The sequence below is a fragment of the Mycolicibacterium novocastrense genome, assembly GCF_001570485.1.
Lineage (GTDB): Bacteria > Actinomycetota > Actinomycetes > Mycobacteriales > Mycobacteriaceae > Mycobacterium > Mycobacterium novocastrense.
Window position 1 is genome coordinate 1 of the sequence record NZ_BCTA01000070.1, and the last position, 96,802, is coordinate 96,802.

At 65.7% G+C, this 96,802-nt stretch carries 90 protein-coding genes, 2 pseudogenes and 1 riboswitch; of the genes and pseudogenes, 46 read left to right on the forward strand and 46 right to left on the reverse strand.

The window, feature by feature from the left end; all coding sequences use genetic code 11:
• Positions 1 to 414: 414 nt before the first annotated feature.
• Positions 415 to 2,052, forward strand: a complete 1,638-nt coding sequence (locus RMCN_RS23585; RefSeq protein WP_067394375.1) for a GMC oxidoreductase — start codon at positions 415 to 417, stop codon at positions 2,050 to 2,052.
• A 95-nt stretch (positions 2,053 to 2,147) separates the two neighbouring features.
• Here RMCN_RS23585 and RMCN_RS23590 read toward each other — a convergent pair whose 3' ends face one another.
• Together RMCN_RS23590 and RMCN_RS23595 are read right to left on the reverse strand one after the other, a co-directional pair.
• Positions 2,148 to 3,413 (reverse strand): glycosyltransferase, encoded by a 1,266-nt coding sequence (locus tag RMCN_RS23590; RefSeq protein WP_067394378.1) that lies wholly within the window; start codon positions 3,411 to 3,413, stop codon positions 2,148 to 2,150.
• 60 nt (positions 3,414 to 3,473) lie between these two features.
• The gene (locus tag RMCN_RS23595; RefSeq protein ID WP_067394566.1) at positions 3,474 to 4,283 is read right to left on the reverse strand and encodes a TylF/MycF/NovP-related O-methyltransferase; all 810 of its coding nucleotides are present in this window, start codon (positions 4,281 to 4,283) and stop codon (positions 3,474 to 3,476) included.
• 256 nt (positions 4,284 to 4,539) lie between these two features.
• Between RMCN_RS23595 and RMCN_RS23600 the strand changes: the two are divergent.
• Positions 4,540 to 6,108: pseudogene (locus tag RMCN_RS23600) on the forward strand (MFS transporter); the annotation flags it as partial.
• Positions 6,109 to 6,291: 183 nt separating this feature from the next.
• On the opposite strand, the gene RMCN_RS23605 reads toward RMCN_RS23600, so the two are convergent.
• From RMCN_RS23605 to RMCN_RS23615, 3 genes are all read right to left on the reverse strand, one after another.
• Complete coding sequence (locus tag RMCN_RS23605) at positions 6,292 to 6,984, reverse strand: rhamnosyl O-methyltransferase (protein WP_067394384.1); 693 nt, start codon at positions 6,982 to 6,984, stop codon at positions 6,292 to 6,294.
• A 171-nt stretch (positions 6,985 to 7,155) separates the two neighbouring features.
• Positions 7,156 to 7,929: an O-methyltransferase gene (locus RMCN_RS23610; protein WP_131808595.1), complete on the reverse strand. Its 774-nt coding sequence runs from the start codon at positions 7,927 to 7,929 to the stop codon at positions 7,156 to 7,158.
• Between the two features lie 188 nt (positions 7,930 to 8,117).
• Positions 8,118 to 8,909 (reverse strand): phthiotriol/phenolphthiotriol dimycocerosates methyltransferase, encoded by a 792-nt coding sequence (locus RMCN_RS23615; RefSeq protein ID WP_067394390.1) that lies wholly within the window; start codon positions 8,907 to 8,909, stop codon positions 8,118 to 8,120.
• A gap of 378 nt (positions 8,910 to 9,287) precedes the next feature.
• Here RMCN_RS23615 and RMCN_RS23620 point away from each other — a divergent pair, with 378 nt between their 5' ends.
• Complete coding sequence (locus RMCN_RS23620; protein WP_084377705.1) at positions 9,288 to 10,859, forward strand: GMC oxidoreductase; 1,572 nt, start codon at positions 9,288 to 9,290, stop codon at positions 10,857 to 10,859.
• A 74-nt stretch (positions 10,860 to 10,933) separates the two neighbouring features.
• On the opposite strand, the gene RMCN_RS23625 is transcribed toward RMCN_RS23620, so the two are convergent.
• Positions 10,934 to 11,911 carry a Gfo/Idh/MocA family protein gene (locus tag RMCN_RS23625; RefSeq protein WP_409366071.1) on the reverse strand — a complete coding sequence of 326 codons (978 nt, stop codon included), beginning with the start codon at positions 11,909 to 11,911 and terminating at the stop codon, positions 10,934 to 10,936.
• A 182-nt stretch (positions 11,912 to 12,093) separates the two neighbouring features.
• On the reverse strand, positions 12,094 to 13,083 hold the full coding sequence (locus tag RMCN_RS23630) for a sulfotransferase family protein (RefSeq protein ID WP_067394569.1): 990 nt from the start codon (positions 13,081 to 13,083) through the stop codon (positions 12,094 to 12,096).
• 369 nt (positions 13,084 to 13,452) lie between these two features.
• On the opposite strand from RMCN_RS23630, the gene RMCN_RS23635 reads away from it, so the two are divergent.
• A complete protein-coding gene (locus RMCN_RS23635) occupies positions 13,453 to 14,829 on the forward strand; it encodes a hypothetical protein (RefSeq protein WP_110765920.1) in 1,377 nt (458 codons plus the stop codon).
• 32 nt (positions 14,830 to 14,861) lie between these two features.
• On the opposite strand, the gene RMCN_RS23640 is transcribed toward RMCN_RS23635, so the two are convergent.
• Positions 14,862 to 16,130 carry a glycosyltransferase gene (locus RMCN_RS23640; protein WP_067394403.1) on the reverse strand — a complete coding sequence of 423 codons (1,269 nt, stop codon included), beginning with the start codon at positions 16,128 to 16,130 and terminating at the stop codon, positions 14,862 to 14,864.
• Positions 16,131 to 16,510: 380 nt separating this feature from the next.
• Here RMCN_RS23640 and RMCN_RS23645 point away from each other — a divergent pair, with 380 nt between their 5' ends.
• Positions 16,511 to 17,275 carry an aspartyl/asparaginyl beta-hydroxylase domain-containing protein gene (locus RMCN_RS23645; protein WP_110765921.1) on the forward strand — a complete coding sequence of 255 codons (765 nt, stop codon included), beginning with the start codon at positions 16,511 to 16,513 and terminating at the stop codon, positions 17,273 to 17,275.
• Positions 17,276 to 17,557: 282 nt separating this feature from the next.
• Complete coding sequence (locus RMCN_RS23650) at positions 17,558 to 19,747, forward strand: acyltransferase family protein (protein WP_067394406.1); 2,190 nt, start codon at positions 17,558 to 17,560, stop codon at positions 19,745 to 19,747.
• Positions 19,748 to 19,806: 59 nt separating this feature from the next.
• Here RMCN_RS23650 and RMCN_RS23655 read toward each other — a convergent pair whose 3' ends face one another.
• Positions 19,807 to 21,546, reverse strand: a complete 1,740-nt coding sequence (locus RMCN_RS23655; RefSeq protein WP_067394409.1) for an AMP-binding protein — start codon at positions 21,544 to 21,546, stop codon at positions 19,807 to 19,809.
• Between the two features lie 281 nt (positions 21,547 to 21,827).
• On the opposite strand from RMCN_RS23655, the gene pks2 reads away from it, so the two are divergent.
• Complete coding sequence (gene pks2 / locus RMCN_RS23660) at positions 21,828 to 28,154, forward strand: sulfolipid-1 biosynthesis phthioceranic/hydroxyphthioceranic acid synthase (RefSeq protein ID WP_067394412.1); 6,327 nt, start codon at positions 21,828 to 21,830, stop codon at positions 28,152 to 28,154.
• Between the two features lie 373 nt (positions 28,155 to 28,527).
• Positions 28,528 to 28,635 (forward strand): annotated as a pseudogene (locus RMCN_RS23665) (acyl-CoA synthase); the annotation flags it as partial.
• 23 nt (positions 28,636 to 28,658) lie between these two features.
• Here the strand turns inward: RMCN_RS23665 and RMCN_RS23670 are convergent.
• The 4 genes from RMCN_RS23670 to RMCN_RS23685 all read right to left on the reverse strand — a co-directional run bounded on the left by RMCN_RS23670 (position 28,659) and on the right by RMCN_RS23685 (position 35,346).
• Positions 28,659 to 28,997 carry a hemophore-related protein gene (locus RMCN_RS23670; RefSeq protein ID WP_067394415.1) on the reverse strand — a complete coding sequence of 113 codons (339 nt, stop codon included), beginning with the start codon at positions 28,995 to 28,997 and terminating at the stop codon, positions 28,659 to 28,661.
• A 146-nt stretch (positions 28,998 to 29,143) separates the two neighbouring features.
• Positions 29,144 to 32,017 carry an MMPL/RND family transporter gene (locus tag RMCN_RS23675; RefSeq protein ID WP_067394419.1) on the reverse strand — a complete coding sequence of 958 codons (2,874 nt, stop codon included), beginning with the start codon at positions 32,015 to 32,017 and terminating at the stop codon, positions 29,144 to 29,146.
• A gap of 39 nt (positions 32,018 to 32,056) precedes the next feature.
• Positions 32,057 to 34,939 (reverse strand): MMPL/RND family transporter, encoded by a 2,883-nt coding sequence (locus RMCN_RS23680; RefSeq protein ID WP_067394422.1) that lies wholly within the window; start codon positions 34,937 to 34,939, stop codon positions 32,057 to 32,059.
• On the reverse strand, positions 34,936 to 35,346 hold the full coding sequence (locus RMCN_RS23685; RefSeq protein WP_234787763.1) for an MmpS family transport accessory protein: 411 nt from the start codon (positions 35,344 to 35,346) through the stop codon (positions 34,936 to 34,938). Before RMCN_RS23685 ends, RMCN_RS23680 begins: the two co-directional genes overlap by 4 nt.
• A 772-nt stretch (positions 35,347 to 36,118) precedes the next feature.
• Between RMCN_RS23685 and RMCN_RS23690 the strand changes: the two genes are divergently transcribed.
• The 6 genes from RMCN_RS23690 (at position 36,119) to RMCN_RS23715 (ending at position 41,682) form a co-directional block, all read left to right on the forward strand.
• Positions 36,119 to 37,411 carry a sensor histidine kinase gene (locus RMCN_RS23690; RefSeq protein ID WP_067394430.1) on the forward strand — a complete coding sequence of 431 codons (1,293 nt, stop codon included), beginning with the start codon at positions 36,119 to 36,121 and terminating at the stop codon, positions 37,409 to 37,411.
• Positions 37,399 to 38,043: a response regulator transcription factor gene (locus tag RMCN_RS23695; RefSeq protein ID WP_067394433.1), complete on the forward strand. Its 645-nt coding sequence runs from the start codon at positions 37,399 to 37,401 to the stop codon at positions 38,041 to 38,043. The genes RMCN_RS23690 and RMCN_RS23695 overlap by 13 nt, the downstream gene beginning before the upstream one ends.
• 21 nt (positions 38,044 to 38,064) lie before the next feature.
• Entirely contained in the window at positions 38,065 to 38,562 is a 498-nt protein-coding gene (locus RMCN_RS23700; RefSeq protein ID WP_067394435.1) for a DUF6197 family protein, read from the forward strand.
• 34 nt (positions 38,563 to 38,596) lie between these two features.
• The gene (locus RMCN_RS23705; protein WP_084377693.1) at positions 38,597 to 39,415 is read left to right on the forward strand and encodes a hypothetical protein; all 819 of its coding nucleotides are present in this window, start codon (positions 38,597 to 38,599) and stop codon (positions 39,413 to 39,415) included.
• A 210-nt stretch (positions 39,416 to 39,625) separates the two neighbouring features.
• Positions 39,626 to 40,339 (forward strand): two-component system response regulator PrrA, encoded by a 714-nt coding sequence (prrA, locus tag RMCN_RS23710; RefSeq protein ID WP_064396416.1) that lies wholly within the window; start codon positions 39,626 to 39,628, stop codon positions 40,337 to 40,339.
• Positions 40,339 to 41,682: a HAMP domain-containing sensor histidine kinase gene (locus RMCN_RS23715; RefSeq protein WP_067394440.1), complete on the forward strand. Its 1,344-nt coding sequence runs from the start codon at positions 40,339 to 40,341 to the stop codon at positions 41,680 to 41,682. The genes prrA and RMCN_RS23715 overlap by 1 nt, the downstream gene beginning before the upstream one ends.
• Position 41,683: 1 nt before the next feature.
• Here RMCN_RS23715 and RMCN_RS23720 read toward each other — a convergent pair whose 3' ends face one another.
• Positions 41,684 to 42,067: an FKBP-type peptidyl-prolyl cis-trans isomerase gene (locus RMCN_RS23720; RefSeq protein ID WP_201028931.1), complete on the reverse strand. Its 384-nt coding sequence runs from the start codon at positions 42,065 to 42,067 to the stop codon at positions 41,684 to 41,686.
• 22 nt (positions 42,068 to 42,089) lie between these two features.
• On the opposite strand from RMCN_RS23720, the gene RMCN_RS23725 reads away from it, so the two are divergent.
• Together RMCN_RS23725 and RMCN_RS23730 are read left to right on the forward strand one after the other, a co-directional pair.
• Positions 42,090 to 42,338: a DUF2630 family protein gene (locus RMCN_RS23725; protein ID WP_064402984.1), complete on the forward strand. Its 249-nt coding sequence runs from the start codon at positions 42,090 to 42,092 to the stop codon at positions 42,336 to 42,338.
• Positions 42,335 to 43,903, forward strand: coding sequence for a phytoene desaturase family protein (locus RMCN_RS23730; protein ID WP_084377695.1), 1,569 nt, complete (start codon positions 42,335 to 42,337; stop codon positions 43,901 to 43,903). The genes RMCN_RS23725 and RMCN_RS23730 overlap by 4 nt, the downstream gene beginning before the upstream one ends.
• Here RMCN_RS23730 and RMCN_RS23735 read toward each other — a convergent pair.
• The 5 genes from RMCN_RS23735 to pdxH all read right to left on the reverse strand — a co-directional run bounded on the left by RMCN_RS23735 (position 43,900) and on the right by pdxH (position 48,679).
• On the reverse strand, positions 43,900 to 44,316 hold the full coding sequence (locus RMCN_RS23735) for a MarR family winged helix-turn-helix transcriptional regulator (protein ID WP_067394449.1): 417 nt from the start codon (positions 44,314 to 44,316) through the stop codon (positions 43,900 to 43,902). The genes RMCN_RS23730 and RMCN_RS23735 overlap by 4 nt on opposite strands.
• Positions 44,306 to 45,718, reverse strand: coding sequence for an MFS transporter (locus RMCN_RS23740; RefSeq protein WP_067394575.1), 1,413 nt, complete (start codon positions 45,716 to 45,718; stop codon positions 44,306 to 44,308). Before RMCN_RS23740 ends, RMCN_RS23735 begins: the two co-directional genes overlap by 11 nt.
• Before the next feature lie 164 nt (positions 45,719 to 45,882).
• Positions 45,883 to 47,190: a citrate synthase gene (locus RMCN_RS23745; RefSeq protein ID WP_082680721.1), complete on the reverse strand. Its 1,308-nt coding sequence runs from the start codon at positions 47,188 to 47,190 to the stop codon at positions 45,883 to 45,885.
• A gap of 97 nt (positions 47,191 to 47,287) precedes the next feature.
• Positions 47,288 to 47,947 carry a TetR family transcriptional regulator gene (locus RMCN_RS23750; RefSeq protein WP_110765923.1) on the reverse strand — a complete coding sequence of 220 codons (660 nt, stop codon included), beginning with the start codon at positions 47,945 to 47,947 and terminating at the stop codon, positions 47,288 to 47,290.
• Positions 47,948 to 48,049: 102 nt separating this feature from the next.
• The gene (pdxH, locus tag RMCN_RS23755) at positions 48,050 to 48,679 is read right to left on the reverse strand and encodes a pyridoxamine 5'-phosphate oxidase (protein ID WP_067394455.1); all 630 of its coding nucleotides are present in this window, start codon (positions 48,677 to 48,679) and stop codon (positions 48,050 to 48,052) included.
• Between the two features lie 116 nt (positions 48,680 to 48,795).
• Between pdxH and RMCN_RS23760 the strand changes: the two genes are divergently transcribed.
• The 3 genes from RMCN_RS23760 (at position 48,796) to RMCN_RS23770 (ending at position 51,154) form a co-directional block, all read left to right on the forward strand.
• Positions 48,796 to 49,914, forward strand: coding sequence for a citrate synthase 2 (locus tag RMCN_RS23760; protein ID WP_067394458.1), 1,119 nt, complete (start codon positions 48,796 to 48,798; stop codon positions 49,912 to 49,914).
• Entirely contained in the window at positions 49,911 to 50,513 is a 603-nt protein-coding gene (locus RMCN_RS23765; RefSeq protein WP_067394461.1) for a maleylpyruvate isomerase N-terminal domain-containing protein, read from the forward strand. Before RMCN_RS23760 ends, RMCN_RS23765 begins: the two co-directional genes overlap by 4 nt.
• A 185-nt stretch (positions 50,514 to 50,698) precedes the next feature.
• Positions 50,699 to 51,154 (forward strand): VOC family protein, encoded by a 456-nt coding sequence (locus tag RMCN_RS23770; protein ID WP_067394462.1) that lies wholly within the window; start codon positions 50,699 to 50,701, stop codon positions 51,152 to 51,154.
• A 5-nt stretch (positions 51,155 to 51,159) separates the two neighbouring features.
• Here the strand turns inward: RMCN_RS23770 and RMCN_RS23775 are convergent, their stop codons facing one another.
• The 3 genes from RMCN_RS23775 to RMCN_RS23785 form a co-directional block, all read right to left on the reverse strand.
• Entirely contained in the window at positions 51,160 to 52,836 is a 1,677-nt protein-coding gene (locus RMCN_RS23775) for an FAD-dependent oxidoreductase (protein WP_067394466.1), read from the reverse strand.
• Between the two features lie 9 nt (positions 52,837 to 52,845).
• Positions 52,846 to 53,862, reverse strand: a complete 1,017-nt coding sequence (locus RMCN_RS23780) for an AurF N-oxygenase family protein (RefSeq protein ID WP_064412262.1) — start codon at positions 53,860 to 53,862, stop codon at positions 52,846 to 52,848.
• Between the two features lie 161 nt (positions 53,863 to 54,023).
• On the reverse strand, positions 54,024 to 54,506 hold the full coding sequence (locus RMCN_RS23785; protein WP_082680722.1) for a CAP domain-containing protein: 483 nt from the start codon (positions 54,504 to 54,506) through the stop codon (positions 54,024 to 54,026).
• Positions 54,507 to 54,654: 148 nt separating this feature from the next.
• Between RMCN_RS23785 and serC the strand changes: the two genes are divergently transcribed.
• Positions 54,655 to 55,767: a phosphoserine transaminase gene (gene serC / locus RMCN_RS23790; RefSeq protein ID WP_067394469.1), complete on the forward strand. Its 1,113-nt coding sequence runs from the start codon at positions 54,655 to 54,657 to the stop codon at positions 55,765 to 55,767.
• A gap of 113 nt (positions 55,768 to 55,880) precedes the next feature.
• The gene (gene sepH / locus RMCN_RS23795; protein ID WP_067394472.1) at positions 55,881 to 56,696 is read left to right on the forward strand and encodes a septation protein SepH; all 816 of its coding nucleotides are present in this window, start codon (positions 55,881 to 55,883) and stop codon (positions 56,694 to 56,696) included.
• Between the two features lie 16 nt (positions 56,697 to 56,712).
• Here the strand turns inward: sepH and RMCN_RS23800 are convergent, their stop codons facing one another.
• Complete coding sequence (locus tag RMCN_RS23800) at positions 56,713 to 56,985, reverse strand: DUF2537 domain-containing protein (protein WP_064412356.1); 273 nt, start codon at positions 56,983 to 56,985, stop codon at positions 56,713 to 56,715.
• Positions 56,986 to 56,990: 5 nt separating this feature from the next.
• A complete protein-coding gene (locus tag RMCN_RS23805) occupies positions 56,991 to 57,866 on the reverse strand; it encodes a TrmH family RNA methyltransferase (protein WP_067394578.1) in 876 nt (291 codons plus the stop codon).
• A gap of 48 nt (positions 57,867 to 57,914) precedes the next feature.
• Between RMCN_RS23805 and RMCN_RS23810 the strand changes: the two genes are divergently transcribed.
• Together RMCN_RS23810 and RMCN_RS23815 are read left to right on the forward strand one after the other, a co-directional pair.
• Entirely contained in the window at positions 57,915 to 58,154 is a 240-nt protein-coding gene (locus RMCN_RS23810; protein WP_067394475.1) for a DUF2530 domain-containing protein, read from the forward strand.
• Positions 58,155 to 58,178: 24 nt separating this feature from the next.
• Positions 58,179 to 58,631 (forward strand): SRPBCC family protein, encoded by a 453-nt coding sequence (locus tag RMCN_RS23815; protein WP_067394478.1) that lies wholly within the window; start codon positions 58,179 to 58,181, stop codon positions 58,629 to 58,631.
• 57 nt (positions 58,632 to 58,688) lie between these two features.
• Here the strand turns inward: RMCN_RS23815 and RMCN_RS23820 are convergent, their stop codons facing one another.
• On the reverse strand, positions 58,689 to 59,450 hold the full coding sequence (locus tag RMCN_RS23820) for a DUF3027 domain-containing protein (RefSeq protein WP_067394481.1): 762 nt from the start codon (positions 59,448 to 59,450) through the stop codon (positions 58,689 to 58,691).
• An 88-nt stretch (positions 59,451 to 59,538) separates the two neighbouring features.
• Between RMCN_RS23820 and RMCN_RS23825 the strand changes: the two genes are divergently transcribed.
• Positions 59,539 to 61,245, forward strand: a complete 1,707-nt coding sequence (locus tag RMCN_RS23825) for an MFS transporter (RefSeq protein WP_067394484.1) — start codon at positions 59,539 to 59,541, stop codon at positions 61,243 to 61,245.
• A complete protein-coding gene (locus tag RMCN_RS23830) occupies positions 61,242 to 61,724 on the forward strand; it encodes a DUF2771 domain-containing protein (protein WP_067394487.1) in 483 nt (160 codons plus the stop codon). Before RMCN_RS23825 ends, RMCN_RS23830 begins: the two co-directional genes overlap by 4 nt.
• 27 nt (positions 61,725 to 61,751) lie before the next feature.
• On the opposite strand, the gene RMCN_RS23835 is transcribed toward RMCN_RS23830, so the two are convergent.
• A complete protein-coding gene (locus RMCN_RS23835; protein WP_067394490.1) occupies positions 61,752 to 62,768 on the reverse strand; it encodes a glutathione S-transferase family protein in 1,017 nt (338 codons plus the stop codon).
• A gap of 87 nt (positions 62,769 to 62,855) precedes the next feature.
• On the reverse strand, positions 62,856 to 63,266 hold the full coding sequence (locus RMCN_RS23840; protein WP_064348123.1) for a cold-shock protein: 411 nt from the start codon (positions 63,264 to 63,266) through the stop codon (positions 62,856 to 62,858).
• A 151-nt stretch (positions 63,267 to 63,417) separates the two neighbouring features.
• Between RMCN_RS23840 and RMCN_RS23845 the strand changes: the two genes are divergently transcribed.
• From RMCN_RS23845 to RMCN_RS23860, 4 genes are all read left to right on the forward strand, one after another.
• A complete protein-coding gene (locus RMCN_RS23845; protein WP_064412271.1) occupies positions 63,418 to 63,822 on the forward strand; it encodes a YccF domain-containing protein in 405 nt (134 codons plus the stop codon).
• On the forward strand, positions 63,819 to 64,871 hold the full coding sequence (moaA, locus tag RMCN_RS23850; RefSeq protein WP_067394493.1) for a GTP 3',8-cyclase MoaA: 1,053 nt from the start codon (positions 63,819 to 63,821) through the stop codon (positions 64,869 to 64,871). Before RMCN_RS23845 ends, moaA begins: the two co-directional genes overlap by 4 nt.
• 13 nt (positions 64,872 to 64,884) lie before the next feature.
• Complete coding sequence (locus tag RMCN_RS23855; RefSeq protein ID WP_064412273.1) at positions 64,885 to 65,154, forward strand: MoaD/ThiS family protein; 270 nt, start codon at positions 64,885 to 64,887, stop codon at positions 65,152 to 65,154.
• A gap of 253 nt (positions 65,155 to 65,407) precedes the next feature.
• Positions 65,408 to 65,588: riboswitch (cyclic di-AMP (ydaO/yuaA leader) on the forward strand.
• Positions 65,589 to 65,597: 9 nt separating this feature from the next.
• Positions 65,598 to 66,794 (forward strand): transglycosylase family protein, encoded by a 1,197-nt coding sequence (locus tag RMCN_RS23860; protein WP_064416765.1) that lies wholly within the window; start codon positions 65,598 to 65,600, stop codon positions 66,792 to 66,794.
• An 18-nt stretch (positions 66,795 to 66,812) separates the two neighbouring features.
• Here RMCN_RS23860 and RMCN_RS23865 read toward each other — a convergent pair whose 3' ends face one another.
• The 4 genes from RMCN_RS23865 to RMCN_RS23880 are packed head-to-tail and all read right to left on the reverse strand — an operon-like array spanning position 66,813 to position 68,382.
• Positions 66,813 to 67,241: a molybdenum cofactor biosynthesis protein MoaE gene (locus RMCN_RS23865; RefSeq protein ID WP_064415931.1), complete on the reverse strand. Its 429-nt coding sequence runs from the start codon at positions 67,239 to 67,241 to the stop codon at positions 66,813 to 66,815.
• Positions 67,238 to 67,714 (reverse strand): MogA/MoaB family molybdenum cofactor biosynthesis protein, encoded by a 477-nt coding sequence (locus RMCN_RS23870; RefSeq protein WP_174523754.1) that lies wholly within the window; start codon positions 67,712 to 67,714, stop codon positions 67,238 to 67,240. The genes RMCN_RS23865 and RMCN_RS23870 overlap by 4 nt, the downstream gene beginning before the upstream one ends.
• Positions 67,714 to 68,190, reverse strand: a complete 477-nt coding sequence (moaC, locus tag RMCN_RS23875; protein WP_084377697.1) for a cyclic pyranopterin monophosphate synthase MoaC — start codon at positions 68,188 to 68,190, stop codon at positions 67,714 to 67,716. Before moaC ends, RMCN_RS23870 begins: the two co-directional genes overlap by 1 nt.
• A complete protein-coding gene (locus RMCN_RS23880; RefSeq protein WP_174523753.1) occupies positions 68,191 to 68,382 on the reverse strand; it encodes a hypothetical protein in 192 nt (63 codons plus the stop codon).
• A gap of 65 nt (positions 68,383 to 68,447) precedes the next feature.
• On the opposite strand from RMCN_RS23880, the gene RMCN_RS23885 reads away from it, so the two are divergent.
• Both RMCN_RS23885 and RMCN_RS23890 read left to right on the forward strand, forming a co-directional pair.
• Positions 68,448 to 70,706, forward strand: coding sequence for a helicase-associated domain-containing protein (locus tag RMCN_RS23885; protein WP_067394496.1), 2,259 nt, complete (start codon positions 68,448 to 68,450; stop codon positions 70,704 to 70,706).
• A 134-nt stretch (positions 70,707 to 70,840) separates the two neighbouring features.
• Positions 70,841 to 72,490, forward strand: coding sequence for a DNA repair helicase XPB (locus RMCN_RS23890; RefSeq protein WP_067394585.1), 1,650 nt, complete (start codon positions 70,841 to 70,843; stop codon positions 72,488 to 72,490).
• A 15-nt stretch (positions 72,491 to 72,505) separates the two neighbouring features.
• Here the strand turns inward: RMCN_RS23890 and RMCN_RS23895 are convergent, their stop codons facing one another.
• The gene (locus RMCN_RS23895; RefSeq protein WP_064414270.1) at positions 72,506 to 72,850 is read right to left on the reverse strand and encodes a cupin domain-containing protein; all 345 of its coding nucleotides are present in this window, start codon (positions 72,848 to 72,850) and stop codon (positions 72,506 to 72,508) included.
• Between the two features lie 142 nt (positions 72,851 to 72,992).
• On the opposite strand from RMCN_RS23895, the gene RMCN_RS23900 reads away from it, so the two are divergent.
• Positions 72,993 to 73,583 carry a hypothetical protein gene (locus tag RMCN_RS23900; protein WP_067394499.1) on the forward strand — a complete coding sequence of 197 codons (591 nt, stop codon included), beginning with the start codon at positions 72,993 to 72,995 and terminating at the stop codon, positions 73,581 to 73,583.
• Positions 73,584 to 73,604: 21 nt separating this feature from the next.
• Here RMCN_RS23900 and RMCN_RS23905 read toward each other — a convergent pair whose 3' ends face one another.
• Positions 73,605 to 74,597, reverse strand: coding sequence for an LLM class F420-dependent oxidoreductase (locus RMCN_RS23905; protein ID WP_067394502.1), 993 nt, complete (start codon positions 74,595 to 74,597; stop codon positions 73,605 to 73,607).
• Between the two features lie 314 nt (positions 74,598 to 74,911).
• Between RMCN_RS23905 and RMCN_RS30870 the strand changes: the two genes are divergently transcribed.
• Positions 74,912 to 75,121, forward strand: a complete 210-nt coding sequence (locus RMCN_RS30870; RefSeq protein WP_131808596.1) for a hypothetical protein — start codon at positions 74,912 to 74,914, stop codon at positions 75,119 to 75,121.
• A 45-nt stretch (positions 75,122 to 75,166) separates the two neighbouring features.
• Positions 75,167 to 75,592 (forward strand): pyridoxamine 5'-phosphate oxidase family protein, encoded by a 426-nt coding sequence (locus tag RMCN_RS23910; protein ID WP_067394504.1) that lies wholly within the window; start codon positions 75,167 to 75,169, stop codon positions 75,590 to 75,592.
• Here the strand turns inward: RMCN_RS23910 and RMCN_RS23915 are convergent.
• From RMCN_RS23915 to RMCN_RS23925, 3 genes are all read right to left on the reverse strand, one after another.
• Positions 75,589 to 77,067: a class I adenylate-forming enzyme family protein gene (locus RMCN_RS23915; RefSeq protein ID WP_084377699.1), complete on the reverse strand. Its 1,479-nt coding sequence runs from the start codon at positions 77,065 to 77,067 to the stop codon at positions 75,589 to 75,591. The genes RMCN_RS23910 and RMCN_RS23915 overlap by 4 nt on opposite strands.
• A gap of 110 nt (positions 77,068 to 77,177) precedes the next feature.
• Positions 77,178 to 79,322 carry a 3-hydroxyacyl-CoA dehydrogenase NAD-binding domain-containing protein gene (locus RMCN_RS23920; RefSeq protein WP_067394510.1) on the reverse strand — a complete coding sequence of 715 codons (2,145 nt, stop codon included), beginning with the start codon at positions 79,320 to 79,322 and terminating at the stop codon, positions 77,178 to 77,180.
• 9 nt (positions 79,323 to 79,331) lie between these two features.
• A complete protein-coding gene (locus tag RMCN_RS23925; RefSeq protein ID WP_067394512.1) occupies positions 79,332 to 80,543 on the reverse strand; it encodes an acetyl-CoA C-acetyltransferase in 1,212 nt (403 codons plus the stop codon).
• A 197-nt stretch (positions 80,544 to 80,740) separates the two neighbouring features.
• Here RMCN_RS23925 and RMCN_RS23930 point away from each other — a divergent pair, with 197 nt between their 5' ends.
• Positions 80,741 to 81,913, forward strand: coding sequence for a pyridoxal phosphate-dependent aminotransferase (locus RMCN_RS23930; protein WP_067394515.1), 1,173 nt, complete (start codon positions 80,741 to 80,743; stop codon positions 81,911 to 81,913).
• Positions 81,914 to 81,975: 62 nt separating this feature from the next.
• Here the strand turns inward: RMCN_RS23930 and RMCN_RS23935 are convergent, their stop codons facing one another.
• The 4 genes from RMCN_RS23935 to RMCN_RS23950 are packed head-to-tail and all read right to left on the reverse strand — an operon-like array spanning position 81,976 to position 84,481.
• The gene (locus tag RMCN_RS23935; protein WP_064414280.1) at positions 81,976 to 82,416 is read right to left on the reverse strand and encodes an SRPBCC family protein; all 441 of its coding nucleotides are present in this window, start codon (positions 82,414 to 82,416) and stop codon (positions 81,976 to 81,978) included.
• Between the two features lie 58 nt (positions 82,417 to 82,474).
• Positions 82,475 to 83,548 (reverse strand): CaiB/BaiF CoA transferase family protein, encoded by a 1,074-nt coding sequence (locus RMCN_RS23940; protein ID WP_067394518.1) that lies wholly within the window; start codon positions 83,546 to 83,548, stop codon positions 82,475 to 82,477.
• A gap of 10 nt (positions 83,549 to 83,558) precedes the next feature.
• Entirely contained in the window at positions 83,559 to 84,002 is a 444-nt protein-coding gene (locus RMCN_RS23945; RefSeq protein WP_067394521.1) for an SRPBCC family protein, read from the reverse strand.
• Positions 84,003 to 84,040: 38 nt separating this feature from the next.
• Positions 84,041 to 84,481: an SRPBCC family protein gene (locus RMCN_RS23950; RefSeq protein ID WP_067394524.1), complete on the reverse strand. Its 441-nt coding sequence runs from the start codon at positions 84,479 to 84,481 to the stop codon at positions 84,041 to 84,043.
• Between the two features lie 32 nt (positions 84,482 to 84,513).
• Here RMCN_RS23950 and RMCN_RS23955 point away from each other — a divergent pair, with 32 nt between their 5' ends.
• The 3 genes from RMCN_RS23955 (at position 84,514) to RMCN_RS23965 (ending at position 85,598) form a co-directional block, all read left to right on the forward strand.
• Positions 84,514 to 84,957: a nuclear transport factor 2 family protein gene (locus RMCN_RS23955; RefSeq protein ID WP_067394529.1), complete on the forward strand. Its 444-nt coding sequence runs from the start codon at positions 84,514 to 84,516 to the stop codon at positions 84,955 to 84,957.
• Positions 84,958 to 85,026: 69 nt separating this feature from the next.
• Positions 85,027 to 85,380 (forward strand): UBP-type zinc finger domain-containing protein, encoded by a 354-nt coding sequence (locus RMCN_RS23960; RefSeq protein WP_064414285.1) that lies wholly within the window; start codon positions 85,027 to 85,029, stop codon positions 85,378 to 85,380.
• A 29-nt stretch (positions 85,381 to 85,409) separates the two neighbouring features.
• Entirely contained in the window at positions 85,410 to 85,598 is a 189-nt protein-coding gene (locus RMCN_RS23965) for a hypothetical protein (protein WP_067394588.1), read from the forward strand.
• 1 nt (position 85,599) lies between these two features.
• Here the strand turns inward: RMCN_RS23965 and RMCN_RS23970 are convergent, their stop codons facing one another.
• The 3 genes from RMCN_RS23970 to RMCN_RS23980 are packed head-to-tail and all read right to left on the reverse strand — an operon-like array spanning position 85,600 to position 88,831.
• Positions 85,600 to 86,583 (reverse strand): NAD-dependent epimerase/dehydratase family protein, encoded by a 984-nt coding sequence (locus RMCN_RS23970; protein WP_067394532.1) that lies wholly within the window; start codon positions 86,581 to 86,583, stop codon positions 85,600 to 85,602.
• A gap of 40 nt (positions 86,584 to 86,623) precedes the next feature.
• Entirely contained in the window at positions 86,624 to 88,186 is a 1,563-nt protein-coding gene (locus RMCN_RS23975; RefSeq protein ID WP_067394535.1) for a phytoene desaturase family protein, read from the reverse strand.
• A 48-nt stretch (positions 88,187 to 88,234) separates the two neighbouring features.
• Positions 88,235 to 88,831 (reverse strand): TetR/AcrR family transcriptional regulator, encoded by a 597-nt coding sequence (locus RMCN_RS23980; protein ID WP_067394591.1) that lies wholly within the window; start codon positions 88,829 to 88,831, stop codon positions 88,235 to 88,237.
• Between the two features lie 72 nt (positions 88,832 to 88,903).
• On the opposite strand from RMCN_RS23980, the gene RMCN_RS23985 reads away from it, so the two are divergent.
• Genes RMCN_RS23985 through RMCN_RS23995 form a run of 3 tightly spaced genes read left to right on the forward strand, consistent with a single transcriptional unit; the run spans position 88,904 to position 90,667 of the window.
• Positions 88,904 to 89,398 (forward strand): DUF2834 domain-containing protein, encoded by a 495-nt coding sequence (locus RMCN_RS23985; protein ID WP_067394538.1) that lies wholly within the window; start codon positions 88,904 to 88,906, stop codon positions 89,396 to 89,398.
• Between the two features lie 25 nt (positions 89,399 to 89,423).
• On the forward strand, positions 89,424 to 89,882 hold the full coding sequence (locus RMCN_RS23990; protein WP_067394541.1) for an ester cyclase: 459 nt from the start codon (positions 89,424 to 89,426) through the stop codon (positions 89,880 to 89,882).
• Positions 89,879 to 90,667 (forward strand): MBL fold metallo-hydrolase, encoded by a 789-nt coding sequence (locus RMCN_RS23995; protein WP_067394544.1) that lies wholly within the window; start codon positions 89,879 to 89,881, stop codon positions 90,665 to 90,667. The genes RMCN_RS23990 and RMCN_RS23995 overlap by 4 nt, the downstream gene beginning before the upstream one ends.
• Here RMCN_RS23995 and RMCN_RS24000 read toward each other — a convergent pair whose 3' ends face one another.
• Entirely contained in the window at positions 90,668 to 91,507 is an 840-nt protein-coding gene (locus RMCN_RS24000; RefSeq protein ID WP_067394547.1) for an SDR family NAD(P)-dependent oxidoreductase, read from the reverse strand.
• Positions 91,508 to 91,759: 252 nt separating this feature from the next.
• Between RMCN_RS24000 and RMCN_RS24005 the strand changes: the two genes are divergently transcribed.
• Positions 91,760 to 92,509 carry a cysteine hydrolase family protein gene (locus RMCN_RS24005; RefSeq protein ID WP_067394594.1) on the forward strand — a complete coding sequence of 250 codons (750 nt, stop codon included), beginning with the start codon at positions 91,760 to 91,762 and terminating at the stop codon, positions 92,507 to 92,509.
• Positions 92,509 to 93,195, forward strand: a complete 687-nt coding sequence (locus RMCN_RS24010) for an AmiS/UreI family transporter (RefSeq protein ID WP_067394596.1) — start codon at positions 92,509 to 92,511, stop codon at positions 93,193 to 93,195. Before RMCN_RS24005 ends, RMCN_RS24010 begins: the two co-directional genes overlap by 1 nt.
• A gap of 512 nt (positions 93,196 to 93,707) precedes the next feature.
• On the opposite strand, the gene RMCN_RS24015 is transcribed toward RMCN_RS24010, so the two are convergent.
• Together RMCN_RS24015 and RMCN_RS24020 are read right to left on the reverse strand one after the other, a co-directional pair.
• The gene (locus RMCN_RS24015; RefSeq protein ID WP_067394551.1) at positions 93,708 to 94,289 is read right to left on the reverse strand and encodes an ImmA/IrrE family metallo-endopeptidase; all 582 of its coding nucleotides are present in this window, start codon (positions 94,287 to 94,289) and stop codon (positions 93,708 to 93,710) included.
• Complete coding sequence (locus RMCN_RS24020; protein WP_067394553.1) at positions 94,286 to 94,663, reverse strand: helix-turn-helix domain-containing protein; 378 nt, start codon at positions 94,661 to 94,663, stop codon at positions 94,286 to 94,288. The genes RMCN_RS24015 and RMCN_RS24020 overlap by 4 nt, the downstream gene beginning before the upstream one ends.
• 151 nt (positions 94,664 to 94,814) lie before the next feature.
• Between RMCN_RS24020 and RMCN_RS24025 the strand changes: the two genes are divergently transcribed.
• Genes RMCN_RS24025 through RMCN_RS32120 form a run of 3 tightly spaced genes read left to right on the forward strand, consistent with a single transcriptional unit; the run spans position 94,815 to position 96,605 of the window.
• The gene (locus tag RMCN_RS24025) at positions 94,815 to 95,075 is read left to right on the forward strand and encodes a multiubiquitin domain-containing protein (protein ID WP_067394556.1); all 261 of its coding nucleotides are present in this window, start codon (positions 94,815 to 94,817) and stop codon (positions 95,073 to 95,075) included.
• Positions 95,050 to 96,216: a DUF6791 domain-containing protein gene (locus RMCN_RS24030; RefSeq protein WP_067394560.1), complete on the forward strand. Its 1,167-nt coding sequence runs from the start codon at positions 95,050 to 95,052 to the stop codon at positions 96,214 to 96,216. The genes RMCN_RS24025 and RMCN_RS24030 overlap by 26 nt, the downstream gene beginning before the upstream one ends.
• Complete coding sequence (locus tag RMCN_RS32120) at positions 96,213 to 96,605, forward strand: ubiquitination-like system serine protease family protein (RefSeq protein ID WP_067394563.1); 393 nt, start codon at positions 96,213 to 96,215, stop codon at positions 96,603 to 96,605. The genes RMCN_RS24030 and RMCN_RS32120 overlap by 4 nt, the downstream gene beginning before the upstream one ends.
• The last annotated feature ends 197 nt before the right edge of the window (positions 96,606 to 96,802 follow it).

A 96,802-nucleotide genomic window follows, 5' to 3' on the forward strand; every position in this document is an offset into this window, starting at 1 on the left:
GTCCTGGGTCATCGCGTGGTGCGTCCTTTACTTGAGTCACTTTGGTCGGTAACTCAATGACCACTACGCGATGCCCCACTTCAAGAGGCTCACCGACACACCTCAAGTCAGTCCCGGCTCGCTCGCCTCACCCCCGAAACCCCACCACCCCAGGGGACTTACCCCTCGGGCGACGTCAGGGCGTCTGCAATTATTGCCGGTTCGCGAGCCGCGATCCGCTGTTCGGCCCTTCGCTGTGGCCTGTGAATCCCCTTCGGCTTCGACTGAAGCGGGGTTGATCGGCGGCAGCGGCGGGTATCGGAAAGCTGGTGCGTGGGAAGCGCGCAGTCGTCACTGCCCCTATCGCGCGGATGGTACTTTCGTGATTCGTGCGAGTCGGGCAACATGCTGGCTCTCATTTGCTGAGGAGTTCGATTGGCTGACGGCGGGCTGAGCGCACGCGAGGCAGAACGTGTGACCTGGGACGTGATCGTCGTAGGTACCGGCATGGGCGGCGGGATGCTCGGCTACTCGCTTGCCCGATCTGGCCGAAGCGTGTTGTTCGTAGAGAAGGGGCGCTCCACGCTGCCTGGAGAGCCAGGGGCCATCCGCGCACTGCCGGAGGTGGCCGAACCGATGGCCGGCCGATCGGCTGAAGCCTATTACGACGCCTTGGCCCGAGCCGGGCGCTCCACCGACGAGATCGAAGACATCAGCGGACGCTTCTCGCGGCGATTCGTGCCGTACCTCGGCAGCGGCACGGGAGGGTCGTCGGCTATCTATGGCATGGCCTGCGAGCGGCTTTTCGTTCGCGATTTCACCCCCCGTCAAGATTTCCGCCACCCCGGCGACTCCACCGTGCCGGAAGCCTGGCCGATAACCTACGATCAATTGTCGCCGTGGTATGCCGAGGCGGAAAAATTGTTAGGGGTGCGGGGGCAACCCGATCCCTTGCGGCCGGAGGCGGCCGATGTCAATCTGCCTGCGGCGCCACCGTTCTCGGCAGACAATCAGCGATTGGTCGATTATCTGGCCGGCCGAGGGTTACATCCGTATCACCTGCCCATGGCGTGTGATTACACCGATGGCTGCGCTTCGTGTCACAGCCACCTCTGCCGGAAGTCGTGCAAAGGCGAGGCCGGCCGCATTTGCGTGCTGCCCGCGGTTACCGAACACGGCGCCCACCTGCTGCCCGAATGTCGAGCCTTGCGCTTGGAAGCGGACCGCGCGCACGTCCGGAAAGTGATCTGTGAGGATCGCTCCGGCACTTTCGCGCTGACAGCCCGGGTGGTGGTCCTGGCAGCCGGGGCGCTTGTCACTCCTGTCTTGTTGCTCAATTCGCGGTCCGGTGATTGGCCGGGCGGACTGGCGAACCGCTCAGACTGGGTGGGGCGCAACCTGATGCGCCATCTGATTGATTTGGTGGAGATCTGGCCGCAGTCCGACAGCAAGATCACAGAACCGAACAAGGAGATCGGGCTGAACGACTTCTACTTCTGGGAGGGTCAGAAGTACGGCACCGTGCAATCGTTCGGCGCGATGCCCCCGATGGAATTGCTCACCAACCGTCCAGGTCTCAAGGCAACTGCGTTGCGTGCGATACGACCGGCGGCTCGCCGCGTCTACGAGCGCTTCTTCACTGGCGGGCTGGTACTGGCTCCGCTCATGGAAGACCTGCCCTACCTGGACAACCGCGTCCTACCGTCAGACCAGTCCAGCCCTGACGGGCGCCAGCGGATGCAGATTCAGTATCGCCTGCACGCCAGCGAGACAGAGCGCCGCGCAACATTTTTGGGACAGTTGCGAGAGGTGTTCAAACCATTTCGCAAGATCACGCTGCGTGGCGCCGAAGACAACGAGGCGCTCGGCCACGTCTGCGGGACATGTCGCTTCGGCACTGATCCGACCTCCAGCGTGCTGGACGCTCAAAATCGGGCGCATGAAGTGGACAACCTGTACGTGGTCGACAGCTCGTTCTTCCCGTCCAGTGCCGGATTGAATCCGAGTTTGACGGTGGCCGCCAACGCACTTCGGGTCGCCGCCCATATCGATCAAGTGCACTTCGCCACCTGAGTCGACCTATCGCCCGATGTTCCGATCGGCCATGTCTGCAAGATCAGCGGCCACATCGGTACCGAACGTCGGGTGCACGTTTCAGCCAGGACCGATCAACCGATACGCCGGACGCGCGCGAAGGCCTCGACGCGTTCGGCGGCGTTGGCGGCACTTTCGGCCGGTTTGGTCATCTTGGCCGCGAAGTCGCGAGCCTCGGCAACGCAATCCGGGGCGAGTATGGCGCGCAGGTCAGCGAGTAGCGACTCTCTGGTGGTGCTCGACAGACGCCGGGAAGTACCCACCTTAAGTCGCTTTACCTGAGCACCCCACAGTGCCTGATCGAGCCAGGTCCAAAGGATCAAAGAGGGAACGCCTGCACGCAAGCCCGCAGCGGTGGTGCCCGTCCCGCCATGATGCACGACCGCGCGACAGGACGGAAAGATCGCCGCGAAGTTGAGCGTATCCACCACCTTGAGATGATCAAGACCGACGATGTCGGTGAAGTCAGTGCCGGCGGCGCAAACCAGCGCGCGTTCGCCCAACTCCGCACAGGCCGCGCCTATCATCGCCAGCGTATCGGCCGGGGATTGCACCGGCATGCTGCCGAAACCGAAGAAGATCGGCGGAGGTCCGGTAGCGATCCAACTGGCGGCTTCCTCGTCGGCTTCCGCCGGCAGTTCCACTGTCAGGGCTCCAACGAGAGGCCGTCGGCGATCGTTTTCGGCCCAATTGCTTGCCAGCCCGGGGAAGCAAGCCTCGTCGTAGGCCTGAATCTCCAGCGAGCCGCGTTCGGCGATCCTTTCCGATGACGGACGGGTCGCCTTCGGCAGACCCAACTCACGACGCTGTGCGTCCTCGAACCTTTTGGCCAAGCGCCAGCCTAGCCACTTGGACAACGTCATTGCGACACGAATCAGCGGCGACGACTTCGGGACCAACTCGCTATGCGCTCGCAGCGGGGAGGTATGCAACGTCGCCAAGGGAATGTCGAAGTATTCCGCCACATTTGCCGCAGGCTGATCGAAACCCGCGTCGGCGAACAACAGGTCGGCCCCCTCAGCAAGCGATGTCAGCGTCGTGTTTGCCTCTTTCCAGAACTGGGCGTACAAATTCCAGTCTTCGCGCGCCAATTTGATCAGCTCCCTGACGCGCCAGAAGTTGCGGAACAGGAGCATCATGAAGTCCCGGTGCAGCTCCTGCCAGGTCCGCGCATCCGGGCCGAATGCAGCAGCCGTCAGTCCCGCCGACTCAACGAATTCGACAAGGTTGGGCGAGACGGCCAGCCGAACGTCGTGGCCGCGGCAAAGTAATTCACGGCCAACAGCAACACACGGCTCGACGTCGCCGCGGCTTCCGTAGAAAGCAAGGACAAATTTCATGGCAGGGACTGCGGCCTTTCACGAGGCGTGAACGTCGGGCGTCCAATGGTCAGACCAAGATCACTTGCGCCACAACGCACCGGTTCCGTCTATGTCGACGATGTCCGCGGTTATCCCGTGTTTCTCGCGATAGTCCGAGACTGCTTGCCGGCATGCCGGGATCGAATAGTCGTCAATGATGCAATATCCCCCGGGAGACAGTCGCGGATAGAGAGCGTCAAGCGTTTGTATCGTGGATTCGTACAGGTCGCCGTCGAGTCGCAGCACTGCGATCTGCTCGATCGGCGCATCGTGAAGCGTGTCTTTGAACCACCCCGGAAGAAAGCGGACGCGCTCATCGAGCAACCCGTAACGCTCGAAATTCGCCCTGACTTCCGACTCCGGCACTCCTAGTATTCCCGAGAAAAGATCAAGTCGAATCCCCTTGTCCGCCTTGAAATTTGCGGCGTCCGGGCGTGGCAAGCCTGCAAACGAATCCGCCAGCCAGACGCTTCGCGTTTCGTCGCCGTATGCCGCCAGGACTGCGCGCATGAGGATGCAGGCCCCGCCGCGCCACACACCGCATTCGACGAGATCACCAGGAATGTCGTCCTCGAGCACCGTCTCAACACAATGCTGCAGGCTGGTGAGCCTCTGCATCCCGATCATCGTCTCGGCCTCGGCGGGCCAGTCGACGCCCAGGTCGCGCTTCGTCTGACCGAACGGGCTCACGCGGTTGAGCATCGGCAGAATTGCGTTGGCGGTCTTGAAGACGAGCCGCCGACGCAGTGACCAGCGCGCGGGCATCCGCTCGTGCATCCCGTATCTGGTCAGGTTGCGTCGGAGCAAATCGAGGTACAAAGGTCGCACATCGCGATCAGTCACAGCCAACACTGCCCCTATCCATTGCGATTGCCGTTGCCGGTGTTGCCGGCGATGAGTCTAGACCCCCGATTTGCGCCTGTCCCAGAGGCCACCAACATTGTGTTCTCTCACCGGCATCGACAGCGGCCTGTGCATGGCCGCCAACGGGTGGCTTAGCCATTTGCTGCGTTCAGAGTGCCCGCGCCGTATCCGACGAGGTCGTCGGCCGCTCGCGCTCAGTTTCCAGCTAACATTTTTGCGGCTTGTTGTAGGGTATTCCGCGATGGCTTCTCACGACGGGAAGCAGACATTACCTCCCCGACAACAATGGACGACAGAGCCTGCGGAACGAGCTGAGGCCTTGCCCAACAAACAGACCGGAAAGCACCGTGCCAAGCGGTCTTCGAGTCGGACGCCCGGCTGGTTCATAGCCGCGGTAACCGCAATCGGTGCGATGCAGCTGTTGTCCATTATGGACGGCACCATCGCAGTCGTCGCGCTTCCGAAAATCCAGAGCGAGCTCGGCCTTTCGAACGCCGGGCGGAGCTGGGTCATCACTGCGTACATCCTGACCTTCGGCGGACTGATGCTGCTCGGCGGTCGCCTGGGCGACACTTTTGGGCGCAAGCGCGTCTTCATCGTCGGGGTTGCGTTGTTCACCGTGGCCTCGGCCGTGTGCGGAATCGCCTGGAATGGGGGCTCGCTCGTCACAGCCCGGCTGCTCCAAGGAGTGGCTGCAGCAATCTTCGCCCCGACCTCGGTGGCGTTGGTGGCGACGACATTTCCGAAGGGTCCGATGCGCAACACCGCGATGGCGGTATTCAGCGCGATGATCGGCATCGGCTCGGTAGGTGGGCTTGTCGTTGGCGGAGCTCTCACCGAGGTGTCGTGGCGACTGGCGTTCTTGGTGAACGTTCCGCTCGGGCTGCTGGTCCTCATCCTCGCCCGCGCCGCGCTGCGCGAAACTCAAAAAGAGCTGATGAAGCTCGATGTCACCGGGGCTGTGCTGGCCACGCTGATCTGTACTGCTGCGGTGTACGGCTTCTCGATGGCACCGGAGAAGGGCTGGTTGTCACCTATTCCGATCGGTTCGGTGGTGCTGCTTGTCGGAGCCTTCGTGGCTTTCGTCGTGGTGGAGCGAAGAGCCGATAACCCCATCGTCCCGTTCAGCCTGTTCACCGACCGCAACAGGCTGGCCATCTTCGCGGCGGTATTCCTGGCCGGCGGGGTGCTGTTCACCCTGATGGTGCTGGTCGCGCTGTACATCCAGGATGTCATGGGTTACAGCGCGCTGCGCGCAAGCCTCGCCCTTCTGCCCTTCGCCATTGCAGTGGCCCTCGGGGCTGCTGCGTCGTCGCGTCTGGTCAAGTTGTGGGCGCCGCGTGTGGTCATGATGGCCGGCGGCAGCCTGATGCTGGGCGCCACCCTTTACGCCTCCACGCTGACCCGCGACGCCCCGTACTTCCCGAACCTGATGGTGCCGCTGGTCGTCGCCGCGGTGGGTATCGGTGTGGCGAACGTCCCGCTTCGTCTATCGCTGATCGCCAGCGTCGGGCTGGACCGGATCGGCCCCACCTCGGCGATTGCGCTCATGCTGCAGAACCTCGGAGGCCCGATCGTGCTTGCGATCATCCAGGCCATCATCACCTCGCACACGCTAGCTCTGGGCGGCACCACCGGGCCGGTGACTTCCATGAACGCCGTCGAACTGACTGCACTTGACCAGGGCATCACTTACGGTCTGCTGTGGTTGGCGGGGGCGGTCGTCTCTGTCGGCTTCGTGGTGGTGTTCATCAGCTACTCAGCGGAGGAGGTCGCGCATGCGCAGGCTGTCAAGGAAGCCAGCGACGCCGAGGACCCCGCCGAGGACGCCGCCGCCGTCGACAACAACCCCGCACTCGGACACGCCAACAGCGACACCCTCGGCAGCGCAACCACTTTCAGCCGTAACCACAGCTCTGATGGCGCCGGAAACGGCACCAGAGTCAACTACGACGCGCGAAGCGATCAGCGGGCTAGCCGGTTGAATCGGTGACTATTTCCGAATCATGAAGCCATTGGTGGCGAAGGTGAACCCGAACTTCATCTCCCGCTCACGATCGTGAACATAATCGTCCGGGAATTCGGCCTCGTAATCTTCGATTGCCTCGAAGGGCCCCGGGCCCATTCCGGGGAGCACCGGATGGCCGTTGACATTGGAGTCCTCGACAATCATGTAATCCCCGGTCCGAAGCAGGGGCCGCAACAATTTCATCTCGGCCAGCACATGATCACGGCTGTGGTCGCTGTCCAGGATGGCGAAGACCGGGCCCGGAAATTCGGACCGCAACTGACTGATCTTCTTGGCCACCTGCGGTTCAATCGATGACGACTCGAACCACACCACGTCGGGGTCCTTCACCGCGTTGGCGTGCAGATTCTGATGCGTTATGTCGACCGACAACACGGCGAACGGCTGTCCGGTCTGACGCAAAATGTGGGCGAAGAACACTCCGGAACCACCCTGAAAAGATCCGAACTCCACCACCAAGGAGGGGCGTAGCGACCACAGGATTTCCTGGTAATTCCACATGTCACTGACCGACTTCTGACACGGAACACCCATCCAGGAGGTGTGCAGCCACACCATCGTGCCGTAATACCACTTATGGTATTCCTCGGCGATCGCGTCGCTGGGCCGGTATATGGCTCCGGCCACCCCGCTGGCTATCTGCCGAATCACACCCATTCATTTCCCCCTCACGGCACCGCACCATTACTTAACCAGGGTCTGCCAAAGCGTAGCCAAGCGAGACTATCAGGAGTTGCCCGTAGCGGCGTACGACTCGAATGTTCAGGTCGTTGAAGACGGCACGCGCGCTCCAATTCGGCTTCCCGAGTAGGCCTCTCAGCAAGAGGTCTATCCGAGCCCACCACTAGGTGTTGTGCCCGTCCGAAGACCTGGCAGTTTACTGAGTCGGAGTCCGGTGTCGGGATCACCGCACAACACGACGCAGCCGCGCTTGGCTCCCGTTTCTTGGGCGGCCGGTAACGACGGATAGAACCTCAGCATGTCACTGCGTCCCAGCGTGTCAAGATACTCGTCGTTCAATACCGCACCCGGACCGTAGTCGTCATAACTGTAGGAGTCGCCAGGGACGGCGAAGTCGTCGATCATGATGACCGACCGCCGCCACGATCCGAAGATCATCTCGATCTCCTCGGCGAGCGGTAAGTCTGAATACCAGTGTGCGTCAAGGTAAAAAAAGACATCGTCCTTGGGGAAGGATGGATCCTCGGCCAGCTGACGCAGCAGGGCGCGGCTGTCTCCCAGCACGACATGCACCCGGTCGCGGTCCGAACGAAATCGTTCTTCTGCGAAGGCGTGATAGCGAGGCTTCTTCTCCGCCGTGTAGACGGGCACACCGAAGTCGGCGAAGAACTTCGTCGTGTTCCCGATGAAAGTTCCCGTCTCGACGATCGCCGCGGGCGGGAACTCCGCAAGGATCTGCCGGCACAGGTCTAACCGGCCGCTCTGACCGTTCAGCGGTTCGCCCAAGTCCGAGCGCGCTGATCTCATCCTGTACTCCAACCTGCCGAGCACGGCGGGGCCGGAGCTATTGACGTACAGCACAAAGGAGTTGATCGAGTTCCGCCCAAGAGAATTGATGAAGTTCAATGCCTTGGCGGCCAAATCCGTCACCTTGGAGTTAGCCGGCACGTCGGCTCAGAACTGGAGTCACAACGAACCGATTGAGGCGAACCGAAGCAGTCACGGCCTTAAAGCGTACTCGCCGCGAGCACGTCCGGGTCGGGGACGCCGCCCGCCCATTCATCGATGTCCCACTCCCTCCGCGGTGTATGGCCCCAAAGCGGCGGAGCCTAGTCCTTGGCGAAGCAGTACATGCGGTACGAAAAATCCCCACTCTGCATGGCGCGGTAGACCTTCGAGCCCTGCACGAATTGACAGGTTGCGCGCAGTAGCTTGGAGTCGTGGCGCTCGAGCAGTTTCTGCCAGCGCTTTGAATTCTCGTCCATCCCGCGCAAGATCTCCGTGTTGATGTCGCGGCGCGAGAGCATTTTCATCGGCGCACTCGCCAACGCCTCCTCCCAGTCAGAGATGTGGGGAGAGAAGCGGCCGTCAGCGTAGAGAAACCGTCCTCCCGGACGCAGCACCCGCTCCACCTCGGTGAGAAACAACCGAAAGTCCGGATAGTGGATCGAGGACTCGATATTGATCACAGCGTCGAATGACTGGTCGGGGAACGGGGGGTCTTGGGCATCGCCGACGACGAATTCCAGCCCCGGGAACTGGTGGCGCCGCCGACAGAAGTCGATCCCATCGGGGTTCAGATCCAACGCCGCGTAACGGGCCGGGTGCAGGTTGCGCGCCAGATAGGAGGCGCCACCGCCGTGGCCGCATCCAACCTCGAGAACCGCCGAACCGTTCAGATCACCGGCCTGAGTGGCGGTGCGATGGTAGAGCTGAATCGGATAGCGATCCCGTTCGTCTTCGGCACTCAGGGTTATCGCCATCGGCGGGTCTTCCTCGTAGCCGTAGTTGAGGAATACGACGTCGTCGTTGTCGAACCTACGAGTGATGCTACGATAACTGCGCTTTTGAAGTTTGTAGCCGAGATTCCAAATGAGCGGGTGGTAGTTCAAACGCTCCATGATTCCCACAGGCGTATCCTCTCGCCTTCGCGACCCGACATGCAGGCCTCGTCCTCAATGCGGTGGCTTGCTCGACCCACCGAGATAAAGCCCCCCACCCTGTCAGCCGGACACTACATAGTTTGCCGTGCTATCGCAGCGACTCCCGGTTCTTCGTCTTGTTGAAGACAATGCGGCTGGGATTTTCCTGCATCAGGCGGTTGCGACCTGCCAGGCCGGATCTCCAACTCCTCGTCGTCGGCGAGATGGTACTTTCGCACTCGCGATGCGGGGAGCTTCACATCGTCATTCACTGAGGAGCTGGTATTGGCTATCGGCGAGCTGAGCGCGCACGAAGCGGAACGCGTGGTGTGGGACGTGATCGTGGTGGGCACCGGTATGGGCGGCGGAACCCTGGGCTACTCGCTCGCCCGCTCCGGGCGCAAGGTGCTGTTCGTCGAAAAGGGACGATCGACACTGCCCGACGCGCCGGACACCATTCGTTCCTCGTGGCCGGAAGTGGCCGAGCCGCGGGCGGGTCGATCAATCGAGACGTATTACGCCGCCCTGGCGCGCGCCGGGCGGTCCACCGACCAGATCGAGGACATCAGCGGACGCCGCACGAAAATGTTCGTGCCCTTCCTGGGCAGCGGGACCGGTGGTTCATCGTCGCTCTACGGCATGGTCTGCGAACGTTTTTTCGAGCGGGATTTCACACCCCGGCAAGACTTCCGCGACCCCGGCGAATCCACAGTGCCCGAAGCCTGGCCGATCACCTACGGGGAGATGCGACCCTGGTATACCGCGGCTGAAGAACTGATGGGCGTCCGCGGCCAGCGCGATCCGCTGCGGCCGGAGACAGCCGACGAGCACCTGCCGGCGGCGCCGCCGTTTTCGACCGACAACCAGCCGCTGGTCGACTATCTGACCGGCCGCGGTTTACACCCCTACCACCTGCCAATGGCCTGCGATTACACCGACGAATGTGCGACCTGTCAGGGCTATCTCTGTCAAAGGTCGTGCAAGAACGATGCCGGCCGCAATTGTGTACTGCCCGCCGTCACCGAGTACGGCGCGCATCTGCTGGCTGAATGCCGCGCCGTACGCCTGGAAACAGCGGGCAGTCAGGTGCGGCAGGTGATCTGCGAAGACCGCTCCGGCACAGTGGTCCTCACGGGCAAGGTCGTGGTATTGGCCGCCGGGGCGCTGGCCACTCCGGTGTTGCTGCTCAATTCCCGCTCCGGTGATTGGCCGGGCGGGTTGGCCAACAGCTCGGATTGGGTAGGACGCAACTTGATGCGCCACCTGATGGACATGATTGAGATCTGGCCGGAGTCTGGCAGCAGGATCACTGCCCAGAACAAGGAGATCGGGCTCAACGATTTCTACTTCTGGGAGGGACAGAAATACGGCACCATACAGTCGGCGGGCTCAGCAGAAGGCCCCATGGAGCTGATGACGAATCGCCCCGGATTGCAGGCGAAGGCGCTGCGTTTGGTGAGCCCGGCAGCACGCCGGGTGTACGAGCGGTTCTTCAGCGGCGGCTTGGTTCTGGCGTCGATTCTCGAAGACCTGCCCTACCTGGACAACCGCGTTTCGCTCTCGGGCGAGCCCAATTCGAACGGTCGCCAGCGGATACAGATTAAGTACCGGATCCACGACAATGAATCCGCGCGCCGGGCAACGTTTCTGCGGCAATTGAAAGACCTATTCAAGCCTTTCCGCACCCTCGTACTCCCCGTCGCGAAAAGCAATACGACCGTCGGCCATGTGTCCGGCACGTGCCGCTTCGGCACCGATCCCAAGTCCAGTGTGCTCGACCCGCAGAACAAGGCTCACGGGGTGGACAACCTCTATGTGGTCGATAGCTCGTTCTTCCCGTCGAGCACCGGATTGAATCCAAGCCTCACAGTTGCCGCCAACGCCCTGCGGGTGGCCGCCCACGTCGATCAGGCGCATTTCACGAGCTGATCGAACACGGACCTGCGACTACGCGCGATGCGGCTGACGATGCCGAATCGAAGCGTGAGATGTGGCGAACTGAATCACCGCTTGGCGGGCTCGCGGAGCGGCAGGCCCGCAGCCCGATAGATGTCATCGATGACCGCCATGTTCTCGACCGCCTCTTCCGGTGTCGTCCCCACCGGGGCACCGCGCAGTACTGCAGCGGCGAATGCGTCGAGCTGATAGTCATAAGTGGAGCGTGCCGAGAACGGCTCTACCCGATCACCGCCGGGTGACCGAACCGTCAGTCGACGGAAAGGAGCCCGCTGACTGAGCACGGTCATCTCTCCGCGATCGCCGATCACCTTTGCGCCCGCCCGCATCAAGTCCGAAGACCACATCGAGCAGCGCACCCGCCCCGAGTGGCCACCCGCGAACTTCAACTCCGCTGTCATGGCCCGGTCCACCCGCGGATCGCGCAATTTCGCCCGCGCGGAGAGAACTTCAGCGATTGGGCCGCCGAAGGTCCGCGCCATGTCGACCGTGTAGCACCCGACGTCCATGGTCGCGCCGCCAGCAAGAGAGTAGTCATACCGGATATCCGAGAACTTGGGAAGCAACAAGCACAAGGCGACCTCAACTCGCTTCAGCTCGCCCAACTCGCCCGAGGCGATGATTTCCTGAGCTCGCGAAGTCAGCGGATGGTGGCGGTAATGAAAACCTTCCATCACAACCCGGTCCGACTTCGCGGCCAGTTCGGCCACTTCGCGGGCCTCTGCCGCGTTGGACGCGAACGGCTTCTCGCACAGCACGTGTTTGTCGGCTTCTAGTGCCGCGCGAGTCCACTTGCCGTGCAGGCCGTTTGGCAACGGGATATACACAGCATCCAACTCGGGGTCGGCGATCAGCGACTCATAGTCATCGTGCACTCGGTCGATACCATGCTTGGCTGCGAACTCTCGAGCGCGGGCAGCATCGCGTGCCGCAACCGCGGCCACCTCGACCTCGGCGTTTTGCTGAGCAGGCTTGATCAGTGCCAGTGGTGCGATGCGTGCTGTGCCCAGGATGCCGATCCGCACCGGGCCCCCCTGTGTCGACACGGACTCGATGCTAGCAGTTGAACTCCGTTGTACCGCCCGAATGCACCGGCCTGGAACACCGCGAAGACCATGCAGCGACGGGTCACGACCCGTCGCTGCATGGTGCGATCAGGGTCGTCGGCACCTTGCGCCGCAGGCCTTTTCAGCTATATGCCGCACTATTACGCCCAAGTTCCGCGGCGCCGATGAGCGAGGGCTACCACCTCCAGGCTGAACTTGGCGATTGATGGTGGGACAAGCCGGGTCCGGCGCTGGAAGTAACGGAAGTCCTCGACGGCAGTTCGGAAGCTGTGCTCGCTTGCCCGATACGCCGCCAGGACACGATCCAGCGCGGATTCGTCCACGGGCTCGTCGCGAGCCGCCGCGCGAAGTGCGTTGAAAACCGTGGTAAACCAGTCGGTGCCGAAGAACTCTGTCACCGGGCCATCGTGTCGCTGGTTGTGCAGATCCGGTCGGAGGAACTCCTCGATGGCAGCCTCGTCGCGGGTCGCGAGATCTACTCCCAACGCCGCCGAAATTCGCTTTATCTCCCGCCGCCAATCTTCGAGGAGGTTGGCGTACTCGACGACGACGCGCGGCAGGCCTCGGGTATGCCTTTCGGCCAGCAGCGTGAACTTCAGCCATAAGGCACTCGCAAGCTCCGGCGTCGTGCCGTCCCGGGCGGTGAAGGACGCGATGGCCTCTTGCGGGTGGCGCACTGCTATCACGGCCGCGATGTCGAAACCCGCCTGACGCGCCGCCTCGAACCACATCTCGGAAAGCACCGATATCTGCAGGTCTTTGATCACGACAACCGGCGCACCGAGCAGCGAACTGAGGTAGGTCCTGATTTTGGCGATCGAGGCGGCGTTGGTCTCGACGTCCAATGCGCCCTCGGCTTGCAGACGAAATGTCGGGTCGAAGGCGGCACTCCGGTGGCGGCGGAGTATCGCATCGTTGAGGAGTAGGGAGGCGCGAGGTTCCCAGCGGCCGGTTGGGTTGTCGGAGACCGCACCGTGCAACCGGGTCGGCAGTGCGGCGCCGCACAGCGACAGCACCCGCGTGAGCGCCGACGTACCCGACCGGGGCATGCCCACGATGAACAGAGCAACCGGACGAGCCCCGTCGCCGGGCTGCGTGGCGGCGGTCACCCGCGCGACTCCGCTGACGATGCTGTCGACGAGTGTGAGGAAGGAGTTTTTGCGGTGCTCCCCCCGGCGGTGCACAGACGGCCCATGGCGGCAACAATATAGGGAGGCGCGGCGCTGTTGTTGCGATGTTCGATGTGTCGGGCAAACAAGCTGATGGGTGCGTCGGCGTTGCCCCGCGGGATCAGACCGCAGGCCCAGATCAGCTACTCTGAGGCGATGACTCATTACGGGGTGGAGGTCCGCGCTGTCCCACGCAGACTCGCCGCACAGGACCATGCACTCGCCCCGGATGACATAGCGGGCGAATCGTTCCGGACGGGCGGAGGCTGATCCGTGTCGGTCCGGATCCCTGCACGCGCAAAATCGAAACGCCTCGCCTCCAGTAACGATGTGCTGCCCGACAATCGAGTCGCGTTGCTGGATCAGGCCTTCTTCTCGTGGCAGCGCGCCACGGGCGAGGAGATAGCCATTCAGCTCGTATGGGTCTACGAGCATCCAATCGACTTCGATGCGGTGAAACGATTTCATTACCTTCTCGGCCGTGGCCTACTGGGACGGCGTATCGAGCGTTCGCCGCTGCCGTTCTTCCGCCATCGCTGGGTAGTCGACCGCGGACCGGCAGAGATCGACTTCGCCGACCAGCCACGCCCACGCTCAGAACTCAGCGACTGGGCAGATGAACGCGCGCAGATTCCGACCGACCCAGAATGGGGGCCTGGCTGGCATATCGGTGTTGTTCCATTTACAGATGGGTCCACCGCGGTCAGCTTGGTTGTATCGCACTACATCGTCGACGGCCTAGGGCTCGCCCTCGCGGTGGCGGAAGCGCTCATGGGTCAGACGCGCGATCTCGGCCTGCCAGAGGCAGGATCCCGCAGGCGCTTGCGCGCGGTGCTTCACGACGCCCGAGATGCTGCGCGCGACGCAGCCGAAATCAGCCGGGCGGTTGTCGCGGGAATAAAGATGGCGCCGGGATACTGGCGAGAGCGGTGGCGAGATCGTGCGCGATCGGCGGCGTCGCAACCTGCGGCTCTTACCAGGGCTGACGAGCGCCGGGGGCGTGACGACGACGATGAGGTCGTCGTCATACCGGCGATCACCATCCACGTCGATGTCGATGACTGGGATGCCCGCGCCGACGCTCTCGGCGGAACGCGGACCGCGATGATCGCCGGATTCGCCGTGAGACTTGCCGATCGCATGGGGCGCCGCCGCGCCAGCGACGGCGCTGTCACCCTGCAGCTGCCCATCAGCGAGAGGACCGAGGGAGATACGCGGGCGAATGCGATGGCGATTGCGCGGGTCAGCATCGACCCCACGCATGTCACGACAGATCTGCGGGACGTCCGCATCGCCGTCAAAGAGGCGCTGAGCACGCTGAGGGGGACACCAGATGTCGCGCGGCAGTTCCTATGGCTTGCCCCGTTCAGGCCCGGGTGGGCGTTGAGGCGGGCGGCTGCGGCCGCTTCGGCCGACCCCGATCTTCCGGTGTTCTGTTCCAACCTCGGAGATCATGCCTCGCTTCTGTGCCGCCTCGATGGCACCGAAGCCGAGCACCACACCGCGCGCGCGGCCTGGCACCACACCACACGCCGGTGGCTCGAACGAACAGGTGGGGTGATGAGACTGCAGGCATGGCGTATCAGCGGTAAGACCGGCATCACTGTGGTCGCCTACCAACCGGGCACTACGAATACAAAGGCCGCTCTGCGTGAGCTGGCCATCCAAACACTGGCCGATTTCGAGCTGTCCGGCACGATCGAATAACTGATTGACCGGTCGGGCAACCACTTCGGCCGTCAGCCGACCCGCCCCAACCGAGCGAAATTCTCGACGTGGTCGGCCGCGGACCTGACGCTTTGAGCAGGTGTGGTCATCCGGGTGGCGAATGCGGCAGCCCGCGCGACGACATCCGGAGCCAGCACCGCGCTCAGATCCTCGACCAGCGATTCTCGGGTGATCCCGGAAAAGCGCCGCGCCTTGCCCAACCCCAGGCGTGTCAATCTGACGCCCCAGAACGACTGGTCCGGCAGCGTCCAGAGGATCAGTGCGGGGACACCGGCTCGCAGTCCCGCAGCAGTCGTACCTGCCGCACCGTGGTGAACGACCGCGCGGCAGGAGGAAAAAATCGCCGCAAAATTCACCGTGCCCACCACTTTGACATGCTCGAAAGACGGGACGTCGCTGAAGTCGCTCCAGCCGGCACCAATCAACGCCCGCTCGCCCAACTGCGCGCACACCCCGGCGATCATGACGACCAAGTCCGCTGGAGAATCAACCGGAATACTGCCGAACCCGAAGAAAATCGGTGGAGATCCAGATGCGATCCATTTCTCGACATCCTCATCGGACTCCGTCGCTAGCTCCAGTGTCAGCGCCCCCACAAACGGTCGTTGCCCGTCCCACTTCGCCCACTCGGCTGCCAGCCCCGGAAAGCAAGGCTCGTCATAGGCCTGGACTTCCAGTGATCCGCGGCCGGCGATCCTCCCCGACGCTGGACCGGTCGCCTTCGGCAGGCCCAGTTCAAGCCGCTGCGCATCATCGAGCTTCTTCGAGATCAGCCAACCCACCCACTCATCCACCGTTATCGCGAATCGACCAACCGGCGCAGGCACGAATGGCATCAGCTGACCATTGGCCCGCGCCGGGTGATAATGCAACGTCGCCAGTGGAATGTCATAGTACTCAGCGACATTGGCAGCAGGTTGCTCGAAACTCAGCCCCGTGAACAGCAGATCGGCGCCGTCCGCGAGTGACATCAGCGGCGTGCTGATCTTCTCCCAACACTCGGCAATGGGCTCCCGAACTTCGCGTACCAGCCTGACTAGATCCTGAACATTCCAGAAACTGCGGAAGATTCGCGTCCAGAGGTCGCGGTGGACTTCCAGCCACGCTCGCGTATCCAAACCGTAAGGGACCGCATGAAGCCCAGCCGACTCGACGAAAACCACGAGGTCGGGCGGGACGGCCATCGACACATCGTGACCTCGGCGCTGCAGTTCACGGCCGACGGCGGCGCAGGGTTCGATGTCGCCACGACTTCCGTAGCTCGCCAGCGCAAACTTCACGCAGAGATCCTAGCGTTTCACTTCCGTCGCGAGTTCGGTGCAAAGAACGCAGTCAAGCGTCGGCATGGGGATGAAGCCCAGCACCGCCCGCGAGACCGACGATCACGACACAGCAATGAGCTTGTGACGCAGGCGTTTTGAGATCACCTGACCCGCTTGGGTCCGTCGGCAACGGCCGATACCGAGGCCGTACACCATGGTGTGGTCCACACGAGAGTATTGCGACCTCAGAACTCCGAGTCAGCAAAGTTTTCCCGAACGCAGTGGATCGCAGGGGAACATATCGGTGGGGAGAAGATGCCCTTGTGTATAAAGAACATGGACGCATTGCACGTCGGTGGCGACGAGTGATAACTTCGACCTCTGGCAAAGGGGGCAGCATGAACGAGGTGCGTGGGTTCTTGGCGCGTACGTTCGGACGCCTGTTCATGGCCGTTTTTGGCGCGCTATACCGGCTGTACACTCGCGCATCGCTCCTCGGTGATCACGAGTTCTTCGATAACAAGGATTTTCCGTGGGTCGGAGCCGTCGAAGCCGATTGGCGGAAGGTTCGCGCCGAACTCGATGCGCTATTGCCCTACGCGGCGGACATGCCTAACTTCCAGGATATTTCCAAGGACCAGAAGGCTCTTTCCCAGGATGACGGCTGGAAGACCTTCTTCTTCTACGCATACGGAATAAAGGCCGCACCGAATTGCCGCCGCTGTCCGGAAACCGCCCGGCTCCTGAAGAATATTCCGGGCATGAAGACTGCTTTCTTCTCCATTCTCGCGCCGGGTAAGGAGCTGCCGCCGCATCGTGGCCCATACAAGGGAGTGCTTCGCCTGCATCTCGCGCTGCTCGTTCCCCAGCCGGCCGACCAGTGTGGCATCCGAGTCGGATCGCAGACGCGGCACTGGCAAGAAGGTCAGGTGATGATCTTCGACGACACCTTCGAGCACGAGGCTTGGAATCGAACCGACGGCTTCCGGGTGGTTCTGTTCGTCGACCTGATGCGGCCGATGCGCTTCCCGGCTAACGTGCTCAACTCGGTGGCGACGTGGCTGATTGCACTCTCGCCCTTCGTACTCGGCAACCTCGGCAGCTACTCGCGCTGGGAAAAGCGTTTCGAGGCCGCCATCAATCAGGGGGCCGCAGCCAACTGACGGCGACGCCAGACGCGGTGCGGTTACCCTTCCTGCCTGAGTGGGGCGGACGGCACAATCTCTCGTCGGCCCTCGGCGAAGCCCGCGCGTCGCATTTCAGACCAGGCGCGCAGACCGCGGCCACAGATTAGCGGCGAGGTCGTTCTCCACTCTCGACTCAAATCGTTTTCAGAGGCTGATGCCGGAAACTTGCACGGCAGATCTGTTGCAACGAGTTTGCTATATCCTCCCGCCGATCATGCAACAATCCTCTTCGAACTACGCATCCCGAAGTGGAGGACCGTGAGCCAGGCCAATCCCGCTGAGCCCGTTGAGGCAGCTCGCAGCCCACGCTCGGAAAAGCCGGGGTTCCGCGATGACATCGAAGGGCTGCGCGCGGTCGCGGTGTTAGCGGTTGTCCTGTTTCACGCGGACGTGCCCGGCGCGAGCGGTGGGTACGTCGGCGTGGACGTTTTCTTCGTCATCTCCGGCTTCCTGATCACCCGGCTGCTCCTTCGCGAGGTGAGCACCGTCGGCACCGTGCGGCTCCGTCGCTTCTACGGTGCACGCGCCCGCAGACTGCTACCGGCGTCAGCCACGGTGGGCATCGTCACCGCGATCGGCTCGGCTCTTCTCTTACCTCCGCTGCAGGCCCGGAGCGTTTTCGGGGACGGCATCGCCAGCGCCCTCTATGTCGGCAATTACTGGTTTGCGCTACACAACGTCGACTACCTCGCACCGGTCATGCCGGAGTCGCCGTTCCAGCACTACTGGTCTCTGGGCGTCGAGGAACAGTTCTACCTGGTGTGGCCGCCCATGATCATCGCGACGGCCTGGCTCATACGGCGCATGCGCCGACGCAAGGGAACTCACGCCGCACCACCGAAGCGTCCATACCTTCCATTCCTGATAGTTCTGTCCTTGGTGGCGGCCGGATCGTTTGCGATGTCGCTGGTCATTACGTATGTGCTGCCCGCGGTGGCTTTCTTCTCATTGCCCACACGAGCCTGGCAGTTGGCGGTAGGCGGCCTGGTCGCGCTGACCGCAAGCCAGTGGGGCCGACTATCCGCGACCCCGGCCGCGATCGCGGGCTGGACAGGGCTGGCCCTCATCCTGCTGTCCTGCACCCTCTTCAGCGCGAATACGCCATTTCCCGGTACCGCCGCGCTGATGCCCGTCCTCGGCGCCGCTCTGGTCATCGGCGGCGGCTGCGCCGCACCTTCTCGAGGATGCGGGCGCGTCCTGGCAGTCTCGCCGATGCAAGCGATCGGCCGAGTGTCTTATTCGTGGTACCTCTGGCACTGGCCGGTGCTGCTGTTCGCACCGCTGCTGCTCGGCCAGCCGCTGGGGCTACCGGGCAGGTTGGCCGCCGCCGCCGTCTCCGCCGTACTGGCGGTGCTCACCCTGCATCTCATCGAGAACCCCTTGCGGTTCGCGGCCCCGGTACGTCGGTCCCCCGCCGTCAGTCTCGCGCTTGGTGGCGCTGCCACTGCGGCTGCCGCTCTTGTGTGCGTCGTGCTGTTGGTATGGGTCCCGGTTCCGATCGGCCACGGCGCGCCAAGAGCACCGCTGACCATCACTGCCGCACCTACCCCCACCGGTGCTGACACGGACGCCTATACCGCGGCAGTGCAGCACTCGTTCGCACAGGTGCAATCCGCACTCGCGGCAGCCACCCATCAGAAAGCCGTACCGTCCAACCTCAACCCGCCACTCAGCGACGTCGCAGCCCAACTCAACGCCATCTTCCTCAACGGCTGTATGCGCAATGCGCTCCAAGCCGGACAACCACAATGCGCGACCGGCGATACCGCCTCCTCGACGACGGTTGCCCTGGTGGGCGATTCGAATGCCGCGATGTGGAATCCTGCGTTCCAGCAGGTCGCCGAGCAGCGGCGGTGGCGGCTGGTGACTATGGCCAAGGCGGTCTGCCCGATGCTCGATCTGCCATTCGCTAACCCACTGTTCCGCCTGGCAACGCGGTGTGAGCAGTGGCGCGCTCAGATTATGGACCGCATGCACGCCGAACGCCCTCGGCTGGTCGTACTGAGCGTGTATCGCGGATACCGCGCTGGGAACAGATTCCAGCCGGGTTTCACCTCGTACAGTCCGGCGTGGCTGGACAGCTTGACCCGTCTGGTGCGGCAGCTGCGCGACACCGGTGCGGACGTGTTGGTGCTCGGCCCCATCCCAGATCCCCCCTCGGACGTTCCGATTTGCGTGTCAGCACACCTCGATGACGCGATGGCGTGCTCGGAGCCCAGATCGGCAGTGGTCAATCCGGCAGGCATCACGGCCGAGTCCGCCGCTACGGAAGCCGGTGGCGGGCAGTACGTCGATCTCACACAGTTGTTCTGCACCCCCGACCGTTGCCTGGTGATCGTCGGCAACACGCTGGTCTACTTCGATAGCAATCACGTGACATCCGAATACTCACGACAATTGGCGCCTGCTATCGAAGCAATTGCGGACCGCGCGCTGGCGCAGCGATAAGTTCCCCAGCACCGGCGCTGCAGCCGCACCGGCGGCCGAACCTCAACTCGCGGTGTGACTTACCCGTCTTGGCGGGTGAATTGGCCGGTTCGGTAGTGGTCGATGCATGTTGCTCGTCGTACTTTGCCGCTGGTGGTGATGGGTATGGACCCAGGTGATACCAGGACGACGTCGGCGACGGCGAGGTCGTGGGTGTGCGAGATCGCTGAGGTGATGTCGCGTTTGAGGGTGGCGAATTTGTGCATCACCTCGTCGTGGGAGTCGCCGCGTCGTTTGGCTTCGACGATGACGACGAGTTGTTCGGTGTCGTTGGTGGGGACCGCGATCGCTGCGACGCGGCCGCCCGATATTTCCTGGATGGTGGCTTCGATGTCATCAGGGGAGTGGTTGCGTCCGTAGACGATCAGCAGGTCCTTAATGCGGCCGAAGATGAACAGGTCGCCGTCGGTGACGAAGCCCAGATCTCCGGTGCGCAGCCACGGCCCGGGCGGGGTGCCTGCGGAGGGGTTGACCACGGTGGCGCCGAAGGTGCGTTGGGTTTCTTCGGGTTTGTGCCAGTAGCCTGAAGCGACGTTGTCGCCGTGCACCCAGATCTCGCCGGTGGTGGCCGGTGGGCATTCGGTGTGGGTGTCGGGATCGACGATGCGCACCGTGGGCGAGGGGGTCAGCGGATAGCTGATCAGTGGTGTGCCCCCGCCGGTGGTGCAGCGTTTGGCCTGACCCGCGGCGAGTTTGTCGGTTTCGAAGTACAAGATCGTGGGTGCTTGGCCGGCGCGGCTGGTCGCGGCGTAGACGGTGGATTCGGCCAGTCCGTAGGAGGGTCGGACCACCCAGTCGTGGAGGTTGAATCGGGCGAACCGTTCGGTGAAGCGTTGCAGGGTGGCCGGGTGTACGCGTTCGCTTCCGCTGAGGATGGTTTCCACGTTGCCCAGATCCAGTCCGGCCATGTCCTCGTCGGTGGTTTTCCGTGCGGCGAGCTCGAAGGCGAAATTGGGTGCCGCCGAGAATGCATGAGTGTTGGTGGCCAGCAACTGCATCCACCGCGCCGGGCGCTGCAGAAACGCCACCGGACTGGTCAGCACAGCGCGGTAGCCACCCAGAATCGGAGCGCATACTCCCAGAACCAGACCCATATCGTGATAAAACGGCAGCCACGACACGATGGTGCTGTCGAAGGGTGCGATCCCGTCCCGGTGCGCGAAATAACCCGCCATCAATTGCTCGAAGTTCGCCTGGAGGTTGGTATAGGAGATCATCACGCCGGCGGGTTGGCGGGTGGAGCCTGATGTGTATTGCAGATAGGCGGTGGCTTGTTGGATGTCGCCTGGGTCCTCGGCGCGTATCGCAGCGTCGAGGTCCAATGAATCGACGTCGATGATCGTGGGTCGCGGCGCCAGTGGCTGCGCGGTGACGTGAGGGACCACGTGATCCACGACTGCCGACGTGGTGAGAACGGCCGTGGGTGCGGCATCGCGGAGCACCGAATCCACGCGTTCATCGCTGGCCCCGCCTAGCGGGACCGACAGCGGAACCGCGACGATCCCGGCCTGTAACGCCCCCAGAAACGCCACGATGTAATCCAGTCCCTGGGGGGCCAATATCACCGCGCGATCCCCCGGTGCTGCACAGCCTCGAAGCTCATGTGCCACATTGCGCACGCGCCGATACAACTGCGGCCATGTCACACTCTCGTGGACGCCGGCCCAGTCCTGCTCGTAATCGACGAACGTGAATGCGATCTCATCCGGCTGCAGACTCGCGTGCTCGCGCAGCAGATCCGGGAGGGACGTTTCAACCACCGCCTGAGGTTAACGTCAACGGCGCGCAAACGTCGATGATCGAGGTTGTCCAGCGTGCGCAGCAAAGTCACGATTAAATAACGACCGGGGGTCCGACTTTGACCATCGATGCGCGAATGGGGACCACGCCGATCCCGCCCAACCCTCGTTGACGTGCCAGTAAGCCCTGATACGGTAGGCACCGAATGACGGAGAGGTGGGCAGTCCCACTGTTGGACGCAACTCCACGTCGTGAGTCAAGCAACCGATGGCGCTAACTAGATGTGCTGTGAGGAGACGCAATGGATTCATCTGGGGCAATCGATGATCGAACTCACCGTTCAGCCTCGACGAACTCATCGCACGACACGAGCAGCACTCCTGTCACTCCGGTTGCTGTCATTGGGATGGCGTGTCGTCTTCCTGGGGGTATCGATTGTCCGGAGCAGTTGTGGGAGGCGTTGCTTCGTGGCGATGATCTGGTGACCGAGGTCCCGCCGGATCGGTGGGACGTCGAGGAGTTCTATGATCCCGAGCCCGGGGTGGCTGGTCGGTCGGTGTCGAAGTGGGGGGCGTTCCTCGATGATGTCGCCGGCTTCGATCCGGAGTTCTTCGGGATCAGTGAGCGCGAGGCGATCGCGCTGGATCCGCAGCATCGGTTGCTGTTGGAGAACTCCTGGGAGGCCATGGAGCACGCCGGTCTCGGTCCCGAGCGGGTGCGTGAATCTCGCACCGGTGTGTTCGTGGGATTGACTCACCACGATTACCAACTCGTCACGGCCGACTCTCCAGAAATGTCGGGCCCGTACGGCTTTCAGGACAATCTATCCAGCATGGCGTCCGGCCGGATCGCCTACGCCCTGGGGCTTCGTGGCCCTGCCCTGACCGTCGATACCGCGGATTCTTCAAGCCTGACTGCGGTGCATATGGCGTGTCGGAGCCTGGATGTCGGCGAGAGCGATATGGCTTTCGCCGGTGGAGCGTTCGTGATGCTGGAATCGCGAAGATTCCTTGCGGGGACGGCGAACGGCCAGCTCTCACCCACGGGCCGCTGTCATGCCTTCGACATCGCGGCGGACGGGCATGTGCTCGGCGAGGGCAGTGCGGTGGTGTTGCTCAAGCGCTTGCCCGATGCGCTCAGCGACGGCGACCGCATCCTGGCGGTGATACGCGGCACCGCCGCCAACCAAGACGGTCACACGGTCAACATCTCGACCCCGTCGTCGAGCGCGCAGAGCGCGGTGTATCGGGAGGCCCTGGAGATCGCGGGGGTAGACGCGGGCAGCGTCGGCATGGTCGAAGCGCACGGCACCGGAAGCGCCGGAGGTGACGCTGCCGAGTACACCAGCTTGACCGAGGTGTACGGCGCCGACGCCGCCTGCGCTCTCACCTCAGTGAAGACCAATCTCGGCCATGCGCAGTCGGCCGCCGGTGTTTTGGGTCTCATCAAGACGGTCCTCGCATTACAACGTGCCGCCATTCCGCCGAACCTGCATTTCACCCGTCTGCCGGATGATCTCGCCCGCACCCGCACCAGACTCTTTGTGCCACAAGAGATCACAGCATGGCCGGAAGCCGAATATCCCCGCCGGGCTGCGGTGTCGTCGTATGGGCTGTCGGGTACCAATGTGCATGCGATTGTGGAGCAGGCTCCGGAATCCTTCGTGTCCGAGGGTGATTCAGCGGATGTGTCGGGTGCGGGTGGGCAGTTGTTTGCGTTGTCGTCGACCTCGGCTGTGGAGTTGCGGCGCACTGCTGGCCGGTTGGCTGATTGGGTCGATGCCCATGCTGAGGTGGCGTTGTCGGATCTGGGTTACACCCTGGCGCGCCGGCGTGCGCATCGGCCGGTGCGCACCGCTGTGCTGGCGAGCAGCCGAGCCGAGCTGAGCGCGGCGTTGCGGCAGGTCGCTGATGCCGAGATGTCGTATCAGGGGGCGGTGGGGCGTGATGACCGGGGTCCGGTGTGGGTGTTTTCTGGGCAGGGGTCGCAGTGGGCGGCGATGGGCGCGCAACTGTTGGCCGCTGAGCCGGTGTTTGCGGCCACGGTGGGGCAGGTCGAACCGCTGATCGCTGCTGAGTCGGGGTTCTCGGTGACCGAGGCGCTCTCGGCGTCTCAGACGGTGACCGGTATCGATCGGGTTCAGCCGACGCTGTTCACCATGCAGGTAGCGCTGGCGGCGACCCTCACCGCGTATGGGGTGCGCCCTGGCGCGGTCATCGGGCATTCGCTGGGTGAGGTCGCCGCGGCGGTTGTCGCGGGTGCGTTGTCACTGCAGGACGGGGTACGGGTGATCTGCCGGCGTTCGCGGCTGATGTCGCGTATCGCGGGTTCGGGCGCGATGGCATCAGTGGAATTACCCGCCAAACAAGTACTTTCAGAACTGACCGCGCGTCGCGTGAAGGATGTCGTGGTGGCCATTGCAGCCTCCCCTGAATCGACGATAATCAGCGGGGCCGCCGAGACCCTTCGCGCGATGGTCTCGGCGTGGGAGCAACGCGACGTGATCGCCAGCGAGATCGCCAGCGATGTGGCCGTGCATTCGCCACAGGTCGAGCCGATCCTCGAAGAGCTGAAAGAGGCGTTGGCCGAGCTGACTCCGATGACCCCGCAGGTGCGGTTCTACTCGACGACCCAGTTCGATCCGCGCGAACAGCCGGCGTGTGACGGCAGGTACTGGGTGGACAATCTGCGCCGCACGGTGCGGTTCGCCGCGGCGGTGCGTGCGGCGTTGGAAGAGGGCTATCGGGTGTTCGCTGAATTGGCGGCGCACCCGTTGCTCACCCAAGCCGTCGAGCAAACCGCACACAGCCTCGACATACCATTGGCTGTATTGGGCGGCTTGAAGCAGGAGCAGGATCTACCGCACGTGCTCGGTTTCGTCGCCGATCTGCACAGTGCGGGTGCTGCGGTCGATTTCTCCGTGCTCTACCCGAACGGGCGCCTGGTGGATGCGCCGCTGCCCAGTTGGACGCACCGCCGGCTGTGGTTGACCCCCGATGGTGGGCAAACATCAACGCGCGGTGGACATACCGTGTCGGTACATCCGCTGTTGGGTCAGCATGTGCGCTTGCAGGAAGAACCTGAGCACCATGTGTGGCAAGCCGAGGTCGGCACCATCGCCCAGCCCTGGCTGGCTGATCACCAGGTTCGCGGTGTGGCTGTGCTTCCCGCGGCGGCCTACTGCGAAATGGCGCTGACGGCCGCCCGTACCGTCCTCGACGAGGCCTGCGAGATCCGCGACCTCCACTTCGGACGGCCTCTTTCGTTGAACGAGCGGGTGACGATTGGCGCCGCAGCGGTGGTGGCATCGCGCGGCGTCGTTGATTTCACTGTTGAAACGCGCGACCTCGAGGGGCAGGTGCGTCGAGCTTCCGCGGTCTTCCACGCCGCAGCGGATGAGCAGCCCGCCGAGGACGTGTCTTCGCTGGTTGCTGCGCATCCACGTCGTGTTGAGGGCACCGACGTGCGTAACCGCTTGGGCCAGAGCGGTGTTCAGTACGGTCCGGCTTTTGGTGGTCTGGAGGTGGTGCATACCGGCGTCGGGGATGGCGCGTCTGTGTTGGCTGAGGTGGCGCTCCCGCGAGATCTGCGTTCGCAGCAAGATGGTTACGGGTTCCATCCGGCGCTGCTGGATGCGTGTTTTCAGTCCGTCGCGGCTCATCCCGATGTCCAGGCTCTGGGCTCGGGCGTGCTGGCGTTGCCGTTGGGTGTGCGGCGGCTGCGCGCTTTCGGCGGTGGCCACCGCGCGCACTACTGCTACACGAGGGTGACCAGAGCCGACGCTTCGGGGATCGAGGCCGATCTCGATGTCCTCGATGAGCATGGAACGGTGCTGCTCGCGGTGCAGGGGCTGCGATTGGATACCGGCGAATCCGAAGGTGACCACAAAGACCGGATACTGAACGAGCGGCTGCTCACCATCGAATGGCGCCCACGACAACTGCCTGCACTCGCGCACCCTTATGCCGGAAACTGGTTACTGATCAACGGTTTCAACATGGATGTGGCGAGCACAGCTCTCACCGATGTCCTGAAAAGCCATGGTGCACAGTGCACGACGATGTGGTGGCCACCGCATGCCGATGCCACCGCTAAGGCGGCGGAACTCCGCGATCATCTGCGTACAGGCACCTTTGGCCGAGCGGTCGTCTTGACGGAGCGCAGCGGCGACGGTGCGACCGACCAATCCCCGCAGGTGGGAAGAGACTACGCGCAGCAACTCGCGCACATCACTCACGAGCTGGCGGAAATGGCTGCCGGATGGCCCCGTTTGTATGTCGTGACTCGTGGTGCTCAGGGGGTGGTTGCGGGTGATGTGGTGAATTTGGAGCAGGCGGGGTTGCGGGGTTTGATGCGGGTGGTCGGCGTTGAGCATCCGCATGTGCGTGCGGTCCAGGTGGATATGGATGAACGTACTGATGTGGAGTTGTTGGCGCTGCAATTGCTCAGCGATTCCGAGGAGGATGAGACGGCCTGGCGAAACGGTGAGTGGTATACCGCGCGCCTGTGTCCGGCTCCGCTGCGCCCTGATGAGCGGCACGTGACCGACGCCAGTCATGTGGATGACGGGATGCGTTTACAGATTCGCACTCCCGGCGATTTGGAAACGATGGAACTCGTTGCCTGCCAACGTATGACGCCCGGCCCAGGACAGATCGAGGTCGCGATCACCGCGTCGAGCATCAACTTCGCAGACGTCCTGGTCGCCTTCGGCCGCTACCCCGCCTTCGAGGGCCGGTTACCCGAGTTGGGCACAGATTTCGCCGGCGTGGTCACCGCTGTGGGACCCGACGTGGATTCCCATGAGGTGGGCGACCATGTTGGGGGGCTGTGCGCTGACGGGTGTTGGGGGACGTTCGTGACGTGTGACGCCGAGCTTGCGGTGACGTTGCCGGCCGGGCTTTCCGACGGTCAGGCCGCCGCGGTGACTACCGCGTATGCCACTGCCTATCACGGTCTGCACGACCTGGCGCATATCACCGGCGGCGATAAGGTGTTGATTCACTCCGCAACCGGCGGCGTGGGGCAGGCGGCTATTGCCGTCGCCCGCGCGGTTGGGGCCGAGGTTTTCGCGACCGCCGGTAGCCCCGAGCGTCGACAGATGTTGCGCGACATGGGTATCGATCATGTTTACGATTCACGCAGCATTGAATTCGCTGAGGCGATACGCCGCGATACCGACGGTTATGGCGTCGATATCGTCCTCAATACCCTTGCCGGCGCGGCCCAGCGGGCGGGCATCGAGTTGCTGGCCTTCGGTGGCCGGTTCGTCGAGATTGGCAAAGGCGACATCTACGGCGACACCCGGCTGGGTCTACTGCCGTTCCGTCGTAACCTCGCGTTCTTCGGCCTCGACCTCGGACTGCTGTCTCAGACCCATCCTGGGCGACTACGTGACCTGCTGACCACGGTCTACGGGCTGACCGCCGGCGGCACCCTGCCGGTGCCGGCCAGTACGCATTACCCGCTCGCGGATGCCGCGACGGCGATTCGGGTGATGAGCGCTGCCGAGCACACCGGAAAACTCGTGCTCGATGTGCCGCGTGAGGGGCACAGTCAGGTGATCGTGCCCCCGGCGCAGGTGCCGGTTTTCCGTGCCGACGGCGCCTACCTCGTCAGCGGTGGGTTAGGGGGCCTGGGACTGTTTGTTGCCGAGAAGATGGCCGCCGATGGTTGCGGGCGCATCGTGCTGTCGTCACGTTCGCAGCCCACAGCGGAGGCGATTCACGCCATCGAGCGCATGCGCGCGATGGGCGCCGACATCGAGGTGGTATGTGGCGATATCGCCGATCCAGAGACGGCGGGCCGGTTGGTGGATTCAGCCACCGCCACCGGACTAGCGGTGTGCGGTGTGCTGCATCTGGCGGCCGTGGTCGAGGACGCCACTTTAACCAACATCACCGATGAGCTCCTCGAGCGGGACTGGGCGCCAAAGGTTTACGGTGCGTGGAATCTGCACACCGCCACCATCGGTCAGCCGTTGGACTGGTTCTGCTCGTTCTCCTCGGCGGCCGCGCTGGTGGGCTCACCCGGGCAAGGCGCCTACGCCGCGGCCAACAGCTGGCTGGATGCCTTCACCCGGTGGCGCCGCGCTCAGGGCTTGCCCGCCACCGCGATCGCCTGGGGTATCTGGGGGCAGATCGGACGCGCCGCCACGCTGGCCGAGGGCGCCGAGGTCGCGATCACACCCGAGGAGGGCGCCTACGCGCTGGACACGCTGCTACGCCACAACCGCACCTACACCGGATACACACCGGTCACCGGAATGCCGTGGTTGACCGCGCTGTCCCAGCGCAGCCCATTCGCCGAAGCGTTCCGCACCACCGGCCAGAACACTGCGGGCGCAAGCAGTCTGCGCACCGAGCTGCACGAGCTGCCGCCGCACGAGTGGCCCACTCGATTGCGTAGCCTCATCTCCGACCAAGTAAGTCTGATCCTGCGTCGCAACGTAGACCCTGATCGACCTCTCGCCGAGTACGGCGTCGACTCGTTGGGCGCCCTCGAACTACGGACGCGTGTCGAGAGCGAAACCGGGATACGCCTCACGTCTAGCGACATCGCCACCACGACTGTCCGCAGTTTGGCAGCGCTGCTGTGCGAAAGGCTTACTTCTGTCGAAGCCGTCTAGTGTCAGCGCTTCGGGTGCTCGGAATGCTGAGAATGCGGGATGCTCCCCCGCGCGGGTTCGTGATCTATCAGACGATCTCGCCCGCGAGGTCGAATCCAGACAAGGTCTTCGCGGCCAGTTCCCGCAGAGCGGGCTTTGTATTCACAGCACCCGGTTGGTAGGCGACCACACTGGCGCCGACCTTGTCACCTATACGCCCCGACTGTAGGTGCATCAGGCCGCCTGCTCGCTCCAGCCACCGGCGCGTGACACTACCGGCCCCCGCGTTGTGACGTACTCGGCGTCAGTACCGTCCAGACGGCACATCATCATTCCGAAGTCTCCGAGATGGGAACAGAACACCGGGAAACTGGGGTCTCCGAACGTCAAAGACGTTGCGGATCTCGTTCTGGTGTGCCCGGGTTCGATTCCGATCACCACGAGCGGCAAGGTAAGACAGGCAACCTGTGCCAAACAGTATCGAAGGGGTCAAGTCGTCTAGCCCACGACTGATAATCGGTCAGATCAGAAGCTCTGACAGGTGTTGAACGCCTGTTCGATGGCCGGCAGGTACGGCTGGGCCCACTGGGCGTTCGCAATCTGCGTCGCTATGACCCGCCGTTGATTTGGACCCGAGGCAAGGAACTGGTGCAAACCCGCCTGCAGCCCCTTCGCCTGGTTGAAGCCGGCGGCGGCTTCAGGGCTCTGCGCGTTCAGTGCCGCTACCAACTGCGGGTAAGTGCACGTCGTGTTGACAGCCGCGTCCAAGTTGGGAGCCGCGGATGCGGCCCCGGCACCGGCTGCCAGCGAGACGGCGACACAGCCCGCACCGATGGCCAGACTGGTAAGCGACTTCTTGATCATGAACGATTCCCTCCCTGCGCAGGTTTGCGCTGACTTTACTTCGTTACACCGACTAGTTCGTTATGCCGGTTCGCACCGTTACAGCGACTTTAGTCCCCGCTGCCGGGCTGCCCCAAACCTTGAAGCACACGACCTTCATTCGAGCTTTACGGTTCCTGCCCGAGCAGGGTCCGCACCGCGGGACGGGTCCCTGTCGGCCGCAGCATGGAACTGGCGGGACGGGGCCGCACGCGCAGCGGCCACCAGAACCACCGGCCCAGCAATGCCGCGATCGAGGGTGTCATGAACGCGCGGACGATCAAGGTGTCGAACAGCAGGCCCAGCCCGATGGTCGAGCCGACCTGTCCGATGATGCGCAGGTCGCTGACCACCATCGACAACATGGTGAAGGCGAAGACCAGACCTGCCGCCGTGGCGACCTTGCCGCTCCCGCCCATGGCCCGGATGATGCCGGTGTTGAGGCCGGCGCCTATCTCCTCCTTCATTCGCGACACCAGCAGGAGGTTGTAATCGGAACCGACGGCAAGCAGGATGATCACCGACATCGCGAGCACGAGCCAGTGCAATTCGATACCCAAAATGTGTTGCCAGATGAGCACGGAAAGCCCGAATGCCGCACCGAGCGACACCGCCACCGTGCCTACGATCACCAACGCAGCGAGGAAACTTCGCGTGACGATCAGCATGATGATGAAAATCAGACAGAGCGCAGCGACTCCCGCGAGTAGTAGGTCGTAGAAGGAGCCGTCCCGCAAGTCCTGGTACGTGGGCGCGGTCCCCGCGACGTAAATCTTGGCGTTCTCCAACGGAGTGACCTTGAGCGCTTCCTCTGCGGCGGTTCTGATCGCGTCCACCCGCGAGATGGCCTCCGGCGACCCAGGATCACCCCGATGGGAAATGATCAGGCGCATGGCTTTCCCGTCCGGCGAGAAAAACAAGCTCATGGCGCGTTTGAAGTCCTCGTTCTCGAAGACCTCGGGCGGCAAGTAGAAAGAGTCGTCACTTTGGGCCTCGTCGAAGATTCTGCCCATCGCGGTCGCGGTATCGCTCGCTTCATCCAACCTGAGAATGACGCCGGACATCGTGCTGTGCATCGTCATGACCATTGTTCGCATACTTTGCATCGCCGCGATCATCCGCGGGAGTTGCGCGAGCATCTGCGGCATGAGTGCGTTTATCTTGTCTAGGTTCTCGACCAACTCATGCATCTTGACGCTGATCCGGTCGGGGCCGTCGACGGCATCAAAAAGAGATCTCAAAGCCCAGCAAATGGGGATGTTGAAGCAATGCGGCTCCCAATAGAAGTAGTTACGGATAGGCCTGAAGAAATCGTCGAAATTGGCGATGCTGTCCCGCAACTCGTCGGTTATGACTGTCAGTTCCTTGGTCTTGACAATCGTTTCGTTAGTGATGCTGTTCATTTGCTGCATCAGGGAATACATGCGCTGCAATTGCGTCAGCATGTTCGTCATGTCGTCTGCCTGTTTCAGCAGATCCCTCATGCGGTTTTTCTGAAACGGCAACATCTGCATGAGACTGGCGCTCTGCAGGCTGATCTGAAACGGTATCGAGGTGCGCTCGATCGGGGTGCCCTCGGGCCGGGTTATGCCCTGCACCCTGGAAACACCGGGGACGGCGAAGATGCTCTTGGCCAATTTATGCAGGACCAGGAAGTCGGTCGAATTACGCATATCGTGGTCGGCCTCGACCATCAGGATGTCGGGCATCATTCGCGACGGTGGAAAGTGCCGCTCTGCGGCGGCATACCCGACATTCGCAGGAATGTCCTGGGGAACATACAGTCGGTCGTTGTAGCTGGTCCGGTATCCGGGAAGCGCCAGCAGTCCGATAAGCGCAACCACACAGGCGGTGACGAGAATGGGGGCGGGCCATCGCACGATCGCCGTCCCCAGCCGCCGCCACCGGCGGACGATGACTTTCCGCTTGGGCTCGAAGAGCCCGAAGCGACCACCGACAGCGAGTGCGGCGGGAATCAGCGTGAGCGCAACCAGGACCGCGATGACCATGCCCACAGCCGTCGGAATGCCCATCGTCTGGAAGTAGGGCAGTCGAGTGAAGCTCAGGCAGAATATTGCTCCGGCGATCGTCATACCGGATGCCAGCACGACCTTGGCCACGCTGCTGTAGGTCGTGTAGAAGGCTGTGACCCGATCCTCGCCGGCCTGCCGCGCCTCGTGATACCGGCCGGTGAAGAAGATCCCGTAGTCCGTTCCGATCGCTATGCCCAGTGATACGAGCATGTTCACGGCGAACGTGGAAAGCCCGATGATCTCGTGATCGCCGAGCAGCGCAACGACCCCCCTGGCGGCCTGGACCTGTACCCCTACGATCAACAGCAGCAGGACAGCGGTGACGATCGACCGGTAGACGAAGAGCAACATCGCGATGATCACCGCGACGGTGACGATGGTGATCTTGATGATGGACTTGTCGCCGGCGTGGTTCATGTCCGAAACCAAGGGCGCAGGACCGGTGACGTAGGCCTGCACCCCGGGCGGCGGCGGTGTGCGTGCCACGATATCCCGGACGGCTTCCACGGATTCGTTGGCCAGGGCCTCGCCTTGGTTGCCGGCGAGATTCAATTGCACATACGCGGCGGTACCGTCGGGGCTTTGCACGCCCGACGCGGTCAGCGGATCACCCCAGTAGTCCTGCACATGCTGAACGTGGGTGGTGTCGGCGGTCAGTTGCCGGACGAGTTCGTCGTAATACGCGTGTGCGTCCTCGCCGAGGGGCTGCTTGCTTTCCAGGACGATCATCGCCACAGAGTCGGAGTCCGATTCCTGGAAAACCTCGCCCATGCGCTCCATGGCGTTGAACGACGGCGCGTCCCTGGGAACCAGCGACACGGAATTCTCCCGCCCGACCTGTTCCAGGGTGGGGACGGCGAAGGTGAACAGCGCGACGAGCACCAACCACAGGAGGATGATGGGTACCGACAGCCGGTAGATCATCCGCGCAATGAACGGCGGTCTTGCGCTGGTCTGTTGACTGCTCATGCGATTGCGAGCGGTCCGGAGCTCGGCCCAGTCATTGGGTTAGCGCTCTTCCTGCCTCATGAGGAGGGAGCGCACCAGCGGCCGGGGACCTGTCGGTCGAAGCATCGAACTGGCGGGGCGGGGGCGCACGCGCAGCGGCCACCAGAACCACCGACCCAACAGCGCGGCGATCGAGGGTGTCATGAACGCGCGGACCACCAGGGTGTCGAACAGCAGGCCCACTCCGATCGTGGAACCCACTTGCCCGAGGGTGCGCAGGTCGCTGACCAGCATCGACATCATTGTGAAGGCGAACACCAGACCCGCGGCCGTCACCACCTTGCCGCTACCGCCCACCGCCCGGATGATGCCGGTGTTGATCCCGGCGCCGATCTCCTCTTTCATTCGTGACACCAGCAGCAGGTTGTAGTCAGACCCGACCGCCAGAAGGATGATCACCGACATCGCGAGGACCACCCAGTGAATCTGCATCCCGAATATGTGTTGCCAGATGAGCACCGACAGGCCGAACGCCGTGCCCAGCGACAGCGCCACCGTGCCGACGATCACCAGGGCGGCGACAAAACTTCGCGTAACGATGAGCATGATCGTGAAGACCAGACACAGCGCGGCGACTCCCGCTATCAATAGGTCATAGGTGGAACCCACCACCAGGTCCTTCACCCCGGCTGCGGTGCCACCGAGATAGACCTTCGCGTTCTCCAGGGGTGTCCCCTTGAGCGCCTCCTCGGCCGCGGTTTTGATCGGGTCCACCCGCGCGATGCCCTCCGGGCTCGCGGGGTCACCCCGTTGAGTGATGAGTAGACGCGCCACTTTTCCGTCAGGGGACAGGAAGATGTCCAGCACTCGCTGGAAGTCTTCGTTCTCGAAGATATCCGGTGGCAGATAGAAGGAGTCGTCGTTCTGGGCGGCGTCGAAAGCCTTGCCCATGGCGGTCGAGTTCTCACTCGCTTCCTCCATTTGGGCGATCATCCCCGACATGGTGCTGTGCATTGTCAGCATCATGGTCCGAGCGTTCTGCATGCTTTCGATCATTGTGGGGAACTGCTCGAGGAGCTGTGGCATGAGCGCGTCCAGGCGGTCGAGGTTCTCCAGCAAACCGCGCATCTTATCGGTGATCTGATCGATACCGTCGATCGTGTCGAATACGGATCTGATGGCCCAGCAGATGGGAATGTTGAAGCAGTGCGGCTCCCAATAGAAGTAGTTGCGAATCGGCCGGAAGAAATCGTCGAAATCCGCGACGCGATCGCGCAGCTCGTTGGTGATGTCCTCGAGTTCGTGAGTCTTGCCGACCATGTCGTGAGTCGTGGACACGATCTGCCGGGTAAGGCCGTACATGCGTTGCATCACGGCCACCATTTCTTCCATCTCGTTCGCCTGGGTGAGCATGTCGTCCATGCGGGCCCGCTGGAACGGCAGCATCTGCACCTGGGTGGCATTGCTCATGCTGAGCATGTATGGAATCGAAGTGTGCTTGAGCGGCACCCCTCCAGGGCGCGTCACGCTCTGCACCCTGGCGACGCCCGGAACAGACAGCACACCCTTGGCGAGCTTGTTCAGGACAAGAAGATCGGGCGCATTGCGCATGTCGTGGTCGGCCTCGACCAGCAAGATGTCAGGGGCCATCATCATCGATGGAGGGAAGTGGCGCTGGGCGGCGGCGAACCCCACGTTGGCCGGGATGTCGTCCGGAATGGTTTCCTGGTCGTTATAGGTGGGTTCGTAGCCGATCAGCGCCAACAGCCCGACCAGAGCGACGGCTATGGTCGCGACCAGGATGGGCGCGGGCCACCGCACGATTGCCGTGCCCACCCGCCGCCAGCGGTGAACTGCGATCTTTTTCCTGGGCTCGAATATCCCGAAGCGGCTGCCTACGACAAGAACCGCGGGAATCAGCGTGAGGGCCACCGCGACCGCGATGACCATGCCCACTGCCGTGGGAACGCCCATGGTCTGGAACACCGGTAGCCGGGTGAAACTGAGGCAGTAAACCGCGCCGGCAATGGTCATACCGGACGCCAACACCACTTTGGCGACGCTTCGATAGGTGGTGTAGAAGGCCGTTTCCCGATCCTCGCCGGCCTCGCGCGCCTCTTGATATCGCCCCGTGAAGAAAATCCCGTAGTCGGTGCCAATCGCGATCGCTAGTGCGACCAGCACGTTGATGACGAATGTCGTCAGGCCGATGAGTTCGAGATCGCCGAGGAACGCGACGACTCCACGAGCCACCTGCACCTGAATCCCGACCAGGAGCAATATCAGGATCACCGTGAAGACCGAGCGGAAGACGATGAGCAGCATCACGAAGATCACTGCCAGGCTGAGAGCGGTGACGAGCGCGATCGTCCTGTTGCCCGCCGGGCCCAGATCCGCTGCGAACGCCGCGGGCCCGGTCACGAAAGCTTCGACACCGGGCGGCGCAGGCGTCCGGTCCACGATGTCTCGAACGGCCTGCACCGACTGGTTGGCCAAGGCTTGGCCCGGGTCGCCAGTGAGGCTGACTTGGACATACGCGGCTTTGCCGTCGGCGCTTTCCGCGGCCCCCGACGTGAGTGGATCGCCCCAGAAGTCCTGCACGTACTGCACGTGCGCCGAATCGGCTCTCAGCTGGCGTACCAACTCGTCGTAGTACGCGTGCGCATCGTCACCGAGAGGCTGCTGACCCTCCAGGACGATCATCACCACGGTGTTGGACTTTGTCTCCGTGAAGTGCTCCGTCATGCGCTGCATCGCTTCGATCGACGGCGCTTTGGGAGGCTCCAGCGTTACCGCACGCTCCTCCTGGACCTTCTCCAGAGGGGGGACACCGACAGTCAGGAGGACCGTGATCGCCAGCCACGCCAGAATGATGGGCACCGCCAGGCGGTAGATCCATCGCGCTATCGCGGGCGGTTTATGGTGCAGCCGGTCGGTACTCATGCGGCCTTCAGCAAACAGAAGGTGAACGCGTTGACACCCTCCCTGACTCGCTCCGCCTTCACCTCGTCGTCGACGATAATCCGGCAACCGATGCTGTTACCCGTACCCTGCGCCGCGATGTTTCCGACGCCCGACGTCTCGGTGATGGGGAAACTCGTGGTCCACGGCAGGCTCGCGCCCTCGACGAGTTCGGGGTCCGCGTTCTCGTTGAAGAAGCTGATATCCGCGACCGTCCCCGGAGGACCGAACACCTCGTAAACCAGGTACTTGGGGTCGTATGGCCGAGCTTCCTGGCGCTCGGTGTCGGCGTACGACGGACGATGTTCGTTGCCGAAGACGCCTTGCAGCCGCGAAACCGTGAATCCACCGGCCAAGAGCACGACGAGTATGAGCAGCGGGATCCACAGCCGCCCCAGTACCTTGAGAATCGCGCTCCCCCTCTCCGTCCCGTGCCGTCGTCCGTCCGCCTATAGAACTCACAACCACACCGACCGCTCCGGCGGGCTATGTGCCTCGATGCGGCGGCATGCGAGGCTAGCTTATGGGGTCACCGCAAACGTGTGGCGCCTCGGTCAGCGCAATGCGATCTTGACGAGTAAACCACGGCGGTGGCCTCCAGAATCTGCTCGTTCTCAACGCGATATGGGATCGTAATGCACGTTTGCGTACGCCACCGCACGGTACCGATGTTCCATATCTCCCCGCAAATTTAAAGTAACCCGGGTTCGCCTGTTCCGCTGGGCAGTACACCGCAAGCACATTCACAGAAAACACCGATGGACGGCGCGCGGGATGACTGCCGGGAATTAGCTCGTGGCGCCGGCCGGACATGTCTGACGATTTTCTTACGGTCGCGAAAATACCTGGTGGCGCGGCGTCGTACCAGCGGCAACAACCGCTCCCCAGCCGATCTGCGAGCCCCAGGTGACGGTCGCTGAAAACGTTGCGGCACAGCAAATCTGATGACTTCTGATCGGCCGCCCCGCGGCGGATCGGCTACGTTTCGGGCCCTTTGACTGAAAATGATGTCCGCAGCGTGGCCCGGTCTTATGCTGACTTATAGCGACGGCATGTTTCCCCGAGTACGCGGGGTGGGGGTTAACCCCCCCCTGATCTGTCCGGTAAACGGCATGTTGTCGCACGATAGTGGCCCGTACGTTTGATGGTGTGGTCACAGTGATGGGACATGCGGTCGAGCCGGTCAGGGTTGACGCGACCGCTGCGGCGGTCCGTCTGCGGATCGGCGTTGTGCCCACCGCGTCGCTGATCGTGGGCGCGGTGATCGCCGTGGCGTGGCTGTGGATACCGATCACGATCGCGGTTGTCGGGATCGCGTCGATTCCCTCTGTGATCGGTTTTGCCGTTGCCGTAGTCATATTCGTGTACCTGATGCGCTTGGCCGGGTGGCTCGAGCGGCTGCGTAGCGAGGCCGTCTTCGGCATGGATCTCCAGGACGCGCCCCGAAACACGTCTCACTACAACGGTTTTCAAGGCTGGCTTCACCAACTGTGGCTGGACCTCAACAGCGCGCGCTTCTGGAAGGGTTGCCTTCACCACTTTCTTCGGGCGTTTTACGACCTCCTGGCCGCTGGCCTGGCGTTCGTGCTTCTGGCGTTCGGGGTACTGGCGCCGGCGGCGGCGATCGCCGTGAGTCGCGGCGACGACGCCCAACTCTCCTTCATTCCGACCGGACTTGCGTGGCCCTTGGCCGCTGTCGCATTGATGGCCGCCGCTGCCACCCTGGTCTTTGCGCCGCTTCTCGACGCCAAAATCGACCATTGGCTGCTCGCCCCGTCGCCGGCCGCGGTGCTGCAACACGAGGTGAACGCTCTCGCAGATGCTCGGTTGGGCGCGGTGTCATCGGCGCAGACCGAGCGACGCCGCATCGAGCGCGACCTGCACGACAGTGTTCAGCCCCGACTGGTGTCTCTCGCGATCACGATCGGTCTTGCGCAAACCAAGCTCGAATCCGACCCGGCCTCTGCCAAAGCGCTGATCGCCGAGGCGCACGACGATGCGAAAACCGCTCTGGTGGAACTACGTAACGTGGTGCGCGGTATCGCACCGACGATTCTGTCCGACCGGGGATTGGACGCCGCGCTCTCGTCGGTGGTGCAGCGCGCTCGAAACACCGGGGTGCCCACCACGCTGGACATCGACTTACCCCGGCGTATCCCTTCGGAGACGGAATCGGTCGCCTACTTCGTCGTCGCCGAGGCGCTGACCAATGTCGCGAAGCACGCGACGGCGTCGCGCGCTGCCGTGACGGTTCGACTCGACGAGGCCGAAAACACGCTTCACGTATCCGTATTCGACGATGGCCGCGGCGGCGCACAAGTCACTGACAACGCGAACGCCACCGGTCTGCGCGGCCTGGCCGAAAGGGTCCGGGCTGCCCGCGGCACGTTCACGGTTTCCAGTCCGACGTCCGGGCCCACGATTGTCGCTGCGGTATTGCCATGCGCATCGTGATCGCCGAGGACTCGGCGTTGCTGCGCGCCGGTATCGAACGCATCCTCATCGATGCCGGCCATGAGGTCGTGGCGGGTGTGAGCGACGCGACGGACCTGCTTCGCCTCGTCAACGAGACCAATCCTGATCTTGTGATCGTCGATGTGCGGATGCCGCCGACCTTCACCGACGAGGGAATACGCGCCGCAGCGCTGTTGCGCGGCCAGAATCCGGAGTCACCGGTACTGGTGTTGTCGCACTACGTCGAAGAGCGCTACGCCTCCGATCTGATCACCTCGGACACCCGTGGCTTCGGGTACCTGCTCAAAGATCGCGTCGCCGACGTACCGGCGTTCCTCGACGCGGTGGCAGTCGTGGGCACCGGCGGGACCCTGCTCGACCCGGAGGTCGTGTCCCAGATACTCGCGCGGTCGCATCGTCGCAGCGCACTCGATCAGCTCACTCCCCGCGAGACCGAGGTGCTGCAACTCATGGCCGAAGGCAGAACCAACTCGGCGATCGCCACGACCTTGCATATGTCGACCGGCTCGGCCGAAAAACACATCGCCTCCATCTTCACCAAGTTGGGGTTAGCGCCCGATGACACCGAAAACCGGCGTGTACTCGCTGTTTTGCGCTACCTCGAATCGTAAGCAAGAGAAGGGACCAAAGAGATGACAACTATCTCCGGCATAGTCGCCGCTCGACGGACGGGATTGAAGTCCGACCGAGAGGTGATCGAGGACGCGCTGACGCTCCTCGAGATGGACAACGGGTGGACTCAGGGCAGCTACTGCCGCGACCGGGATGGGCGCGAGGTACGACCCGACGCCGACGCTCCAGGCGGCTGGGTAGCGGTGCGGACCGAACACGTCGGCGGGGGCGGCTTCGTGGTGCACACCCAGAGCGGGGTGAGGCCGTGCAGCTTCTGCCTGGGCGGGGCACTGCGTGTGGCGGCCGGTTATTGGCACGGTGCACAGCCGTTCGCGGTATCCGAGCAGGTGGAACGGCTGGAGTGCCTTATCCTGCAACTGGCCAACTCCGTCACCGCACCAGGTTGGCTGACCCTACAGAGCTTCAACGACGATTCTCACACCACCAAGGCCGACGCGGTCCTCATGCTCAAGCTCGCGGCGGCCCACCTCGATGCGCAGGAGCAGAAGCACCGGTGAGCAGATTCGACCTTGGCGCCAGCCGACACCCCTGATGTCGGGCGGCCGCCGCACAACGATGCGCGTTGCGCTCGTCGTCGTCGCCGCGCTCGTTTGCATTGCGACGTTGGCCGGCCTCGGTGTTCTCGCGTTCGGACTCGCAGGCAGTCGCGTCGTCGCCGACACGTTCGCATTGCCGGCCGACATCCGCACGCTGACCATTGATACCGGGGATGTGCCGGTGGCGGTACGCCTGACCACCGACGACAACGCCGAAGAGGCGCGTCTCGCGCTGAGGATGGTGACAAGGGCCGATGGTCCGCCGATGACAGTGGTGAACGACGAGACGAGCAGCCGGGTCACTCTCGCCGGCGGCGGTTCGGAGTTCCCCTGGTTCGACGGCACCGGAGAAATTGCCGTGGTCCTTCCGCCGGATGCCGCGCGACGGTTGAGCGTGACCGTCGATCACCGGGCAGGCCCGCTCACCGTCCAAGCGGACCTCGATAAGCTGGTCGCGACGACAGACCGAGGCAATGTGTGGCTCGGCGGCTCAGCCCGTCGAATCGACATCGACGTCCGCCACGGCGACATCAGAACCAGCACCAGAGTTGCCGTATCGGAATCATTCAGTGCGGCAGTCGAATCCGGCAGTGTCTCGGTAGAGTTTCGCGGGCCACCCCGGATGACCGAGGTGATCGCCGACGGCAATGTGACTTTAGGACTGCCCGGCACAGAGCCGTATCGCGTGCGCGCCCGAACCGGGCAGCCAAATGGCGAGACAAGGGTCACCGTGCCGCAAACAACCGACCCTGACGCCCCCGAGGTGACAGCTCGCTCCGAGCGCGGCCACGTGCACATCGACGAGATTCGCTGAGTTGATCGGCAACCCTGCGCTTCCCTGGAGTCGAAGACCTTCACAGCAAAATCTGCGTTGGGGGGCTAGCAAACCATCCGAGCGACGCCTGCACTCGGAGGCAGTTCGGACAGCAGCCTCTGGATCCCTGGAGTTTCCCAGGCCGAGTCACCCGAAAGCATCTGCACCGCCTCCCCCGCTTGAGCCCATCAATCAGGCAAGATTGGCTACATGGCCAGTGGTACAGACAGTGGCGGAGCCTCACCTCGAGTTCTCGTGGTCGACGACGACCCCGACGTGCTGGCCTCGCTCGAGCGCGGCCTGCGACTGTCCGGGTTCGACGTGGCCACCGCGGTCGACGGCGCCGAGGCGCTGCGCAGCGCGACCGAGACCCGGCCCGACGCGATCGTCCTCGACATCAACATGCCCGTCCTCGACGGCGTCAGCGTGGTCACCGCACTGCGCGCAATGGACAACGACGTACCGGTATGCGTGCTCTCCGCACGCAGCTCGGTCGACGACCGCGTCGCCGGTCTCGAGGCGGGAGCCGACGACTACCTGGTCAAACCGTTCGTGCTGCAGGAACTGGTGGCCCGCGTGAAGGCCCTACTGCGTCGGCGCGGCTCCACTGCGACCTTCTCCTCGGAAACCATCCAGGTCGGCCCGCTCGAAGTCGACATCCCGGGCCGTCGAGCCCGCGTCAACGGCGTCGACGTCGACCTGACCAAACGCGAATTCGACCTGCTCGCGGTGCTGGCCGAGCACAAGACCGCCGTGCTGTCGCGCGCGCAGCTGCTCGAGCTCGTCTGGGGCTACGACTTCGCCGCCGACACCAACGTCGTCGACGTCTTCATCGGCTACCTGCGCCGCAAGCTCGAAGCGGGCGGCGCTCCCCGGCTCCTGCACACCGTTCGCGGAGTGGGGTTCGTCCTGCGGACGCAGTGATGTCTGTGCTCTCGCGGATCTTCCGCCGAACTCCGTCGCTGCGCACCCGCGTCGCGCTGGCCACCGCAATCGGCGCGGCGATCGTCGTCGTCATCGTGGGAACGGTCGTCTGGGTCGGCATCACCAACGACCGCAAGGAACGCCTCGACCGCCGGCTCGACGAGGCCGCCGGCTTCGCGATCCCGTTCCTACCGCGGGGCCTGGACGAGATACCGAAGTCGCCGACCAACCAGGACGCGGTCATCACCGTGCACCGCGGTGACGAGGTGACGTCCAATTCCAATGTCGTCCTCCCCCAGCTCGAACCCGGATACGCCGACACCTACGTCGACGGCGTGCGCTACCGCGTGCGCACCGTCGACATCCCCTACTACCCCGGGCCGATGTCGGTGGCCGTCGGCGCCACCTACGACGCCACCATCGCCGATACCAACAACCTGCACCGACGAGTGATCATCATCTGCGTGTTCGCCGTCGGCGCCGCCTCGGTGTTCGGCTGGGTACTGGCCGCGTTCGCGGTGCGCCCGCTCAAGAGCCTGGCGCAACAAACCCGTCAGATCGACGCCGGCGACGAGGACCCCGACGTCGAGGTGCGCGGCGCCACCGAGGCCGTCGAGATCGCCGAGGCGGTTAAGGGCCTGGTCGAACGTGTGTGGAAGGAACAGGACCGTACCAAGGCCGCGCTGGCGTCGGCGCGCGACTTCGCCTCGGTCTCCGCCCACGAACTGCGCACGCCGTTGACTGCGATGCGGACCAACCTGGAGGTGCTGTCCACCCTCGACCTGCCAGAGGACCAACGCAAAGAGGTGGTCAACGACGTGATCCGCACGCAGTCGCGCATCGAGGCGACACTCGGCGCGCTGGAACGGCTGGCACAGGGTGAACTGTCGACCGCCGACGACCACGTGCCCGTCGACATCACCGAGTTGCTGGACCGCGCCGCCCACGACGCGATGCGGGTCTACCCGGACCTGGAGGTGTCGTTGGTGCCTGCACCGACGGTGATCATCGTGGGCCTGCCCGCAGGTCTGCGGTTGGCGGTCGACAACGCGATCGCCAACGCGGTGAAACACGGCGGCGCGACGCGCGTGCAGCTGTCGGCGGTCAGCTCACGAGCAGGTGTGGAGATCGCGATCGATGACGACGGCGTCGGCATCCCCGAGGAGGAGCGCTCGATCGTGTTCGAACGCTTCTCTCGCGGATCGACGGCGTCGGTTTCGGGCTCAGGGCTCGGCCTGGCTTTGGTGGCCCAGCAGGCCGAACTGCATGGCGGCACAGCCTCTTTGGAGGAGAGCCCGCTGGGTGGCGCTCGCCTGCTGCTGCGCTTGCCCGGCCACCAATGAGCTAGCGCGTAGCCAACAGGTCGATGACAAATATCAGCGTCTTGCCGGACAACCGATGCCCGCCGCCGGCGGGGCCGTAGGCCTGCTCCGGCGGGATGACGAGCTGTCGACGACCGCCCACCTTCATGCCCGGAATGCCGTCCTGCCAGCCTTGGATCAGGCCGCGCAGCGGGAACTCGATCGACTCCCCACGGTTCCACGAACTGTCGAATTCCTCGCCGGTGTCGTACTCGACGCCGACGTAGTGCACCTCCACGTTGCCGCCGGGCACCGCGTCAGCTCCGTCGCCCACGACCAGGTCCGTGATCACCAACTCGGTGGGCGGCGGACCGTCGGGGAACTCGATTTCGGGCTTCTGCCCTGAACTTGAAGTCACCGCACTCACGGTAGTCGGGCAGACTGGAGCTGTGACCAAGGACCAAGACATTCTCGACCAGGTCAACCGGCTGGTCGCCGAGGAGCAGGACCTGCGGGCCAAGCTTCAGAACCGCGAGATCGATGAGTCCGAGGAGCACAAGCGGCTCAAGGCCGTCGAGGTTCAGCTCGACCAGTGCTGGGATCTGTTGCGGCAGCGCCGGGCTCTTCGGGAGACCGGCGGTGACCCGCGCGAAGCCGAGGTGCGTCCGCCGGACGAGGTCGAGGGCTACCTCAACTGAGTTCGCGTTACGCCGCCGGAGCCGCTCCGGCGGCGACATACGACGCCGTCGTCGTCGGCGGCGGGCACAACGGCCTGGTCGCGGCTGCGTATCTGGCCAAGGCGGGTCGTCGGGTACGGGTGTTGGAGCGCCTCGACCATGTCGGTGGCGCGGCGGTATCCGCGCACGCCTTTGAGGGAGTCGACGCGCGCTTGTCGCGGTACTCCTACCTCGTCAGCCTGTTGCCCCGACGGATCGTCGACGACCTCGGCGCGCGGGTGCGCTTGGTGCGGCGTCGCTACTCGTCCTACACGCCCGACCCAGCGACCGGCGGACGCACTGGACTGCTGATCGGTCCCACGTCAACGTTCGGTGCGATCGGCGCTGCCGACGATGGGCCGCGGTTCGCCGAGTTTTACGGCCGGTGTGGTGTCCTCGTCGAGCAAATTTGGCCGACGCTGCTGGAACCGCTTCTGACGCGAAGCCAGGCGCGTGATCTCGTGGATGACGAGGCCGCGTGGCGATCGATGGTCGACGAGCCGATCGGGCACGCGATCTCCTCCGCCGTCGACAACGACGTCGTGCGCGGGGTGATGGCCACCGACGCGTTGATTGGAACGTTCGCCCGCCTCGACGACGCGTCGTTGATTCAGAACGTCTGCTTCCTCTACCACCTGCTCGGCGGCGGAACCGGTGACTGGGATGTGCCGATCGGTGGGATGGGCGCCATCACCGGTGCGCTGGCCGCCGCCGCGACCGGCTATGGTGCCGAAATCACCTGTGGCACTGAGGTGTACGCCATCGACCCGGCCGGCGAGGTGCGCTACCACTGCGACGGCATCGATCACACCGTCCACGGACGGGTTGTTCTGGCCAACGTGACGCCCACGGTGTTGGCGGGCTTGCTGGGTGAGCAACTGCCGGAGTCGACGCCGGGTGCGCAGGTCAAGGTGAACCTGATACTGCGGCGCCTACCGCGGTTGCGCGACCAGACCGTCACACCGGAGCAGGCATTCGGTGGGACGTTCCACATCAACGAGACATTCAGCCAGTTGGACTCGGCATATCTGCGCGCGGTCGACGGCGCGGTACCGGACCCGCTGCCGTGCGAGATCTACTGTCACTCGCTGACCGACCCTTCAATTCTGTCCGATGAACTGCGCGCCGCTGGTGCGCAGACGCTGACGGTCTTTGGTCTGCACACCCCTCACCACTTGGTGTCGTCAGGTGACCCCGATCGAATGCGGGACACATTGACATCGGCGGTACTCAGTTCATTGAATTCCGTTCTGGCCGAACCCATTCACGATGTGCTGATGGAGGACTCGGCGGGCCGGCTGTGCATTGAGGCGAAGACGACCGTCGACCTCGAACACTCGCTAGGCATGACGGGTGGGCACATCTTCCACGGTGGGTTAGCGTGGCCGTTCGCCGAGAATGACGAGCCACTCGACACTCCGGCTCGACGCTGGGGTGTGGCGACCGCGCATGACCGAATCCTCCTGTGCGGGTCAGGATCACGTCGTGGTGGCGGAGTCTCGGGGATCGGCGGCCACAATGCCGCGATGGCGGTGTTGGAAAGCTAAGAGCGCATCTTGGTCACAATGCGACGCAGCGCCTCGATTTCGGCTTGGTCCAGATTCGCCATGGCTTCCGGCGCCGGGTCCTCGATCGCGTCGATCTTGGCCACCATGGCGCATCCCGCATCGGTGAGCGATACCCGCTTGCACCGGCGATTGGCCGGATCCACCTGACGCACCACCAACCCGCGCCCTTCCAGGTCGTTGACCGCGACGGTGGCGGCCGGCGCGTCGATGGTCGCCGCGTGCGCCAACTCCTTGACCGTCATCGGCCGTCGGCTCAACCGCCGCAAGATGCGCACCCTGCTGAACGGCAGCCCGGACTGCTCGACCACCGCCCGCTTCCAGCTGTCGTGGTTCTCGATGACGAAGGCAGCCATCGCCCGCCACGCCTCGTCAGCCACTCGATTACCGGACATCGGCCGCCACCAACGGTTCCAGCCGATCGGCCGACCGCAACGCCCTACCGGAGGTCGAGTAGAAGCCGAGGACGATGATCACCACCCCGAGCACCGCGCAGATCAGCCACAGCGGTCGGGCGGCCTGCGCGAAGCCGGGACCCGTCGCTGCCAGCGCGCCGCCCGCAACCGAACCACACAGCGCCACACCGATACTCACGCCGACCTGCCTGCTGGTCGACGCGATCGCCGACGCGGCGCCCGCCCGGTCGGTCGGCATGCCGCTGACCGCCGCGTTCGTCACCGGCGCGTTGACCATCGAGAACCCGATACCGAAGACCGCGAAGATCACCAGCAGCTGCCACACCGGTGTCGTCGCCGACAGCTGAGCGAGCATGACCGTCGCCGCCGTGATCAATGTCCCAGCGATCAACAGTGACGGCCGAGCCCCGAACCGCCCGACCATCCGGCCCGACAACGGTGAAAACACCAGCGCGCCAACGGCTATCGGCAGATAGATCAACCCGGTGTGGAACGCCGAGAAGCCGCGCTCGTCCTGCAGATACAGCGACATCATGAACAGGAAGGCACCCCACGACGCGAACGCGCACACCGCGATCATCGTCGCCGATGCGAACGGGATACTCCGGAAGAACCTCAAATCGATGAACGGATCCCGCCGACGCGCCTCATAAGCCAGGAAGCCGACGAAGGCGGCGACCGCGCCGACCGCCACGGCGACTGTACGAGCGTCTGTCCACCCCATGACCGGGCCCTCGATGAGTACGAAGACGAGCCCGAACAGGAACGCCATGCCGAGGGCCTGTCCGACCGGATCGACGTCGCGCATCGTCAGCGACTTGGATCTCGGAACGAAGATGACCGTCAGCAGGATGGCCAGCGCGCAGATCGGCAGATTGATCCAGAACACCGCGCGCCAATTGATCCACTCGATGAGCACACCACCGACGATCGGCCCTGCGGCCATCGAAATGCCCACGACGCCGCCCCAGATGCCGATGGCCCGGGCTCGTTCCACCCGCCCGGTGAACACCTGCGTGATGATCGACATCGCGACCGGGTTCATCATCGAGCCACCGATCGCCTGCAGAAAGCGCGCGGCGATCAGCGTCTCGATGTTCGGCGCCAGGCTGCACAGCAGCGACGCGACCGCGAACACCGTCAGCCCGAGCTGGAACGTGCCTCGCCGACCGAACCGGTCGGCGGCCGCACCGGACAACAGCAGCAACGACGCCAACACCAGCGTGTAGATGTCGATCACCCATTGCAGCTGGGACCCGGTGGCATTGAGGTCGGCGCGGATGTTGGGAATCGCGACGTTGACGATCGTCGCGTCCATCGACACGATCAGCAGGCTCAGGCAGCAAGTCACCAGGATGATGGCCTTGCGCCGAGCGCTCATTGACCGGACGACGGTTTCGTTCACCCAACAATTGTGAAACTACAACTGTTCGGCCGGCAAGGCAGCTGGCAGTGAGATACGCGACGTCGAGTGTGGGGTTACGTCACGCTCCGCGCGCCCAGAACGTGCGGGTAACCCACGTTCGGCACAGAGCGCGAATAGGCCTAGCGGCTGCTGACGTCCTTGTAGTCGCGCTCGGTGTAGCCGGTGTAGACCTGGCGCGGCCGGCCGATCTTGCCGCTGCCCTCGTCGTGCATCTCCCGCCAGTGCGCGATCCAGCCGGGCAGCCGGCCGAGCGCGAACAGCACGGTGAACATCCGCGTCGGGAAGCCCATCGCCCGGTAGATCACGCCGGTGTAGAAGTCGACGTTCGGGTAGAGCTTGCGCTCGATGAAGAAGTCGTCGGTGAGCGCGGCTTCCTCGAGAGTCCGTGCGATATCCAGCATCTCGTCGTCGCCGCCGAGCTTGCCCAGAATCTTGTCGGCCTGCTCCTTGACGATGCGGGCGCGCGGGTCGTAGTTCTTGTAGACCCGGTGACCGAAGCCCATCAGCTTCACGCCGTCCTCGCGGTTCTTCACCTTCTTGATGAACTCGTGGACGTCGAAGTCGGCCTGGCGGATCTTCTCCAGCATCTCCAGCACCGCCTGGTTGGCGCCGCCGTGCAGCGGGCCCCACAGCGCGTTGATGCCGCCGGAGATCGACGTGAACAGGTTGGCCTGCGACGAGCCGACCAGCCGCACCGTCGACGTCGAGCAGTTCTGCTCGTGGTCGGCGTGCAGGATGAACAGCATGTCCAGCGCGCGGACGATCTCGGGGTCGACCTCGTAAGGCTCGGCGGGGAAGCCGAACGTCATGCGCAGGAAGTTCTCGACCAGCGTCAGCGAGTTGTCCGGGTACAGGAACGGCTGGCCCGCGGACTTCTTGTAGGCGTAGGCCGCGATGGTCGGCAGCTTGGCCAGCAGCCGGATCGTCGACAGCTCGACCTGGTTGTCGTCGAACGGATCCAGCGAATCCTCGTAGTACGTCGACAGCGCATTGACCGCGCTCGACAGCACCGGCATCGGGTGGGCGTTTGCCGGGAAGCCGTCGAAGAACCGCTTGAGATCCTCGTGCAGCAGCGTGTGCCGCTGAATGCGGGTGGTGAACTCCGCGAGCTGTTCCTTGGTGGGCAGCTCCCCGTAGATGAGCAGGTAGCTGACCTCGATGAAGTTCGACTTCTCGGCGAGCTGCTCGATCGGGTAGCCGCGGTAGCGCAGGATGCCGGCGTCGCCGTCGATGTAGGTGATCGCACTCTTGGTTGATGCGGTGTTGACGAAGCCCTCGTCGAACGTCGTGTAGCCGGACTTGGCCAGAAGTGACCCCAGCGCGATGCCATCAGCGCCTTCGGTGGCGGAAACGATGTCAAGGTCGAGCGTGCCACCGGGGTAGGAGAGGGTGGCTTGCCCTTCCCCACTCTTCGCGTTATCGGCCACGAGGTTCCCTTCGTCGCTGCTGGGAGTATTCGGACATTGCTCCTACAAAAGGTAGTCCCATTCGGGCAGGCGTGCCCCGCCGGGGGCGGTCACTTGCTCAGACGGGCAGCCGCAGATTACCCAACAAGCCGGTGAACTCCGCGAAGACCGTCTCCAAGCGCTCGATCAGGTCGTCTATGGACACCCGTGACCAGTCGCTGTTGACATGCACGACGTCGGTGAGCGCCGTCATGATCACCGCACTCCACGTCGCAGATGCCAGGCGCACCCTGCGGTCGGCCACATCGACCCCCATGCGCCTGGCGAGTGCCTGTTCGAGCGCGTTGCTCCGGAACTCGACGGTGACCTGGCGCAGCGTCGGCGACGACAGGACGATCCTGGCGATGCACAACACCCGTTCGGCCCGCAGATCGTCTGGTCCCGCGTGCTTGGCCGCCTCCCCCATCGCGACATAGGCGCGCAGGATCGCCTCGAGGTGGTTCAGCTCGGCGGGCTGGCGGTCCAGTTCGAGGGCGACTTCATCGACGATCTCGTCGACCAGAGCCAGCGCGATGGAGTCCTTGGTCGGGAAGTACCGGCTGAAGGTGCGCGGTGAAACGTCGGCCACCGCGGCGATCTGCTCCACGGTGGTGTTGTCGAAACCCTGTCCGTTGCACAGTTCCACTGCGGCGTCGATGAGCGTCGCACGCGTGCGCTGCTTCTTGCGCTCGCGCAGCCCGACGGACTGCGCCCCCCTACCGTCAGGCACAAGGCGCATCCTAACGGTCGAAACTATGGATGAGCTAAGAATTCATCTTCGCCGAAAACATGTTCGACGTGAGCATTTCGGGTCCGCGCCTGGCGGTAGCAACGCCGACGCCTAGGGCTGCAGCCGCTCGACGCGGCCGTCCTGAATGCGAATCCTGTTGTGCACCCGGTTCTCCCGGCCCTGCCAGAATTCGACGACGTCGGCGGCGATCAGATAGCCGCCCCAGTTCGGCGGCACGGGCACCGTGTCGTGGCCTTCGAAGCGCCGCGTCACCTCGGCCAGTTGCTCCAGCAGTGCCGCGCGCGAGGCGATCGGCTTCGACTGGTACGACGCCCAGGCACCCAACTGCGACCCCCGAGGTCGCTTCGACCAGTATTCGGCGGTCTCCTCCGCCGACACCTTCGTCACCGGTCCGCGGACGTGGACCTGGCGCCCGGTCAGGTACCAGGGGAAGGTGGCCGACGCGTACGGCGTCGCCGCCAGCTGCTCGCCCTTGTCGGAGTCGTAGTTGGTGTAGAACGTGATGCCTGTGTCGTCGACGCTCTTGCACAACACCGACCGAGTGACGGGCCGCCCGCGGCTGTCGACCGTGCCGACGACCATGGCGTTGGGTTCGGCGACACCGGCGCGCTCGGCGTCGGCTAACCACTTGCGCAGCAAGGTAACCCAGCCGTCCGCCAGCCAATCCACGTCCAGATCGGGACTGCCGTCCTTTTCCGCCGAACCGTATTCCACCCGCATCCTCGCCAAGCGTTCTGGGCCTACCTCCGCCACGCGACAACGCTACGCCCACACCGGCTGCCGTCGTGTCAGCAACCGCCAGATGAGCACCGATGGACAGGTGCGAGAATCTGGCCATGAGCGCGGTGCCTGAAGACTTCGTACCCGGCCTCGAGGGCGTCGTCGCCTTCACTTCCGAGATCGCCGAACCCGACAAGGACGGCGGCGCGCTGCGCTACCGCGGCGTCGACATCGAGGATGTGGTCAACCAGAGGGTGACCTTCGGCGACGTGTGGGCGCTGCTGGTCGACGGCAAGTTCGGCAACGGTCTGCCGCCCGCTGAACCGTTTCCGCTTCCGATCCACAGCGGCGACGTGCGCGTCGACGTCCAGGCCGGGCTGGCGATGTTGGCCCCGATCTGGGGCTATCGCCCATTGCTCGACATCGACGACGCGACCGCCCGCGAACACCTCGCCCGGGCCTCGGTGATGGCGCTGTCCTACGTCGCGCAGTCCGCGCGCGGGATCTATCGGCCTGCGGTCCCGCAGCGCACCATCGACGAATGTTCCACGGTGACAGAGCGATTCATGACTCGCTGGCAGGGTGATCCGGATCCCCGCCACGTGGAGGCCATCGACGCCTACTGGGTCAGCGCCGCCGAGCACGGTATGAACGCATCGACCTTCACCGCCCGCGTGATCGCGTCGACCGGCGCCGACGTCGCGGCCGCCCTGTCCGGCGCGATCGGCGCGATGAGCGGACCGCTGCACGGAGGCGCCCCGGCTCGGGTGATCCCGATGATCGAGGAGGCCGAGAAGACCGGCGACGCCCGCGCGGTCGTCAAGGACATCCTCGACCGCAACGAGAAGCTCATGGGCTTCGGGCATCGGGTGTATCGCGCCGAGGATCCGCGGGCCCGGGTGCTGCGCGCGACGGCCAAGCGTCTCGAGGCGCCGCGCTACGAGGTCGCCGCCGCGCTCGAGCAGGCCGCCCTCGCCGAACTGCGGGAGCGGCGACCCGACCGCGCCATCGAGACCAACGTCGAGTTCTGGGCGGCGGTGATCCTCGACTTCGCCCAGGTGCCGACCAAGATGATGCCGGCGATGTTCACCTGCGGGCGCACCGCCGGATGGTGTGCGCACATCCTCGAGCAGAAGCGGCTCGGCAAGTTGGTGCGTCCGTCGGCGATCTACGTCGGCCCGGAGCCGCGCAGCCCCGAGTCGGTCGAGGGCTGGGACCAAGTCGTCCGGTCGTGACGACGACGTTCGCCTCGGCAGCGCGCAGTTTCGCGGACCTGGTCGGCCGCATTCCCGCCGACGCGTGGTCGGGTCCGGGTCTGGGCGACTGGGATCTGCGCTCGCTTGTCGGGCACACGTCGCGCTCGCTGACCACGGTGCTCACCTACCTCGAGACGCCCGCCGACCGTGAGGACATCGCCACGCCGCGGGAGTACTACGCGCGGGTGAACCCGGCGGCGCTGGGCTTGGACCCCGCCGACGTGGCCGAGCGCGGGCGGCAAGCCGGACGCGACCTCGGTGACGACCCGGCGGCCGCCGTGGCCGACCTCGTCTCCCGAGCGCTCGCACGGCTGGAGACGGTGGACGATCCGTTGATTCGGGTGCTCGGCGGGCTGGGCATCCGATTGCGGACCTATCTGCCGACGCGGACCTTTGAGTTGGCCGTGCACAGCTTGGACATCGCACGCGCCGTTGATCTTTCGTTGACGTTGCCCGGCGCGGTGCTGGAGGAGGCATTGGTGCTGGCGGCGCGTATCGCCGCCGAGCATCAAGGCGAGACGGTGCTGATGGCGCTGACGGGCCGCGACAGCCTGCCGCCGTCATTCTCGATCGTGTGATCTGTCGGTGGTTGGGCGCACTAAGCGGTTGATTACCCTCATGCCATGCGTGCGATCAACCCCTTCGGGCTTGTCGGTGGGCGGTGGTTGCATGGCCGGCGTACCGATGACTTGGGAGCGCTCACCGAGTCGGTACTGACGACCCCGTTCGCGGGACGCAACCCAATTCGAGAGGAGCTCTTCTGATGGCTATCGATTTTCAGCCGGCGGTGTCGCCCATGCTCACGGTCAGCGACGGCGCTGCGGCCATCGACTTCTACGTCAAGGCCTTCGACGCCGAGGAACTCGGCCGCGTACCCGGACCCGACGGCAAGCGACTGTTTCACGCTGCGCTGCGCATCAACGGGGCCTTGGTGATGCTCAACGATGACTTCCCGGAGATGAACGACGGCAAGTCGGTGACGCCGGAAGCGCTCGGCGGCTCACCGGTGACCATCCACTTGACGGTCGACGATGTCGACACCAAATTCCAGAAGGCCGTCGACGCCGGCGCGACTGTCGTCATGCCGCTCGACGACATGTTCTGGGGCGACCGGTACGGCGAGCTCCGGGACCCCTTCGGACACGTGTGGTCGATGGGCCAGCCGGTGCGCGAGGTCAGCCAGGAGGAGATCGACGAGGCGATCAAGCAACACCAGTGACGGAGCTAGCGGCGCAGCCCGGCAAGTAGGCGCCGGCCGAGCGGCACCGGGGCCTCGGCCGCGGCGGTCAACATGTCGGCGACCGCAGTGAACTTGACGCGCGGCCGTTTCTCGCCGCCGCGGGCGACCTCGGCGGCGTCGATCGCCTTCCACCCCGCGGCGTCGACCACGTCGGGTTGCCTGCTGCGAACCAGCTTGTCGAGGGCCGCCGGCTTGTGCGCGGGATCGCGCAACCTGCCGTCGTTGTAATCGGCGACCAGGTTGTGCACGGTCTGCGCGGCGCACGACTTGTTGGTGCCGATGAACCCCGTCGGCCCGCGCTTGATCCATCCCGCGACGTAGCTGCCGGGCACGGGAGCACCTGACCGCGGGTCGACGACGCGGCCGCCGTCGTTCGGCACCACGGCCGCCGACTCGTCGAAGGGGAGCCCGCGAATCGGCCTGCCGCGGTACCCGATCGAGGTCAACACCAGCCCGGTGTCGACCCGCCGAACCTCGTCGGCGCCGGTGACGGTGAACTCAATCGCCTCGGCGCGGGCCTCGCCGAGGACGCGCTGCGGCGTCAGCCGGTAGGCAAGCCGGATACGGGGCCGCGTCGGCGGTGTCGAGGTGTCGCCGAGCTTGCTCAAGACCTCCAACTTGTTGCGGGTCAGGCGATCCTCGGTGGTGGCCAGGTCGCGCTCCACCCACTCGTGGTCCTCAGGCGAGAGCACCACCTCGCATGTTGAGGTCAGTCCGATCAGTTCGGGCAGTGTGAACGCCGAGTCCGCGGGGCCGCGCCGCGCCGCGATCACCACCTCGGTCACCTGCGAGTCGCGGAGCACGGCGAGCGCGTGATCCGAGATATCGGTGCCCGCAAGGACATCCGGTGGCGTGGTGAGTATTCGCGCGACATCGAGGGCGACGTTGCCGTTGCCGACGATGGCGACCCGCTCATGACTCAAATCGACTGGCAGCGAGTCGAAGTCGGGGTGGCCGTTGTACCAGGCCACGAATTCGGTGGCGGTGCCCGTGCCTTGCAGGTCCATTCCCGCGATGTCGAGCCGGCGGTCGTTGGGCGCTCCGACCGCATAGAGCACGGCGTGGTGGTGCTCGAGCAGCTCGTCGTGGGTGACGTCGGTGCCGACCTCGACGTTGAGGTAGAAGGTGAATCCCGGTTGGGCCGCGATTCTGTCGAACAGTCTGGTCACGCGTTTTGTGCTCTGGTGGTCGGGTGCAACGCCGGCGCGCACCAAACCGTATGGCGTGGGCAGCTTTTCGAAGACGTTGACCCGCACGCCTTTCTGGGTGAGTAGCTCGTCGGCGGCGTACATCGCCGCCGGTCCCGATCCGACGATCGCCACGGTGAGCGGTCCGCCTGAGCGGGGATAGACCACCGGCGCCTCGATGACCGGTGCCAGCTTCGACGTCGGCGGCAGCTTTCCGTCCGGTTCGGGGTAGAACGCGGCGTTCAACTCGACGAACGGCAGCTGCGCGGGCGTCAACTTCGAATCGTGCGATATCGCGCCGACCGGGCATGCCGACACGCACGCACCGCAGTCGACACACGCCACCGGATCGATGTAGAGCATCTCGGCGGTCGCGAAGCCGGGTTCATCGGGCGTCGGGTGGATGCAGTTCACCGGGCACGCGTAGACACAGGACCCGTCGCTGCAACACGACTGGGTGATCACATGCGGCACAGGCGCTCCCTACGCGGCAGCGACCACGTGCTGGCGAGCCGGTTCGCTGCGGTAACGGCTGGGCGGACCGTCGATCTTGCAGAGCCGCCAGACGAGTTTCGCGAACGGGTTCATCAGCCCGGTGTCGTGACACAGCATCCGGACGTCGCCGAACATGTCGCGCAGGAACTGCCGCGACTTGGGCGCACGGAAGAACAGTTCCTTGCGCACCGAGCGCGGGATGTCGAACTCCCGCCAGAACGACCTCGGCGGCACGATGATCGCCTGGCACAGCACCCGCATGATGATCGGCACGTTCCACGACAACCAGAACCGCTGGCGGCGGTTCAGATACGGCAGGCGCTTGCGCAGATACTCGTGGGCGAACGAGATGTGGCGGGCTTCCTCGGCGACGTGGATGGCCATCACCCGCTCCATGATCGGGTGCAGGTCCTTACCCTCGCGCAGTACGTTCTTCTGGGTGTGGTCGATCGGTTCCTCGCCGGCGAGCACGCCGAAGAAGAACGGAATCGGCAGCGGCCCGGCGATCAGCGGGATGAACGGCGACAGCCATCGCAGCATCCGCGGCATGCCCGGTACGTCGGCGCCGATGCGGTTGACCATCTCCTGAAACATCATCGTGTGGTTGCACTCTTCGACCGACTCGTGCAGGCAGTACCGGTATTCGGGGGAGCCGTTGGGCACCCAGAACGCGTAGTTGGTCAGGCCGCGGATGAGGATGATCTCGAACTGCAGCCCCACCTTCGCGACGTTGGCCTGCCGCCACATCCCGATCTCGATCTGCCGCTCCAGCGGCTGGGCCTGATACCAGGGATGTCCACCGAGCGGGTCGGTGGCGGGCAACACCCAACGCGGGTCGTTTTCGGTGACCGCGAACTCCGGGGAGTCCCAGTCGATGTCGGTGTAGGGGTTGAAATTCCGCCGCACCGAACCCTCGGACAGCGTCATGAGCGTGTCGACGTACTCGGCGTCGTCGCTGACTTCCATGTTGCGACGCCAACGCCTGACCATACGAGTGCGGGCCATCTTCAGACCTCCCCCTTGAGGTTTACATTCACGCCTTTGATGTCCAACAACGGTACCGCAGGTACTACGTACTGAACATACCCCGAAGCGAGATGTGTCACACCGGCTGTTGCGGCGCTACGTGTGATCGCGCTCACACATCAGAAAGGGGAGGGTGTGGGTTATTTGGTGCCGAACTCGCCCACTGCGGTGGCCCGATTACCGGCGCGCGCCACCGAGAACCCGGCTTCGGTCATGCCGCAGTCGGTGATGATCGCGCGGTGTCCCGGGCTGTTCATCCACCAGTTGACCGCCGCGGCGGGGACACCGTTGACACCGGTGCTCCAGAAGATGATCTCGCCGACGTTCGCGTACTGCGTGTAGCCGGCGGCGGTGATGCGCTGACCGACGGACGACCCGTCCGAGCCGGTGTGGCTGCGCACGTTGTTGGCCAGCATGTCGTTGGCCTGACGCGCGGCGGCCGCGGTCAGCTGCGGGTTGGCGGCGACGGGGCCGCAGCCGTTGGCCGCGCGGGCGGCATTGACCTCACCCAGCAGCGCGCCGCCTTCGTCGGCGTGGGCGGGAACGGCGAGTGCCGGGCTGAACAGTGCCAACGCCGCTGCGCAGGCGGGTATCACCTTGATGCTTCTGCTACGACTGTCCACGTGCCCCCTGGGCTCGATCTGCAGTCCCCGACAGGTCACAGTATGGACACGGCGAGGTCTCTATATCGGCTCTTTACCCACTTTTTAGAGTTCTCTTGCCTTCCATCCCCGCGGCAGGAGCACCGGCGCGGTCATTAGTGTTGACCGCATGGGCCAGCTGACGATCCCCGCCGACCTCAAACCGCGTGACGGCCGCTTCGGTTGCGGCCCCTCCAAGGTTCGGCCCGAACAGCTGGCGGCGCTGGCCGCCGCCGGCGACCTGTTCGGGACGTCGCATCGCCAGGCGCCGGTGAAGAACCTGGTCGGCCGGGTGCGCGACGGGCTGCGCGAGCTCTTCTCGGTGCCCGACGGCTACGAGGTGATCCTCGGCAACGGCGGCACCACCGCGTTCTGGGATGCGGCGGCGTTCGGCCTGATCGATAAGCGCTCGCTGCACCTGACCTACGGGGAGTTCAGCGCGAAATTCGCCTCGGCCGTCGCCAAGAACCCGTTCGTCGGCGATCCGGTCGTCGTCAAGGCGGACCCGGGCAGCGCACCGGAGCCGACGTCGGATCCCTCGGTCGACCTGATCGGCTGGGCGCACAACGAGACCTCGACGGGTGTCGCGGTCCCGGTGCAGCGCCCCGGCGGGTCGGGTGATGCGCTGATCGCGATCGACGCGACGTCGGCGGCGGGTGGGCTGCCGGTCGACATCGCCGAATCCGACGTCTACTACTTCGCTCCGCAGAAGAACTTCGCGGGCGACGGCGGCCTGTGGATCGCCATCATGTCGCCGGCCGCGCTCGCCCGCGTCGAGGCCATCGCGGGTGCGGGGCGCTGGGTTCCGGAGTTCCTGTCGCTGCCGATCGCGATCGAGAACAGCCTCAAGAACCAGACATACAACACCCCGGCGATCGGCACGCTGATCCTGCTGGCCGAGCAGCTGGACTGGTTGCTGGGCAACGGCGGCCTGGACTGGGCGGTCAAACGCACGGCGGACTCGTCGCAGCGGCTCTACTCATGGGCCGAGGCCGCGGCGTTCGCCACGCCGTTCGTCGCGGATCCGGCGTTGCGCTCGCAGGTGGTCGGCACCGTGGACTTCAACGACGACATCGATGCCAGCGCCGTGGCCAAGACGCTGCGAGCCAACGGCATCGTCGACACCGAGCCCTATCGCAAGCTCGGCCGCAACCAGCTGCGGGTGGGGATGTTCCCGGCCGTCGACCCCGAGGACGTCAGCGCGCTCACCGCGTGCATCGACTGGGTGGTGGAGCGGCTTTAGCCGCGACCAACAGCAGGGGCGCGGCTTTAGCTGGCGTGTCCTACCAGGTAACGAGCGGATAACGCAGTAGTGTCCGGTTGATCGGGCTTTGCGCTAGCCCGGAGGAGGTCGCCATGCGGGAACTCAAAGTCGTCGGACTCGATGTGGACGGCAAACGAATCATCTGCGAGGCCGACGGCTCCGGCGAGAAATTCACGCTGCGGCGCGACGATCGGTTGCGGGCCGCCGTTCGAGGCGACCAGATGGGTTCGAGCCAGACACGAGACGAGGCCGAGGTTCACAACGTGCTGCGCCCCAGAGAGATTCAGTCCCGGATCAGGGCGGGCGCGTCCGTCGAGCAGGTCGCCGAGGCGTCGGGCGTCGACGTGGCCCGGGTCGAGCGGTTCGCACACCCGGTGTTGCTCGAGCGTTCCCGCGCCGCTGAACTGGCAACGGCCGCACACCCGGTGCTCCCCGACGGTCCGTCGGTGCTGACCCTGCTGGAGACGGTCACGACGGCGTTGATCGCGCGCGGGCTCGACCCCGACGCCCCCGCGTGGGATGCGTGGCGCAACGAGGACGGCCGCTGGACCGTACAGCTGGCGTGGAAGGCGGGGATGTCCGACAACGTCGCGCATTTCCGGTTCACCCCCGGCGCCCATGGCGGGACGGTGACGGCCTTCGACGACGCGGCGTCCGAATTGATCGATCCGAACTTCTCGCGACCGCTGCGTCCGGTCGCCGCGCTGCCTCAGCCTGCGGCCGAGGTCGAGGAACCGACGCTTCCGATCGAGCCGCCGGTGCAGGTCACCGCTCCGGATTCGCAGCCCGAAGCGGAGCCGGAGCCCGTCGCACCGAAGCCGGCCAAGGCTCGCAGAGGCAAGGCCAAGCCGGCGGTCCCGGCGTGGGAGGACGTTCTGCTGGGCGTGCGGTCCAGCGGTCAGCGCTGAGCTTTTCGCGCCCAGGTCAGCCGCTCAAGGCGACGGCGAGCACCACCAGCCACGCGGCGAGCACTCCGACGCCGGAGCCCAACACGAACCATCGCCACACCGGCCGGTTACGCCATCCCCACACTGTCGGGGCCAGGCCGCCGACCGCCACCAAGTTGAGTCCGATCGCCAGCAGCGGGTGCAATCGCAGCAATCCGAGGCTTAGCACGACGATCGCGGCCGCGATGACCGCCGCGACGAAACCCGCCACCGTCAACCCCATCGCCCACGGCGTCGAGTCGTCGGCCATCTCGTTCACTCCGCGTCGCTCCGCTCAACCTCGCCGGTGCCCAATCTAACCCGCTCATAGAACGCCAGGGCCGCAGCGGTCGCGACGTTGAGCGAGTCGGTTCCCCGCGACATCGGGATCCGCACCCGAAGGTCCGCGGCGCGCATCGTCCGCTCCGTGAGCCCCGGACCCTCCGCGCCGACGAGGATCGCCACCTTGTCGTCGACGACGTCCGACATCGCATCGGCAAGAGTGCGTGCGGTAGCGGCGGGCGTCATGGCTAGCAGCCGAAACCCGTTGTCGCGCAACAACTCCAGATCCGTCGGCCACGACCGCGCCCAGGCGTAGGGTACGAGCAGTGCATGGCCCATCGACACCCGGACGGCGCGACGATACAGCGGATCGGCGCAGCCGGTGCCGAACACCACCGCGTCCACCCCGAGGCCGGCCGCGTTGCGAAAGATCGAGCCGAGATTTTCATGGTCGTTGACGCCTTCGAGGACGGCGACGGTACGCGCACCCCTGCCCGATGTCGCCGGGGCGCCGGCTCCGGCGAGCACCTCGGCGACCGTCAACTCCCGCGGCCGTGAGGCCGACGCCAGTACGCCGCGGTTGAGGTGGAAGCCCACCACTTCGGCCATCACGTCGGCGGGCACGCGGTAGTACGGGGCGGAGACACCGGCCAGCTCGGCCCCGAGTTCCTGCAGCCGGCGGTCGGTGCCCATCATCGCGCGCGGGACGAACCGCGAGGCCAGCATGCGTTGCACCACCAACACGCCCTCGGCGATCACCAGCCCCTTGCCGGTGGGCAGGTCGGGTCGGCGGTCGACGCTGTTGAGATCGCGGAAGTCGTCGAGTCGCGGATCGGACGGATCGGCGACGTCGATCACGGTGTGGGTCATGGTCACGCCCGACCGGCACCACTGCCCGGTGGGCTATTTTTCATAGCGATGACCCCGCAACCGCCCCCGCTGCCCGACGTCCTGCTCAAGCCGGCGCCGGTCATCGTCGTGATCGCGGCCGGTTGGGTCGTCGCTGCGATCCTGGCGCTCACGGTCACCGGTTTACACGAGTGGCGGCCGTACACGGTGGCCGGGCTGGGCGTCGGCGCCCTTGGCACGGGGATCTGGTTGTGGCAACGTCACGCCGTGCGTCGCGGATCGCGCGGGGCGCAGAGCGGACTCACGTAAAACAGGATGAGACGGGAGGGCGCAATGGCAGCGCCGCTGTTGCAAGCCGAGACGACGATCAACGCCCCGGTGGCGAAGGTGTGGGAACTGGTCTCGGACCTCAAGAACATGCCGCGATGGAGCCCGCAGTGCCGGCTCATGAAGACCTTCGGCCCGCTGCAGCCGGGTGCGCGGACCATCAACCTCAATCGGCGCAAGTTCATGTTCTGGCCCACCACCAGCCGGATCATCGAAGTGATCCCGGAGAAGAAGCTGGCGTTCCGGGTCAACGAGAACAACACGGTGTGGAGCTACGAACTCGAACCCACCGAGACCGGCACCCGGCTGGTGGAGACGCGCCATGCGGAGAACGGGGTCAAGCCGGTGTCCACGATGCTGGTCAACGCAGTGATGGGCGGCGTGCCGAGTTTCGAACGTGAACTCGTCGAGGGCATGAACGAGTCGCTCGCGCGGATCAAGGCCGCGGCCGAAAACTAGTCGGACGACGATCAAGCGGCGAGGAACGAGCCGCGTTGAGAAGTCCGACGAATAACGTCAGTCGGACGGCTCGGTCAGGTCGAGCACGCCGTCGTCGTACGGGTCGTAGAGCGGGGATCCGCCGCCCGCGGGCTGCGGCGTGTCCGAGTGTGCGCCACAACCGTATTCGGAGTCGACGACGTGGCCGTCGGCGGAGAACTCATTCGCGCAGACGCCGAACATCGTGCCCAGTGAACCGGCCAGCGGAAGATAGAACCCGCAGTCGCGGCAGACGCGCCGCGTCGAGCGCGCCATCGCCGAACCGGGCCCATAGTCGCCGTCGTGCCAGCGTTGGGCCGCATCGATGCGGCCCCACTGGCTGAGCACCTGGCGACGGCCCAGACCCACCTCGAGTGCGACGTCGTCGATCTGCGGGTCGCCGGTCGCCATGTAGCCGGGCACCAGACGGGGGTCGTCCGGGGGCGGGGCGAGAAGATCGCCCGGGCCCAGATCGCCGGGCTGGACACGGTCCTGCCACGGCACCCACTTCGGCGCCAGCAACGCCGTCGGCCCTGGAACCAGCACCACCTCGCTGATGGTGGCGTGGTCGGCGCCGGGCCACGCCGCGACGACGACCGCCCACTGCCAGCCGCGGTAACCGGGCATGTCGGCGAGGAAGCGGTGCGTGGCCGCGGTCGGGTCCTCGAAGCTGGCACCCAGGTAGTCACCGACGGTGTCTTCGCCGCTGAACTCGACGATCGCCGCACGTGCGTCGTCGACGGCGCCCAGGAGTACCGCCTCCAGATCCGGCCGCTCGGCGGATTCGGTCACGCTTTCCATCGCCCCCAATACTGCCTGACCGGCTAACCGTCAGCCACACCGGTTGGCTGCACGCCCGCTACCGCTTCGATGGTGGAGAATCGACATCGTGACCGGACCGCGTCGTGACCCCCGAGACTCAGCGGGTCGGCGCGACCCTCGGTACCACCCGCCACGACCGCCCGCCGACGACCGCTGGAGTGACGACCGGTGGAGCGATGAACATCCGGGGATGGCGAACTACCCGAGCGATCCGAGCTATCGACGACCCCGGCGCAGCGGACCGACGCCCAGCGCCAACCGCTGGCTGCCTCCGCTCGATGAGCCCACCCGCGAATTCGGTGTCACGCCACCGCCGCACCGGATGGGCGGTGCCGCAGGCGAAAAGGTCACCGTCACCCGGGTAGCCGCCCAGCGCAGCCGCGAGATGGGCTCCAGGATGTACGGCCTGGTGCACCGGGCCGCGACCGCGGACGGCGCCGACAAGTCCGGGCTGACCGCGCTGACGTGGCCGGTGGTCGCGAACTTCGCCGTCGACGCCGCGATGGCGGTCGCTTTGGCCAACACGTTGTTCTTCGCGGCGGCCTCCGGGGAGAGCAAGGGCAAGGTCGCGCTGTATCTGTTGATCACCATCGCGCCGTTCGCCGTCATCGCCCCGCTCATCGGGCCCGCACTGGACCGGCTGCAGCACGGCCGCCGCGTCGCGTTGGCCACGTCGTTCGGGTTGCGCACGGCGCTCGCGGTGGTGCTGATCGCCAACTACGACGGTGTCACCGGAAGCTTCCCCTCGTGGGTGCTTTACCCGTGCGCGCTCGGAATGATGGTGCTGTCCAAGTCTTTCAGCGTTTTACGCAGCGCGGTGACCCCACGGGTACTGCCGCCGACCATCGACCTGGTGCGGGTGAACTCGCGGCTGACCACCTTCGGCCTACTCGGCGGCACAATGGTCGGCGGCGCGGTGGCCGCGGGTGCGGAGTACCTGTTCAAGCTGTTCGAGATGCCAGGTGCGCTGTACGTGATCGTCGCGGTGTCGGTGGCCGGCGTGGCCCTGTCGATGCGCATCCCGAAATGGGTCGAGGTCACCGAGGGCGAGGTGCCCGCGACGCTGAGCTACCACGGTCGCACGGGCGAACTGCGGCGCGGTGATCACGTGCCACCGGCAAAAGCGGCGCGCCAACCCTTGGGGCGCAACACCATCGCCGCACTGTGGGGTAACTGCACCATCAAGGTCATGGTGGGCTTCCTGTTCCTGTATCCGGCGTTCGTCGCCAAGTCTCACGACGCCAGCGGGTGGGAGCAGCTGCGCATACTCGGACTGATCGGCGCGGCCGCGGCCGTCGGTAACTTCGCGGGCAACTTCACCAGCGCGCGCCTCAAATTGGGCCGTCCGGCGCAGGTGGTGGTGCGCTGCACGATCGTCGTCACCCTCGCGGCGCTGGCCGCCGCGCTGACCGGCAATCTGCTGGTGGCCGCGATTGCCACGCTGCTCACGTCGGGGGCGAGCGCGATCGGCAAGGCCTCGCTGGACGCGTCGTTGCAGGACGACCTGCCCGAGGAGTCGCGTGCCTCGGCGTTCGGCCGCTCGGAGTCGGTGCTGCAGTTGGCCTGGGTCGCCGGCGGCGCGGTCGGCGTGCTGGTCTACACCGAATTGTGGGTGGGCTTCACGGCGATCACCTCGGTGCTGATTCTCGGCCTGGCGCAGACCGTGGTGAGCTACCGCGGTGATTCGCTCATTCCGGGGTTTGGCGGTAACCGACCCGTGCTGGCCGAGCAGGAGGGCGGACGCACCGACACCGCGGCGGTGGCGCACGAGTGAAACGCATGATCGCCGCGCTCGTCGCGGTGGTGATCCTCGCGTCGGTGGGTACCGGTGTGCTCGTCTGGTGGCTCAGCAGTAACGACGATGCGCCGAAATACCCTGAGATCAGCGCGTATTCGCATGGGACTCTCGTGCGGGTGGGCCCGTACCGCTATTGCGAGGTGCTCAACCCCACCAAGTGTGAGGTCTTCGAGGACCAGGGCGAACTGCCGGTCATCGAGAGCGACGCGGTGCAGCTGTCGGTGCCGCCGGCGATCGCGCGGGCGCCGTGGGTGCTGCTGCGTCAGCACGAGGGTGGCGACGTCGTCGAGGAGTTCCGCCCGGGAACGCGACTGGCGGTGACCATTCCGACCGTCGACCCGCGGCGCGGCAAGCTCACCGGGTTCGCCGTGCTGCTGCCCACGCTGGTCCGCATCGACGACGAAGAGGTGCCGGCCCCGCACGCCGAATGGTCGGTGCGCACGGTCTGGTCCTGAGCCCTCCGTGGTGGCTTTGAGCCGGCGTCACTCGGCGCCGTGACCCTGCTGCACCCGTTCGCCCTCGCGCGTCGGGCCGGGCGGTGTCCCGTCTCCGAACGGCCTGCCGCCCAAGGCTTCTCGACCGTGCGGTGTCAGCCAGTTGGACAGGTCGGGTCCTTTCGGCACGACCTGCGTCGGGTTGATGTCGGTGTGCACGATGTAGTAGTGCTGCTTGATCTGGACGAAGTCGATGGTGTCGCCGAAACCCGGTGTCTGGAACAGGTCGCGGGCGTAGGCCCACAGCGCGCGTAGCTCAGAGAGCTTCTGGCGGTTGCACTTGAAGTGCCCGTGATAGACGGGGTCGAAGCGCGCGAGCGTGGTGAACAGCCGCACGTCGGCCTCGGTGATGGTGTCGCCCACCAGGTATCGCTGGTCGGCCAGCCGGCCTTCGAGCCAATCGAGCGCTGTGAACAGGCGGTCGTAGGCCTTGTCGTAAGCCTCTTGAGAGCCCGCGAACCCGCACCGGTACACGCCGTTGTTGATCTCGGTGTAGATGCGTTGGGCCACCTCGTCGATCTCGTCGCGGTGCTTCTCGGGGTACAGGTCGGGCGCGCCGTCGCGGTGGTACTGCGTCCACTCGGTGGAGAAGTCGAGCGTGATCTGCGGGAAGTCGTTGGTGACGACCTCACCGGTCGGCACGTCGACGATCGCGGGGACCGTGATGCCCTTGTCGTATTCGGGGAAGCGTTTCAGGTAGGCGTCTTTGAGCCGGGGGATTTTGAGAACCGGGTCGACGCCGCCCGGATCGAGGTCGAACGTCCAGCTGTCCTGGTCGTGGGTGGGCCCGCAGAAGCCGATGGACAGGGCGTCTTCGAGTCCGAGCAGCCGTCGGACGATGATCGTGCGGTTGGCCCACGGGCAGGCCCTCGCGACGATGAGCCGATAGCGGCCGGGTTCCACGGGATACCCGTCGCGGCCATCGGCCGTGATACGAGTGCCGATGTATTTGGTGTCGCGGTTGAACTCGCCACCCGAGTCGGATTTGTCGGCGACATATGCCATGGCACCAGCATGCCCGCCGAGAGTGGGGTTGATGCACGCAGTCGCGGCTCAGGTGTCGATCAACCCGACACTCGGCGCTTAAGAGAGTTAATTCTCGAGTTCGCGGGCGACCGCCCGTACCACCTCGGACACCCGGCGGGCGGCCTTGCGGTCCGGATAGCGGCCCTTGCGCAGTTCGGGCTGCACAGCGCTCTCGAGCAGCGTGATCATGTCCTCGATCATGCCGTGCAACTCGTCGGGTGAGTGCTTGCGCTCGGCGGCGGCGGCCTCCCGGCGCGTGCGCGACAGGCTCGGCGGCGGGTCGATGAGCGTCACCGTCAACGCCTGCGGCCCGCGTCTGCCCGCGGCGATGCCGAACTCCACGCGCTGCCCGGCCTTGAGGGTCTCAACACCGGAGGGCAGCGCCGACGATCGGACGTAGACGTCCTCGCCGTCCTCCTGGGACAAAAACCCGAAGCCCTTTTCGGCGTCGTACCACTTAACCCTGCCGGTCGGCACTGGTCTCACCCGCTCGTCGTTGTACCTACAAAAGGAAAGCGCCCCGAATGCGCCGGGACGCGTGCTGCTCGATCCTACTCTGACCTCTACCTCGCCAGCACCCCCTTATCGGTAGGCTGAAGACCACCGCTGGAGGAGAAGAAGCGCGCATATGCGATTGATACTCAACATCATCTGGTTGGTGTTCGGCGGCCTGTGGCTGGCGCTGGGCTACCTGCTGGCGGCGCTGATCTGCTTCGTGCTGATCATCACGATCCCGTTCGGCTTCGCGGCCCTGCGCATCGCGGCGTTCACGCTGTGGCCGTTCGGGCGCACCGTCGTCGACAAACCGGGGCCACGTCCGGGCGCACTGGTCGGCAACGTCATCTGGGTCATCCTGTTCGGCGTCTGGTTGGCGCTCGAGCACATCATCACGGCGGTGGCGATGGCGATCACGATCGTCGGGATCCCGCTGGCGCTGGCCAACCTCAAGCTGATCCCGATCTCGTTGATGCCGCTGGGCAAGGACATCGTGCCCGTGGATTCGGTGGCCAATCCGGAGCGGGCGTTCGCGTGACCGTCGTCGACCTCGGTGTGCCCTCTGCCGCCGCACAGTCCTCCCCCGCACCCGCCGACGGACCGCTGATCGACACCTTCGGCCGGGTCGCCACCGACCTGCGGGTGTCGTTGACCGACCGCTGCAACCTGCGGTGCACCTACTGCATGCCCGCCGAAGGCCTGGACTGGTTGCCCTCGGAGCGGCTGCTGCGGCCCGAGGAGCTGACCCGCCTGCTGCGCATCGCGGTGACGAGGCTCGGCGTCAGAAGCGTGCGCTTCACCGGCGGCGAACCCCTGGTCGCCCGCCACCTCGAGGACGTCGTCGCCGCGACGGCTGCGCTGCAACCCCGGCCCGAGATCACGCTGACCACCAACGGCATCGGCCTCGACAAGCGGGCTGAACGGCTCAAGCGGGCCGGGCTGAACCGCATCAACGTGTCACTGGACACCGTCGACTCCGCGCGGTTCGCCGCCATCACCCGTCGAGACCGGCTCCCCGATGTGCTGGCCGGTCTGCGGGCCGCGAAGGCCGCGGGCCTGGACCCGGTGAAGGTCAACGCGGTCCTCGACCCGGTCACCGGCCTTGACGACGCGGTCGGGCTATTGCGGTTCTGTCTCGACCATGGCTATCAGTTGCGCATCATCGAGCAGATGCCGCTGGACGCCGGCCACGAGTGGCAGCGCGGCAAGGCGATCGCCGCCGACGATGTGCTGGCTGCCCTGCGACAGCATTTCGACCTCACCCCGGACACCGCCCCGCGCGGGTCGGCGCCGGCCGAGTTGTGGCGCGTGGACGGCGGCGTGGGCAAGGTCGGCATCATCGCCTCGGTGTCACATGCGTTCTGCAGCGCGTGCGACCGCACCCGGCTGACCGCCGACGGCCAGGTCCGCAACTGCCTGTTCGCGCAGCAGGAGACCGACCTGCGACGGCTGATGCGCGCGGGCGCCGACGACGCCGACGTCGAGGCCGCGTGGCGCGCGGCGATGTGGGCCAAAGCGGCGGGCCACGGCATCAACGATCCGAACTTCGTACAACCCGATCGGCCGATGAGTGCGATCGGCGGATGAGTCAAAGGAAGCAATGACTGCGACAACCACAACGGTGGCGGTGAACGTCCGCTATTTCGCGGCCGCACGGGCCGCCGCCGGTAACGATGAGGAGACGATTCGGCTTCGGCCCGGAACGACGCTCGCCGAACTCGTCGGGCAACTGAGTGAGCGCGACGAGAATCTCGCGAAAGTGTTGAAACGCTGCTCTTTTCTGAGCGACGGTATCGCCGTGCGCGATGACGCCGTCGCGCTTCGCGACGCTCAAACCGTCGATGTTCTTCCCCCATTCGCCGGCGGATAACGGTGATTTCCGTCACATCACGGAATGATCACAACCTGGCTACGGCGCGATTGAGCGACCGCTAGTCCTGCGGGAACGCCGAAAGCTGCTGGGCATTTAGAGGATTTTTAAGATTTGCCGGAAGCGAAAACGCCGTAATCGGCAAAAGATGACGCGGTCAAAACGAGCCGTTACGGTTCAGTCCCAAGCCGGTCGACCTCAAACCGACTGGCCCGCCGTGGCCAACCGCGCCGAGCTCCATCCGTTGGCGCACGGGATACCAACGAACAACTTGGATGGAGGCGGGGGACCCAACCGGTCCGCCGAGTCAAAGACGGACCTGGAGCCGATTGGTTCCTTGGGGTGAAGCCGAATCGCGTTGTGCGACACGGCCGGGCAATACCTCTCCAGCCCGAACCCGACAGCTGACCTCGTGGGCGCCGAAGAGAGGACCGAACGCACCTATGAGTGGACGGCACCGCAAGCCGGCTTCATCGGCTGTAAGCGTCGCGAAAGTCGCCTTCACGGGCGCTGTGCTCGGAACCGGAAGCCTTGCTCTCGCCAGCCAGGCCCACGCGGCCACCGACGGCGAATGGGATCGAGTGGCCAGCTGTGAGTCCGGCGGCAACTGGGCCATCAACACCGGCAACGGCTACCAGGGCGGACTCCAGTTCGCGCCGAGCACGTGGACCGGCCACGGCGGCGGTGAGTACGCCCCCGCCGCACACCTGGCCTCCAAGGAAGAGCAGATCGCCGTCGCCGAACGCGTCCTCGCCAGCCAGGGCAAGGGTGCGTGGCCGACATGCGGTAAGGGGTTGTCGGGTGCGACGCCGCGCACCGTCGTCGACGACGCCATCGACGCCGTGAACGACGTGCTTCCTCCTCCGCCGCCGCCGTTCAACCCGTTCGCCCCGCCGCCGCCCCCCGCGCCGGTCGACGCGCTGGCCGCACCCGCGCCACCGCCCGCGCCGGCGCCCGAAGCACCGCCCGCCCCCGTCGTCGATGCGTTGGCCGCCCCGGTTCCGGAGGCTCCGCCCGTCGATGCGCTGGCCGCCCCGGTGCCCGAGGCACCGCCCGTCGATGCGCTGGCCGCCCCCGTACCCGAGGCTCCGCCGGCTCCGGCCCCGGCGCCTGAAGCACCGCCTGCACCCGCGCAGTTCGACGCGTTGGCCGCCCCCGTACCCGAGGCACCGCCCGCGCCGTTCGATCCGTTGGCCCCACCTGTGCCCGAGGCGCCTCCGGTCGATGCGCAGGCCGTTGCCAACTGGGACGTCGCACCGGATATGCCGGTGCCGGGTCAGCAGCCGGAACTCTGGTCGCTGCCCGTCGACGCGGCGCTCCAGCCCGCCCCGCAGATGCCGCCGGCCCCGCCCGCGCCGGCCGCCGATCCGGTCGCGGCCGACGCCGGCGTTCCGCATCTCGCAAGCCCGGAGAACCTGCCGGCGGGGACCACCGTCGACCGTGCACAGGCCGGGGTCGACAGCCCGAACGTCTCCTACTTGAAGGAGATCTGGCACGCGATTCAGACGCAGGACATCACCGGCAAGGATGCGCTGCTGGCACTGACCCAGCGTCCGCTCACCACGCCGGACGCACCGGGCGGCCAGGCGCCGAATCTGCCTGCAGCACCGGCACCGGACGCACCGCTGCCGCCTGCCTGATCACCACGCGGGCAGCCGCTACGCGGAGTTCACCCATTCGTCGGAGCCGTCGGCGAAGAACTGGTGCTTCCACACCGGGAGTCGCTCCTTGACGACGTCGACCAGTCGCGCGCACGTCTGGAACGCGGCCGCGCGATGATCAGCCGCGACGGCGGCCACCAGCGCCGCATCACCGATCTCGAGGGCCCCGATGCGGTGGCTGACCGCGATGGCCCGGACCCCTTCGGCATCGGCGGCGATCTCAGCGGCCACCTCCGCAAGCGTCTGCGGCGCCGACGGATGCGCTGAATACTCCAGCCGCAGCACAGAACGCCCACCGTCGTGGTCGCGCACGACACCGGCGAAGCTCACCACCGCACCAGCCGAGGCGTTGGCGACCAGCGCTTCGTGCTCGGCGGGATCGATGGTCTGGTCGCTGAGGTCCGCGCGCAGCACCACGGCCGTCATCGCGAGTGGTCCTTTCCACCGATCTGATCCAGCGCATGTTCGAGAACGCGGTCGAGTACGCCCAGTCCGTCTTTGACGCCGCCGGGCGATCCGGGCAGGTTCACGATCAGCGTGCGGTCCTTGACCCCGCACACTCCGCGCGACAGCACCGACGTCGGCACCTTGTCCTCCCCAGCCCGACGGATCGCGTCGGCCAGGCCCGGAATCTGGTAGTCGACCAGCGCGGCGGTGGCCTCGGCGGTGCGGTCCGTCGGCGAGATACCCGTGCCGCCAGAGGTGATCACCACGTCGGCCCCGTCGTCGACCGCGGCGGAGATGGCATCGGCGACCGCATCTCCGTCCGGTACCACCACGGGCGCCGGGGTGGCGATGTCACGGCCGGTGAGCCAGTCCACGACGATCGGTCCGCTGCGGTCCTCGTAGACGCCTGCGGCGGCTCGTGTGGAGGCGATGACGACCCGACCCGACCGCATCAGCGGGTCCACGTCCCGGTCTTGCCGCCCTCTTTGCGCAGCACCCTGATGTCGTCGATGCGGGCGGCGGGGTCGACGGCCTTGATCATGTCGTAGAGGGTCAATGCGGCCACGCTCACCGCGGTCAGTGCCTCCATCTCGACGCCGGTGCGGTCGGTGCTGCGCACGGCGGCGGTGATGTCCACGGTGTTCTCGTCGATCTCGAAGTCGACGTCGACCCCCGTCAGCGCCAACTGATGGCACAGCGGGATGAGGTCGCTGGTGCGCTTGGCGGCCAGGATGCCCGCGACGCGGGCGGTGGCCAGCGCATCACCCTTGGGCAGGCCTCCCGACGCGATCATCGCGACGACGTCGGCCGTGGTGCGGAGGGTTCCGGCCGCGACGGCGGTGCGCTTGGTGACTCCCTTGGCCGTGACGTCGACCATGTGCGCCGCGCCGGTCTCGTCGACGTGTGAGAGGCGGGGCCGCTCGGACACCTACTTGTTGACGACCGTGACCGCGTGCACGTACGGCAGTTCGTCCGCGGGCAGCGGGAACGTGATCTCGCCGAAGGGCGACAGCGCGCCGGTACGGTCGGTGGCCAGCTCGCTCACCGCGTGGTCGTCGTCTCCGTCGATCTCAGGCCAGCCCGGATCGACGTACCGCTTCTTCCCTTTGTTGTCTGCCACGCCCACATTGTGGCAAACGACTCGGCCGGTGGCGACACCGCCACACTCCTTTACGCTGGTCAGCAATGACCGAGAACGCACCAGGCCTCCCCCTCGGTGCCTGGTTGGCCGATCTCCCCGACGACCGGCTCATCCGGCTGCTGGAGTTGCGGCCCGACCTGACCCAACCGCCACCGGGGTCGATCGCTGCGCTGGCGGCCCGCGCACAGGCCCGCCAGTCGGTCAAAGCCGCCACCGACGACCTCGACTTCCTGCGGCTCGCGGTGCTCGATGCGCTGCTCGTGCTGCACGCCGACACGACCGCCGTTCCGGTCACCAAACTGCTGGAGCTCATCGGCGACCGAGCCCCCGAAGCGGCCGTCGCCGAGGCCCTCGACGATCTGCGCGACCGTGGGCTGGTGTGGGGTGAGGCGGCGGTCCGAGTGGCGGGCGAAGCCGTCGCGGGCTTGCCGTGGTACCCGGGGCAGGCCACGGTCGAAGACACCGGGGCGGACCCACAGGACATCGCCGCCCGGCTGGAGGCGCTCGACGAGGCGCAGTCCGAGTTGTTGCAGAAGTTGCTCGAGGGCTCGCCGGTGGGCCGCACCCGCGACGCCGCACCCGGCACACCGGCCGATCGCCCGGTGCAGCGGCTGCTGGCCGCCGGCCTGCTGCGCCAGGTCGACGCGGACACCGTGATCCTGCCGCGGCTCGTCGGCCAGGTGTTGCGCGGTGAACTGCCGGGCCCCGTGCAGCTGACCCAACCCGAGCCGGTGGTGTCGACGACGACGGCGGCCGACGCCGACGCGGTGGCCGCCGGCGCCGCGCTGGACCTTCTCCGCGAAGTCGAGGTGGTACTCGAAACACTCGGTGCCACACCGGTTCCCGAGTTGCGCAGCGGCGGCCTCGGCGTGCGTGACGTCAAACGGCTGACCAAGGCCACCGGCATCGACGAACGCCGCCTGGGGCTGATCCTCGAAGTGACCGCGGGCGCGGGCCTCATCTCGGCGGGCATGCCCGAGCCCGAACCGGACGCCGGTGACGGCCCGTACTGGGCGCCGACGGTCTCATCCGACCGGTTCGTCGAATCGCCGACAGCGGTCAAATGGCATCTGCTGGCGACGACCTGGCTGGAGCTTCCCGGACGGCCGAGCCTGATCGGCAAGCGTGGCCCCGACGGCAAACCCTATGCCGCGCTGTCGGATTCGCTGTTCTCCACTGCCGCACCATTGGACAGGCGACTGCTCCTGGAGGTGCTGGCAAGCCTACCGCCCGGCGCGGGCGCCGACGCAAGTGAGGCGTCGCGGGCGATGATCTGGCGCAGGCCGCGCTGGGCGGTGCGGTTGCAGCCGGAGCCGGTCGCAGACCTGCTGACCGAGGCGCATGCATTGGGGCTGGTGGGTCGGGGCGCCCTTGCCACCCCGGCTCGGGCGCTGCTCACCGACGCTTCACCCGACGACGTGGTCAAGGCGATGGACAAGGTGCTGCCCGCGCCGATCGACCATTTCCTGTTGCAGGCCGACCTCACGGTGGTCGTTCCCGGCCCGCTGCAGCGGGACCTGGCCGAACAACTGGCCGCGGTGGCCAGCGTGGAATCGGCGGGCGCGGCGATGGTGTACCGGATCAGCGAGCCGTCGATCCGCCGGGCGCTCGACACCGGCCGCACCGCGGGCGAACTGCACGCCTTCTTCGGTCGCCACTCGAAAACACCTGTGCCGCAAGGCTTGACGTATCTCATCGACGATGTGGCCCGCAGGCACGGTCAGTTGCGCGTCGGTATGGCCGCGTCGTTCGTGCGGTGCGAGGATGCGGCGCTGCTCGCGCAGGCGGTGGGTGCACCGGCGACGGAGTCGCTGGAGATGCGCCTGCTGGCGCCCACGGTCGCGGTGTCGCAGGCGCCGATCGCCGACGTGCTCGCGGCGCTACGCCAGGCAGGCTTCGCGCCGGCGGCCGAGGACTCGACCGGTGCCATCGTCGACATCCGCGCCCGCGGGGCGCGGGTGCCCGCCCCGGCAGGGCGACGGCGCAGCTACCGACTCGCCCCGACGCCCACCAACCAGACGCTCGGCGCGATCGTCGCCGTGCTGCGCAAGGTGGCGGCCATGCCGTCGGCGTATCAGCGACTCGACCCGGCCGTCGCCATCACCCAGTTGCAGGATGCGGCCATCGCGCAGGCCTCGGTCGTGATCGGCTACGTCGACCCCGCCGGGGTGGCCACCCAGCGCGTCGTCGCGCCGATCAACGTGCGGGGCGGGCAGTTGACGGCATACGACCCGGCGTCGGGGCGGGTCCGCGATTTCGCCATCCACCGCATCACCTCCGTGGTCGCCGCCGACGAGTCGTAGCGCACCGCGCACCGTCGCGAGCGACCGCGAAATACCCAGCTCATGCGGCGTTTCGGCGGGCAGACACGGTCGCTCGCGGGTGGGGGCGTCCGCTCGCGGGTGGGGGCGTCCGGGGGTTCTGGATAATGGACGGAATGACCGACGGCCCCCTGATCGTGCAGTCCGACAAGACGGTGCTGCTCGAGGTCGACCATGAGCAGGCGGGGGCGGCGCGTGCCGCGATCGCCCCGTTCGCCGAACTCGAGCGTGCCCCCGAACACATCCACACCTACCGCATCACCCCGCTGGCGCTGTGGAACGCGCGCGCCGCGGGGCACGACGCCGAACAGGTCGTCGACGCGTTGGTGTCGTTCTCCCGCTACGCGGTGCCCCAGCCGCTGCTGGTCGACATCGTCGACACCATGGCCCGCTACGGGCGACTGCAACTGGTCAAGCATCCGGCTCACGGTCTGATGCTGGTGAGCCTGGATCGCGCGGTGCTCGAGGAGGTGCTGCGCAACAAGAAGATCGCGCCGATGCTGGGCGCGCGCATCGACGACGACACCGTCCTTGTGCACAACAGCGAGCGCGGCCGGGTCAAGCAGATGCTGCTCAAGATCGGTTGGCCCGCTGAGGATCTCGCCGGTTACGTCGACGGCGAGAAGCACCCGATCAGCCTCGCGGAGAACGGCTGGCACCTTCGCGACTACCAGCAGATGGCCACCGAGTCGTTCTGGGAGGGCGGATCGGGGGTCGTCGTGCTGCCGTGCGGTGCGGGCAAGACGCTCGTCGGCGCCGCCGCGATGGCGAAGGCCTCGGCGACCACGCTGATCCTGGTGACCAATACCGTCGCCGGGCGGCAGTGGAAGCGTGAGCTGATCAACCGGACCTCGCTCACCGAGAACGAAATCGGCGAATACTCCGGGGAACGCAAGGAGATCCGCCCGGTGACCATCGCCACCTATCAGGTGATCACGCGTCGCACCAAGGGTGAGTATCGGCACCTGGAGTTGTTCGACAGCCGCGACTGGGGGCTGATCATCTATGACGAGGTCCACCTGTTGCCCGCACCGGTGTTCCGGATGACGGCCGATCTGCAGTCGCGTCGTCGACTCGGCTTGACCGCCACGCTGATTCGTGAGGACGGCCGCGAGGGTGACGTGTTCTCGTTGATCGGGCCGAAGCGCTACGACGCGCCGTGGAAGGACATCGAGGCCCAGGGCTGGATCGCGCCCGCCGAGTGCGTGGAGGTGCGCGTGACGATGACCGACAACGAGCGGATGCTCTACGCGACCGCCGAACCCGACGAGCGCTACAAGCTGTGCTCGACGGCGCACACCAAGATCGCGGTGGTCAAGTCGCTCCTCGACAAGCACCAGGGTGAGCAGACGCTGGTGATCGGCGCCTATCTCGACCAGCTCGAAGAGCTCGGTCGGGAGCTCGACGCGCCGGTCATCCAGGGTTCCACGAAGACCGCGGAGCGCGAGGTGCTCTTCGACCAGTTCCGACGCGGTGAGATCTCGACGCTGGTGGTCTCGAAGGTCGCCAACTTCTCCATCGACCTTCCGGAAGCCAGTGTCGCCGTGCAGGTTTCGGGCACGTTCGGATCCCGCCAGGAAGAGGCGCAGCGCCTGGGCCGGCTGCTGCGGCCCAAGGCCGACGGCGGCGGCGCGATCTTCTACTCCGTGGTCTCCCGCGACAGCCTCGACGCCGAATACGCCGCGCACCGTCAGCGATTCCTCGCCGAGCAGGGCTACGGCTACGTCATCAAGGACGCCGACGACCTGTTGGGCCCCGCGATCTAGACGCGCGGCCCTGCCCTAGACGTGCGGGCCCACCGGATTGGACACCGTCAACAGGATCGCGGAGTCCTCGATCGCCTGCAGTCCGTGCCGGTCCTTCGGCACGACGAGGTGGTCGCCTTCGGAGCCCTCCCAGTTGGCCGATGAATGGGTCAGCCGTACCCGGCCGTGCAGCACCTGCAGCGTGGCTTCCCCGTTCGTCTCGTGCTCGGTCAGCTCGGAGCCACCGGTCAGGGCGATCAGCGTCTGGCGCAGCGAATGCTCGTGGCCGCCGTAGACCGTGTGCGCGCTGCGTCCACTGCTGGCGGCGCGGGCCGTCTCGAGTTGCTCACGTGCGAGCGCGGTCAGCGAGGTCTTGTTCATTGCGGGCTTCCTGTCGAGGGCTGGTCGATTTCGCAATTCAGCAGAGATGCCAATCTTAGTGACGGCGCATCCGCCGCAGGCGGCCGCATCGGGACCGTCGTAAATGAGCGCCCCAGGCGGTGAGGCGCTAGCCTGCTTACCCATGACCAGACGCCGTCGCGCCATGTCCGTCCAGGCGGTCAAGTTCGGACTCGTCGGCGTCGCCGTCGGCCTGGGTGCGCTGACTTCGGCCGGGTTGGCCAGTGCGGACCCCGAGGTCCCGCCCGTTCCCGGGACGCCCGGAGCGCCACCGGCGCCCGGCCAGCCCTATGCCGCTCCGGTGGCGCCGGGGGACCCGCCGCCCGCGCCTCCGCCCGTCGGCGCGCCTCCCGTGCCTGAGATTCCGAACGCGCAGTACGGGCAGGGTTCGAGCCCGGGTCCGCTCGGCTTCCTCCGAGATGCCTGGCGCCAGGCCCAGGACCCGTACGGGTTCGCCGCACTGCCGCCGGGCCAGGCGCCGGTCGGCGCCCCGCCACCGCCCGGCGCGGGGCCCGCACCGCAGTTGCCGCCGGGATACACCTCGCTGAACGCCCCCGAGTCCAACGGACCGCCGGTTGCGCCGCCGGCCGAAGGCGGTCCACCGCTGCCGCCCGGCTACTACCCACTGGACGGCCCACCGCCGCCCGGGTACTACGACAGCCCCCCGCCTGGCCCCGCGGTACCGCCCGAAGGACCGATTCCGCCGACGCCGTGAGCAGGCATATGCCGTAGTGCCTCAGCTCAGGGCGGGAATCACCTGCTTTTCGAACAGTTCGATCCCCGAACGGTCATAGGCGGCTTCCGGGAAGTAGAGGATCGCGTACTCACAGCCAAGCTCGCGCATCTTCTCCAGCTTCTCGACGACCTGTTCGGGTGTGCCGCTTGCCGACTCGGGCGCGGACACGGAGTTCAGCATCGCGTCGACCGCCGCCTCGTCGGCCTTGGTGACCTGCCGTGCGCGCAGCCTCGCCACCCGCTCCTTGACGTCGGACTCCGAATCGCCGATCACCGCGTTGAAGTTGGCCGAGCGCACGATCGCGTTGTAGTCGGTGCCGACCTCGCGGCAGTGGTCGGCCAGCACCTGGGACTTGTGGGTGAAACCTCCCGGCTCGCAGGTGAAGTTGGTGTACTGCGCGTACTTCGCCGCGATCCGCAGCGTCACCTTCTCGCCACCGCCGGCGATCCACAGCGGGATTCCGTTGTCCTGCAATGGCTTCGGCTCGACGATCGCGCCGGAAACCTGGTAGTGCTTGCCGTCGAAGCTCACCTTCCCGTCGCGCCAGGCGTCGCGCATGATCTGCACGCCCTCGTCGAGGCGGGCCAGCCGCACCCCGGCGGACGGGAACCCGTAACCGTATGCGCGCCACTCGTGTTCGTACCAGCCACCGCCGATGCCCATCTGAATGCGGCCGCCGGAGATGATGTCGGCGGTGGCGGCGACCTTGGCCAGATACACCGGATTGCGGTAGCTCATCGCCGTGCACATCTGGCCGAGCTTGATGCGCGAGGTCGTCGCGGCATAGGCGGCCATCAGGGTCCACGCCTCGTGAGTGGCCTCCGCGGTGGGCACCGGAACGGTGTGGAAGTGGTCGTAGACCCACAGCGAGTCCCAGGCGTCGCTGCCGTCGGCGTACGCGGCGAGATCGCGCATCACCGCCCACTGCTTTGCCGGAGGAATGTCGATCAGGTCCAGTCGCCACCCCTGCGGGATGAACAGTCCGAAGCGCATGGCACCCGACTCTAGGCCTCCCGTAGCCGGGAGATCGGCAGGGCACCGAGCGCGTCGGTTCGCCGCGAGCGGCGTCGGCAACGCCCCATCGTTACCGCATCGCCGCCACCGCCCGAGAAGTATCAATTAGCTGCGCTCACCATGAGTCACGTACTGGGCGTTAGCGTCTCGCGGCCGGGAAAGGCTCGTCCGCCGCACGGGCCTGTCGACCAAGCGAGGTTCGACATGCTTCGCCGACCGCCGATTTCTGTTGTATGGTGTGGCTCACACCAGGCAATACGTGTGATTTAAGACACAGACAGGAGGAGGCGGTCGTGGGTCGTGACCCGATAGACGGGTTCAGGGCGCATCCCGTGCGTCCCGGCGGCGCGGTGCACGTTCGGTGGTTCACTGTCCTGCTGCTGGCGGTCATCGCGATCGCAGCGATAGCAGGAATCGTCAGCACGGCGGCGATGGGCCAGACTCCTGTCGCGATCGCCATCGGCATCATCGCGATGGCGTTCTTCTCCCGGATCGGGGCCTGAGCTCGATCCTCGAATCCTGTCGGTGGCCGGCGTTAGCCTGACGTCATGGCCCTGGCGAAAGACGAACGCGAACAATTCCTGGCCGAACCCCACGTTGCCGCATTGTCGGTCGGTGCGGGTGACAAGCGTGGCCCGCTGACGGTTCCCGTCTGGTACCAGTACTCGCCCGGCGGTGATGCGTGGGTGCTCACCGGCGACGGCTCTCGCAAGCACCGACTCATCGAAAGCCAAGGCGAGTTCACGCTGATGGTTCAGCGCCTCGAGCCGACGGTCCGGTACGTGGCGGTCGACGGTCCGGTCAGCCGCATCGAGCCCGGCACCGACGAGCGACTCGTCGAAGTCACCAAACGCTATCTGCCACCGGAGAAGGTCGACGCGTACCTGGAATACGCCCGCCGCGAGCACGGCGACAGCGTGGTGATCTTCATGAAGCCGCAGCACTGGCTGTCAGCCGATCTGGGCGCTCTCTAACGCGGTTCGAACAGCGCGGCGACGGCGGGGAGGCTCACCTTCAGCGCCGGGTTGCGCGGTAGTTCGTCGACGACCGCGAACGCCACCGGCACGTTGTACACCGGCAGCGACCGTCGAACCAGGTCGGCGAGCTCGTCGTCCGACGGCACCGGCAGCCCCGGCGACACTTCGATGGCGGCGACCGGGACCTGGCCGAGGCGTGCGTCGCGCACGCCGACCACGCAGGCATCGCGGACGGCCGGATGTGAGATCAGCACGCGCCGAACATTTTCCGGCAGGATCTTGAACCCGCCGCGGTTGATCGCCCCGTCGGCCCTTCCGTGCAAGGTGACGAAGCCATCGGCGTCGATGGAGGCGATGTCGGTGGTGCGGATCCAGTCCGGTCCGATCGGCGCGACCTTGGCTTCCAGCAGGCCCGGCTCGCCCACGAGCTCGGCCCCGCTGTCGGGGTCGACGATGCGCAATTCGACGTCGGGCAGGGCCCTGCCGACGCTGTTGCGTTTGGCCGAGCCGAATTCACGTTGCATCTCGGGAGTCCACGCGCACAGCGAGCCCGCGAATTCCGTTGCGCCGTAAGCCAGCACAATCGGAATGCCGTATTTGGCCTCGAACTCGTCGCGGGTCTCGGGATCCAGCGGTCCCGACGCGCTGATCAGGAAGTCCAGCGACGCGAGATCTTCCTTGGCGACGTCGGCGTCGAGCAGCATCCGGATGACGGCGGGCTGCACACCCGAACGCGTGATGCGGTGCCGCTTCACCAGACCCACGTAGTCCTCCACGCTGAACCGCTCGAGCATCGCGATACGCCTGCCGTTGTACACCCCGGCGATCAGTTGGCACACCCCGATACCGCCGAACTGCCAATACGCGAGCTCCGGCGGGGCCTCGGCCGGTGCGGCCTCCCCGCTGGTGACGCTGAAGACGGTACGCTCGAGCACCGCGGTCTTGATCGACTGCCGCTTCGGCGGCCCCGTCGTGCCACTGGTCAAGATCTGCAGTGCCACACCGGGTTCGGCCTCAGCATGGGTACGTTGGGGATTGCGGCGTTCCAGACCCGGCACTGCGGTCACGGTCGGATGACGCCTCGATATCGACACACCCGCACTACCGGCGCGGCGTGCGGCGTCGACGACGGGCGCGGTCCAGTCCTCGACGTCGCCCACGATCGCCGACAGCCCGAGCGTTTCGATGTCGCGGCCGATGGACTCCGGCGACTGGAACGAATAGATCATCGACACCGTGCGCCCCGCGGCGAGGAATCCGATGATCGCCGCAGCGTGCGGCAGGCGGTTCCTGACCACGAGGCCGACGGGGACGTCGTCGGCGACACCGGCGTCTCGCAGCGCCTGCGCGATGGCGCGACCGTACGCCGTCACCTCGTCGCCGCTGTACCAGCGTCCCTCGAACTCGATACAAGGGTCGTCGCCGTAGCGGGCCAGTCCGGCCGCGAACTCGGCGGTGAAGCTTTCCCGCACGGCGCCAATCTAGCGAATCATCCGCCCGCCAAAGCGGCGAGCGCTCACCCTTGTACGAATCCTCCGGCGCGGAAACCGTACAAGAGTGAGCGCTCGGCCCGTTTAGTTGGTCAGGTCAGCGACGCCGGCGGGTTGAACCGCTCACCGTACTTGGCCGCAAGCTCCTTGGCGCGGGCCACGAAGGCCTCCTTGCCGACGCCACCCGGGCCCTGGTAGCCGACGATGAACTGCGCCGAACCACCGGTGTACGGCGGGAAGCCGATACCCATGATCGAGCCGATGTTCGCGTCCGCGGTCGAGGTGAGCACGCCCTCGTCGAGGCACTTTTGGGTCTCCAGCGCCTCGGCGAACAGCATGCGATCGATCATGTCCTGCAACGGGATCGACGTGCTGCCGGAGTTGAACGTCTCCTTCAGGCCCGGCCACAGGCCGACGCGCTTGCCGTCGGCGTACTCGTAGAACCCGGCGCCCTTCAGGCGCGACGGACGGCCGATCTCGATCATCTTCTCGACGACCGCCTCGGCCGGGTGCGGCTCGTAGGTGCCGCCCGTGCTCTCGACGCCCTTGCGGGTCGCAACGGCGATCTTGTGCATCAGCTCGAGGTTGAGCTCGTCGGACAGCTGCAGCGGTGGGGCCGGGTAGCCGGCCTGAGAGCCGGCCTGCTCGATGCTCGCGGGCGCGATGCCCTCGCCGAGCATCGCCAGCGCCTCGTTGACGAACGTGCCGATGACGCGGCTGGTGAAGAAGCCGCGGCTGTCGTTCACCACGATCGGGGTCTTGCCGATGGCCAGCGTGTAGTCGAACACCCGGGCCAGCGCCTCGTCAGAGGTCTTCTCGCCCTTGATGATCTCCACCAGCGGCATCTTGTCGACCGGTGAGAAGAAGTGGATGCCGATGAAGTCCTCCTGGCGCTTCACGCCAGTGGCCAGACCGGTGATCGGCAGCGTCGAGGTGTTCGACCCCAGCAACGCGTTGGGCTCGACGATGTCCTCGATCTCCTGGAACACCTTGTGCTTGAGGTCCTGGTCCTCGAACACGGCCTCGATCACGAAATCCACGCCCTTGAGGTCCTTCGGGTCCGCCGTCGGCGTGATCCGGGCCAGCAGCGCGTCGGACTTCTCCTGGGTGGTCTTGCCCCGTTCGAGCGCCTTGGCTTCCAGCTTCTCGGAGTAGCCCTTACCCTTCTGCGCGGCCTCGATGCTGACGTCCTTGAGCACGACGTCGAACCCGGCCTTGGCCGAGACGTAGGCGATGCCCGCGCCCATCATGCCCGCGCCCAGCACACCGATCTTGTTGATCTTGACGGGCTCGATGCCGTCGGGCCGCGACGCGCCGCCGTTGATGGCCTGCAGGTCGAAGAAGAACGCCTGGATCATGTTCTTGGCGGTCTGCCCGGTGACCAGCTGGGTGAAGTAGCGGCTTTCGATGCGGCTCGCGGTGTCGAAGTCGACCTGCGCGCCCTCGACGGCCGCGTCGAGGATCGCCCGCGGCGCCGGCATCGGTGCACCCTTGAGTTGCTTCTTCAGCAGCGCCGGGAACGACGGCAGGATGCTGGCCAGACCCGGCGAGGTCGGCGTGCCGCCGGGCATCTTGTAGCCCTTTGCATCCCACGGCTGGGTGTGGCTATCCGGATTGGCCTTGATCCACGCCTTGGCGGCGGGCACCAGCTCGTCGACCGTCGGCAGGACCTCGTCGACCAGGCCGACCTCCTTGGCCTTGCCCGGCTTGAACCGAGTGCCCTGCGACAGCACCTCCATGAACGCCTTCTGGATGCCGAACATCCGCACGCTGCGCGCGACACCGCCGCCGCCGGGCAGCAGGCCCAGCGTCACCTCGGGGAAGCCGACGACGGCGCCCTTCACGTCGGCGATGATCCGGTGGTGACAGGCCAGCGCGATCTCCAGGCCGCCGCCGAGCGCGGCCCCGTTGATGGCCGCCACGACCGGCTTGCCCAGCGTTTCGAGCTTGCGCAGGTCGGCCTTGATCGCCTCCGGGGTGGCGAACGCCTCTGCCGCGTTGTCCGGGCCGAGGTTGATCATGCCCTTGAGGTCACCGCCGGCGAAGAAGGTTTTCTTCGCGCTGGTGATGACGACGCCGGTGATCGAATCCTTCTCCGCGACAAGGCGTTCCACCGCGTTGTGCATCGACTCGGTGTAGTGCTCGTTCATCACGTTGGCCGAGCCGGTCGGATCGTCCAGCGTCAGGGTGACGATGCCGTCGGCATCCTTGTCCCACTGAATAGTGTTCTCTGCCATGGGTTGTCCTTACACTCGCTCGATGATGGTGGCCACGCCCATGCCGCCGCCGATACACAGCGTGATCAGCGCACGCCGTGCATTGCGACGCTCGAGCTCGTCGACCATGGTTCCGGTGATCATGGCGCCGGTGGCGCCCAGCGGGTGGCCCATCGCGATGGCGCCACCGTTGACGTTGAGCTTCTCGTCGGGGATGTTCAGATCCTTCTGGAACTTCAGCACCACCGAGGCGAACGCCTCGTTCAGCTCGAACAGGTCGATGTCGTCGACCGTGAGGCCGGCGCGGTCGAGCACCTTGCGGGTGGCCGGCGTCGGGCCCGTGAGCATGATGACCGGATCGGCGCCGCTGGTGGCGGTGGCCACGATGCGTGCCCGCGGGGTCAGGCCCTGCGAGGTGCCCGCGCTTTCACTGCCGACGAGCACCAGCGCGGCGCCGTCGACGATGCCCGAGCTGTTGCCGCCGGTGTGGACGTGGCTGATCTTCTCGACGAAGTGATACTTCTGCAGCGCCACGTCGTCGAACCCGCCCATCGCGCCGACGCCGTCGAACGCGGTCTTGAGCTGGCCGAGGCCCTCCAGCGTGGTGTCGGGGCGCATGTGCTCGTCGTGGTCGAGAATGACCAGTCCGTTCTGGTCCTTCACCGGCACGACCGACTTGGCGAAGTAACCACCGGACCACGCCGCGGCGGCCTTCTCCTGGCTGCGCAACGCGTAGCGGTCGACGTCCTCGCGCGAGAAGCCCTCGATCGTGGCGATCAGGTCGGCGCCGATGCCCTGCGGGACGAAGCCGATGCGGTAGTTGGTCTCGGGGTCGGACGCCCACGCGCCGCCGTCGGAGCCCATCGGGACGCGGCTCATCGACTCGACACCGCCCGCGAGCACCAGGTCGTCCCAGCCGGAGCGCACCTTCTGGGCTGCGGTGTTGACGGCTTCAAGACCCGAGGCGCAGAACCGGTTGAGCTGGAACCCGCCGGTGGTCTCGGGCAGGTTGGCCACCAGCGCTGCGGTGCGGGCGATATCGCCGCCCTGGTCACCGACGGGCGATACGCACCCGAGGATGACGTCGCTGATCAGCGTCTCGTCGAGGTCGGGGTAGCGGCTGCGGATCTCGTCGATCAGGCCGACGACCAGGTTGACGGGCTTGACCTCGTTGAGCGCGCCGTTCTTGTTCTTGCCGCGGGGCGTACGAATCGCCTCGTAGATGAAGGCTTCTTCAGACATGAAGATATTTCCTGTTCAGATTGGGTTGCGGGATGCCTGTCCATCCGGACGGTAGTCCTCTGCCCCGCAGCCTAACAGCCTCGGCCAACCTGTTGGTTGGGCAGCCTCGTCCCGCCGAACGTCGGTTACCGACACACGAATCGTCGCGAATTGCGTGCCGGTAACCCACGTTCGCCGCAGCACTACGCTCGACAACTGTGACAGTCAGAGGGCTGCGGCCGTATGCGGTGACGATCTTCGCCGAGATGTCGGCGCTGGCCGCCCGCGTCGGCGCGGTCAACCTCGGCCAGGGCTTTCCCGACGAGGACGGTCCGCCCGAGATGCTCAAGATCGCCCAGAGCGCGATCGCCGACGGCGCCAACCAGTACCCGCCCGGCCTGGGTATCGCTCCGCTGCGGGAGGCCATCGCCGCCCAGCGCAAGCGCGCGTACGGAACCGAATACGACCCGGACATCGAAGTGCTGGTGACCGTCGGCGCCACCGAAGCGATCGCGGCGTCGGTCATCGGGCTTGTCGAACCCGGCTCGGAGGTGCTGCTGATCGAGCCGTTCTACGACTCCTACTCCCCCGTCATCGCCATGGCGGGCTGCCGACGCCGCGCCGTCCCGATGATTCAGGACGGGCACGGCTTTCGCATCGATGTCGACGGCCTGCGAAAGGCCCTTACCCCCAACACCAAAGCGCTGATCGTCAACACCCCGCACAACCCCACCGGGATGGTGGCCGGCGACGACGAACTGCGCGCGCTTGCCGAACTGGCCGTCGAGGCCGACCTGCTCGTGATCACCGACGAGGTCTACGAGCACCTGGTCTTTGACGGCCGCCGTCACATTCCGTTGGCAAACTACCCCGGCATGGCCGAGCGCACGGTCACGATCTCGAGCGCGGCCAAGATGTTCAACGTCACCGGCTGGAAGATCGGGTGGGCATGTGGCCCAGCCGATCTCATCGCGGGTGTGCGCGCGGCCAAGCAGTACTTGTCCTACGTCGGCGGTGCACCGTTTCAGCCGGCGGTGGCGCACGCGCTCGACAACGAGGATGCGTGGGTCGCCTCGCTGCGGGAGTCGTTGCAGCGCAAGCGGAACCGATTGGGTGAGGCGCTGGCCGACGTCGGCTTCGAGGTGCACGACAGCTTCGGCACCTACTTCCTGTGCGCCGATGCGCGTCCGCTCGGCTTCAGCGACAGCGCCGCATTCTGCGCCGAGCTACCGCATCGCGCGGGTGTGGCGGCGATTCCGATGTCGGCGTTCTGCGATCCGGGCGCCGAACACGCCGGTGCATGGAACCACCTGGTGCGCTTCGCCTTCTGCAAACGCGACGACACTCTCGACGAGGCGATCCGTCGGCTTCAGGTACTGCGCCGCCCCTAACGGCGAATGTCGGGTTGTGTCACGCGGTGAGCCAAGAAACGTGACATAACCCGACACTGGGCTCACGTGGCGGGGGCCATGACGCGGCGTCGCAGATTCTCGGTCGCGACGTCGAGCACCATCTTCTTGGCGCGGCGAAGAAGGAACTCCGGGATCGGCGCGGCCAGGTCGATGATGATGTCGAAGCGGACGCGGGTGCGGTCCTCGCCGATCGGGGTGAGGTTGTACTCGCCGTGCTGCCCGCGTTGCTGCATCGTCGCCTTGGCGTCCCAGACCACCCAATCGTCACCCCAGTGGTATTCGAGGAACTCTTTGTCGGTGACGCCCATGATCTTGAACGTCGCCTTGACGTGATGCGGGCGGCCGTCGGGATGGCGGTCGAGCACCTCGGCGTGCTTGTGCACGGGCGACCACGTGGGCACGGCGTCGATATCGGCGAGTGCGTCCATGATCGCGTCCTTGGGCGCCTCGAAGACCACTTCCCTCGATGCCTGCACAGCCATGCGGCAAATCGTAGCTAACTCTCCTGCCTAGCGCATAGCCTTTTCCAGCAAATTAGCATTACCAGTCAATATCAATTAGGGCAGTCGCGGCCTGCGGAGGCGCCCCGACGGGACCGGCGGGGGTTCGGGAAAACCGGGGCGCCGGGGCGGCTTGGTCGACCCCGTTGGCCTGCACCAACGTTGACCGCGCACGCAAGTGGTCGCTGCGCGACGCCTCGCTCCAGGTGAGTACCGGTGTGACGCACGCGTCGGTGCCCGAAAAGATCTCGGCCCATTCGTCGCGGGTCCTGCGCGCAAAGCGCTCGGCGAACAGCCTGCGCAATTCTGGAAACGCCGCCCTGTCCATCTGCGCAGGGAGCTCATCGGCGCTGAGCCCGAGACCGGCCAACAGTTGCGCGTAGAACTGCGGTTCGATAGCGCCGACCGCCATGTGTTTGCCGTCGGCGGTCTCGTAGGTGCGGTAGAACGGGGCGCTGCCGTCGAGCAGGAACGATTCGCGCTCGTCGCGCAGCGCACCGGTGGACTTCATCGTCCACGCAACCTGCGTCAGCACGGCCACCCCGTCGACCATCGCCGCGTCGACCACCTGACCGCGGCCGGAGTGCTCCCGTTCGTACAGCGCAGCCACGATGCCCAGCAGCACGAGCATCGAGCCGCCGCCGAAGTCGGCGACCAGGTTCAGCGGTACGACCGGCGGCCTGTCGCGGTATCCGATCGCCGACAGCGCACCGGTCTGCGACAGGTAGTTGATGTCGTGACCCGCGGTCTGCGCCAACGGACCGTGCTGGCCCCAGCCGGTGATCCTGGCGAAGATCAGCCGGGGGTTCACCGCCGCGCAGTCGTCGGGACCGATGCCGAGCCGTTCACAGGTCCCGGGGCGGAACGCGTCGATGAGCACGTCGGCCTTGGCGACGAGCGTCCGCAGCGCGGCCGGGTCCTTCTTCACATCCAAGTCGACAACGCGCTTGCCGCGGTGCAGCAGGTCGACGTTCTCCGCCGGCATCTGCAGGCCTCCGGGTCGACGCACGCGCACCACGTCGGCGCCGAGATCGGCCAACACCATTCCGGCGTGGGGCCCGGGGCCGATGCCGCCCAGTTCGATGACTTTCACACCTGCCAGGGGTCCGCCCATAGGCCGCAGACTATTGACTCTGCTTGACCTGGCGTACCCGTTTGCGCAGACCGTCGGTCGCCGTCTCCATCAGACCCTTCGCGCCCTTCTTGATGACGAAGCCGGGCAACGGCACCAGCGGGTCGACCATGAGCTCGAAATGCACCTTCGTTTTGTCGCCGTCAGGGGTGAGCGTGTACCGACCGCGCTGTGCGCGTTGTTGTTTCGAGCTCTCCAGGGTCCAGCCGACCCCGTCGTCGTAAACGGTGTAGTTGAGAACCTGCTCGTCGGAGATCCCGACGATCTTGACGACCTGACGTGACTTGCTGGGCCGCCCCTCGTCGTCGCGTTCGAGGACCTCGACCTTCTGATGCGCCGAGGACCACTCGGTCAGCGACTCGAGGTCGGTCAGGACGTCGAGGATTTCCTGGGGCGTCGCCTCGATGACGACCTCGCGAGATTCGGTGACAGCCATGCCGGTTTCATTGCCAACCCGGCGCGCGTCGAAACCGCTCAGCTCCGCTTGAGCTTGAGGACCTGTTTGCGAAGACCGTCGGTGGCGGCCTCCAGCCCGCCCTTCATGGCGCGCTTCAACACGAAGCCCGGAATCGGTACAGCCGGGTCGACGGTGATCTCGAAGCGGACCTTCGTCTTGTCGCCGTCGGGTGTCAGGGTGTACGACGCGCTCTGCGTCTTGAGCTGGCTGGATTCGATCAGCGTCCAGCCGGCCGTGTTCTCAGCCCAGGTGTACTGCACGACCTGTTCGTCGGAGATGCCCATGGTCTTCAACTTCAGCCGTACGCGGCCGGGCCGTCCGTCGGCGTCCCTGTCGAGCACCTCGGCGCCCTGGTGCTGGGGGGACCAGTCCGGTGCGGACTCGACGTCGGCGATGACGTCGAGGATCTCGGCCGGGCTCGCGTCGATCACGACCTCGCGGGAATCGCTGGTAGCCATGTCGCGACCCTAGCCCCGTTACGGTTGACCGCATGGAACTTTGGGAGCTTTGCGCACGGGAACGCATCAGGGACACCCTCGCCCGGTACAACTGGTCGGGCGACGCGCTGCGGCTGCCCGAACTCGCCGCCGCCTTCTGCGAGGACGGCGTGCTCGAGGTGCGCGGCACCGAACCCGCTCGGGGCCGTGCGGCGATCGTGGACTATCTGGGCGGTGCCGTCGCGGCGCCGAACGCGGCCGCGTCCGAGTCGGATGTCAAGCGCATCGTGCGCCACAACGTGACGAACATCCGGTTCACCGATGTGACGCCGGATGAGGCGCGGGTCTCCTGTTATTTCACGGTGTTCACCGAGATCGGCCTTGACCACTACGGCCGCTACCGCGACGTGTTCGCACCGGTAGGCGACGACTGGCTGATCCGCCACCGGTTCGTGTCCACCGACTGGAGCGCGCCGAATTCGACGATGGCCCGTTAACCCGGTACCTACGGGAGGCTGCGCAGAACCGGCTACGCCGCAGGGTGATTCGAGCGTAGGCTCCCGGCCATGGACGCTGCAGTGGACCCGTCGGTCCCACCGAGCGGGACCGGATGCGCCGAGTGCGACGCGGTCGGCGGCTGGTGGGTGCATCTGCGTCGATGTGCGGCATGCGGTCACATCGGCTGCTGCGACGACTCGTTGGCGCGGCACGCTTCGGCGCACTGGCGCGAGACCGGACATCCGGTCATCCGCTCGTTCGAACCGGGTGAGGATTGGTTCTGGAACTACGCCACCAACGAGTACTACGACGGGCCACGACTCGCCGCGCCCGAATCCCGTCCCGAGGGCCAGACCGCCCCCGGTCCGCGCGGGAGAGTGCCCGCGGATTGGACGGCGCAGTTGCGCGCTCGCAGAGACTGAGACCTCAACTCGGCGGGTATCCAGTGCCGGTGAGCGACAACAAGAAGGACAACCCCGACACCGCCGAGACCGACGCCGGGCCCGCCAACGCCGACGACGACGTGCAGAGCGACCCGGCCAGGGGCACCGACGACACCGAAGAGGAAGGCGTCGACTGGTCGGATGAGGGCGGTGCGACGCCGAGCGGCCCCGCCGACACCGGCGATCACACCCAGTGACTCAGCGCAGCGAGCCGGCTAACTCCGTAAGCGTCTGCGCTGACGTGTATTTCGGTTCCCAACCGAGCTGACTCTTCGCCTTGCGCGTATCCATGACCACCGACGTGCGGCCGATGTGCACCCACTCCAGCGCGGACGGGACGAACGGCAGCCGGGCGACGACGCCGGACGCTGCGGTCGCGGCGACCTTGGGTACCCGTACCGGGCGGGCGCCGAGTTCGCGGGCCACGTCGCCCACCGTGATCAGCCCGTCGCCCGCGATGTTGTAGGCGCCCGGCTCCGCAGACGTGGTGGCGGCCAACGCGATCGCGGCCGCCACGTCGTCGTGGTGGACCAGCTGCAACGGGATGCCGGGATCCGGGACCAGTGTCTTCAACAGCGGAACGGCGTCGGATAGGCGCTTGACCGGACCGGGCAGCCGGGTCCACGGCATGTTGTCGGCCAATGCGGGCGCCTTCGGTCCCGCGACGATGCAGGGCCGCAGCACATACACCTCCAACGACGAACCGCCCACGATGTCGGCGAGCGCCGCCTCGCACTCGGCCTTCTGCTCGGAGTAGTAGTGCTCGGGCGACCCGCGCGGCGGCACGTCCTCGGTGAGCGGAACCGGGTTGTCGGAGTGATATCCGTAGGCGGCGACCGACGACGTGTACACCAGCCGCCGCGGACGCGCAGCGGCCACCGTCGCCTCGAAGACGTTGCGGGTACCGGCCAGGTTGATCCGGGCGCTCTCCTCCCGTGAACCCATGATGATGAACGCGAGGTGGACCACGACGTCGGCGCGCCCGACGAGCGCGTCGACGGCCTCGCGATCGAGGATGTCGCCCTGCAGGTACGTCGTCTTCGACCAACCGTGCTCGACCGGATCAAACGGCCGACGAGCCATCCCGATGATCTCGTCGACCTCCGCGACGCCTTCCAGTGCTTCCACCGCCGACTTGCCGATCTCACCCGTCGGCCCCGTCACCGCCACCGTGATTCCCATTCGCGCCGCATTCCCGGTGCGGACGGGTCGGAAACAGGCTTTAGGACATATCGGCCAGCACCTGCTTGGCCGCGTTGTAGCCGGGAATGAACGTGATGCCGGGACCGCCGTGGCAACCGGCGCTGCCCAGGTACAGCCCGTCGATCGGAATCGGCTGATCGACATAGCCTTTGGGTCCCGGCCGGTTCGGGCCCATCTGGTCGGGGTGAATCAGCCCGTGGCAGTAGTCTCCACCCGGCGCACCGAACATGGTGCCCATGTGTTTGGGCGTAAACGTCGTGTGCCGCAGGATGAGGCTCTCGAAGTCCGGGGCCAGTCGGGTGATCTTCTCGATCACCCGCCGGCCCATCTCGACCTTCATCTCGCCGTAGCCGTGCTCGCCCTCCGAGACCGGAAACCACAGCGAGAACGCCGAGGCCGCATGCTTGCCCGGCGGCGCCAGGCCGGGGTCGTTCACCGACGGGATCTGCAATGCGATCGCCGGGTCCGCGGGCACGACGCCACGTCTGGCGTCCTCCCACTGTTGTTGGAGTTCCTCAGGGGTGCTGAAGATTCCGATGTTGGACTGCATCGCGGGGTCGTTCAGCAACTCATAGGGCGGCGCGAACTGCGGAACGCCGTCGAGCGCGAAGTGCATCTGCAGATAGCTGCCCCGGTGGTCCAAGCGCGAGAAGCGGTCCCGCACATCCGCGGGAACCGCGTTGGAGTCGACGAGGCCGTTGACCGTCAGGTCGGGTGCGACGCCGGAGACGACGATCGGCGCCGACAGCGACGTACCGTCCTCGAGCCGGACTCCGGTGACCCTGCCGCCTGCGACCGTGACCTCCACGACCTTGCTGCGCAACCGCAGTTCTCCGCCGTTGGCGGTGAACACGTCGCACAGATGCGACGTGAGGGCTCCGATGCCGCCTCGCAGCTTCTTGACCAGTAACGCGTTCTCGTCGGGGACGGCGAAGCCGTACGCGAGGGCGGCGGCCGTCCCCGGGGTGGCCGGCCCCCGGTAGGTGGTGTTGCACGCCAGCAGCGACAGCATGCCGCGCAGCGCACCGTTCTTCTCCTTGTCCGGCAAGTAGCGGTCGAGCACGTCGGTGACCGAGCCGAACAACAGGTCGGTGATCGTCGAGCGCTCGAATTCGTTTGTCGCGCAGGCATACATCTCATCGAGCGACTTCGGGGGCTGGCCCGCGTCGAACCGGCCCAACGCCCGTGTGGGCGCCTGGCACCATGCCATCAACCCGGCCATGCCGTTGACGGCTTCTGCGCCGTGCACCTCGTTGATGTGGGTCAGCAGCTTCACCGGGTCGGTGTAGTAGACCAACGGCTCGTCACCCACGCCGCGAAGCGACACCGACATCACGTCGAGGTCGACGGTCGGCAGCGAGTCGAGCCCGAGTTCGCGGCTGACCACCGCCGACGTCGGGATCTGCACCGACCCGGCGATCTCGAATTTGAACCCGTCGAACAATTCGACCGTGGAAGCCATGCCTCCGGCGTACAGCTTCGCGTCCAGGCAGAGGGTGCGCATACCGGCTTTCTGCAGCACGGTGGCCGCGGTCAGTCCGTTGTGCCCGGCACCGATGACGATGGCGTCGAAGTCGCTCATGGGGTGAGGCTGACACGCTCCCCAAGTTTTGTCAATAATGACAAAACGTCAGCCGGCGATGCCGTCGGCCAAGGCGCGCAAGGCCTCCCCGGTGAGCCGTGACAGCTCTGGAAGCGAGCGCTCGTCGCCGAGCATCCACACCTCCATCGCGCCGAAGACCGCGGCGGCGATGCACCGGGCGGTGACCGTGATCCGCATCCGCTCGTCGGTGGAGACGTCGGATGACAGCCCGTCGGCGAGGTGCTCGGCGATCACCTCGGCGAAGTCGGCTTCCACTTGGCGCATGTGCCGCACCACCCGGCCGGGTTCGAGTTCCTGTGCGCGCAGGGCGGCGGTCTGTGCGACGGCCCAGTCGTCATACGGGCGGGCCATGATTGCGCTGTGCACCGCCTCGATGATCGGCTCCTTGGGGTCGCGGGCGGCCAGCGCCGAGCGGAACCAGTCCAGCCCGGCGTAGTCGGCGAACAGCAGATCGTGTTTGGACGCGAAGTGGCGATAGAAGGTCCGCAACGACACACCGGCATCGGCCGCAATCTGTTCGGCCGACGTCTCTTCGACCCCCTGCGCGAGGAACCGGACGACCGCCGCTTTGCGCAGCGCTTCGCGGGTGCGCTCACTGCGCGCGGTCTGGGCCGGACGGGGCATGTGCATGAAAGTACCCGAAACAAGTTATGTCAATATTGACAAAACTCTGCCCGGTGGTGAGAAACTCCGATCATGGTTTCGTTGATCATCCACCTTGTCCTCGGGTTCGCCACGCTGGCCGTCATCGTCAAGGCGAATCCCGCGATCTTCGCGCGCTACCCGTCGGGTCCCCGGGTCACCAAGCTCGAGTTGTTCTACTACGTCGCCGGCGTCGCCTCGGTCATCCTCGGCTACTACTTCAACAACCAGTTCGTGGCCGAGTATGCGCCGGCAGGTGGGCTGCACAACTTCGTATGGGGTCCGGGCAGCTGGTCTGAGTTCATCGCGCTGGGCTACGACAACCCGGCGGCCAGTTCGGCCAGCCAGGACTACACGATCATGAGCCTGCTGTTGTTCCCCGCGTGGTTGCTCGTCGACGGTCGCAGGCGCGACGTCAAACACGCCTGGCTGTATCTGGGCTTCATCCTTTTCGCCAGTTCGGCATTCGCCTGGGCGTTCTATCTGGCGACGATCGAGCGGCAGCACCGGCATCAGTCGATCGCCGCACAGGTCACGTCACCCGCCTGACGACGCCCGGTCGTACAGTGCGTTCATGACCACCGACGCGCTGCGACAACGCCGACTCGAGGTGATCCGTGTGCACATGGACACCGAGGTCACCAAGGAGTTCGACGCCACCCTCGCGACGTTCAAGAACGAGTCAGGGGGACGGCCTCACTACGAGATCATGGCCACCGGCCAAGTCTTCGACGGCGACGACGAGGTCATGGCCTACTACCGGAGCACACGCACGGCATTCCCGGATCAGCGCCACGACAACGTCCGGTTCCATGTCGCCGACGACTCCGTGATCGTCGAATTCGACCTGCTTGGAACGAATCTGGGCGAGTTCTACGGGTTGCCACCGACGGGTAAGGCGTTCCGCGTGCCGGTGGCGGCGGTGTTCTTCTTCGAGGACGACCGCATCGTCAACGAGCGGATCTACTTCGACTCCGCGAGCCTCGTGACCCAGATCGGTCGCACCGAGCTGCTCACCGGAGCCGCCTCGTGAAGGTTCACCATCTCAACTGCGGGTCGATGCATCCATGGGGTGTCCCCGTCCTGGTCTGCCATGTGCTGCTCGTCGAGACCGACAACGGGCTGGTGCTCGTCGACAGTGGCTACGGGCTGGCCGACTGTGAGGAACGGGCGCGCCGGACCGGCCCCACCCGCCGCCTCTTTCGGCCGTTCTTCGACCCCGACGAGACCGCCGTCCGGCAGGTGGAACGGCTGGGCTTTCGGCGCGAGGACGTCCGCCACATCGTGGTCACGCATTTCGATGTCGACCACATCGGCGGGATCTCCGATTTCCCCCACGCCGAGATCCACTGCACCGCAGCCGAAGTGCTCGGGGCGATGCACCCGCCGACGCGGGGTGAACGCTTCCGGTTCCGATCGGCCCAGTGGGAGCACGGTCCCAAGATCGTCGAGCACACCCCCGCCGGGGAGAAGTGGCGCGGGTTCGCCGCGGCCAAGGAGCTGACCGAAGTCTCGCCGGGAATCGTGCTGATGTCGTTGCCCGGCCACACCCGCGGGCATGCCTGCGTGGCAGTCGACGCGGGTCATCGCTGGCTGCTGCACTGCGGGGACGCCTTCTACCATCCCGACACCATCGGCGGCCCGGGGCGGATCGCGCCTGTCCTCGGCGCGTTCGAGAAGGTCGCCGCGTTCGACCGTAAACAGGTGCGCGACAACCACGCTCGGCTGGCCGAGTTGTACCGCCGCGGCGAACCCGATCTGCTACTGCTGTGCGCGCACGATCCGGGGCTGCTGAAATACGCGAAGGAGACTGCGTAGCTAGCGGGCGGCGCGCTTGCGAAGGGATGCCTGCAGGCGCTCGAGCACGTCGAAGTAGCGCGTCGGCGCGAGTCGGGCCAGCGCGTCGAACATGTAGGCGTCCGGACCGACGAGGATCCGGGCCTTACCCGCCTCCACACCGCGATGGATGATCTCCGCCGCCTTGTCTGGCTGGGTTCTGGTCATCGCCGCGAACTCCTTGACCACCTGCTCCTTGGTCGGCCCGCCCGGCTCTTCGTGGAACCGCCCGTTGCGCACGATGTTGGTGTTCACGCCGCCGGGATGCACGTTGACGGCCGACACGCCGGTCCCGCGCAGCTCCTGCCGCAGCGAGTCGGTGAACCCGCGGACCGCGAATTTCGCTGAGCAGTATGCGCTTTGGCCGGGCATGCCGACCAAACCGAAGACGCTCGACGTATTGACGATCACGCCCTCGTCCTGCTCGACGAGGATGGGCAGGAACGCCCGGGTGCCGTTCACGACGCCGTGAAAGTTGATGTTCCACAACCAGTCGTCATCGGCGACGACGGCGTCGAGCACGGTCGACCCGAGCGCGACACCGGCGTTGTTGAACACCGCCCCGATCGGTCGGGGCGCCCACGCGCGTACCTCGGCGGCGAAGTCGTGTTGCGCCTGGGCATCGCTGACATCCAGAACCCGCAACAGTGCCGGGCCCTGCAGCGACGCCTCGGTCTGTTTGAGGCCCTGTTCGTCGACGTCGGCGATGGCCACCGGGCAGCTGTACGACGAGAGCCGCTGCGCCAGTGCGCGTCCGATGCCGGATGCCGCGCCGGTGATGACCGCGGTACGACCGCTGATCGTTCTGCGCTGCTTGCTCATGGTGGACTGCCCGCCTTCCTGGTACACCGAGGTACCGATACGGTACGCGGAGGTACCGCTTATGACAAGGGCGGGTCGGTGCCACACATTCGCCGACGGGACGCGATGAACTCGCGCCGATTCTAAGTGTCTGGCCTGGCTTCTCCCCGTGGGACGCTCACGATGCGCATGTTTCCTCGGTGTAAACGTCGGCGGCCGTGGACATTTCATCGCCGCCCCCGACACCTGTCCACCCACGAGAAAGTGAAGACCTTGACCGCCACCATCGAGACCCCTTCGCGGCTGACTCCCCTGGAGCCGGTCCCGCTCGATCCCGCGAACTTCCCGCCCACCAACGTCGACTCCATCCCACCGCTGGCCGCACACTGGCAGAAGCTCGACTTCCGCGAGATCCTGAGCCGACCGGCGGCCTTCCTGTCGGTCAGCCAATCCAATTCCCTCTACAAGCCGGGCGGCGTGCAGTACGCGGAAGGCCACGCGCTGCGCGGCAGTCTCGACGCGACGGTGAAGGCCGTACACGCGGCGCGCAAAGCACCGAACTTCCTGTCGTTCAACTGGATCGGCTTCTCGGTGTTCCGCAAGGACTATCCACAGACGGCCTTCGACCGCGTCCAGTACGAGAGTTGGACCGGCCATATCGACGCGACGCCCGAGCAGATCGCCTGGGACAACGCGCTCGTCGACGAGCTGCGCGAACTGGTCGAGCCCGGTGACAACGAACTCTACGAAAAGGCGCTTCAGACCGCGTTCGTCGGCACCGACCTGCCGGGTGCGCTGATCCGCCAGAAGATCGAGGTCGTCGTCATCACCGGAATCCACCTCGACTGGTGCATCGAAGGCAACGCCCGCGCCGCGCGCGACCACGGATTGTTGCCCATCATCATCGGCGACGCTACCGGCGCCGCGCGTCCCGATCAGGAGCCGGCGGCGTTCGGCCGCATCAACGAATTCTTCGCGCCGGTGATCTCCTCGGATCAGTTCGTGGAATGGGTGGGCCGCTGATGGGCAACGTGGGTCTGCTGCTCGTCGGCGTCGTTCTGTTTGTCAACGGCCTGGTCTCCATCGGGGTCGTCAAACCCAGAAGTGCCGCGCCGCTCAACCTGTTCGTCGGCGGTGCGCAGGTCGTTCTGCCCACGCTCATCCTGGTGCAGGCCGGCGGCGACACCGGCATCGTCAACGGGACGTGGCCGAGCCTGCTGTTCGGGTTCACCTATCTGTGGTTCGGGCTCATCCAGATCTACGATCTCGAACCGCAGGGGTTCGGCTGGTACAGCGCGTTCGTCGCCGCGATCGCACTGTTCCATGCGGTCAAAAGCATCGGGACCGATCCGGTGTTCGCGGTCATCTGGGCCACGTGGGCGGTCATGTGGACGCTGTTCTTCGTGTTGCTCGGCCTGGGGATCAGCCGGGCCGGGTCGTTCGACCTCGGCCACTTCACCGGGTGGGTGCTGATCCTGCTCGGCATCCCGACGTGCACGCTGCCGGCGATCTTCCTGTTGAACGGCGTCTGGTCGGTGTCACCGGTGGCCGGGATCGCGGCGCTTGCCGCCCTGGTGGTCGGTGCCGCACTGTCGGCGGCCCTGGCGAAACGCACCGCACGGACGGACGAACCCGTGCCGGTTTCTGCGCAAGCTCCGGTCGAGGTCGTGCCCGACGACAGGGAGCAGGCCGTACCGCAACCGGTGTGACAGCGATTCAGATGAGCCGGCGGCTTCGGGAAACCGGAGCCGCCGGTCGCGTTGTGCGGGGGAATGCGATCTCGCCTACCGGATTGTTGACGGTGACGTCAGACTTTGTGTGGAGACAATTCGTTTGTGGGTAGCCGACGAATGGTGACGGGTGTGGGCTCGGCTGCGTCGGGGGCCCGTCACAAGGCGGTCGTCGGTGCAGCCGTGGCGTTGAGAGCACAGCCCTCTGCCGATGATCGCCGGTTCCCGCTCGCCGGTTTCCCTCGGCGGAACATCCCCTCCGAGGGCACAAGTGACTCTGTGGTGGCCAGGGCCGGGATCCAACCGGCGACCTTCCGCTTTCAGGCGGAGTTCTGGCTTACACCCATGTTATTCGGCTGGTCGGACCGGGCAGCAGCGCGCGAGTTGGACCCGCTGGACCACCCGGATCGGCGGCTTGGCCCCATTTTGGCCCCATGGTCGAAGTGTGCTGATCTTGAACGGCGCCAACTATCCGACGATCACGAGGGGCCTCAAGTACCGGATGCGCGACGATAGTTAGCCGCCCGCCGTGCGATGATGCGGGCTCCGGTGGCGTTCATGCGCCAACGCGCGAGCTCAATGGAAACACCGAAGCGTAGCGCCACCTCGTCGTCGGTCACCTTCTGGCGGGCGAGCAGCCGGGCTGCGTCGGAGGGGACCAAGAGTTCGGCCGAGATCTCGGCCGCCTCGTCCTCCTGGAGTTTGTCCGCCGTACGGCAGCCACGCTCGTTCACCAGGCTGGTGCCGAACTTATGCTCGCCGATGACGTGCGCCATCTCGTGGGCCATCGTCGAGCGTCGACGTGCGAGCGGGTGCGAATCGTTCTCGATGATGATCGCACCGTTGCGGTGCGGGAGCAGGGCGCCCGAGAAAGCGTGCGGGCGAACGATGTGGAAGTGATCGCGGATCGTGTGGTCGAGCGGCAGCGAGCCAAGGGCAACAACTCGCACACCGTAGAGCTCTGCAAGCTGCCACGGATCGAGCGCCTGCATGGGATTCAGCCCAAGCTCGGCGCGCACCTCATCGGCCAGCCGCTTGCAGGCTGCCTTGTGGATGGTGCGCTTGCCGGTCACGCCATATCCTCCCGGGAAGCATGCATGTGCTTCACGGTCGCTCGAATGACCTCTTCAAGGTAAGCCACGTCCTTGTCGTTCAGGTCCTGGCGCGCCCGTAGCAGCGGCGCAAGCTGCGTAACAAGATCGGGCTCGGACTGGCTGTCGGTCGGCCTGTCAGCATCGATCATGAAGGTCTCCGCGGGCATCTTGAGCCAGCGCACTAGGGTTGCGAAGCCGTCGGCGTCGGGGCGCTGCTCGTTGCCGATGCGCGAAAGCAGGGACGGGCTGGTGCCGATCTCCTTCGCCAGTTGGCGCCAAGACCAGCCTCGCGCCGTGCGCTCCGCGTCGAGGGCTGCGTAGAGCCCAGCCGTGTCTATCTTCGTCCTAGCCATACGGTCCTCTCGCTCGAAGTGTCAGCGGTCTATGTAAGTGTTGCACTCTCGGCGCACTGCTTGTAAGTCGACGCGCCCCGTTCTAGACTCAAAACACTGTTTCAGATTCGACTCGCAACGAGCCCGCGCACCGGGAGATTGGACGAACATCATGACTGCAACGGATGCAGTTGACACCAAAACGAAGATCGTAACGATCACCGTGAACACCAGGAAGGTCCCATGGACCGAGAAGAAGATCAGCTTCGAGCAGGTGGTTGAACTCGCTTTTCCTGGTCAGCCCTACGACCCCGCGGGGACGCTCGTCGAGTACAGCCGCGGGCATGGGCCAGACCACTTACTCCGTCCGGGCAAGGATGTTGAGGTCAAGGACGGCATGGTTTTCGATGTCGAACCCGCAAACCGCTCCTGACGAGCATGTCGCCCAGCTCGTGGCCGACGGTTACGACATGGTGCTCACAAGCGGGCATCTCGTCGTACGCCAGTTGCCGTACGTCGCACCGTCCGGGATCCGCAAGGACGGCCGCCTCGTCTTGCCGGTGACGTACTCCGGCGGCCAAGTCAACGACACGAGCGGTGATCACCGGATCTGGTTCGCCGGCGACGAACCGCGCGACGAACGGGGCCAACCGCTCGGAAGTGCGGGCCAGGCGCACGGTTTCGGGAACGGCGAGGCGGCTGACTACATGTTGTCGTTCAAGCCGCCCAGCGGCGCCTACGCCAACCTGCGCGCGAAGATTCAGCACTACGCGCAGATCCTGCTCAGCGCGGCCCGACAGATCGACGCCTCGGTCCGCGATACGCCGGGCGGCTCGTTTCAGGTCGTGCCAGATGATCTGCCGCTGGTCTACGCGGATACCAACACGACTCGCGCGGGGTTAGCAAATTTGAGCAACCTCTTCCGCGGCCACACGATTGCCATCGTGGGCGTCGGCGGCACCGGAAGCTACATCCTCGATCAGGTCGCGAAGACCTGGGTCGACCGGATTATCCTGATCGACGGTGACCAACTAGAGACGCATAACGCGTTCCGCGCCCCAGGCGCTGTGGCGCACGACGTGGTCCAGGCCAAACCCAACAAGGGTGAATACTTCGCACGTGAATACTCCCGGATGCACGCGGGCATCACGGCCCACCCGGTGGCGCTGACGGCCTACAACCTGAACCTGCTCGAGGGTGCGACCTTCGCATTTCTGGCCGCCGCCGATGCCGAGGCGAGACCGGAGATTATGCGCTGGCTCCGAGACCGGGGAGTGCCGTTCATTGACGTCGGGATGAGCTTTCGCGAAGGCGATGGCGGACTGACGGGCATGGCCAAGGTCACCGCATACCTGCCCGGCGACGAGATGACATTGCCGGCGAAGGCCGCGGTACCGCCAGACGGAGATGACTACGGCAGCAACATCCAGATCGCCGAGCTCAACGCGCTCAACGCGACGCTCGCGATCATCCGGTGGAAGCGTTACCTCGGCTTCTACGCGACGCACACCGCTTCGAACCAGTGCGTCTACAAGTTGTTTCTCAACGAGCTGCGCAATGGGGACGTTGAATGACCCTGATCGACCGCTACACCGCGCACTTCGTTGAATCCTTCCCAACACCGCTGGAGCGGGGTGTTCTCTATATCTCGACCGCGTACTCGACCGCTGGGCACATCTGTCCTTGCGGCTGTGGTCGGGAGGTCGTCACCAAGCTGTCCCCGGCCCGATACCAGGTCATCTTCGACGGAGAGGTGTCGCTGAGGCCGTCGATCGCGGCCACGGGACTGCCGTGCGAATCTCATTACTTCATCACTCGGGGGCGAGTGGATTGGCGCAGGAAGCTCGACGTCACTCAGGCCGCACGGGCCCAATATGCCGATCAACGAGCCATCGAGGCGCACCGAGCGCCAGCGCAGGACCGGCGACTCCGTTGGTGGGCGAGTATCTGGCGAGGGTGTTGACGACGGTTGAAGATCCGGCCAGTCGCGACGGTTGAAAAGTAGGCCACCCGATCAGATTGGATGGGTGATCTCCTTGGAAGACTGGGCCTTGATCCGGCATCTTCACCGCAGCGAAGGGCTATCGCAGCGGGCCATCGCACGGCAACTCGGCATTGCGCGAGACACCGTGGCGGCCGCGGTGGCAAGTGATGGTCCGC

What these genes read in the sequence shown, in the direction of transcription:
- RMCN_RS23590 (WP_067394378.1), bottom strand. Translation starts at nt 3,413, where the DNA reads ATGAAATTTGTCCTTGCTTTCTACGGAAGCCGCGGCGACGTCGAGCCG.
- RMCN_RS23605 (WP_067394384.1), bottom strand. Translation starts at nt 6,984, where the DNA reads ATGGGTGTGATTCGGCAGATAGCCAGCGGGGTGGCCGGAGCCATATAC.
- RMCN_RS23615 (WP_067394390.1), bottom strand. Translation starts at nt 8,909, where the DNA reads ATGGAGCGTTTGAACTACCACCCGCTCATTTGGAATCTCGGCTACAAA.
- RMCN_RS23620 (WP_084377705.1), top strand. Translation starts at nt 9,288, where the DNA reads ATGGGCGGCGGAACCCTGGGCTACTCGCTCGCCCGCTCCGGGCGCAAG.
- RMCN_RS23645 (WP_110765921.1), top strand. Translation starts at nt 16,511, where the DNA reads ATGAACGAGGTGCGTGGGTTCTTGGCGCGTACGTTCGGACGCCTGTTC.
- pks2 (WP_067394412.1), top strand. Translation starts at nt 21,828, where the DNA reads ATGGATTCATCTGGGGCAATCGATGATCGAACTCACCGTTCAGCCTCG.
- RMCN_RS23670 (WP_067394415.1), bottom strand. Translation starts at nt 28,997, where the DNA reads ATGATCAAGAAGTCGCTTACCAGTCTGGCCATCGGTGCGGGCTGTGTC.
- RMCN_RS23675 (WP_067394419.1), bottom strand. Translation starts at nt 32,017, where the DNA reads ATGAGCAGTCAACAGACCAGCGCAAGACCGCCGTTCATTGCGCGGATG.
- RMCN_RS23680 (WP_067394422.1), bottom strand. Translation starts at nt 34,939, where the DNA reads ATGAGTACCGACCGGCTGCACCATAAACCGCCCGCGATAGCGCGATGG.
- RMCN_RS23690 (WP_067394430.1), top strand. Translation starts at nt 36,119, where the DNA reads ATGGGACATGCGGTCGAGCCGGTCAGGGTTGACGCGACCGCTGCGGCG.
- RMCN_RS23695 (WP_067394433.1), top strand. Translation starts at nt 37,399, where the DNA reads ATGCGCATCGTGATCGCCGAGGACTCGGCGTTGCTGCGCGCCGGTATC.
- RMCN_RS23700 (WP_067394435.1), top strand. Translation starts at nt 38,065, where the DNA reads ATGACAACTATCTCCGGCATAGTCGCCGCTCGACGGACGGGATTGAAG.
- RMCN_RS23705 (WP_084377693.1), top strand. Translation starts at nt 38,597, where the DNA reads ATGTCGGGCGGCCGCCGCACAACGATGCGCGTTGCGCTCGTCGTCGTC.
- prrA (WP_064396416.1), top strand. Translation starts at nt 39,626, where the DNA reads ATGGCCAGTGGTACAGACAGTGGCGGAGCCTCACCTCGAGTTCTCGTG.
- RMCN_RS23715 (WP_067394440.1), top strand. Translation starts at nt 40,339, where the DNA reads ATGTCTGTGCTCTCGCGGATCTTCCGCCGAACTCCGTCGCTGCGCACC.
- RMCN_RS23735 (WP_067394449.1), bottom strand. Translation starts at nt 44,316, where the DNA reads ATGTCCGGTAATCGAGTGGCTGACGAGGCGTGGCGGGCGATGGCTGCC.
- RMCN_RS23740 (WP_067394575.1), bottom strand. Translation starts at nt 45,718, where the DNA reads ATGAGCGCTCGGCGCAAGGCCATCATCCTGGTGACTTGCTGCCTGAGC.
- RMCN_RS23750 (WP_110765923.1), bottom strand. Translation starts at nt 47,947, where the DNA reads ATGCGCCTTGTGCCTGACGGTAGGGGGGCGCAGTCCGTCGGGCTGCGC.
- pdxH (WP_067394455.1), bottom strand. Translation starts at nt 48,679, where the DNA reads ATGCGGGTGGAATACGGTTCGGCGGAAAAGGACGGCAGTCCCGATCTG.
- RMCN_RS23760 (WP_067394458.1), top strand. Translation starts at nt 48,796, where the DNA reads ATGAGCGCGGTGCCTGAAGACTTCGTACCCGGCCTCGAGGGCGTCGTC.
- RMCN_RS23770 (WP_067394462.1), top strand. Translation starts at nt 50,699, where the DNA reads ATGGCTATCGATTTTCAGCCGGCGGTGTCGCCCATGCTCACGGTCAGC.
- RMCN_RS23780 (WP_064412262.1), bottom strand. Translation starts at nt 53,862, where the DNA reads ATGGCCCGCACTCGTATGGTCAGGCGTTGGCGTCGCAACATGGAAGTC.
- serC (WP_067394469.1), top strand. Translation starts at nt 54,655, where the DNA reads ATGGGCCAGCTGACGATCCCCGCCGACCTCAAACCGCGTGACGGCCGC.
- sepH (WP_067394472.1), top strand. Translation starts at nt 55,881, where the DNA reads ATGCGGGAACTCAAAGTCGTCGGACTCGATGTGGACGGCAAACGAATC.
- RMCN_RS23800 (WP_064412356.1), bottom strand. Translation starts at nt 56,985, where the DNA reads ATGGCCGACGACTCGACGCCGTGGGCGATGGGGTTGACGGTGGCGGGT.
- RMCN_RS23805 (WP_067394578.1), bottom strand. Translation starts at nt 57,866, where the DNA reads ATGACCCACACCGTGATCGACGTCGCCGATCCGTCCGATCCGCGACTC.
- RMCN_RS23810 (WP_067394475.1), top strand. Translation starts at nt 57,915, where the DNA reads ATGACCCCGCAACCGCCCCCGCTGCCCGACGTCCTGCTCAAGCCGGCG.
- RMCN_RS23815 (WP_067394478.1), top strand. Translation starts at nt 58,179, where the DNA reads ATGGCAGCGCCGCTGTTGCAAGCCGAGACGACGATCAACGCCCCGGTG.
- RMCN_RS23820 (WP_067394481.1), bottom strand. Translation starts at nt 59,450, where the DNA reads ATGGAAAGCGTGACCGAATCCGCCGAGCGGCCGGATCTGGAGGCGGTA.
- RMCN_RS23835 (WP_067394490.1), bottom strand. Translation starts at nt 62,768, where the DNA reads ATGGCATATGTCGCCGACAAATCCGACTCGGGTGGCGAGTTCAACCGC.
- RMCN_RS23845 (WP_064412271.1), top strand. Translation starts at nt 63,418, where the DNA reads ATGCGATTGATACTCAACATCATCTGGTTGGTGTTCGGCGGCCTGTGG.
- RMCN_RS23855 (WP_064412273.1), top strand. Translation starts at nt 64,885, where the DNA reads ATGACTGCGACAACCACAACGGTGGCGGTGAACGTCCGCTATTTCGCG.
- RMCN_RS23860 (WP_064416765.1), top strand. Translation starts at nt 65,598, where the DNA reads ATGAGTGGACGGCACCGCAAGCCGGCTTCATCGGCTGTAAGCGTCGCG.
- RMCN_RS23865 (WP_064415931.1), bottom strand. Translation starts at nt 67,241, where the DNA reads ATGACGGCCGTGGTGCTGCGCGCGGACCTCAGCGACCAGACCATCGAT.
- RMCN_RS23870 (WP_174523754.1), bottom strand. Translation starts at nt 67,714, where the DNA reads ATGCGGTCGGGTCGGGTCGTCATCGCCTCCACACGAGCCGCCGCAGGC.
- RMCN_RS23885 (WP_067394496.1), top strand. Translation starts at nt 68,448, where the DNA reads ATGACCGAGAACGCACCAGGCCTCCCCCTCGGTGCCTGGTTGGCCGAT.
- RMCN_RS23890 (WP_067394585.1), top strand. Translation starts at nt 70,841, where the DNA reads ATGACCGACGGCCCCCTGATCGTGCAGTCCGACAAGACGGTGCTGCTC.
- RMCN_RS23895 (WP_064414270.1), bottom strand. Translation starts at nt 72,850, where the DNA reads ATGAACAAGACCTCGCTGACCGCGCTCGCACGTGAGCAACTCGAGACG.
- RMCN_RS23900 (WP_067394499.1), top strand. Translation starts at nt 72,993, where the DNA reads ATGACCAGACGCCGTCGCGCCATGTCCGTCCAGGCGGTCAAGTTCGGA.
- RMCN_RS23905 (WP_067394502.1), bottom strand. Translation starts at nt 74,597, where the DNA reads ATGCGCTTCGGACTGTTCATCCCGCAGGGGTGGCGACTGGACCTGATC.
- RMCN_RS23910 (WP_067394504.1), top strand. Translation starts at nt 75,167, where the DNA reads ATGGCCCTGGCGAAAGACGAACGCGAACAATTCCTGGCCGAACCCCAC.
- RMCN_RS23920 (WP_067394510.1), bottom strand. Translation starts at nt 79,322, where the DNA reads ATGGCAGAGAACACTATTCAGTGGGACAAGGATGCCGACGGCATCGTC.
- RMCN_RS23925 (WP_067394512.1), bottom strand. Translation starts at nt 80,543, where the DNA reads ATGTCTGAAGAAGCCTTCATCTACGAGGCGATTCGTACGCCCCGCGGC.
- RMCN_RS23935 (WP_064414280.1), bottom strand. Translation starts at nt 82,416, where the DNA reads ATGGCTGTGCAGGCATCGAGGGAAGTGGTCTTCGAGGCGCCCAAGGAC.
- RMCN_RS23940 (WP_067394518.1), bottom strand. Translation starts at nt 83,548, where the DNA reads ATGGGCGGACCCCTGGCAGGTGTGAAAGTCATCGAACTGGGCGGCATC.
- RMCN_RS23945 (WP_067394521.1), bottom strand. Translation starts at nt 84,002, where the DNA reads ATGGCTGTCACCGAATCTCGCGAGGTCGTCATCGAGGCGACGCCCCAG.
- RMCN_RS23950 (WP_067394524.1), bottom strand. Translation starts at nt 84,481, where the DNA reads ATGGCTACCAGCGATTCCCGCGAGGTCGTGATCGACGCGAGCCCGGCC.
- RMCN_RS23955 (WP_067394529.1), top strand. Translation starts at nt 84,514, where the DNA reads ATGGAACTTTGGGAGCTTTGCGCACGGGAACGCATCAGGGACACCCTC.
- RMCN_RS23960 (WP_064414285.1), top strand. Translation starts at nt 85,027, where the DNA reads ATGGACGCTGCAGTGGACCCGTCGGTCCCACCGAGCGGGACCGGATGC.
- RMCN_RS23970 (WP_067394532.1), bottom strand. Translation starts at nt 86,583, where the DNA reads ATGGGAATCACGGTGGCGGTGACGGGGCCGACGGGTGAGATCGGCAAG.
- RMCN_RS23975 (WP_067394535.1), bottom strand. Translation starts at nt 88,186, where the DNA reads ATGAGCGACTTCGACGCCATCGTCATCGGTGCCGGGCACAACGGACTG.
- RMCN_RS23980 (WP_067394591.1), bottom strand. Translation starts at nt 88,831, where the DNA reads ATGCCCCGTCCGGCCCAGACCGCGCGCAGTGAGCGCACCCGCGAAGCG.
- RMCN_RS23985 (WP_067394538.1), top strand. Translation starts at nt 88,904, where the DNA reads ATGGTTTCGTTGATCATCCACCTTGTCCTCGGGTTCGCCACGCTGGCC.
- RMCN_RS23990 (WP_067394541.1), top strand. Translation starts at nt 89,424, where the DNA reads ATGACCACCGACGCGCTGCGACAACGCCGACTCGAGGTGATCCGTGTG.
- RMCN_RS24000 (WP_067394547.1), bottom strand. Translation starts at nt 91,507, where the DNA reads ATGAGCAAGCAGCGCAGAACGATCAGCGGTCGTACCGCGGTCATCACC.
- RMCN_RS24010 (WP_067394596.1), top strand. Translation starts at nt 92,509, where the DNA reads ATGGGCAACGTGGGTCTGCTGCTCGTCGGCGTCGTTCTGTTTGTCAAC.
- RMCN_RS24020 (WP_067394553.1), bottom strand. Translation starts at nt 94,663, where the DNA reads ATGGCTAGGACGAAGATAGACACGGCTGGGCTCTACGCAGCCCTCGAC.
- RMCN_RS24025 (WP_067394556.1), top strand. Translation starts at nt 94,815, where the DNA reads ATGACTGCAACGGATGCAGTTGACACCAAAACGAAGATCGTAACGATC.
- RMCN_RS24030 (WP_067394560.1), top strand. Translation starts at nt 95,050, where the DNA reads ATGTCGAACCCGCAAACCGCTCCTGACGAGCATGTCGCCCAGCTCGTG.
- RMCN_RS32120 (WP_067394563.1), top strand. Translation starts at nt 96,213, where the DNA reads ATGACCCTGATCGACCGCTACACCGCGCACTTCGTTGAATCCTTCCCA.